Here is a 113,339-nt window from a genome sequence, read left to right as displayed (position 1 = left end):
ACGCCGTTACGCGTCTTCTGGAGCAGGCGGCACGAGAGGCGGATGATCCATCGCCGGGCCAGTATGTCCGTCTTCGCATGCTGGCCCTGCTCGAACTCCTCTACGCCACCGGCATGCGCGTCAGCGAGCTCGTGTCCCTGCCCGCCCGCGTCCTCGGCCAGGAAGGGCGCTTCCTGATCATCCGGGGGAAGGGCAACAAGGAACGGCTCGTCCCGCTTTCGAAATCCGCGATCGACGTCCTGCAACGATACGGACAGGCCCGGCAGGCGGAACTGGCGGAAGCAGGCGACAACCCCTGGCTTTTCCCTTCGCCGGGAAAGGATGGGTACCTGCCGCGCCAGGTCTTTGCCCGCGACCTGAAGGCAATTGCAGCACGGGCCGGACTTAGAGCCGCCGCAATTTCACCGCACGTCATGCGCCACGCGTTCGCGAGCCACCTGCTGCAGCATGGAGCGGACCTGCGCATCGTTCAGGAACTGCTCGGTCACTCCGACATTTCCACCACACAGATATACACTCATGTGCTCGAGGAACGGCTGAGGCAACTGGTGCAGACGCACCACCCCCTTGCAAAAACCGGCGAAAACCGGGAATAGAAGGCCGCCGCCAAGCCAGAATGATCGGAACACGGATCTCATGCAGACTTATCTCGACTTCGAAAAGCCTATCTCAGACCTCGAGGGGAAGATCCACGAACTGAAGAAGCTTGCCGCTGAAGACGAGAGCATCGATACGTCCGAAGAAATAGCAAGGCTTGAGGGACGCGTTCGCGAAGCGACCGAAGAGATCTATTCGAAGCTGAACGCCTGGCAGAAGACCCAGGTGGCGCGTCATCCCCAGCGCCCGCATTTCGTCGATTATGCGTCGCATCTGCTGACTGACTTTACGCCGCTCGCCGGGGATCGGGGTTTCGGCGAGGATGCGGCAATCCAGGCCGGCCTTGCACGCTTTCGCGGACAGCCTGTCGCCGTGATCGGCCAGGAAAAGGGCCACGACACGAAGAGCCGCCTCAAGCACAATTTCGGCAGCCCTCGTCCTGAAGGCTATCGCAAGGCGATACGCGTCATGGAAATGGCCGACCGTTTCGGCCTGCCGATCATCTCGCTGGTAGACACCGCAGGCGCCTATCCGGGTGTCGGGGCGGAGGAACGTGGACAGGCGGAAGCAATCGCCCGTTCCACCGAAATGTGTCTTGCAGTGCGCGTTCCCATGGTCTCGGTCGTCATCGGCGAGGGCGGCTCCGGCGGAGCCATTGCCATTGCGACAGGCAATCGCGTCTACATGCTCCAGAACGCGATCTATTCGGTGATTTCGCCCGAAGGTGCGGCATCCATCCTGTGGCGGGATTCGACCCGTGCCAAGGAAGCCGCCACCAATATGCGGATCACGGCGGAAGACCTTAAGGAGTTGGGCATCATCGACGACATTATCCCCGAGCCCGTCGGCGGCGCTCACAGGGATCCGCAAACGGTTATCACGTCTACCGGAAATGTCATCGAGGGGGCCTTGGCAGAACTCGGCAAGCTCTCGGGGGACGAGGTGCGCGCCGCACGGCGCCAGAAGTTCCTGCAGATCGGCCGTAACCTCTGAAGGGTGCTGTCTTAGCTCAATTTGGCCACATTGCTGATCAGGGTGGCACTTAGCCGCAGTTTTGCTATACAGACGGGGACGAGCGGTTAAGAAGATGTAAAGATTACCGCTTCATTATCGCTGCTGTTACGCAGATACTTATGTCCGCAATACACAGTCACGTGGTCCTATGCCGATGCGCCTGAAAAACATCGCTCTCGCTCTCGCACTCGCGACTGCCCTTGCAGGCTGCAATGACACTCTCGATTCCGTCGACGTGTCCAAGATCAAGAACAAGGTCGAACACCCCCTGCCCTCGCGCATTGTCGCTGAGATGCAGAAGAAGAACATGCCGCGCACGTCGCCGATCATGATCCGCATCTTCAAGGAAGAAGGTGTCCTGGAGGTCTGGAAGGCGAAAGCCGACAACCGTTTCGACATGATCTCGAGCTACCAGATCTGCGCGTGGTCGGGAAAGCTGGGCCCGAAGAAGAAGGAAGGCGACAGGCAGGCACCCGAAGGCTTCTACAACCTGACGCCGGCGCATCTCAATCCGAACTCCAAGTACTTCCTCGCCATCAATACCGGCTTCCCGAACCGCTATGACCAGGTCAACGGCCGGACCGGTTCCAACCTGATGATCCACGGCGCCTGCTCCTCGTCCGGATGCTATTCGATGACGGACGAGCAGGTTCTGGAAATCTATGCCTTTGCGCGCGACGCCTTCAAGGGTGGTCAGTCCGCCGTGCAACTGCAGGCCTTTCCCTTCCGGATGACGGCGGAAAACATGGCCCGCCACCGGGGCAGCGAGCACTACGACTTCTGGCAGATGCTGAAGACCGGCTACGACAACTTCGAGGTGACGAAGCGTCCCCCCGAGGTGAATGTCTGCGAGAAAAAGTACGTCTTCAACCAGCAGGTCGAGGGCGCAGCGACCTTCAACGCAGCGGCAGCCTGCCCGCCGATGTCGACACCCCCGGGCTTGATGGCCGCTCTCGCATCCCATCAGCAGAGCTACGATGTAGCCTATACGAAGGCCGTCAAGAAGCTTGACGGCATGGTCTGGTACGAGCCCTCTGAAGCCGAGCGAAAGGCCGTGGTTGCCGAGAAGCGCAAGGGCCGGGACATTGCCTATGCCCCGACCGGTACCTCTCTCGAAGCCGGCAAGCTGATGAAGCGCGAGGAGTTCGAGGCGCTGATGGCGAAGCGCACGGCGCCGGAAAACAAACCCGCAACGACCATGCTTGCCTCGACGTCCGCCCGTCCGGCAACGGCGGCGGAGCGTATGAAGCAGGACCGCCTGCCGCGCCAGCAGAGCGAAATGGCAGGGGCCGCCCCGACTGCAGAGCCGACGGCCACGGCCGATGCTTCGTCCACCACGGTGCCGATCCCGGTCCAGAATCCGATGGCCTATGCTGCCCCGCCGGTTTCGGACAGCAAGAAACGGCCCTTCTGGAAGTTTTGGTCGCAGGAATGACGTCGGGGACGCTGGACTCCGCCTATGACTTGCGGGGTCTCAAATGCCCTCTTCCGGTGCTCAAGACCCGCCGGCGGCTGAAGTCGATGCGCTCTGGCGACGAGCTTATCATCAAAACGAGCGACCCCTTGGCCGGCATCGACATTCCGCACTTCTGCCGGGAGGAAGGCCACGAACTGCTGCAGTCGGAAACAACCGAAGACGGCCACCGCTTCTGCATCCGGAAGGGATGACCGGGGAGGCAACCGTTACATCCGCAGTCCAGGGACGGCCAACGGATTGTCTTCAAGCGCGGCACGATCGGGACGGTCAACGCGCGGTTGGCCGGTGAAGGCGGCAAAGAGATCCGACACGAACTCTTCCGACAGCCCCTGCGTGATCAGCACCATGCGCGTACGTCGATCCAAGCCTGCCGGCCAGGCATCGAGCCGCTGGGGCGGGTGAAAGATGGACTGCACGCCGTGCAGCACCAGCGGCCGGTCCGGATTGTCCGACAGCGCAACCACCGCCTTCATACGCAACAGCTTCTCTCCATGTGCAGAGCGAAGCAGATCCACGAACATGTCGATGGCCGCAGGATCTATGGGGCGATCGCTGACCAGCGAGAACGAGCGAATGTCCTCGCCATGCCGATTGACGTCGTGATGGTGGTGGTGATGGTCATCATGATGATGGTGGTCACCGTGGTCATGATGATGATGGCCATTCCCTTGAGAGACCATCAGTTCGTCCTGCAACCATCGCCCGACATCAGGGCTCTTAGTCGCAGGGTCATAGAGACCATTGGCGAGGATCGCAGCACTCGCGGCTTCCGGAGCGTCGCCGTCCACTCGAGGCGCCCGCGGGTTCAGCCCCGCCAGGCGCGCCTCCAACGCCTCCAGCCGAGCTGCATCGGTCAACGACTTCTTCGAGACGATGAGCCGGTCCGCCACCGCAACCTGCTTTACGGCTTCCGCATGCCGGTCAAGGGTTGCCAGACCATGCACAGCATCGACGACGGTGATGACGCCGTCAAGCTCGAAGTTCTGGGCGATGACCGGGTGTCCCATGATGGATTGCATGACGGGTGCGGGATCCGCGAGGCCGGTCGTCTCGATGACGATCCGCCGCAACGGCTTCAGCTTTCCGGTCTGGATGGCATCCATGAAATAGGCAAGTGTATCGACCAGCTCTCCCCGTACCGTGCAGCACAGGCAACCGTCTGACAGTTGAACCAGCGCGTCGCCCGACGCTTCCACGAGCAGGTTGTCGATCCCCACCTCGCCGAACTCGTTGATGATGACCGCGGTATCGGTAATGGCCGGATCCTTCAGGATCCGGTTGAGAAGCGTCGACTTTCCGGCGCCGAGAAAGCCGGTGAGAATCGAAACGGGAATGCGGCCGGAAGCAGGAGACATGGCCTCGGCTCAGAACGTCGGCCGCGGGAGCGGGATCGGCACATTGGCGATCTCGTTCTGGCCCTTGGTGCTCGCCGCGACTTCCGAACCGGGAATCAGCCCCGCAAAACTGTAGCGCGGCGGCCGCGACATCTCCTTGATGTGAGGAGAATGCACGATCATCCGCCCGGCATCGTCGCGGCCTTCGCTGCGCACCTTTGCCGCCCGCGGATTGCAGATTTCGGCACTCACGTCGTTGACGGTAGCGGTGTCACCATAGGGAGCAAGGGCGGAAAGTGGTATTCCTTGGCCCTGAGGCGCGGAAAGGCCCTTCTGCAGGAGATCGGCGGATTCGTCCGCACGACCCGCAAGGCTGTCGGAGCCGAGAACGACGGAAATGACGGTGCGGCCGTTCCGCGTCGCCGACGACACCTGATTGAAGCCGGATGCGCAGATGAAGCCCGTCTTCATGCCGTCAGCGCCGTCGAAGCGGCCGACGAGCATGTTGAAATTGGAATAGTTCTTCTTGCCGGTACTGACACCCTCGAGCGCAAAATATCCGGCATACTCAGGAAACTCCCGCTTCAGCTGCATGGCGAGAACGGCCATGTCCCGGGCAGTCGTATACTGTCCCTTGCCCGGCAGGCCATGCGGGTTGATGAATCGGGTCGAGGTCATCCCCAATCGTCCAGCCTCGGAGTTCATCATCACGATGAACTCGTCGAGGGTGCCACCGACAGTCTCCGCGACGGCCACCGCAATGTCATTGGCGGATTTCACCAACAACAGCTTGAGGGCACTGTCGAGCGTGAGCTTCGAGCCCGGCTTGAAATACATCTTGCTGGCCGGCTGGTCCGCGGCCTTCTTGCTCATGACCACTTCCGTATCCAGCGCCAGCCTGCCGGACTTTAGAGCCTTGAAGGTCACATAGGCGGTCATCAGCTTGGTGAGGGAGGCGGGATACCATTTGCTGAACGCCTCTTCATGGGCGATCACCCGGCCCGTACGGACGTCCACGACCATGCTCGGATTGGCATGTGCAGCACCCGCCGACGCGATCACCACAACGGCAAGTACGGATGCCATCAACCGGGGAAAACGCGGCAGGCTAGGGCGATTGTTCGGCAAGACGGTAACCTCGTTGTGTCGGAAACGAGCGTGGCCATAGGTGGCCTATGTGGCCAAGCAATGGCAAAGAAGATTGATTGCGTCAATCGCAACGGCCACTATGCAGTGGGACGAGGATTCACGATCTCGTATGCATGGCCCAAGGGAAAAGAATGCCGACCATCAACCGAGCCGCCGAACTACAGGCGGAAGCGACGGAATGGCGCCGCCATCTGCACCAGCATCCCGAAATTCTCTACGACGTTTACGACACTGCCGCGTTCGTCACGGCGCGGCTTCAGGAGTTCGGGGTGGACGAGATCGTTGGCGGCATTGGCGGTACCGGCGTCGTCGGAATCATCCGCGGCCGGGGACCGGGCGAACGGACGATCGGGCTGCGCGCCGACATGGACGCCCTGCCGCTTGAAGAGATGACGGGCAAGCCGTGGAGCTCGAGAATATCCGGCCGCATGCATGCCTGCGGGCATGACGGCCACACCGCCATGCTGCTCGGTGCGGCAAAATACCTTGCCGAAACCCGCAACTTCAACGGAGCCGTGGCAGTCATCTTCCAGCCGGCCGAGGAAGGCGGCGCCGGAGCGCTGGCGATGATCCAGGACGGACTGATGGAGCGGTTCCGGATCGACGAGGTCTATGGCATGCATAACATGCCAGGCATACCGATCGGCCAATTTGCAATCCGTCGGGGCGCCATCATGGCCGCCCCCGACAAGTTCGCCATCACCGTCAGGGGCCGCGGCGGCCACGCGGCCCAACCGCACCGAACGATCGACCCCATCCTCGTCGGCACCCAGATCGTCGGCAGTCTGCAGGCAATTGCCGCGCGCAATGCCGACCCGCTGGCATCCGTCGTCATTTCGGTGACCCGCTTCCAGGCGGGAACGACCCACAACATCATTCCCGACTGTGCCGAGCTCGGCGGAACCGTCCGCAGCCTCAACGAGGAGGTTCGCGATCTCGCCGAGCAGCGCATCCGCCAGATCGTCGCCGGCATCACCCTGGCCCATGATGCGAATGCGGAGATCCACTACGAGCGCAATTGCCCCGTGACCATCAACCACGATAGCGAAACCGGACACGCCGCACGGGCAGCCACGGAGGTGGTGGGCATGGCCAATCTCGATCTGGAGGTGGAGCCTTCGATGGCCGGGGAGGACTTTGCCTACATGCTGAGGAACCGCCCCGGGGCCTTCATCTTCATCGGCAACGGCGACAGCGCGCCTCTCCACAACCCCGCCTATGACTTCAGCGACGAGGCGATCGCCTACGGCATTTCCTATTGGGTGCGGCTGGCGGAACAACGCCTCGCTGATTGACGGCGGTGAACGGAGCCGGAAGCTCGCCTGCCCCGCCCCATGAAAAGGCTTGGCTTCGGCAGGCGCCTTTTGTATGGATGCTGGCAATGGTCCCGTAGCTCAGCAGGATAGAGCACCAGATTCCTAATCTGGGGGTCGCGCGTTCGAATCGCGCCGGGATCGCCACCCCTCAAATCCTTGCGTTGGAAGATTGCGCTCGGCAAAACCGGCCGTGCGCCCAGCTGACGTGGGGACTACACCACCCGGAAACGCACCTCGTCGAGGCCTTCCACGTATCCGATCATCTCATCGCCCCTGGAGATTGCGCCGACGCCCGCCGGGGTCCCGGCGAAGATGAGGTCGTCGGCCTTCAGCTCGAACATGCGTGAGAGATAGGCGATCATCTCCGGCACCTTCCAGATCATCTGGTTGAGGTCGCCAGCCTGACGGGTCTCGCTGTTCACCTTCAACCAGATCCTCCCTGCGCCGGATGTCCGACATCGGAGACCGGATGGAGGGGGCCACAGGGCGCCGATGCTTCGAAAGCCTTGCCGTTTTCCCAGGGCCGGCCAAGTTTCTTGGCCTCCCCCTGAAGGTCGCGTCGAGTCATGTCGAGCCCCACGGCATACCCATATACGCAGTCGAGTGCATGCTCCGCCGGGATATCCCGGCCACCCTTTGCAAGCGCCACCACCAGTTCCACTTCGTGGTGTACGTCGCTGGACATCGCGGGATAGGGGAAGTCCTGGCCGAGGGCAACGATCGTGTCAGGGTTCTTCTGGAAGAAGAACGGTGGCTCCTTGTCGGGGTCGTGACCTATCTCGATCGCATGATCGGCGAAATTGCGTCCGACGCAGTAGATCCGGTGGATCGGAAAGACAGCATCGCGCCCGGCGACGGCGAGCGTCGGCACCGGCGCCGGCTCGAAAACGAAGTTTCGGTGTGAGGAGGTGTCCTTCATGTCGAGCTCCGGCGGACGTTGAGGATCAGGCACTGACTTGCCACATCGCCGTCGCTCCGTCGAGGTACTGCTTCCGCATCGCACCGGTGGCAGTCGGGCTCGTGAGGGATCCTGATCACCCCAGGTCGAGCGCCGCCCGTATCATGTCGTCACTCTCGGTCTCCTGCACCACTACGCCATACCAGCCGAGGCCGTCGTAATCCTCATAGCCAAGGGTTTTGGCGAATGCGACGATTGCCCCATTGCGGTCATAGTAGCTGCCCTTGTCCTGCCCGGTCTTTTTCTGCAGGGCGTAGTGGGTGAAGAGCAGCGAGGGGCGCGTGGTAGCGATGACCTTGTTGTTGCCATCAAGGAGCATGACGATCGTCTTTTCGGCGACATGAGGTGGAAGGTTGGCCTCCTTTTCCACGATCGCCTGCCCCTGGATCTCCCAGTCGAAATAGACGCCGAGCATACCAAGGAGCTGCCCATCCAGCCGTCCACCCTCCCGCACGCCCGTTGCATAGACCAGCGCTTTGCGTCCGTCGTGAAGGCGGCTCGGCTTGACGTCATCAACAATGTAGTCGTCGCCGGAACCGCAGCGTCTCGCCGCAGCAAACCAGGGCTCGGCCGTAATGGTAGAACCTGCGATCTTTCTCTGGAACGCCGGATTGGCGGAGGCGACGATGCGGCCATCCAGATCTGTCAGCACTAGATCGAGATAGACGGTGTAGAAGCGATTGATAACGCCCAGCCTCTCGGAGGCAACCGCCCGGATTGCAGGATCGTCGCTTGAAAGCGCTTGCCAGAGCGCTGAGTCGGTCGCCCACCAGCGTACGTCCGCCGTACGCTCGAAGAGGTTGCGGACGATGAGCTGGACCAGTGTCTGGGCAAGGTCCGTTAATCGGACACCTTCCATCTCGACGACCAGCGCATCCGCCATGCTGCGACCGAGGCCGATGCGCCCCAGTACGCGGGTTTCGAACTTCTCCGCGATCTCCGTGGCCGTCTGCGCCAGGCGCTGCACTTCATTGGCGACAACCGCAAAGCCCTTTCCGGTGTCTCCGGCCCTTGCCGCTTCGATCAGCGCGTTGATTGCCAGCAGCCTTATCTGCCTGACCACATTGGCGTTGTCGGTGCTGAACCGCTCCAGCTCAATCCCGATACCTTCGGTCACGATCTTCATGGTGCGGGGCGTTGCCGCTGGGTGGGTTTTGTCCTGGGATTGCGCCAGCATTGGACGGCCTTGCCTCTCAGCAGCGAGAAGATTGAAAACAAATTTGACTGAAATTCCTCATCTATACTTCCGCGGTATGTTTAATATTTCGTTACATTCAATATACCTTCGACAATCAAAGAAACCGGACCGGAAAAACATGGGGAATCTCCAATCCGAACTTTCACGTCCCTACAGGACCGCTAGCGGGGCCGGACATGCTCCATGCGGAAGCCAAGCCCTATCAGCCGGCCCGCGAGATGGGAAAGCACCGGCCAGCGGGCGATTCCGCGGATAAAGGCGGGCGGTCCTCTTCGCTTCTGCGAATCGTCCTGATCCTTCCGGCGGCTGCTACGCATCATCACCTGGAGTTTCTGGGTTGCTCTTGTCGGGAAACCGCGGCGTTTCTCCACCGCCGCGAGATCGGCATCGGTTAGCCGCCCCTCCCGCAGCGGGCGGCCGAGAATATTTGCCGTCGCCACGGCATCCTGGATCGCGAGGTTCACACCGACACCGCCGATCGGGGACATCGCGTGGGCAGCGTCGCCGATGCAGAGAAGCCCTGGCCGCCACCATTGCTTCAGGCGATCGATCCGCACGGTGAGCAGGCTGACATCGTCGAAGCCCCTGATCTCCTCCATGCGGTCCGGCGGCAGTGGAGAGACGTCCCGCACCATCTGGCGGAAAGGCTCGATCCCGCCTCGTTTGATCTCGGAGAACGTCCCCTTGCGGACGACATAGCCGCACTGCCAGTAATCGCCGCGGTCGATCAGCACCAGGCCCTGACGCGGGCCTGCGTGACCCATGACTTCTACCGGATCTCCCGGTTGCCGGCTGAGCTTCATCCAGAGGACCTCGCTCGGCGTGCCGAGGTTTTCCACCTCGAGCCCGGCCTTCTGCCGCACCACCGAACTTCGGCCATCGGCTCCGACGACGAGCTTGGCCCGGATTGCGGTAAGGCCCGCCTCCGTATCAATCTGAAGGCCGCCCACCCGGTCCCCGTCAACCATCACATCCACCACCCGAGCCGACATGACCAGCCGGAAATTCGGGTACTGCGCTGCCTTTCGAGCCAGGAAATTCAGGAAGTCCCATTGCGGCATGAAGGCTATGAACCGATGCCTCACCGGCAGGCGCGAGAAATCGGCGATCGTCACGTTGCGCCCGCCGATTTCCGCCGAAAGTTTCAGCGCGCGTGTGTGGGGCAGGGCCAGAAACTCCTTCGCCAGCCCCAGTTCGTGCATCACTTCCAGTGTCGAGGGGTGGATCGTATCGCCGCGGAAGTCTCGCAGGAAATCGGCGTGTTTCTCCACGACGACGACATCGACACCGGCCCGGGCAAGCAGGAAACCGAGCATCAGGCCGGCCGGGCCTGCGCCGGCGATCACACATGTGGTCTGCAGTTCGTCCTGATGATCCATGTCCCTACTTCGCCTGAACCGCGGCGACGATCAAGGTGCATCCGGTCGCAGCCTCGAGCGATCGGAGGTGACCCTTGTGACGAGCGTGCTTGGCCTGTAGACCCGTCAGGAGATCACCTGCGGGAAACAGAAAATGGCAATAGGCCCTGGCGCGCGGCGCCGCATCTCCATCCTCGGCTCGACCGGATCGATCGGCGTCAGCACGCTCGACGTCGTAGAGCAACTGGGTGGCCGTGAGGCTTTCGATCTCGTCGCCATCACCGGCAACAGCAATGTGGAGCTCCTAGCGCGGCAGGCGAAGATTTTTGGAGCGAGAATGGCCGTCACGGCGGACGATGCCAGATATGCCGAGTTGCAGGACGCGCTCGCCGGAACAGGCATCGAAGCGGGCGCAGGCCGCAATGCAGTCATGGAAGCCGCTGCAGCCGAAGCCGAATGGGTGATGGCCGCCATCGTCGGCACGGCCGGTCTGGCGCCGACACTTGCCGCCGCCCGGAGAGGTGCGGATATCGCGCTGGCCAACAAGGAATGCCTGGTTTCCGCCGGCGATCTCTTCATTCACGCGGTCAGGGAAGGTGGCGGGCGCCTCATTCCCGTGGACAGCGAGCACAGCGCCATCTTCCAGTCCCTGGAGGACGACCAGCATCATGCGATAGAGCGGATTGTGCTCACCGCCTCCGGCGGCCCGTTCCGGACATGGTCGCGCGAACAAATGGCAGACGTTACGGTCGATGTCGCGAAGGCGCATCCCAACTGGTCCATGGGTCTGAAGATCTCGATCGGCAGCGCGTCCATGTTCAACAAGGCGCTGGAGATGATCGAGGCGAAGCATCTCTTCGACCTCAGGCCGGACCAGATCGAGGTGATCGTACACCCGCAATCGATCATTCATTCCATGGTCGGCTATAGGGACGGTTCAATTCTAGCGCAGCTCGGCGCACCCGACATGCGCACCGCCATCGGCTATGCGCTCACCTACCCGGATCGGCCTCAGCTGAACGTCGAGCGGCTCGACTTCGCCAAGCTCGCAAGGCTGGACTTCGAGGCGCCTGACGAGGTGCGTTTCCCGGCATTGCGGCTGGCGCGAAATGCGCTGCAACGCGGCGGCGTCCAGGGCGCGGTGATGAATGCCGCCGAGGAAGTGGCCTTCGACGCCTTCTGCGCCGGACAGATCGGCTTCCTGGCGATGGCCGACATCGCCGAGGAGGTCATGGAGGCGATGACCGGGTATCCGGCTGCCGGCTCGATTGACGAGATCTTTGCCGCGGATGCGGAGGCACGAAGGAGTGCTGCTGCTCTGGTCTCGAAAAGAACAATGGCCGCATAGGCGGCCATTTGCTTGATCTGTGCGCGGTGAGGCTCAGGCAACCGCGCGGGCGAGCGCGCAGCGCGACCAGAGCTGATGCACCCCGTCGACGAGGCGCTCGAGATCGCCATCCGAATGCAGCGGCGTCGGTGTGATGCGCAGGCGCTCCGTCTTGCGCGGCACCGTCGGGTAGTTGATCGGCTGCACATAGATGTCGAACGAGTCGAGCAGGATGTCGGAGATCCACTTGCACTTGGCAGCGTCGCCCACCATGATCGGCACGATGTGGCTGGGATTGTGCATGTGCGGAATGCCTCGGGCATCGAGCAGCGAACGCAGCTTCTTGACGCGGTCCTGATGACGGACGCGTTCGAAGGGGCTCGCCTTCAGGTGCCGGATCGAGGCGATCGCGCCGGCAGCGAGCGTCGGCGGCAGGGCGGTCGTAAAGATGAAGCCGGAAGCAAATGAGCGGATGAAGTCGCAGAGCGCTGTAGACGCCGCGATATAGCCCCCCATCACGCCGAAGGCCTTGCCGAGGGTGCCCTCGATGATCGTCAGGCGGTCCATCAGGCCTTCGCGCTCGGCGATGCCGCCGCCGCGCGGACCGTACATGCCAACCGCATGGACTTCGTCGAGATAGGTCATCGCACCGTATTTGTCGGCGAGATCACAGATCTCCTTGATCGGCGCGATGTCGCCATCCATGGAGTAGACTGATTCGAACGCGATCAGCTTCGGCGCATTCGGGTCGGCCGCCGCAAGCTTTGCCTCGAGGTCATTCAGGTCGTTGTGCTTCCAGATCACCCGATCGCACTTGGCGTAGCGAATGCCCTCGATCATCGACGCGTGGTTCAACGCATCTGAAAAGATGATGAGGCCGGGGATTTTCTGGCCGAGCGTACCGAGCGTTGCCCAGTTGGAGATATAGCCGGAGGTGAAGACGAGCGCAGATTCCTTGCCGTGAAGATCGGCAAGTTCCTGCTCGAGAAGAACATGGTAGTGGGTGGTACCAGAGATATTCCGGGTGCCTCCCGCACCCGCGCCACAGTGATCGATCGCCTCATGCATGGCTGCGATCACGGCTGGATGCTGGCCCATGCCGAGATAATCGTTGGAACACCAGACCGTAACTTCCTTGGGACCCTCGGGGGTGTGACGCGTGGCACGAGGGAAACTGCCGCGATGCCGCTCGAGATCGGCGAACACCCGGTAACGGCCTTCCTGGTGAAGACTGTCCAGTTCGCGCTTGAAAAATGCCTCGAAATCCATGTCACACTCCAGAACCCTGTAACGGTTTTGGTTTCTCGCTCGCTCCGCGTCAACCCCGCAGATTGGAATTAATCCAGACTGCGGCAATTGGACGTTATTTCGAACGGTTCCAAGGTCCGTGGTAGCCGATGCGGACGACCCCGGACTTGATCCACATCAAGTTGGGAAGGATATCCCGCCTCTCCTACTCACCCGGCTGCCTGGACGGCACGCTTGGCCATTACACGAACAAGATTGGCTCTGTAGTCCGCGCTCGCATGCATGTCGGCGAGCATATCCGCCTGACCGACTTCGGCTGTCATGACGGCTTCGGGCGACCAGGATGATACCAGTGCTTCTTCCATGCCTCGATGGCGGAACACGCCGTTCGCTCCCGCACCCGTTACAGCCACGCGGACCCCGTCCAGGCGCTTGGCGACGAACACCCCGGCAAGCGCATAACGCGAAGCGGGATTGGCAAACTTTGCATAGCCTGCCTTCTCGGGCGCCTCGAAGGTCACGGCGGTCACCATCTCGCCCTCCTCCAGGGCCGTCTCGAAGAGACCGGTGAAGAACTCGTCCGCTCCGATCCACCGGCGATCGGTGATGATCGTCGCCCCGAGACCGAGCATGGCGGCCGGATAGTCAGCGGCCGGATCATTGTTGGCGATCGAACCGCCAATCGTTCCCATGTGCCTGACATGCGGATCGCCGATCATTCCGGCGAGATCGCAGATGGCCGGACAGACCGAGCGCAGGAGCGACGAGCCGGCGACATCGGCATGCGGCGTGGCTGCGCCGATTCGTACATTGCCGCCATCGAGGGAAATTCCCTTCAGGTCGGGAATGTGGCGCAGGTCGATCAGGTCCGACGGCGCGGCCAACCGCTGCTTCATCGTTGCGATCAGCGTCATTCCGCCGGACAGATAGCGCCCTTCGTCATGCTGGCTCTTGAGTTTGACGGCCTCCTCGACCGAGGAGGCGCGGTGATAGCTCGTTGCATACATGTCCGATCCTCCTCAGTGTGTCGCGCGCATAGCCTGCCAGACCTTCATCGGCGTGGCGGGCATGGTCAGGCTGTTGTTGCCGATCGCGTCGGTGATGGCATTGATGAGCGCCGGCGGCGAACCGATTGCCCCCGCCTCGCCGCAGCCCTTGATGCCAAGCGGATTGCTTGGGCAGGGCGTATTCTGGTGCGAGAGGTTGAAGGACGGAAGGTCGTCCGCGCGAGGCATGGCATAGTCCATATAGCTCGCGGTGAGCAGTTGGCCGCTTTCACGGTCATAGCGCACTTCTTCAAGCAGCGCCTGGCCGATTCCCTGCGCCAGCCCCCCATGCACCTGTCCCTCGACGATCAGAGGATTGATGATATTTCCGAAATCGTCTGCCGCGACGAACTGGATGATCTCCGTCTTGCCCGTCTCCGGATCGACCTCGACCTCCGCGATATAGCAGCCGGCCGGGAAGGTGAAGTTGGCAGGATCGTAAAAAGCCGTTTCCTTCAGCCCCGGCTCCATCCCCGATGGCAGGTTGTGGGCGGTATAGGCCGCCAGCGCCACCTGGAACCACGGCACGGTCTTGTCCGTACCCGCCACCTTCAGTTCACCGTTCTCGATGACGATGTCGCTGTCATCCGCCTCCATCAGGTGGGCGGCGATCTTCTTCGCCTTCGCCTCGACCTTGTCCAGCGCCTTGACGACCGCCGACATTCCGACCGCCCCGGAGCGGGAACCGTAGGTGCCCATTCCCATCTGCACCTTGTCGGTATCGCCGTGAACGATGTTGACGCTGTCGAGCGGCACGCCAAGCCGCTCCGCCACCAGTTGCGCAAACGTCGTCTCGTGACCCTGTCCATGGCTATGCGAGCCGGTCAGGACCTCAATGGTGCCGACCGCGTTCACCCGCACTTCTGCCGATTCCCACAGACCGACGCCTGCACCCAAGGAGCCGACGGCAGCCGAAGGTGCGATGCCGCAGGCCTCGATGTAGCAGCTCATGCCGATTCCACGGCGCTTGCCGCGGCCTTCCGCCTCTGCGCGGCGCGCGCCGAAGCCGTCCCAATCGGCGGCCTGCATGGCGGCACTCAGCGACGCTTCGTAGTCGCCGGCGTCATAATTCATGATGACCGGCGTCTGATAGGGGAACGTACGGATGAAATTCTTGCGCCGCAATTCGGCGGGAGAAATCCCGAGTTCCCTGGCGGCCGTTTCCATCGTCCGCTCCAGGAGATACGTCGCCTCGGGCCGCCCGGCACCGCGATAGGCATCGACCGGCACTGTGTTGGTGTAGACCGTGCGGACGTTGGCGTGGATGGACGGGATCGCGTACTGCCCGGAAAGCAGCGTTGCATAGAGATAGGTTGGTACAGCGGAGGAAAAGAGGGACATGTAGGCGCCGAGATTGGCGATCGTGTCCACCTTCAGGCCGATGATGCGATGATCGGCGTCGAAGGCCATCTTGACCTTCGAGACATGGTCGCGGCCATGCGCATCGGTCAGGAAGGCTTCAGTACGATCCGACGTCCACTTGACCGGAACGCCGGTCTTCTTGGATGCCCAGAGACAGACGATCTCCTCGGGATAGATGTAGATCTTCGACCCGAAGCCGCCGCCGACATCGGGGGCGATCACCCTCAGCTTGTTCTCGGGAGCGACATTATAGAACGCGCTCATCACCAGCCGCGCCACATGCGGATTCTGGCTGGTCGTATAGCATGTGTAATGATCTTCGGCCGTGTCATAGATGCCGAGGGTCGCACGCGGCTCCATCGGGTTGGGCGACAGCCGGTTGTTGTGGATCTCGATCTCGGTGACGTGGGCCGCGGTTGCGATCGCCTGGTCCGTCGCCGATCCATCGCCGATCTCCCAGTCGAAGATCAGATTGCCCGGCGCCTCCGGATGTATCTGCGGCGCGCCGGCCTCCAGCGCTGACACCGCCTCCGTCACCGCCGGAAGCTCCTCGTAGTCCACCACGACCGCTTCTGCCGCATCACGTGCTTCCGCCGAGGAATCGGCGACGACGATCGCGACCGCATCGCCGACATAGCGGACGATCTCGTGCGCGAGCGGGCGCCAGGCACCCATCTTCATGGGCGATCCGTCTTTGGAATGGATCATCCAGCCGCAGATCAGGTTGCCGATCCCATCGGCCTGTAGCTGCCTGCCGTCCAGCACGTCGATGACGCCCGGCATCGCCTTCGCGGCGGCGGCATCTATGCCGCGTATCCTTGCATGGGCATAGGGGCTGCGAACAAAGTAGGCATATTTCATTCCCGGCACCGACATGTCGTCCGTGTACCGGCCCTTGCCGGTCAGGAAGCGTTTGTCTTCCTTGCGGGTGACACGTGCACCGATTCCTTCAACACCCATTTTCATCTCCTCCAGAAATGAGCGAACAGCAACTTCGAAGGGCGGGTACCTCCGGCCGCAGAAGCGGCTGTCGGTCCTATCCGCACGCCTCGGTTTGGCTTGTCATTCCGCCGCCTGCCGGCCGGCCGCCATCTCGGCGTCGGCGGCAAGGACTGCCTTGACGATGTTGTGGTATCCGGTGCACCGGCAGATATTGCCTTCCAGTTCATGGCGCACGGTCGCTTCGTCGAGCTTCCCGCCATGACGGTTGATCATGTCCACCGCGGTCATCACCATGCCGGGCGTGCAGAAGCCGCACTGCAGGCCGTGGTGTTCCTTGAAGGCGGCTTGGACGGGATGAAGTTCGCCTTGTGCGGCGATTCCCTCGATGGTCGTGACGCTTGAGCCTGCCGCCTGGACGGCGAGGATGGAACAGCTCTTGACGGATTTACCGTCCATGTGAACTACGCATGCGCCACACTGGGTCGTGTCACATCCGACATGCGTTCCCGTCAGTCCCAGTTTCTCCCGGATGAAATGAACCAGCAGCGTGCGGTCGTCACACTCGCCGCTCACCGTACGGCCATTCACCGTCAGCGTCACTTTTGCCATCGTGCTCCTCCTCGTGTCTCCTCCAGACACGCTCGCATCATTTTCCTTTTTGCCAGCCCGATCAACCTCTAGCTTTGCGACGAAGGAACATTTTTCCGACGAACGACGAGCGACGGTCCCGCTGGACATGACGCCCGTCAAATTCGGTGCAGAAAGATCCGACGGCGATCGCCTTGGATCTATGGACATCGGCTACGCCCGATCTATTGTTGCAGTCGATGGGGTGCACGAAAGCCGAGGGCGAAGGCGTCACCACCAGCCATTGATGACGTTGAGTCGTGGGAGAGAGACGATGAGAAGAATGCTTGTGCTCGCAATGACGGGACTCATGCTGGCAAGCTGCACCCAGACGGAACAGGGAGCCGCAATCGGTGCCGGCACCGGTGCCGTGATCGGCGGCCTGGCCACAGGCAATGTGCGGGGAGCCGCAGTCGGCGCCGCGATCGGCGGCGTTTCGGGCGCCCTGATCGGCTCTGTCGCCGAGCAGCCCGGCCAGTGCTACTACCGCGACCGCTATGGACGGCGCTACATCGACGACTGCCCCCGCCGTTACTGAGCCGCGCATATCCGGCTGTGGCCCCGGAGCAAGCTCCGGGGCTTTTCTTTTTAATAACAATCACCGAGCCATCAAAAGAGGTGTTCGGCCTCGGCTTTAACCGCTACATAGGCGGACTTGACGCTTGAAAGACGGCTCGGAAGGCAAAGACCGATAGTGTGGGTGCGTAGACCAGTTAGCGAGGCAGCTGTCGCCTGCTTCCCAGGACGAATGGTGACGTTCACGGCCTCTGCCGTCGTGATCGGTCTTCTGACGGCCTCGCCGGCTCATGCTCTCAAGCTGTTCGGCATCAATCTGTTCGGATCCGAGGAAGAGACCATAGAGGTCATCAATCCCGTCCGGTACGACGCCACGCTGTCCACAGGCGACGCCGACTCCGATCTTGCCGAACGCCTGGAGAATGCCGCCTCTCTTGTCAACGATGAGGAACAGCCGGTGTCGGGAGACCTTGGTATCGTCATCAAGGCACGAGAAGACCGGGACCGGCTGGTCGCAGTCCTCTATGAGGAGGCCCGCTATGGCGGCACCGTCCATATCAGCATCGAGGGCGTTGATATCGACGCCCTCCCCCCAAACCCGACTTTCGATCACTCACGCCCTGTGCCGGTTACAGTCAGCATCATACCCGGCCCGGTCTTCAAGCTCGGCTCGGTGCGGTTCGAGGGTGACGCTGCCGGACGCGATCCCGCCGACTACGACCTTGTCCCGGGAGGAGAAGCCGGTTCACGGGTCATTCTGAAAGCAAGCGAACGTCTGCTTGTCGATGTGAAGGCAGAAGGACGACCGCTGGCGCGTCTGACGGAGCGGCAGGTCACCGCCGACCATCGGACCCTGACGGTGGACGTCGTAACGGGTGTGGTCAGCGGCCCCGAAGCCGACTTCGGCGCGGTGACAGTCAAGGGATCGCGAACCGTGAAGGCGGATTTCATCCGTCGCTATTCGCGGCTGGACAAGGGTGACCGCTACTCGCCCGAGCAGTTGCGGAAGGCCTCGGAACGTCTGCGTGAACTGGGCGTATTTTCAAGCATCACGATTCGCGAGGCAGAAGCGCTTGCACCCGACGGAACACTTCCCCTCACCATCGAGGTTTCCGAGGGCAAGCATCGCTATTTCGGATTCGGTGCAGAATATTCCTCGCTGGATGGCGCAGGCCTGCAGGGCTACTGGGGCCACCGAAACCTCTTCGGGGAGGCTGAAGCGCTTCGGATAGAAGGCAAGGTATCGGGCATCGGCGCCACAACGGACGTGACGGCCTTCGACTATTCCGCCGGCATCGTCTTCACCAAACCCGGATTTCCCGTTCCGGAAGCCACATTCGAGTCGCGGCTGGAGGCGAAGAGCGAGACGCCCGACGACATATACGAAGCGCAGACGGTTGTCGGCTCTGCGGGCCTCTCCTACGAACTCAACGAGACTGACACGCTGAAGGCTGGCGGAGAAATTGCCTGGATCAGTACCGACGATGCCTTCGGCGAAAACGATTACCTGACATTCAGCGTCCCCGTCGCGTTCGAGCGGGATGCTCGTGACAACAAACTGGACCCGACGGAGGGATACTGGGCGACGATCTCGGCAAAGCCCTCCTACGAATTCTTCAACGGTAACGTCTTTTCCTCATTCGAAGGGTCGCTCTCCGGCTATCTGGGTCTGGGGGCCGAAGACAACATCGTCCTCGCGGGTAAGGTTTCGGCCGGCACGCTGATCGGCGCGGAGGATCTCGCAGACATCCCCGTGACCCGCCGGTTCTTTGCCGGCGGCGGAGGATCGGTCCGCGGCTATGCATTCCGTGAGATTTCGCCCTATAATGACGCCGAGGAAGCCTTGGGCGGACGCTCTTACGCGCTCGCATCATTCGAGGTCAGGACCAAGATCACCGAGAATATCGGTCTGGTACCATTCATTGACGTCGGGACGGTCTCGACCGAAATCGTGCCTGATTTCTCCGATATCCGTGCCGGTGCGGGTATCGGGATTCGGTATGCGACGCCATTTGGGCCGCTACGCCTCGACGTTGCAGTACCGCTTCGGAAATATGACGGCGGCAGCGACTACGGCATCTATGCCGGGATCGGGCAATCGTTCTGACAGCGCCGCGAGGCGATCAACTAGGGGCAGGATGGGATGGTTCGCCTGTTGAAATGGGTTGTGAAGATCGCGCTCGTCGCGGTGGCGATCCTTCTCGTTATGGCTCTTGGTGTCCTGCTCTTCGTGGGCTTGACCCCGGTTGGCAGCCAGATCGCGGCAGAGCGTATCTCATCTATTGTCTCGACACCGGACAGGCAGGTTAACTTCTCGCCTCCGCAGGGCCTTCTGAGCGGCGACCTGCAGATTGCCTCCCTTACCCTATCCGACGATGAAGGCACCTATGCGGAGATCGAGGGGCTGCACGTCGATTGGTCACCCTCCGCGTTGTTGCGCGGCGTGTTCCGCGCCGAGAATGTAAGCGTTGACAGCATCGATGTTTTGCGCGCGCCGCTTCCGTCTGCGCTGCCGGATGAGCCGCAAGCTGGACAGTCCTCGGGCTTCTCGCTGCCTGTCGGGGTGCGCATCGCACAGATCGACATGCCCGACATCGAGATCGCACCGACTCTCACCGGCCGACCCTTTTCTCTTTCTCTCCAGGGATCGATCGACGCCACCGGTCCGAACATACGGCTTGATCTCGAAGCAACCAGACAGGATGAACCGGATGCTCGCGCCGTTGCGGACATACTGTACGCACCCGCCGAGAACCGCCTTGCTGTCACAGCGTCCGTTTCGGAGCCGCAGGGCGGCTTGCTCGCACGCCTGCTGAAGCTTCCAGGCGCCCCCGCAGTCGACCTGGCACTGGAGGGGACCGGGCCTTTGTCAGACTGGAGCGGCAAGCTGTCAGGCAGCGTGGCCGGGGACCCCGTCGTGGCAGCAGAGGGAAGCCACCAGATGCTTCCGGACGGCAGCCGCCGGGTCGAGCTCGTGGGCGGCGGCCAGTTGGCCACACTCCTGCCCCCCGCGTTTCGTCCGCTATTCGAGGGCACAACCGATATCGACGTGGCAGCCAACATTGGCCGCAACGGGCGCATCTCGATCGATAACGGCAAGATCGTTTCTGGCGCAGTGAATATCACGGCATCAGGTGTTTGGGATCCGGCGGGCGACAACAGCCTCACGGCAAGCCTCACCGGAACGGATGGACCCGTACCCATCGTGTGGCCGATTGCAGGTTACAACAGCCGGTTTGTCGTCGACACTCTCAACCTGACGGTCACCGGCGCAGCACAGTCCGCGCGCCTCAACGCAACCGCGGCACTCGCCTCAGCCGACGTGGCTCAAGGCCGCTTCGGCCAGATCAGGCTGCAGGCAGAAAGTGAAGACCTGAACCTGGTGACCCGCTCCGGCAGCGTGCGCTCCCGCCTCACAATCGGCGAAAGTGATTTCTCGAATGCTGATCTGGATCGCGCCTTGCAGGCACCGATTACGCTCGACGCGCCGCTCCGCCTCGATCTGCCGGCCATCGGTTTGGATGCGGCAACGCTCGACAGCGCGCGTCTAAGCGGAACCGTCAGCGGGACGTACAATACCACCTCCCAGAACCTCACGGGCAACTTCCGGATCACCGCGACCCCGGAAGCCCTGCCGCCTGCATTTGCCTCACGCTTCGAGAACACGATCCTGGCTGAAGGCTATGTCGAACGGACGTCCGCCAACCAGGTGAAGGTCGAGAACTTCGTCCTGAAATCTGATGCGGTGGAAGCGCACGGCAACGCGACCTTGGCTGGCGAGCAGATGACCGGCCGTCTTGCCGGGCGCGTGCCCGAACTTCGTCGCTGGCTGGCCAATGCCGAAGGCGCGGCAGGTTTCGACGTCTCGGCGGAGGGAAGGCTGGACGCCCTGTCGGTTAAAGGCGTTGTGAATGCCGCAGAGATCAGGCTGGCTGGAAAGCTCGTGCAGGATCTGCGTGTGAACGTGGAGGGGGTCGCCAATCCGCAATCGCCCGCCGGAAAGGTCGAGGCGACGGGATCGATCGAGGGACAACCGCTCAGCATCAATGCGGACCTGCGGTCGGAAGGAGGCCGCACCTCGGCGCCAGCCATCGACCTCCAGGTGGGACCCAACCGACTGGAAGGGGCTCTGAGCTTCTCTCCCGATTTCATGCCCGAAGGCAATCTGGAGTTTGAATTCCCCGACGTCTCACTGCTTGCCGCACTTGCGGCCCAGCAAGCGGAAGGCGATCTCCAGGGCACAGTCGCCTTCGAAAACCGGGACGGGCAAACACAAGCCGTTGTGCGGGCCTCCGGAAGCCGGGTCGCCAGCGGAAATCTGGAGGTTACCGGCCCGGTGATCGACGTGACGGTTCCTGACCTACGGGCACTTGCTGCGGACGGCACGATCCGAGCAAGCCGGCTTGGAACCGCAGCAACCGCGATAGAGGCTCTGGACCTGAACTTCGCCTACCAGGATACCGGCACTCGGCTCGAGCTGGACGCCCGATATGACGATGCACCGTTGACGGGTGTGGCCACGGTAAGAACAGGCGATACAACGTCGGTTGCGCTCGAGAGCTTTGCGGCCGAACCTAGGGGCATTTCTGTCCAACTGGCCAACCCGACGACCATCGTGGTCGCGGATGGAAACGCCCGCCTGTCCGACCTCACCGTCGGAACCGGCGACGGCCGTATCAGCGTTAGCGGCACGGTCGGCAGCCAACTGGATGTGCAGGCTCAGATCGAATCCCTTCCTGCAAGCCTGCTCAATACTTTCGTACCCGCACTCAATGCGGCCGGCTCCATTTCCGGGACCATAGACGCCGAAGGCTCCCTCACCGCCCCTTCGATCCGGTATGATCTCGAATGGTCGGAGGCACAGTTGCAGCAGACCAGGCAGGCGGGCGTCGGACCGCTTCAACTACAGGTAGCCGGCAGCTTTTCCGACAGGACGCTTCAGCTGGACGAGACACAGCTGTCGGGCGCGGACGGGCTGGATATCGATGCATCCGGCCGCATCGTCCTGAACGAAGACGGAGCTCCCGCACTGGACATAAACGCCACGGCCAACGCAGTTCCCGCTAGTCTTGCCAACGCCTTCGTTCCCGGCCTTGGCGCCCGCGGAACGATCGCCGGCACCGTCACTGCGGCCGGAACACCACAGGCGCCGGCCGTCCGCTACGACCTGACATGGTCGGATGCTGCCGTCGCCCAGACCACATCCGCCGGGCTTTCGTCGCTACAGGTGAGGGCGACCGGCGAGTACCGCGACAATGCCGTCACGATCGAGACGAGCCTTGCCGGACAAGGCAACCTGTCGCTCTCCGGCGGAGGCACGATTTCGCTGCAGGGCGCGCGAGCTCTGGATCTTCAGTTCGACGGCCAGATACCCTTTGCCATCCTGGCCGGACAACTGGCAGACCAGGGTTTCGTGCTGGAGGGAACGGGCAACGTCGATCTGGCTATCGGCGGCACGACCGCCTCCCCCTCCATCACCGGTTCCGCATCCACATCCGGCGCCCGTTTGATCGATGTCCGCCGCAACCTCGCAGTCGAGCAACTTGCCGCCAACGTCACATTTAGCGGCACCGAAGCGAATATCTCCAGCCTGACCGGCACGCTTTCGACCGGGGGCCGCGTTTCCGCCAGCGGCTCCATCGGCATCGCTCCCGGCTCCGGTTTCCCCGCAGATCTGTCGATCAGCCTGGTGGACGCCACCTATGTCGACGGCACGCTCTTCACCGCAACCGCCAGCGGAGATCTCACCGTTACGGGTCCGCTGACGGCCGGGCCCGTACTCGGAGGCCGCATCACGCTCTCCGAGGCCGCGATCACCGTCCCCGCCAAGTTGCCGACATCCCTCACCGAGATCGAGATCCGCCACCGCAACCCGCCTCCCGAAGTCGTCCGTCAGGTGAGGGAACTGGCGCCGGAGCAGGCGTCGGGCACCTCAAGTCCCCTGGCTCTCGATCTCCAGATAAGCGCGCCCAGCGGTATCTTCGTTCGCGGCCGCGGGATCGATGCCGAACTCGGTGGCGAACTGGCGATATCCGGCACCGCCGCGGCCCCGCAGGTAGCGGGTGGATTCGAGATGCGCCGGGGCCGCATCATCATCCTCACCAAGCGTCTGGACTTCACCTCGGGCGAGATCACCTTCGGCGGCGGCCTGATCCCGGTTCTCGACCTCGAGGCGACGACGACATCGGCGCAGACGACGATTACCGTGAACGTGACCGGTATCGCAAACGATCCGGATATCAGTTTCTCCTCGTCGCCAGCCCTGCCACAGGACGAGGTTCTGGCGCGACTGATCTTCGGCCAGTCGATGTCACGTCTTTCGCCGCTGCAGATTGCCCAGTTGGCCGATGCTGTCGGCCAACTCGCAGGCGGCGGTTCCACCTCGCTTCTGGAAACGCTCCGCAGCAATCTCGGCGTCGATGACCTCGATATCAACACCGACGAAACGGGCCAGACAACGGTGTCTGTAGGACGCTATCTGAACAACCGGACGTATCTCCAGCTGGAGCAGGGCGGCGCGGAGGGCGCGCGCGCCACCATCAACCTGGACGTCGGACGCGGGGTGAAGCTGAAAGCCGGCGCGGGCACCGAGGGCGGCACCGCGGGTATCTTCTACGAGCGGGAATACTAGGCGCGGAAACCGCATCGCGCGAGACCTGGCGCTTTTGCTGCAGGCGGTTTAGATTTATTCAAGATTCTACAAATAAGGTGGTTCCATCGCACCACGACACGAAGCGCGTAGCCAGGAGGCGCGTCTGCTTCCGGCCCGGCTTTCGGTGCTGCGTCGAGCGTCGCCTTGCTCCAGGCACCGGAGAGTTGGGAAGCACATGATGGCCACGATGAACACTTCTGCAAGCTATAGCGGCGAGACGCTGGAAATTATAGCATTTCGCCTTCACGACCAGGAATTCTGCGTCAAGACCACGACCATTCGAGAGATCCGCGGCTGGGCGCCGTCTACGCCGATTCCGCATGCACCGGCGGACGTGATCGGCGTCATGAACCTGCGCGGCTCGGTGATCCCGATCATCGATCTCGCCCAGAAGCTCGGCATGAAGAGCGCCGTCGCAACGGAGCGCAGCGCCATCGTCGTGGCGGAAGTCCACAACATGGTGATCGGCATGCTCGTCGATCAGGTCTCCGACATTCTCACGATCCCGTCGAACCAGGTTCAGCCGGTTCCGGAAATCTCCGCCTCGTTCGACAAGTCCTTCTCCGAAGGCATCATCGCCAACGAGAACGGCATGATCTGCTTCCTGAACCTCTCCAAGATGTTCAAGGGCACAGAAGTGGAAGACCTCGCCGCCTGAGGCAGTCCCCTCCGCTTGAGCCTTCAAGAAGCCGCATGGATCCGTCCAGCGGCTTTTTTCAGTTGCAGCGGCTGTCGCTCGGCATGAGAGCAAAGGCAACCCGAGTAGCGGGCGTCAGTTGCTTGTCTCGGGAATGTTCGGCTCCGAAAGGGACTCGCCTGCGATTACGCCCTTATCCCCAGGCGCTCCGGCCGCGGCATCCTCGCCCACCCCGACGCCTGAACCCACACGCGCTTCCGGACGGCGGATCATCGGCGCGGCCTTGATGACGAGCGGAAGAAGCCCCTCGCCTCCCTGATCGAGATGTTCGAACAGATGCCGCCGCATCCGCGGTTCCCAAAACTTGTTGATGTGGGTTGCGACCCCCTCCGCCCTCACCTCCTCGGGCTGGGACAGAAAGAAGGTGGCGATCTGGTTCGCCATCCGGACGAGTTTCTCTTGCGACTGATCATGCGACATGAGCGCTGCTTCCCATCTTGATGCGGTCGCTTCGTGTGAAGACTTCGAAGTCCTTGCCGCGCGCAAGCGCGACGACCGTCATGCCCGCCTCCTCGGCTGTGCGGATCGCCAGTGCAGTGGGTGCGGAAATGGCGATCAGGATTGGTGAACCCAGGATCGCGGTCTTCTGCACCATTTCCACGGAAACGCGGCTCGTCACCACGACCGCACCAGTGGCACCTTTTATGCCCTGCCGCGCCACGGCACCGATAAGCTTGTCGAGAGCGTTATGGCGCCCGACATCCTCGCGGACCATCGCCAGCCCTATGCCCGGCACGAAGAACCCTGCCCCATGCACCGCATGCGTCTCCGCATGCAGCGGCTGGCCTTCGCCGAGAGCCGCAACGGCAGCGCTGACATCTCCAGCATCCAGCTCGCAGCCTGGGCCGGAAAGCAGGGGAACCGGTCTCATCGCCTGATCGAGCGATTCCAGGCCGCACAGGCCGCAGCCAACGGGACCCGCCATGCTGCGACGACGGCGACGCAGCGCCTCCTCCTTGTCGCCCTGGAGACTGATCTGGACATCCAGGCCCTTGCCGGCAACAACCACCTCGACGGCTTCGATCTCGTCTGCCTTGCCGATGATGCCCTCGGTGAGGCTGAAACCGATAGCGAAATCGACCAGATCGCTCGGCGTGCCCATCATCACGGCATGGGTGGAGCCTCCGTAGGAGAATGCGATCGGCACCTCCTCTGGAACGACCCTGACGCCTGGGCGTACACCGTTACGCCAGATCGTCTCCCTAACCGCCGCTTTCGTATCGTAAGCCTGCACCCCTTGTCCTATTCCGCTGCTTCCATCTTTCCGGCAATCCGGCGAGACTGCCGTGTCAGTTCCTCATAATCCTGCTGCCATTCCGTCGGTCCGTTCGACGGCGAGACCTGCACCGCCGTCACCTTGTATTCCGGACAGTTGGTCGCCCAGTCCGAGAAGTCGGTGGTGATGACGTTTGCCTGCGTGTCTGGGTGATGGAACGTCGTATAGACGACGCCCGGCGCCACCCTGTCGGTGATGAGCGCCCTCAGGCTGGTCTCACCGGCGCGGCTGGCAAGCTTGATCCAGTCACCGTCCTTGATGCCCCGCTGCTCTGCGTCGTGCGGGTGGATCTCCAGCCGGTCTTCCTCATGCCAGACCACGTTCTCCGTCCGACGCGTCTGCGCGCCAACATTATACTGGCTGAGGATGCGGCCTGTGGTGAGCAGCAGCGGGAAGCGCGGGCCGGTGCGTTCATCGGTCGCGACATATTCGGTGCGGATGAACTTGCCCTTGCCGCGGACAAAGCCGTCCACATGCATGATTGGCGAGCCGTCCGGATACTTCTCGTTGCAGGGCCACTGCACCGATCCCTTCGCGTCGAGATAGGCATAGGAAACGCCGGCGAAGCTCGGCGTGGTGGCCGCGATCTCGTCCATGATCTCTGAAGGGTGCGTATAGGTCCAGTTTAGCCCCATCGCCTGCGCCAGCCTTTGCGTTACCTCCCAGTCTGCGTAGCCGTTCTTCGGGCTCATGACCTTACGGACGCGGTTGATACGCCGCTCCGCATTGGTGAACGTCCCATCCTTCTCGAGGAAGGTAGAGCCCGGCAGGAAGACATGCGCATAATTGGCCGTCTCGTTCAGGAAGAGGTCGTGCACCACGACGCATTCCATTGCGGCAAGACCTGCGGAGACGTGCTTCGTATCCGGATCGGATTGGAGGATGTCTTCCCCCTGGATGTAGAGGCCCCTGAACGTCCCTTCGACGGCCGCGTCCAGCATGTTCGGGATACGCAGCCCCGGCTCATTGTTGAGCGTCACGCCCCACATCTTCTCGAAGGTGTCGCGCGTGGCGTCATCCGAGATGTGCCGATAGCCCGGCAGCTCATGCGGGAAGGAACCCATGTCGCAGGAGCCCTGGACGTTGTTCTGGCCGCGCAGCGGATTCACGCCCACGCCGGGACGGCCGATATTGCCGGTCGCCATGGCCAGATTGGCGATCGCCATGACCGCGGTGGAACCCTGGCTGTGCTCGGTTACTCCGAGCCCATAGTAGATTGCCCCATTTCCGCCGGTCGCATAAAGCCGCGCTGCTCCGCGAACTAGGCCTGCGGGCACGCCGGTGTATGCTTCCGTCGCCTCCGGGCTGTGCTGCGGTTCGGCTGCGAACGCCGCCCAATCCTCGAACTCCGACCAGTCACAGCGTTTACGAATGAAGGTCTCATCAAAGAGGCCTTCCGTAACGATCACATGCGCGAGCGCCGTCAGCACCGCCACATTGGTCCCGGGCTTCAACGGCAGATGGTAGGCGGCTTCCACATGCGGCTGGCGGACGAGATCGATGCGCCGGGGATCGATGACGATGAGCTTCGCTCCCTGCCGCAGCCGCTTCTTCAGACGCGAACCGAAGACCGGATGTCCGTCCGTCGGATTGGCGCCGATGACGACCACAACGTCGGAATACTCGACTGAATCGAAATCCTGGGTGCCGGCCGAGGTTCCATAGGCCTGGCCGAGCCCGTAACCCGTCGGCGAGTGGCAGACACGGGCGCAGGTATCGACGTTGTTGTTGCCGAAGCCGGCCCGGACAAGCTTCTGGACGAGATAGGTCTCCTCGTTCGTGCAGCGCGACGACGTGATGCCGCCGATCGAATCTCGGCCATATTGGTACTGCAGCCGCCTGAATTCGGATGCGACGTGGGCGAAAGCTTCCTCCCACGTCACCTCCCGCCAGGGGTCCGTGATCCTCTCGCGGATCATGGGGTTCAGGATGCGGTCTCGGTGATTGGCATAGCCATAGGCGAAGCGACCCTTGACGCAGGAATGGCCGCGGTTCGCCTTGCCGTCCTTGTACGGTACCATGCGGACGAGTTCCTCGCCGCGCATCTCCGCCTTGAAGGAACAGCCGACGCCGCAATAGGCGCAGGTCGTGACAGCCGAGTGCTCCGGCTGGCCGATGGCGATGACCGACTTCTCGGTGAGAGTCGCTGTCGGGCACGCCTGCACGCAAGCACCGCAGGAAACACACTCCGACTCTAGAAAATGCTCGTGCATCCCGGCCGACACGCGACTGTCGAACCCGCGGCCCTCGATCGTCAGCGCAAACGTACCTTGCACTTCCTCGCAGGCGCGAACGCAGCGCGAGCAGACGATGCACTTGGACGGGTCGTAGGTGAAATAGGGGTTCGACTCGTCCTTCGGCATCCACTTGGCGTTGATCTCGCCATTGTTGCGCGTCTTGACGTGATTATCGCCCTCATATCCGTAACGCACGTCGCGCAGACCGACGGCGCCGGCCATGTCCTGCAACTCGCAATCGCCGTTCGCCGCACAGGTGAGGCAGTCGAGCGGGTGATCGGAGATGTAGAGCTCCATCACGCCGCGGCGGATCTGCTTCAGCCGTTCCGTCTGCGTATGAACGACGAGACCGGGTGCAACGGGTGTCGTGCAGGAGGCGGGGGTGCCGTTTCGTCCCTCCACCTCCACCAGACAGAGCCGGCAGGAACCGAAGGCATCTACCATATCCGTGGCGCAGAGCTTCGGCACCTGGATTCCCGCCTCCATGGAGGCGCGCATGATCGAGGTACCTTCCGGAACAGTCACCTCGCGCCCGTCTATGGTTAGCGTGACGAGGGTTTCGGAACGGGAGGCCGGGGTGCCGTAGTCGATTTCGTGGATCAGGGACATTGTCTTTACTCCGCCGCTTCGACGAGGGGTGTAGGGGCGAAATCTTCCGGGAAGTGCGTCATCGCACTCATGACCGGATAGGGCGTGAAGCCGCCGAGGGCGCAGAGCGAGCCGAACTTCATCGTGGCGCAGAGGTCGGCCAGCAACGCCTTGTTCTTCTCTGGCTCTATTCCCTGCGCAATTCTGTCGGCCGTCTCAACGCCGCGAGTGGAGCCGATGCGGCACGGCGTGCACTTGCCGCAGCTCTCGATGGCGCAGAATTCCATCGCGAACCGCGCCTGTCTCAGCATGTCGGCCGTATCATCGAAGACGACCACGCCCGCATGGCCGATCAGTCCGTCCTTCGACGCGAAGGCTTCGTAGTCGAACGGAGTGTCGAAGAGGGCGCGAGGAAAATAAGCGCCAAGGGGCCCGCCGACCTGCACCGCCTTCACCGGCCGACCGGTCGCCGTGCCGCCGCCGATCTCGTCGACGATCTGACCGAGCGTCAGGCCGAAGGCGGTCTCGAACAGGCCCCCACGTCTTACATTCCCTGCGATCTGGATCGGGATCGTGCCACGCGAGCGGCCCATGCCGAAGTCTCGATAGAACTCCGGACCTCGGTCCAGGATGATGGGGACCGAGGCGAGCGAAATGACATTGTTGACGACGGTCGGGCAGCCCAGGAAGCCCTTGAGCGCTGGCAGCGGCGGCTTTGCCCGCACGATGCCGCGCTTGCCTTCGAGCGAGTTGAGCAGCGAGGTCTCCTCTCCGCAGACATAGGCACCAGCCCCGACGCGCACCTCCATGTCGAACACGCGGCCCGAGCCCATCACCGAGGCGCCGAGGATGCCGGCCTCGCGTGCAGCCTCGATAGCCGCGTTCATGGTCTGGATCGCGTGCGGGTATTCCGACCGGGTGTAGATATATCCCTTCGTTGCGCCCGTCGCGAGACCGGCGATGATCATGCCTTCGATCAGCACGAACGGGTCGCCCTCCATGATCATCCGGTCGGCGAAGGTTCCGCTGTCGCCTTCATCCGCATTGCAGACGATGTACTTTTGCGGCCCCGGCGCTTCGGCGACCGTCTTCCATTTGATGCCGGTCGGAAAACCTGCTCCGCCCCGGCCCCGCAACCCGCTGTCGGTCACGGCCTGCACGATCTGCGGCGCGGACATGGCCAGCGCGCGCTCGAGACCGTTGAGACCTTGGTACTTGCGATAGTCCTCCAGCGAGAGAGGATCGGTCACGCCGCAGCGCGCGAAGGTCAGGCGTGTCTGCTGACGCAGGAACGGGATTTCCTTCGTCAGCCCCAGACCGAGCGGATGCTCCCCGCCGGTGAGAAAGCCGGCCTCGAAAAGACCGGCGACATCTGACGGCTTCACCGGCCCATAGCCAATCCGTCCCTGCTCCGTCCGTACTTCGACCAGGGGCTCGAGCCAGAATATACCGCGCGATCCATTGCGCACGATGCGGGCGTCCAATCCCCGGGAAAGGATTTCTGAACCGATCGCAGCAGCAACCTTGTCGGCACCGACCGCCAGAGCCGCGGCATCACGGGGAACGAAGATGGTGACGGTCATCGGCGGGCCTCCGTAACAAGCTCTCCCAGGCGGTGCATGTCCAAGCGCCCATGCACCTCGCCGTCCAGCATCGCCGCCGGGGCACAGGCACATAGGCCGAGACAGTAGACCGGTTCCAGGGTGATTGCTCCGTCCAGCGTCGTCTGGTGGAAATCGATGCCGAGCAACTGGCGGGCTGCGAGAGCGAGGTCGTCTCCGCCCATTGCCTGGCAGGCCTCGGCGCGACAGAGTTTCAACACATGTCGGCCTGCGGGCGCGTTCCGGAAGTCGTGGTAGAAGCTGACCACGCCATGGACCTCGGCTCGCGACAGGTTGAGTTCGTCCGCGATCACCGGCTTGACCTCTTCCGGGATGAAGCCGAACTCGCTCTGGAGAGCGTGGAGGATCGGCAGCATCGGGCCTTCTAGATGCTTCATTTCGCGGATGATGGATCGCGAACGTTCGGCATATCCGCCGCTCGCTACATGTACGTTCATGGTATTAACCTCCCGGAGAGACAGTGGCCTCTCCGCGCACGGGGCGCATTGGGAAAGTTTCACGCTAGCCTGGCGCAGCGTCAATAACGGCTTTCCGTCGCGTGATAGACAAAACCTATCAATCTAGATCGTCTGTGCTTAGGTTCCGGGCTTGGTGAAGCAGAGCGGAAACAAGCGGCGTGAAAGGTTCCCGGTGGGTCGCCACAAGGCCTACTAAGTGGCTCGCCTCCGGCTCCACGATTGGTATCATGCGGATTTCCTTTGCGAAGCCGAAGGAGTGGGCGACGTTCCTCGGCATGATGCTCGCCCATTGGCCGGTACTGACATGCGAAAGCAAAACGACCATGGAATTCGATTCCAGCGTCGGCTCTACCGTGACGCCTGCCTGTTCCAGGTGCTGGTTGATGATTCGGCGATTCTGCATGTCCGGCGTCAATAGGCAAAGCCGAACGTTCTCCATCTCGTGCCAAGTCACGGTATCGCGATCCGAATAGAGCGTGCCTTCCGCCGTCACCAGCGTGTAGCGCTCCGCATAGAGCGGTACGCTCGTCACCCGGCCGAGCGGCTCGTTGTCGAGATATGTGATACCCGCGTCGATCTCGAAATTGTCGAGTTGACTTAGGACCTGCAAGGATGTGCGCGAAACGACCGAGAAGGTGACGTCGGGATGCTTGGCCTGGAACGGCTCGGTCAACCGGGGGATCATGGCAAGCGCGGTCGGGATCGCCGCTAGCCGGATATGCCCTGACAGGCCGGACTTCGCAGCCCTCATTTCCTCGCGCATGGTCCGGGCATCGCCGACGATCCGCTTTGCCCATTCAAGTACCCGCTGGCCTTCCGGCGTTAGGCCCTGATAGCGGGTGCCACGAACGACGAGCACGACGCCGAGTTGATCCTCGAGCTGACGGATGGCGGCCGAAAGCGATGGTTGAGATATGCCGCATTCAACGGCCGCCCGCCCGAAGTGACCCTCGCGGGCGAGGACGATGAAGAGTTCGAGCTTGTCCAGCATGCGGCATTATCCCGGCGAAAGCCGCACAACAGCAAGCCGCAGGCAGAAGCGCAACAAAAAAGGCGGCCCCAGGGGCCGCCTTTCAAGCAGTCTCTTTGCCGATCAGGCCGGCAGGATGGCGCCGTTGAGTTCGGTGAGCTGGGACAGATATTCCTCAAGCTTCGTCTTGTGCTCGTGGTCAGTCGCAGCACCCGCGTCGCTACGGGCAGCCTCGATCCGCGCCTGCAGCGTCTCCCGCGTCACGTCCGAGAGCGGCAGGGCCGATTCGGCCAACACCGTGCAGCCGGTCGGCAGGATGTCCGCAAAGCCGCCGAACACGACATACTTCGCTTCCTGGCCCGTCGCCGACTTCACCGTCACCACGCCCGGCTTGATGGTCGTCATCGTCGGAGCATGGTTCGCAAGAACCGTCATCTCGCCCAGCGTAGCCGGGATCACGACTTCGGTAACCTTTTCAGAAAGGAGAAGACGTTCCGGAGAGACGAGCTCGAAATTGAAGGCGTCAGCCATGGCGGTTCACTTCTTCACGTGTTGCATGCAAAGGCGCGCCGCAAGTGCAGCGCGCCCGCTGGTCCTGCTTAGGCAGCAGCTGCCAGCTTCTTCGCCTTTTCCATCGCCTCTTCAATCGAGCCGACCATGTAGAACGCGGCTTCCGGAAGATGGTCGTACTCGCCGTTGACGAGACCCTTGAAGCCCTTGATCGTGTCTTCGAGAGCAACCAGCTTGCCCGGCGAGCCGGTGAACACTTCTGCGACGAAGAACGGCTGCGACAGGAAGCGCTCGATCTTACGGGCGCGGGCGACGGTCATCTTGTCCTCTTCGGACAGTTCGTCCATGCCAAGGATGGCAATGATGTCCTGCAGCGACTTGTAGCGCTGCAGCGTCGTCTGCACCTGGCGAGCCACTTCGTAGTGCTCTTCACCCACGATCATCGGGTCGAGCATGCGCGACGTGGAGTCGAGCGGGTCAACGGCCGGATAGATGCCCTTCTCAGCGATCGAACGCGACAGAACGGTCGTTGCGTCGAGGTGGGCGAACGAGGTTGCCGGTGCCGGGTCGGTCAAGTCGTCGGCCGGGACGTAGATGGCCTGAACCGAGGTGATCGAGCCCTTGGTCGTCGTGGTGATGCGCTCCTGCATCTGACCCATGTCGGTCGCCAGCGTCGGCTGGTAACCCACGGCCGATGGGATACGGCCGAGTAGAGCCGACACTTCCGAACCTGCCTGCGTGAAGCGGAAGATGTTGTCGACGAAGAACAGAACGTCCTGGCCCTTGTCGCGGAAATCTTCAGCAATCGTCAGGCCGGTCAGGGCGACGCGTGCACGGGCGCCCGGCGGCTCGTTCATCTGGCCGTAGACGAGAGCTGCCTTCGAGCCTTCGCCGCCGCCGTGCTTGTTCACGCCGGATTCGATCATTTCGTGGTAGAGGTCGTTGCCTTCACGGGTACGCTCGCCAACGCCAGCGAACACGGAGTAACCGCCGTGCGCCTTCGCGACGTTGTTGATCAGTTCCATGATGAGAACGGTCTTGCCGACGCCGGCGCCGCCGAACAGGCCGATCTTGCCGCCCTTCGCGTAAGGAGCGAGAAGGTCGACGACCTTGATGCCGGTCACGAGGATCTGCGCTTCCGTGGACTGCTCGACGTAAGCCGGAGCTTCCTGGTGGATGGCGCGTAGGGTTCCGGTGTCGAGCGGACCTGCTTCGTCGACTGGCTCGCCGATGACGTTCATGATGCGGCCGAGCGTCTGGTCCCCGACCGGCACCGAGATCGGAGCGCCGGTGTTCTTCACCTGCTGGCCGCGAACGAGGCCTTCGGTGGAGTCCATCGCGATGGTACGCACCTGGTTTTCACCAAGGTGCTGCGCGACTTCCAGAACGAGGCGGTTACCGTTGTTATCGGTTTCCAGTGCGTTCAGGATCGGCGGCAGTTCGCCATCGAACGAAACGTCGACAACGGCGCCGATCACCTGCGTCACCTTGCCGACGGAGGTGCCGGCGTCCAGGGTAGCTGCGATAGCCATGTTTCTTACCCTCTTTCCTTATCTCAGAGCGCTTCCGCGCCCGAAATGATTTCAATCAGTTCCTTGGTGATCTGCGCCTGGCGCTGACGGTTGTAGGACAGCGTCAGCTTGTTGATCATCTCACCGGCATTGCGCGTCGCGTTGTCCATTGCGGACATCTGAGCGCCATAGAAGGATGCGTTGTTCTCGAGCAGCGCGCGGAAGATCTGCACGGCCACATTGCGCGGCAGCAGATCCGCGAGGATCTCTTCTTCGCTCGGCTCGTATTCGTAAAGGGCTGCCGACCCGCTTCCGGCATCCGCTTCGTCGAACTTGGCCGGAATGATCTGCTGGGCCGTGGCTACCTGCGCGATCACCGACTGGAAGCGTGCATAGAACAGCGTGGCAACGTCGAACTCGCCCTTGTTGAAGAGGTCAAGCACCCGGCGCGCAACATCGTCCGCATTGGCAAAGCTCAGTTGCTTCACTTCGCGGAAGGTTACGTAATCGACGATGTTGTCCTTGAACGTCCGGCGCAGGATGTCATTGCCCTTGCGGCCGACCGTCAGGATCTTCACCGTCTTGCCTTCCCGGATCAGCTTCAAAGCATGATCGCGGGCAAGGCGGATGATGGACGAGTTGAAGCCACCTGCAAGACCACGCTCACCAGTTGCAACGACGAGAAGGTGAACCTGATCGCGGCCGGTCCCGGACAGAAGCAGTGGCGCTTCAGCATTGCCGGCATTGGCGGCGGACAGGCTGGCCAGCACCTTGTTCATGCGTTCCGCGTAGGGACGTGCAGCCTCGGCCGCCTCCTGCGCACGGCGCAGCTTCGCCGCGGCGACCATCTTCATCGCCTTGGTGATCTTCTGCGTCGCCTTGACGGAGGCGATCCGGTTTTTCAGATCCTTAAGTGAAGGCATCCGTTATCGGTCCCCTAAGGGTTAGTGTGCGTAATCCGGGGCTCAGGCGAAGGACTTGGCGTAGGCGTCGAGCGCCGCCTTCAACTTGGCCTTGACGTCGTCCGACAGGGCCTTTTCGGTGCGGATCGCATCGAGAACATCCTTGCCTTCCGAACGCATGTAGGTGAGCAGGCCCTGTTCGAACTTGCCGACATCGCCGACCGGGATCTTGTCCAGGTAGCCGTTGACACCTGCGAAGATCACCGCAACCTGCTCTTCGGTTTTCAGCGGCGAGAACTGCGGCTGCTTCAGGAGTTCGGTCAGGCGGGCACCACGGTTCAGCAGGCGCTGCGTCGCGGCGTCAAGGTCAGAGCCGAACTGAGCGAAGGCTGCCATTTCACGATACTGGGCAAGCTCGCCCTTGATCGAACCGGCAACCTGCTTCATCGCCTTGATCTGCGCGGCGGAGCCGACGCGGGAAACCGACAGACCCACGTTCACGGCCGGGCGGATGCCCTGGTAGAACAGGTCGGTTTCGAGGAAGATCTGACCGTCGGTGATCGAGATCACATTCGTCGGAATGAATGCCGAAACGTCGTTACCCTGGGTTTCGATGACCGGCAGGGCCGTCAGCGAACCGGCACCGCGCTCGTCGGAGAGCTTGGCCGCGCGCTCGAGAAGACGCGAGTGCAGATAGAAAACATCGCCGGGATAAGCTTCGCGGCCCGGCGGGCGACGCAGAAGCAGGGACATCTGGCGGTAGGCGACAGCCTGCTTGGAAAGATCGTCGTAGGCGATCAGCGCGTGCTGGCCGTTGTCACGGAAATATTCGCCCATGGCGCAACCGGCGAACGGCGCAAGATACTGCATCGGAGCCGGATCGGAGGCCGTTGCGGCGACGATGATCGAGTACTGGAGAGCACCACGCTCTTCCAGGACCTTCACGAACTGAGCAACGGTCGAACGCTTCTGGCCGATAGCGACGTAGACGCAGAACAGCTTCTCGCTGTCCGGACCATTGTCGTGGATCGGCTTCTGGTTCAGGAAGGTGTCGAGGATGATGGCGGTCTTGCCGGTCTGGCGGTCGCCGATGACGAGCTCGCGCTGGCCGCGGCCAACCGGGATCAGGGCGTCAATGGCCTTAAGGCCGGTCGACATCGGCTCATGAACCGACTTGCGCGGAATGATACCAGGAGCCTTTACGTCGACGCGCGAACGGCGGGTCGCATTGATCGGACCCTTACCGTCGATCGGATTGCCGAGCGCATCAACGACGCGGCCGAGCAGTTCCGGGCCGACCGGCACGTCAACGATGGCGCCGGTCCGCTTGACGGTGTCGCCTTCCTTGATCTCACGGTCCGAACCGAACACAACCACACCGACGTTATCGGCTTCGAGGTTGAGGGCCATGCCGCGCACGCCGCCGGGGAACTCGACCATTTCACCGGCCTGGATGTTATCCAGACCGTATACGCGGGCAATACCGTCACCAACGGAGAGAACCTGGCCGACTTCGGATACCTCAGCCTCCTGGCCGAAGTTCTTGATTTGATCTTTCAGAATTGCGGAAATTTCCGCGGCGCGGATATCCATCAGCCAACCTCTTTCAGTGCAAGCTTAAGGGTGGAAAGTTTGGTGCGAAGGGAGGTGTCGATCTGTCGCGACCCGACCTTGACGATCAGGCCACCAAGAAGCGAGGCATCCACCTTGACGGCGACGACCACGTCCTTGCCAGTGACGCCCTTCAGCGCCGACTTGAGTTCTTGTTCCTGGGCCGGCGTCAACGCATGTGCGGACGTCACTTCGGCCGTAACTTCGCCGCGATGGGCGGCTGCGATCTGGCGATAACCCCGGATCATGCCCGGCAGGGCGAAAAGGCGACGATTGCTCGCAACGACCTTCAGGAAGTTGGCGACCATGCCGCGGATGCCAGCCTTGTCGGCGACTGCGGAGATGGCACGCACCTGCTCCTCGGCAGAAAAGACCGGGCTCTGGATCAGGCGCCGCAGGTCCTCGCTCTCGTCCATCATAGCCTGGAACCGATCAAGATCCGCGCCGACTGCATCGATCGAACCTGCCTCGAGCGCCAGCTCGAAGAGCGAGGATGCATAGCGCTCAGCTACACCGGAAATCAGCTGGGACGTGTCAGCCACGGGCACAGTTTCCCTTGATTGTCATCAACGGCCGGACCTCGCGGACGGAGATCGATAAGCCCTTGTGAGTATTTGCTATTTTGTTGAAAACAACCAGCTTTTAGGCTGGCCCCTTCAGACTTTCGCGGTTCGTCTACCATAGGATCTATGGACTCGCAACACGGCAGATAGGCTAAAACGTCCGGGCTAGAAGGGGTTGAACCGATTTTATCACCCTGCTTGTGCGGATTCGGGGTGAGAAGCAGCGAACCGCGCTAGAAATAGCCGAGAACATAGCCGAGCGGCAGCGCGGCGAGCGCAAGTTGCGCGATCAGGACCAGGGCGTTGACGGTTATTCTGCCGCGGTCGAGTAACAGTGATAGCAGACGCCCCAGCCCCGCAAACCCGAGCGCGCTGCCGAGCATGAGATAGGTGAAGTCCTGCGCAAGGGCGATCGCTGCCAGCCCCAGGCCAAGGTGAAGGCCTCCTATCGAGCGTGTCGCGCCGAAGCCGACGGAGGTGACCTCCCCCGTGACCAGCCCCCCTGCCCTCAGCAGCCGTGCCGGAAACAGCATGGTCAGAAGACCGAAAACCGCGACGACAAGCGCGGCCAGGAATGCCAGGCGCTCCGGCAGCTCGGCGGGAAAGTAGAGTTCCAAAATTCACTCCTGACGCTCTTGGGACTGCCCCCTTACCAGCAGCGCCGTGATTCTCAAAGAAAGCTCTGGGGATCGACGTCGATCTGCACATGCACCGAGCCGCGAACCTTGGGCCCCTGCGTTACCATTGTCTTCAGGAAGGCCTGCATATCGGAGTTCCGCCTGCCATGGACCAGGAGCCGGAAACGATGCCGTCCCCTGACCAGCGCCAGCGGCGCCTCGGCCGGCCCGAGTACGGCAATTCCAGAAACATGCGGAGCGGCGGCACGCAGGCCGCGCGCATGGACCTCCGCATCAGCACGGCTCTCGGCCGACACGATGATCGACGCCAGCCGGCCGAAGGGCGGGAGGATCGCGCGTTCCCGCTCGATGATCTCCCGCTCATAGAACGCCCCCGCGTCACCGGAAACGATCGCCTGCATGACGGGATGCTGCGGCTGGTAGGTCTGCAGCAGTCCGTGGCTCTTGAGCCCCGTCCGCCCTGCGCGTCCCGTCACCTGGCTGAGCAGCTGGAAGGTTCGTTCGGCGGCACGGGGATCGCCATTCGCCAACCCCAGGTCCGCATCGACAATCCCGACCAGCGTCATCAGGGGGAAATTATGCCCTTTGGCGACCAGTTGGGTACCGATGACAATATCGGCATCTCCGCGGGTGATCGCCTCCAGCTCCAGCCGGAGACGCTTGACGCCGCCGAGCAGGTCGGAAGACATGACGATGGTGCGGGCATCCGGAAAGTGCCTTTCCACTTCCTCCGCAATGCGCTCCACGCCTGGCCCGCATGCGACAAGATGGTCGAGCGTGCCGCATTCGGGGCACGCCTCCGGCGTCGGCTCGCTATAGCCGCACTGATGGCACTGGATCTGGTTGCGAAATCGGTGCTCGACCAGCCAGCTTGAGCATTGCGGGCACTGGAAGCGATGTCCGCAGACCCGGCAGAGGGTGAGCGGTGCATAACCGCGCCGATTGAGGAACAGAAGCGCCTGCTCGCCGCGCTCTATGGTCTTGCCCACGGCCCTCAGAAGCAGGGGAGACAGGAAGCCTCCCCGCTCGGGCGGATGCTTGCGCATGTCGATCAGGTGGAGGTCCGGCAGTGCCGCTTCGCCGTAGCGTGTCGGCAAGTGCACCAGGTGGTAACGCCCGGCCTGAGCGTTCACCTGGCTTTCCACCGATGGCGTCGCCGAGACGAGGACGATCGGGAAGTCGCCGATCCGGGCGCGCACGACGGCCATGTCGCGCGCATTGTAGAAGACACGATCTTCCTGTTTGTAGGCCGGGTCGTGTTCCTCATCGACGACGACCAAGCCGAGGTTTTCGAAGGGAAGGAAGAGCGCCGAACGGGCACCGGCGACAACCTGTACCTCGCCCGTGACGATGCCCCGCCAGACCTTCTCGCGTATCCGCGGCGAAAGATCGGAATGCCATTCGCCAGGCTTTGCTCCGAAGCGGTCCTGAAAGCGCTCGAGGAAGCTAGAAGTGAGTGCGATTTCAGGGAGGAGGATGAGCACCTGCCGGCCCTGCCGCAATGTTTCCGCGATGGCCTCGAAGTAGACCTCCGTCTTTCCGGAACCGGTAACCCCATCGATGAGCGAGGCGGAGAAGCCACCTTTACGGACGAGGTCGACGATGTCGCGCGCAGCATCCTTCTGCGGCCCCTCGATCCGCGACGCCGCATAGTCCGGATCGGGCCTCGCGACCACCGGCGGCGGCGGCAGGAAAACCGTCTCGAACAGCCCCTGCTGCGTCAACCCGTCGATAACGCTCGTGGAGACCCCGGCGGCATGGGCGAGGCCGGCGCGCGTCCACGGCACCTCCTCGCCGACGAGGTCGAGAACCCTTGATCGCGCCGGTGTCATCCGCTCGGGACGACCGCCGACATAGCGGATCCCCTCCACCATGGGTTCGGGTTCCAGTGCGGCGGGCGCACGGATTGCCATGCGCGCCACCAGGCCCGGCGGAGACAAGGTGTAGCTCGCCACCCACTCGATGAAGCGCCGCATCTCGGCGGAAAGAGCCGGGCAGTCGAAAGCCAGAGTGATCGGCCGCAGCTTCTTCGGATCGAGCCGGTCGTCGTTGCCGCCCTCCCAGACGACGCCGATCACCTGTCGCGGGCCAAGCGGCACCTGCACGACGGAGCCCGGTTCGACATGCATGCCGGCTGGTACGGCATAGCTGTAGGGACCCGGCGCCGGAAGCGGCACCAGCACCGGAACAACGCGCTGGACCGATGGCTGGGCCAGGAGTTCACCGAAGAGCGAGGAGGAATCTGGGCTCATGCGGCGGGACCTTGCCCCGAAGCCCGCAAAAATGAAACATCGGATTTTGCAGCTGGACGCCTTATTCCCGCGTCAGGCTGAATACCGAATGATGGTCTTGCGCCAGTTCGAAGACCGCGTGCTTCTCGATCGCCCGCGTGACATCCTGCGGATCGCCTTCCAGTTGCTCCGGCTGGATCAGATGCCCGACCGTCACGTCGAAACGGTTGCCCTTCTTGTTGAGGAGTTCGTAGAAGACCGTCATGTCGCGCAGCTCGGTCGACCACTTGGCAAACCAGTAGAAGAGCCCCGAATTCCGCGCCTTCATGTGGATCGGCAGGATCGGCAGGTTGTACTTCTTCGCAAGTCCGACCGCCGACGTCTTCCAGGGCCGCTCGTTAAGTCGGCCGTCCGCCCAGTAGGCAATGCGCCCCGACGGGAAAAGCACCATTACCTTTCCGTCCTCGACGGTCTTGTTGGTCAGGACCAGCGTCTCGCGGGTCTTGAGCTTGCTCTTGTGTTCCTCCCGCCATTCGACGGGTATGATCATTTCGGCGAAGCGTGGATTGACGCGGACGGCATCACGGTTGGCGAAAACCATCATGTCGGGTCGGCGCGGCTTGAGGACGTCGAACACTGCAACGCCATCGGCAATACCCGTCGGATGATTGCTGACGAGAATGAAGCCTCCGGTTTCCGGAATGCGGCCGGCATTCGTCACGCGGACATCAAGCTTCAGCGTATCGCTGAGATATTCGAAGGACTGGAAGCCCGGCATCGCTGCGATGTCGTTCGCGAACTCGATGGCACGGTCGTAGCGCAGCAAGGAATAGAGAAATGGCCGCATCACTGGCCAGAGCGGATGCTTGACGATGCGCTGTCCCCGCTCAGCAATGAGAGTATCAACGATGTGACCGGGTTTACCTTGGGAAACCAGAGAAAGTGCTTCGGCAAAATGCCCGAGGGAGGACATTGAATCTCGGCGCGCCATACGAACTCCTGCAGAGAGGATAGGGGTATATCGCAGTCCGATATGATCGGCCAGTGACAACGGTCGCATCCTTCAGTGAATAGTAACGCGATCAGAAGCAATCTGGGGTCACCCTGCACCGATTCAATAGGCATGACGTGAGCGACATACTGACGATCGCAGCCCCGGACCTCCTCCAGCATCGCGTGGAATGGCTGGACAATCTGGCACGGGAGCGGCGTCTTTCCGCCAACACGCTTGAAGCCTACGAACGCGATACCCGCCAATTCCTGAGCTTCCTGACCGGCCACTTGGGCGGTCCACCTCGGGTCACCGACATCCATACGCTCCGCCCCGCCGACCTGCGCGCATTTCTGGCAGCCCGCCGGCGCGAGGGCTCCGGCGCCCGCTCGCTTGGCCGGCACCTGGCAGGCCTGCGCTCGTTTCTTCACTACCTGGAGCGGCAGGGGCTGGTCAACGCAGCGGCTGCCGGCGCTGTCCGTGCGCCTCGACAGCCGAAATCGCTCCCGAAGCCGCTCAGCGATCGACAGGCACTGGCGGTCGTCGGCCAGGACGCCCAACTGCAGGAGGAACCCTGGATCGCCGCGCGGGATGCCGCCGTACTGACGCTGCTCTATGGCTGCGGACTACGGATCTCGGAGGCCCTCGCACTGACGTCGCGGGATCTTGAGGCTGGTACCTCTAGCCTTCGCGTCACCGGCAAGGGCGGCAAGGTCCGGATCGTACCGCTGCTCCCCGTCGTGGTCGAGGCGGTGGCAGCCTACCGGAAGCTCTGTCCCTATACTCCTTCGCCGGACCAGCCCTTGTTTCGCGGCGCGCGTGGAGGGCCGTTGCAGCCTGCCATCATTCAGCGCGGTATGCAGAAGCTGCGCGGTGCGCTCGGCCTGCCGGACACTGCCACGCCGCACGCGCTGCGCCACTCCTTCGCGACGCACCTCCTGGCAGGTGGCGGTGATCTGAGGACGATCCAGGAGCTTCTGGGACACGCCAGCCTCTCGACGACGCAGGTCTATACTGGCGTCGACACGCTACGCCTGCTGGAGGTCTACGATCGGGCGCATCCGCGGGCATAGGATTGCCTTAACCATCTGCCTTAATGCCTCATGCAGGTCGTGCGGCTAAGGTCCTCGTGGCCTCCCTGGAAGGACGACATGACGACCCAAGCCCTCTTCCCGCTGCCACGGCGCTTGCTGCACCAGCTGTCCGCAACTGCACTTTGGCTGCTCGCCGCCGGCCACCTGTTGGCGCTGATGTCCCTGCTGATGATCCTTCTCATGTACGCTCCGGCAAGAGCAGAGACTGCATGTCACGGCAAGAACCTGCTGGAAGGCTTGCAGCGTGAGGATCCACAGGCCTACGCCGCTGTGATGGCGGAGGGCCGAGACGTGGTGAACGGCCAGGGTCTCTTCTGGAAGGTCGAGCGCGAAGGCATTTCTCCGTCCTATATGCTGGGCACCATGCACGTGACTGATCCGCGTGTCCTGAAGATGCCGCCGAGCGCCGCAGAGGCGCACGCAGCCGCACGGGTGATCGTCATCGAATCCGACGAGATCCTCGACGAGCGGAGGGCGGCCGCCGCCATCCTGGCCAGACCTGAACTGACCATGTTCACGGATGGCCGGTCGATCGAGAACCTCCTGCCCCCCGAAGATCTGGTGGTCCTGAAGGAAGGGCTGGAAGAAAGGGGTCTCGTCCTTTCCGCAGTGTCGCGCATGAAACCCTGGATGCTGGCGGGCTTTGTGGCGACTTCAGCCTGCGAATCGGCGCGCAAGGCAGACGGTGCGATATTTCTCGACAAGAAGATCGCCCTTGATGCCATGGCGTCCGGCAAGCCCGTGAAAGGCCTGGAAACGCTTCAGGAGCAGCTGGCGGCGATGGCTGAAATGCCGATCGACTTCCACCTCCAGGCTCTGGTCGAGACGATCAGGCTCGGTGACCGGATAGACGATGTCGTGGAGACGATGACCGAACTCTACCTGGCAGGCGAAACGGGCCTGACCATTCCCGCGCTGAAGGCGCTGACCCCGACATTGACGGAAGGGGACGAGAGCGCCTACGCCGCTTTCGAGAGCGCGGTGATTTCCGCCCGGAACCATCGGATGGCGGAGCGCGCCGCACCCATTCTTGCCGAGGGCGGCGCCTTCGTGGCTGTTGGTGCCCTGCACCTGCCGGGCGAGGACGGGTTGGTCGAATTGCTGCGCAGGCAGGGCTTCACCGTCAGCCGTTCCCGGTGAGCACTAACCGACCGTCATTCGCTTCATGACGTTCGTCTTCCAGTAGAACTGGTGCGCCAGCACGCCCAGGACATGCGCGACGATCAGAAGCCACAGGAGCGCCTTCAGCGGTCCTCCGTGAAAGTCGCCCGCCTGCTTGTTGCCGAGATAGTAGGCACCAGCGCCGGTCAACGGCAGGACCAGCAGCAACACGTAGAGCAGTCCGTGCGCAGCCTTGGCGGCAAGCCGGAAGAGCGGCGGCTCCTCCACAGGCAGTGTCGGGTTCTTCATGGTCAGCCGCAGCACGATCCGCCAGATGGTGAGGATCGCGATCAGGATGCCTGCATAGGCGTGAAGGTTGGCGCTCGCCACCTGCTCGGCGGTCGCCGCACCCGTTTCTCGAACTGCGCGATTCCACTCTTCCATGCCTTCCGGAAGCAGAAGGTTGAAGAAGACCAGAGCGACGACCAGCCAGTGCAGGATGCGTTGGGAAACAGAATAGGAAACAGCGTCGGAAGCCATTGTCTTGCCTTTCGTCAAAACGTTGCGCGGCAATTGCTTCCGGATGTTAAAGGCCGCAGCCTGCGTGGCAAGCTGCGGCCTTCAAGATGAAGAAGATTTAATTCCCGTCTTGCGTTTCTACATGTGGAGCGGCTTGAAGAAGGTGGCGAGGGCTGCCTCCTTCACCGCTTCCGACATGGTCGGATGCGCATGGCAGGTGCGGCCAAGATCTTCCGAGGATCCACCGAACTCCATCAGCACGGCGATCTCGTGGATCATCTCGCCGGCGCCGAAGCCGACGATGTGGCCACCGAGCACGCGATCGGTCTCCTTGTCGGCGAGGATCTTCACGAAGCCGTCCGTCACCTGCATCGCGCGGGCGCGGCCGTTCGCGGTGAAGGGGAACTTTCCGACCTTGTAAGCCACTCCTGCCGCCTTCAGCTCTTCCTCGGTCTTGCCGACCGAAGCGACTTCCGGCTGCGTGTAGACGACGCCAGGAATGACGTCGTAGTTCACATGGCCATGCTGGCCGGCGAGGATTTCCGCGAGCGCCACGCCTTCGTCTTCTGCCTTGTGAGCAAGCATCGGACCCTTCACCACGTCGCCAATCGCATAGATGCCATCGACATTCGTCTTGTAATGCCCGTCAATCTCGACCCGGCCGCGATTGTCGAGCGCCACGCCCGCCTCGTCGAGGCCAAGGCCAGCCGTATAGGGCTTGCGGCCGGTGGAGATCAGCACGACATCCGCCTCGATCGCCTGCGCCTCGCCGCCCTTCACAGGCTCGAACGTGACCTTGGCACCGGCGCCGGACTTTTCGACCCCGGTCACCTTTGCTCCCAGGTTGAAGGTCATTCCCTGCTTGGCCAGCATGCGCTGGAACTGCTTGGATACCTCGCCGTCCATCCCGCCGAGGATGTTGTCCAGGTATTCGACGACCGTCACCTTCGCGCCGAGGCGCATCCACACCGAGCCGAGCTCAAGGCCGATGACGCCCCCGCCGACCACGACCAGATGCTGCGGCACCTTGTCGAGTGCGATTGCGCCGGTGGAGGAAACGATCACCTTCTCATCGATGTCGACATTGACGCCGGGAATGCCGGCAACGTCGGAACCAGTGGCGATGACGATGTTCTTCGTCTCCAGTTCCTGGGTGCTGCCGTCCTCGGCAGTCACCGCGACCTTGCCGGCCGCAACGATCTTGCCGGTTCCGATCAAGCCGTCGATCTTGTTCTTCTTGAACAGGAACGCGACGCCGTCGACGTTCGACTTCACGGTCGCATCCTTGTGCGCCATCATCTTCTCGAGGTTGAGCTTCGGAGCCGGTATCTCGACGCCAAGCGAATCCATGCCGTGGGCGGCATGATGGAACATCTCCGAAGCGTGGAGCAGGGCCTTGGAGGGAATGCAGCCGACATTCAGGCAGGTGCCGCCATAGGTGGCACGCTTCTCGACCACGGCAACCTTCAGCCCGAGCTGGGCAGCCTTGATGGCGCAGACATAACCACCGGGTCCGCTTCCGATTACGACGACATCATAAGCCATGTTCTAAATCCTGGTCCTGTTTCTGGCGGCGTCACCGCCGATATTTCGAGAATGGCCCTCAGGCCGCTTTTTCAGTCGCAAGCTTGATACCGAGCGCGATGAACACCACGCCACTGGTCCGGTCGATCCATTTGCTGGCGCGCGAGAACGCCGAGCGCATGCGCGGCGTGGTCATGAACGCGCTCACGCCCACGAACCACAGAATGAGGCAGGTTGCCATCACCATGCCGTAGCCGAACTTGATCGCCATCGGCGTGTGGGCGCTGACGACGGTCGAGAAGATCGACAGGAAGAAGAAGACCGCCTTCGGATTGAGTGCGTTGGCGGCGAAGCCAAGCATAAATGCCTTGAAAGCAGTCTGACGTCGAACAGCGCCGAATTCGGTCTCCGCCGAGATGGCGATCTCGGTCCTGCCCGCCCTCAGTGCCTTCACACCGATATAGATCAGATAGGCGACGCCCAGCCATTTCACCAGGTTGAACAGGTAGACAGACTGCGACACGATCAGCCCTAGGCCGAGGATGGTGTAGGTGACGTGGAGCATCAGCGACGCTCCTATGCCGAAACTTGTGATGATCGCCTGCCGCCGGCCGTGAACCACCGCCTGCCGCATCACCATCGCGAGATCCGCGCCGGGCGAGACGATGGCGAAGGAGAAAATGGCCATCAGCGAGATCAGTTCGATGAAGTAGGCCTGCATGACGCGATCTCTCAGAACAAAAGCGTTGCCATCATGACGACGAGACCAACAACGCTCACCAGCCATGCGAGCGAGCGGATGTAAGGCACGCCTGCCAGGTAGAGCGGGATATAGACGATGCGGGCGATGAGCCAGGTCCAGGCGCCGGCGATGCCGACACCCGACGGATCGCCCATGAATGCAAGCGCGAGGAGAAGCCCGATGAATGCAGGATAGGTTTCCTGGAAGTTCTTCGACGCGCGGGCGGCTCGCCCGGGAAGAACACCCTGCGGCTGCCGTTCCTCGTCGCGTGGTCCGGCATTCCAGGCCGAACCAAGCTCCCGCGTCGCCAGCATGCCCTGCAGCAGGATATGGAAGAACAGCAGGACAACGCTCAGGCACAGCACGATCACCAGATGGGTGGCGTTTGCCGAGGCGGGGTCCATGCTGCTCTTCCCTCTTCTTCAGACCTTACAGGTCGAGAACCAGGCGCTCCGGATCTTCCAGGCTTTCCTTGACGCGCACGAGGAAGGTCACGGCTTCCTTGCCGTCAACGATCCGGTGGTCGTAGGAGAGGGCCAGATACATCATCGGACGAATGACAACCTGACCGCCGATGGCAACGGGACGCTCCTGGATCTTGTGCATGCCGAGGATACCCGACTGCGGCGCGTTGAGGATCGGCGAGGACATGAGTGAACCGTAGACGCCGCCATTCGAGATGGTGAACGTGCCACCCTGCATGTCGGCCATGCCAAGCTGGCCATCACGGGCGGCCTTGCCGAGGCGGCCGATTTCCTTCTCGATCTCTGCGATCGACATCTGGTCCGCATCACGCACGACCGGGACGACAAGGCCCTTGTCGGTCCCGACGGCGACGCCGATGTGGCAGTAATTCTTGTAGATGATGTCGGTGCCGTCGATCTCGGCATTGACGGCCGGCAGTTCCTTCAGCGCGTGCGTGACGGCCTTGGTGAAGAAGCCCATGAAGCCGAGCTTCACGCCGTGCTTCTTCTCGAAGATGTCCTTGTAGCGGTTGCGCAGGTCCATCACCGCCTTCATGTCCACCTCGTTATAGGTGGTCAGCATGGCAGCAGTGTTCTGTGCGTCCTTGAGGCGGCGTGCGATCGTCTGGCGCAGGCGCGTCATCTTCACCCGTTCCTCGCGTCCCGCATCTTCGGTCGTCGACGGCGCGCGCGCGGCCTTCGGAGCCTCAGCGGATGCGGCAGGAGTCGAGACGCCCTTGGCGACGGCGGCGATCACATCGCCCTTCAGAACCTGCCCGCGCTTGCCGGATCCTTCCACCTGATCGGCAGACAGATTGTTTTCAGACAGCATCTTGGCGGCGGCGGGTGCTGCCGGCATGTCGGAGGTGCCCTTGGCGGCCGGTGCCGGCTCGGCGGTCTTGGCAGGAGCCGCTTCGGCGGCCTTGGCGGGCGCTTCGGCCTTGGCGGGAGCAGCCGGTGCCGCACCGGCGGCACCTTCGGCGATCTGGCCGAGAAGTGCGTCGAGCCCGACGGTCTCGCCGTTCTGTGCGACAATTTCCGTGAGCACGCCCGAAGCCGGTGCCGGAACCTCGACGGTAACCTTGTCCGTCTCGAGCTCGACCAGCGGCTCGTCCGCCTTCACGGTATCGCCGACTTTCTTGAACCAGGTGCCGACTGTTGCCTCACTGACGGACTCGCCGAGGGTAGGGACGCGGATTTCGGTGGCCATGGAGTGTTTCCGTTTCTCTAGAATGTCGATCTTGTCGCTGGCGGCCAGATCAGCCGCCAAGCGCGTCTTCGAGGAATGCTTCGAGCTGGGCGAGGTGCTTCGACATCAGGCCCGTCGCCGGCGATGCCGCTGCAGGGCGGCCGGTGTAACGAACCCGCTGGTACTTGGCATCGATATGCGCCAGCACCCATTCCAGATAGGGGTCGATGAACGCCCACGCACCCATGTTCTTTGGTTCTTCCTGGCACCAGACCATCTCCGCATTGCGGAAGCGGGACAGCTCGTTGATCAGCGCCTTCGCCGGGAACGGGTAAAGCTGCTCGATGCGAAGCAGGTAGACGTCGTCGATGCCGCGCTTCTCGCGCTCTTCCAGCAGATCGTAGTAGACCTTGCCGGTGCACATGACGACGCGACGGATCTTGGCATCCTTCTGCAGCTTGATCGGGCCGTCCTTGATGACTTCCGCATCGTCCCACAGCAGGCGATGGAAGGCAGACTCACCGGCCATCTCCGCGAGGGTTGACGTCGCCCGCTTGTGACGCAGCAGCGACTTCGGCGTCATCAGGATCAGCGGCTTGCGGAAGTCGCGCTTCACCTGCCGGCGCAGGATGTGGAAGTAGTTCGCCGGCGTCGTGCAGTTGGCGACCTGCATGTTGTCCTCGGCGCACATCTGCAGCCAGCGCTCCAGACGGGCAGACGAATGCTCGGGACCCTGACCTTCGTAACCGTGCGGCAGCAGGCAGACGAGGCCCGACATGCGCAGCCACTTGCGCTCACCCGACGAGATGAACTGGTCGAAGACGACCTGCGCGCCGTTGGCGAAGTCACCGAACTGCGCTTCCCAGAGCGTTAGCGCATTCGGACGCGCCAGCGAATAGCCATACTCGAATCCGAGCACCGCCTCTTCGGAGAGCATCGAGTTGATGACCTCGTACCGCGCCTGTGTCGGCGCGAGGTTGGAAAGCGGGATGTAGCGCTCTTCAGTCTCCTGGTCATAGAGGACCGAATGGCGCTGCGAGAAGGTGCCGCGCTCGCAGTCCTGGCCCGACAGGCGGATCTTGGTGCCCTCCACGGCCAGCGAGCCGAAGGCCAGCGCTTCCGCCATCGCCCAGTCGATCCCCTCGCCCGTTTCCACCATCTGGGCGCGGTTTTCCATGAAGCGCTTGATCGTGCGGTGCGCGTTGAAGCCCTCCGGGATAGTCGACAGCTTGCGGCCGATCTCCTTTAGCTGCTTCATCGGCACGGACGTCTTGCCGCGGCGCTGCTCGTCGGCATTGTCGGCAGAGCGCAGCCCTGACCAGACGCCATCGAGCCAGTCAGCCTTGTTCGGCTTGTAGGTCTGGCCGGCCTCGAATTCCTGTTCCAGGTGAGCGCGCCAGTCGGCCTTCATCTTCTCGAACTCGCCATCGGTGATCAGCCCTTCGGCGATCAGGCGTTCTGCGTAGAGCTGGGCCACCGTCTTGTGCGCGCGGATGACCTTGTACATCTTCGGCTGCGTGAACGCCGGCTCGTCGCCTTCGTTGTGGCCGAAGCGGCGGTAGCAGAACATGTCCACGACAACCGGCTTGTGGAACTTCATCCGGTATTCGGTAGCCACCTTGGCGGCATAGACGACGGACTCCGGATCGTCGCCGTTGACGTGGAAGATCGGCGCTTCGATCATCTTGGCCACGTCGGACGGATAAGGCGACGAGCGCGAGAACGCGGGGTTCGTCGTAAATCCGATCTGGTTGTTGATGATGAAGTGGATCATCCCCGCGACGCGGTGACCGCGCAGGCCGGACAAGCCGAGGATTTCGGCCACGACGCCCTGGCCTGCAAAGGCAGCATCGCCGTGCAGCAGCAGCGGCAGAACCTTCGCCCGTTCGTTGAGCGGAATGATGCCGTCCTTGTCGAACGTCTTGGCCAGCATGTCCTGCTTAGCTCGCGCCTTGCCCATGACGACCGGGTTGACGATCTCCAGGTGCGAGGGGTTCGCGGTCAGCGACAGGTGCACCTTGTTGCCGTCGAACTCGCGGTCGGAGGAAGCGCCGAGGTGATACTTGACGTCGCCCGAGCCTTCGACGTCGTCCGGCTTAAACGATCCGCCTTTGAACTCGTGGAACACCGCGCGATGCGGCTTGCCCATGACGTTCGTCAGCACGTTCAAGCGACCGCGGTGGGCCATGCCCAGCACGATCTCTTCGAGGCCTTCCTGTCCGCCGCGCTTGATGATCTGCTCGAGCGCCGGGATGAGCGACTCACCGCCATCGAGACCGAAGCGCTTGGTGCCCTTGAAGCGCACGTCGAGGAACTGCTCGTAGCCTTCGGCCTCGACCAGTTTCTGCAGGATCGCCTTCTTGCCGTTCGGCGTGAACTCGACGCCCTTGTCGGGCCCTTCGATCCGCTCCTGGATCCACTGCTTCTCCTCGGGATTGGAGATGTGCATGAACTCGACGCCCATGGTCGAACAGTAGGTCCGCTTCAGGATGTCGAGCATTTCCGGGATGGTCGCGTATTCCAGCCCGAGCACGTTGTCGATGAAGATCCGGCGATCATAGTCGGCTTCCGTGAAACCGTAGGAAGTCGGCGAAAGCTCGTCGTAATCTTCGACCGGGATGGCCAGCCCGAGCGGATCGAGCTTGGCGTGCAGGTGGCCGCGCATGCGATAGGCGCGGATCATCATGATGGCACGTACGGAATCGCGGGTGGCCTGCAGCACTTCGGCCTCATTGACGACCGTGCCGGATGAGGCAGCGGCGGCCTCGGCTTTCGCCTTGACCTTGCCCTCGATCGCCTTCTCCACCATCGGCCAGTTGCCGTCCAGCGCCGCGACCAGGTCACCACCCGGGGTAACCGGCCAGTTCCGGCGCTGCCAGGACGCACCGGCTGCTGCCTTCTTCACGTCCTCCGGGTTGTCGGCGAGCGCCTTGAAGAAGGACTGCCATTCCGGCCCAACCGAATTGGCGTTCTCCTCGTACCGGGCATAGAGCTGCTCGATATAGGAGGCATTGGCGCCGTCCAGGAAGGAGGTGATGAGAAACTGCTCGTTGGCTTCTTGCCGTGCCATGGTTCTACTGCGGACGCCGCGTCCGCCTCCTGACATAATTGAAGGCCGGAGACTGGGCGCCGGCCACCGCCATCAAACTGCAATCGCCGGCGCTAGGCCGGCACACCGCGTCTACCGACGCTGAACCCGGGCAGGCGACGCATGTTCCTCGTCGCCGGCCCGAAGCGTATCCGATGCGGTCAACGCATCGCTATGTGGCCTCAGCCCTTGAGGACTTCAACCAGCGTCTTGCCGAGGCGCGCCGGGGATGGCGAAACCTTGATGCCGGCCGCTTCCATGGCCGCGATCTTCGATTCCGCATCACCCTTGCCGCCGGAAACGACGGCGCCGGCATGGCCCATGGTGCGACCCTTCGGAGCCGTACGGCCGGCAATGAAGCCTGCCATCGGCTTCTTGCGGCCCTTCTTGGCTTCGTCGATCAGGAACTGGGCTGCGTCTTCCTCAGCCGAGCCGCCGATCTCGCCGATCATGATGATCGACTGCGTCGCTTCGTCGGCAAGGAACATTTCTAGCACGTCGATGAACTCGGTGCCCTTGACAGGATCGCCGCCGATGCCGACGGCCGTCGTCTGGCCGAGGCCCTCGTTCGAGGTCTGGAACACGGCCTCGTAGGTCAGCGTGCCGGAACGCGACACGATGCCGACCGACCCCTTGCGGAAGATCGAGCCCGGCATGATGCCGATCTTGCATTCTTCCGGCGTCAGGATGCCCGGGCAGTTCGGGCCGAGCAGGCGCGACTTCGACTTGTCGAGCTTGGCCTTCACCCGCACCATGTCCATGACCGGGATGCCCTCGGTGATGCAGGTGATGAACGGGACTTCAGCCTCAATCGCCTCGATGATCGCGTCCGCGGCACCCGCCGGCGGAACGTAGATCACGGTCGCGTCGGCGCCGGTCCGCTCCTTGGCTTCGGCAACGGAGGTGAAGATCGGCAGCGAGGTGCCGTCGACGCCCGACGACCAGGATTCGCCACCCTTCTTCGGGTGCACGCCACCAACCATCTTGGTTCCGTAGTAGGCGAGCGCCTGTTCAGTGTGGAAGGTGCCGGTCTTGCCGGTCAGGCCCTGGACGATGACCTTGGTGTCTTTGTTGACGAGAATAGACATTTTGCGGTCCTTCCAGGTTAGGCTTCGATCGCCGCGACGATCTTCTTCGCCGCGTCGTCAAGGTCGTCAGCCGCAGTGATCGCGAGGCCGGATTCGTTCAGGATCTTCTTGCCGAGCTCGACGTTGGTTCCTTCCAGGCGCACGACGAGCGGAACCTTCAGGCCAACCTCCTGCACCGCAGCAACCACGCCTTCCGCAATCACGTCGCAGCGCATGATGCCGCCGAAGATGTTGACGAGGATGCCCTCGACCTTCGGGTCGGCGGTAATGATCTTGAAGGCTGCCGCCACCTTCTCCTTGCCGGCGCCGCCGCCGACGTCGCAGAAGTTCGCCGGTTCCTTGCCGTAGAGCTTGATGATGTCCATCGTCGCCATAGCGAGACCGGCACCGTTGACCATGCAGCCAATGTTGCCGTCCAGAGCCACATAGGCGAGGTCCCACTTGGAGGCCTCGATTTCCTTGGCGTCTTCCTCTGTCTCGTCACGCAGCGCCCGCACGTCGTCGTGACGGAACAGCGCATTGCCGTCGAACGAAACCTTGGCGTCGAGAACGCGCAGATGGCCGTTTTGCATGACGATCAGCGGGTTGATCTCGAGCAGCGACATGTCCTTCTCGGAGAAGGCCTTGTAGAGGATCGGGAAGAGGGTCTTCGCGTCCTCGGCCGCAGCACCCGTCAGTTCGAGCGCCTTGGAAATCTTCGACACGTCGTCCGCCGTCACGCCGGTTCCCGGATCGATGGCGATCGTATGGATCTTTTCAGGCGTGTCGTGGGCAACGGCTTCGATATCCATCCCCCCCTCGGTCGACACGACGAAGGCTACGCGGCCAACGGAGCGATCGACCAGCAGCGAACAGTAGAGTTCGCGAGCGATGTCCGCACCATCCTCGATGTAGAGGCGGTTGACCTGCTTGCCGGCGTCGCCGGTCTGGGCGGTCACCAGCGTGTTGCCGAGCATGTCCTTGACGTTGGCGATGACTTCGTCGACGGACTTTGCGAGACGGACGCCGCCCTTCGCGTCAGGACCCAGTTCCTTGAACTTGCCCTTGCCGCGGCCGCCGGCATGAATCTGGCTTTTGACCACGTAGAGCGGGCCGGGGAGCGACTTCGCTGCAGCTTCCGCTTCTTCGGCCTTCATAATGGCCACGCCTTCCGCGACCGGCGCACCGTAGCTCTTCAGAAGAGCCTTGGCCTGATATTCATGGATGTTCATCAGCTTGTCCTTGGATGGTTGGCTGGTGCGATTACTTGAGTGCCGGAGCGATGTTGATGCAGGCCTCGCAGAGGCCGGCGACCGCGCCGACGGACTTCTGGAAGGCCGCTTCTTCGTCCTTGTTGAATTCGACTTCGATGACGCGCTCGACGCCGCCGGCACCGATCACGGTCGGCACGCCGACATACATGTCCTTCACGCCGTACTGGCCAGTGAGGTGAGCAGCGACAGGCAGGACGCGCTTCTTGTCCTTGAGGTAGGATTCAGCCATCTCGATCGCCGAGGCAGCCGGTGCATAATAGGCGGAACCGGTCTTCAGCAGGCCGACGATCTCGGCGCCACCGTCGCGGGTACGCTGGATGATCTGCTCGAGACGCTCCTGCGTCGTCCAGCCCATCTTGACGAGATCCGTCAGCGGAATGCCGGCAACCGTCGAGTAACGGGCGAGAGGCACCATTGTGTCGCCATGGCCGCCGAGGACGAATGCCGTGACGTCCTGGACCGAGACGTTGAATTCTTCGGCGATGAACAGGCGGAAGCGTGCGGAGTCGAGAACGCCCGCCATGCCGACTACCATGTTCTTCGGCAGGCCGGAGAACTTCTGCAGCGCCCAGACCATGGCGTCGAGCGGGTTGGTGATGCAGATCACGAAGGCGTTCGGTGCATACTTCTTAATGCCGGCACCAACCTGCTCCATCACCTTGAGATTGATGCCGAGGAGATCATCGCGGCTCATGCCCGGCTTGCGGGCCACACCGGCGGTGACGATGCAGACATCGGCGCCTTCGATGGCGGCATAGTCACTGGCACCGGTCAGCTTGGCATTGAAACCGTCGACCGGCGAGGACTGCGCAATATCCAGTCCCTTACCCTGCGGGATACCATCGGCGATATCGAACAGGACGATGTCGCCCAGCTCCTTGAGGCCGGCCAGATGCGCCAGCGTGCCACCAATCATGCCGGAACCAATAAGTGCGATCTTCTTGCGCGCCATAAATAGCTTCCTCTCGCGATCAAAACCTGTTGGCTGACACGGCTCGCGGCCCGCCAATATGCCCACCGCCATACCGACAACCGTTGAAATTGGCAACCGGTTCTTTTGGCCACAGCATTTTCAATCGGTTAGATCATCATTATCTTACGTAAACGTAAGATTTATAGTGGCGTCACGGAACTGTTTCGGTGCCGCTGGCGATGCAACGCGGCATAGTCAGCACTCCGCATCTCGAAGAGACGGGAAACCGTACGATCGAATTCGAATCCCTCCGTGCCGCGTCTTTCGGCCAGCAGGTCTTCCGGTTGGGCGGCCGCCGAGACGTAAAGACGTATGGCATTGTCGTAGAGCGTGTCGACGAGGTTGATGAACCGCTTCGTCTCGTTGCGCTTTTCCGGACCGAGCTGCGGCACGCGCTCGAGAAATACGGAGTCGTAACGTTCGGCGATGGCGAGGTAGTCGGCTGCACTCAGCGGACGCTCGCACAGGTCGGCAAAGGAAAACCTGGCGGTCCGCCCGGCTGCCGCGGGAACCGGAATGGAGCGCCCCTTCCGCGGCACCTCGGACGGCGCCGTCTTCGCCCCGTCCGTCACCTGGTGCCAGGTCGACTCCATGGTCGCATCCGCCTGCGGGCCGAGAGGCGTGACATAAACCGGCAGGTTTGCCAGCTTCTGCATCCGGTAGTCCGTCTCGGAGTCCAGCGTCGTGACCTCGACATGCCTGCGCAGGAGATCGATGAAGGGCAGGAACAGCCCCCTGTTCAAACCATCCTTGTAGAGGTTTTCAGGCGCGACATTGGATGTGGCGACCAGCACGCAGCCGAGCGAGAAAAGCTCCGTGAACAGACGCGCGAGGATCATCGCGTCGGTAATGTCGGTGACGGAGAACTCGTCGAAGCAGAGCAACTCCGCTTCCGCATAGATCGACGCGGCGACAGGCGGGATGGGATCAGGATCACGCACCGCGCCGTTCTTCACCTTCATGCGATGCTCATGGACCCGGCCATGCACATCCGCCATGAACTCATGGAAATGGGCGCGCCGCTTTCGGTCCGTCGCTGCCTGCTTGAAGAACATTTCCATCAGCATGGTCTTGCCGCGGCCGACGCTGCCGTGGATGTAGAGCCCGCGGATCGGTTTGGGCCGTCCGCTGCCCTTGGCAAACAACCAGCCGAGCGCACTCTTCTTCTTGGCAGGCCGAGCATCGCGGAGGTCACCCAGAACCCGGTCCAGCTTGGCCGCAACATCCAGTTGGGCACGGTCCGACCTCAGCTTCCCGGCCTCCGCCAGGGCCTTCAGCTCCTCTACGACGCTGTGCGTGTAGTCGGGGATTACGTCCATGAAATGCTGCGGCGTTCCCTGCGCCGCTTAGCGGCTCAGGCTGACCGGTTGGCCCGAATTGGTGGTGCCGTCGAAGCGGTTCTCGGCCGACTTGTAGACGCGGCCGATCACGTTGCCCGCGCGATCCTTGAACTGCACCATCTTGCCCGACACTTCCCAGGATCCCATGGCCGTGAGCTCTCCCGCACAACCGCGAGTGCCGCCGCGCGAACCGCTGCCGAGATTGGTGAGCGTCAGGAACATGTCGCAGGATGAACCGGCATAGGAGACACGCCAGTTGCCGACCATCTGTTCCTTGGTGACATCGAGCGCCGTGGCCGGAGCAGCCGAAGCATTCGGATCAAGCGCGGCGGTCTCCTGCTGCGGAGCCGTCGGGAACTGGCTTGCACCACCCGGCGGCGGCAGCTGGTTGGACTGTACCGAGGGGACGGGCTGTGCCTGCAGGGGAGCGGGCTGAGACGGCAGATTGTCGTATGGGCTATAGGAAGTACGCTGGCAACCCGCCAGGGCGACGACGACTACCAAGCCGGTTGCGACATATCTGAACTTCATCATTCACTCCGATCTTTGCCTGCTGCCGTTGCTATGGATGAAAGAAGGCGGAATTATCGCGAAGAGCTGTCTCAAATCAAGACAGGGCGGAACTCTCCGCCTGGGATGCCCTTGATGCGGAACATGGGCCAGCGCTGCTCAACATCAAGCAATGCCCCCGCATTTCTCTAGAGGCGGCGCTCGACCATCATCTTCTTGATCTCTGCAATCGCCTTGGCCGGGTTCAAGCCCTTCGGACAGGTCTGCGCGCAGTTCATGATCGTATGGCAGCGATAGAGCCGGAACGGATCCTCGAGGTTGTCCAGACGCTCGCCCTTCGCCTCGTCGCGCGAGTCGATGAGCCACCGATAGGCCTGCAGCAGGACGGCGGGACCGAGATAACGGTCGCCGTTCCACCAGTAGCTGGGACAGGAGGTGGAGCAGCAGGCGCAGAGAATGCACTCGTAGAGCCCGTCGAGCTTCAGCCGGTCCTCATGGCTCTGCTTCCACTCCTTCGCCGGCGGCGGCGAAACCGTCTTGAGCCAAGGCTCGATCGAACGGTGCTGCGCATAGAAGTTCGTCAGGTCCGGCACCAGGTCCTTCACCACCGGCATGTGTGGCAGGGGGTAGACCTTCACCGTTCCATTGATGTCGTCCATGCCCTTGGTGCAGGCCAGCGTGTTCGAGCCGTCGATGTTCATCGCGCACGAGCCGCAGATACCCTCACGGCAGGAGCGGCGGAGCGTCAGGGTCGGATCGATGTTGTTCTTGATGTAGAGAAGGCCATCGAGCACCATCGGTCCGCAGTCGTCGATGTCGACATAGTAGGTGTCGATCCGCGGGTTCTGGCCGTCGTCCGGATTCCAGCGATAGATCCGGTACTCGCGAAGATTGGTGGCGCCGTCCGGCTTCGGCCAGACCTTGCCTTCGGTCATCTGCGAGTTTTTCGGTAGAGCGAGTTCAACCATGTCCGGGTCCTCTCGGGATCAGTAGACGCGGGCCTTGGGCTCGATCTTCGCAGGATCGATGCCATCGGCAATGAGTTCCGTATGAACCGGGCGATAGTCCAGCTTCACGTCGCCAGCTTCGTTGACCCAGGCAAGCGTATGCTTGCGCCAGTTCACGTCGTCGCGACCACCGAACGGGCCTTCCGTAAAGTCCTCGCGGGCGTGGCTGCCACGGCTTTCCTTGCGTGCTTCGGCGCCGTAGACGGTGGTGATGGCGTTCGCCATCAGGTTCTCCAGCTCCAGCGTCTCCACGAGGTCGGAATTCCAGATCATCGAGCGGTCGGTGACCTTGACGTCCTTCAGCTCGTCCCAGATCGCCGACATGCGGCGGCAGCCGGATTCCAGCGACTCCTGGGTGCGGAAGACGGCAGCATCTTCCTGCATGGTTCGCTGCATCTTGTCGCGCAGCACCGCCGTCGGCGTCCCGCCATTGGCGTTCCGCAGCCGGTCGAAGCGGTCCATGATCTTGTCGCAGGCGGCAGTGTTGAGCGCCGGCACGGGTGCTGCCCGGTCGATCACCTCGCCTGCACGGATTGCGGCGGCACGGCCGAAGACGACAAGGTCGATCAGCGAGTTCGAGCCAAGCCGGTTCGCGCCATGGACGGACGCGCAGCCGGCCTCGCCGACAGCCATCAGGCCGGGAGCGATCCGCTCCGGATTGGCACCGTCCGCGTTCAGGACCTCTCCCCAGAAGTTGGTCGGGATGCCGCCCATGTTGTAGTGCACGGTCGGCAGGACGGGGATCGGCTCGCGGGTCACGTCGACGCCGGCGAAGATCTTGGCGCTCTCGGAGATGCCCGGCAGGCGTTCGTGAAGAACGGCTGGATCCAGGTGATCGAGATGCAGGAAGATGTGGTCCTTGTTCTTGCCGACGCCGCGACCCTCGCGGATCTCCAGCGTCATGCAGCGGGAGACCACGTCGCGCGAAGCCAGGTCCTTGGCGGACGGCGCATAGCGCTCCATGAAACGCTCGCCTTCGGAATTCACGAGGTATCCGCCCTCGCCGCGCGCGCCTTCGGTAATCAGACAGCCGGATCCGTAGATGCCTGTCGGGTGGAACTGGACGAACTCCATGTCCTGCAGCGGCAGCCCGGCACGCGCGATCATGCCGCCACCGTCTCCGGTGCAGGTATGCGCGGAAGTTGCCGAGAAGTAGGCGCGGCCATAACCACCGGTTGCCAGCACCACCATCTTGGCGGCGAAGCGATGGATCGTGCCGTCGTCCAGATTCCAGGCGACGACCCCTGTGCAGCGACCGTCGTCCGACATGATCAGGTCGAGCGCGAAATACTCGATGAAGAATTCGGCGTTGTTGCGCAGAGACTGGCCGTAGAGCGTGTGCAGGATCGCATGGCCCGTGCGGTCGGCGGCAGCGCAGGTACGCTGCACCGGCGGGCCGGCGCCGTAGTTCTGCATGTGGCCGCCGAACGGCCGCTGGTAGATCTTGCCTTCCTCGTTCCGAGAGAAGGGAACGCCGTAATGTTCCAACTCATAGACGGCCTTGGGCGCTTCCATGGCGAGATATTGCATGGCATCGACATCGCCCAGCCAGTCGGAGCCCTTGACGGTATCGTAGAGGTGCCACTGCCAGCAATCCGGCGTCATGTTGGTCAGCGAGGCGGCGATACCACCCTGTGCAGCCACGGTGTGGGAACGCGTCGGGAAGACCTTGGTGATGCAGGCCGTCTTGAAGCCCTGCTCGGCCATGCCGAGCGTCGCCCTGAGGCCCGCGCCGCCGGCGCCCACGACGATCACGTCATAGGAGTGGTCGACATAGGTATAGGCCTTGCCGGTCTGGGATGTCCCCTGCGCAATGGGAGTGATCGATGCCATGGCGGATTATCCTGCAAATGCGATTTTCAGGACGGCGATAAGACAGAGACCGCCGATCAGAAGCGAGAAGGAAGCGTTGAGGATGAGAAGCACGACCTTCATACCCTCGTTATGGACATAGTCCTGGATCACCTCTTCCATGCCGAGGCGCATGTGGATCACCGTCGCCAGCACCGTCAGCGCGTTGATCGCGGCGACGAATGGGTTGGCCAGAGCGCCAACGACCTCTGCATAGGGACGACCCACGTACATGATCAGGAAGACGATGTAGAAAAGGACGAGCGGAACAAGCGCGACCGATGTGGTGCGAACTTTCCAGAAGTGATCAGTACCGCTTTTGGCAGAGCCAAGGCCGCGGACCTTGCCGAGGGGCGTACGCATATCCATGAACTTCTCCTCAGCGAACCATGACGACGACGATCCAGACGAGGATCGTGAGCGCGATCGAAGCGGCGAGATTGGCCTTGGCGAGCTTCGTGGAGAATTCCTTCTCGAAGCCGTAGCCGAGGTCCCACATGATGTGGCGCAGGCCGCCGAGCAGGTGGTGCAGCAAGGCCCATGTAAAGCCGAAGAGGATGATTTGGCCAACCAGCGACCCAAACAGCGCATTCGCCTGGTTGAAGCTCTCCTCACCGGAAGCAGCGGCGACGAGCCAGGCTGCGATGAGAATCATGCCGAAGTAGAGAGCAGCACCGGTAATGCGGTGCATGATCGACATCGCCATGGTTGGAATGAACCTGTAAACCTGCAGATGCGGCGACAGGGGCCGGTTTTTCGTCACATTCGCCATCAGGACCTCGCGGCGTTGAAGCGGCATGCGGGCGTTGCACCCGCCAATGCACCATGCCGAAGAAATGTGCATTGCATCATTGAGCGTGGTTTAATGCCCGATATACCCTACGACAAGCGAATTCAAACGGATTTCAAATTTAAATCGATTGGGGTCGAAACCCTTCAATCCCCGCCTCTTCCGCCCTGCGGATTAACCAAATCCGGCAATAGCCCCACAGCCATGGCGACTTCCCTAGGACAACTGTGTTAACCTTCCGTTAACGCTTGAACTGGAGGTCATGATGACCGGAAAACCTTTCACGGTGGCCGCGCTCGCATGCGCCCTCGCGATATCCGGGGCCTATCCCGCTCTTGCCGGAAACGGCTGGAACAGCTCCTCGCGCAGCTTCGGCCATCACCACTATCACAAGGCCGGTCCGTCCGTAGGCTATTCCAGCCCCGTCACGCATCTTCGGCGCATCGGTACGTTCAGCCGATCCGTCTGGGTCATCAATCGCAACCAGCCAGCAACGCCCGCACCGATTCTCGCACCCAAGGCAACAGTCATCCACGTCGACAGCGGCCTGAGGCTCGGGGGATCGGCGAATGCATGTTCTTACGAAGCCGGCGTCTGCGTCATCCGCGGCAACTAGGTGAACCGCCAGACCGTCGTCTTCTTCACCTCGCTGTCTTCCAGCGCCCGCGTGACCGACACCTCATAGGTCGCAAGCCCCTCGAGGCAGTCCTTCGGTAGGTAGCTCCGGCCCGGATCGCCGACCAGCACGACAACACCCTGCCCGGCCAGCCGCTTGAACCAGGGCAGGAGACTATCCGCAAAGCTCTTGTCGTAGAACACGTCGCCTGCCAGAATCACGTCGGCATCGACAGCGCAGCCGACCACGTCCATATCGGTGCAATGAAGCCCCACTCCGTTAGCCGCAGCATTCAACGCAACGGCGTCAGAGCTCCACGGGTCGATATCGGCTGCAAGGACGTCCACCGCCCCCGCAAGGCCGGCCGCGATGGCGACGAGACCGGAGCCCGTCGCAACATCCAGCACGCGTTTTCCCCTCACAGTCTCCGGATGATCGAGGATGTAGCGCGCCAGTCCCTGACCGCCGGCCCAGGCAAAGGCCCAGAAGGGAGGAGGAAGGCCGATCTCTTCCAGTTCATCCTCCGTCTTCTGCCAGAGGTCATGCGCCTCGTCCGCAAGATGCAGGCGAATCTCCGGCACATGCGGCGGCGCCTGCAGCGTCGTGTTGGCAAGAATGAAGCTGCGCGGATCGGTCTTCACGCCGAGGTCATTCCGGCGAGCGAGGCGGATTCTCCAACCCGCCGAGGCGGCAAATCTCCAGGTATTCTTCATCCGTCACGGGCTGCACGGACAGCCGCATGGACGTCACCAGCGACATCGTCTTGAACTTCGGGTTCGCCTTGATGTCCTTTAGCGTCACCGGCTTCGGCATGTCGCACACGGCACGGATGTCGACGCAGTCCCAGCGTGCGTCATCCCCTGCCGTGGAATCGGGATGGCTGAGTGCGCAGACCTCGACGATCCCGACGATCTCCAGCCCCTCGTTGGAATGATAGAAGAAGCCCTTATCGCCGAGCGTCATTGCCCGCATGTTGTTGCGGGCCTGGTAGTTGCGAACGCCTGTCCATTCCTCGCCGGCCTGTCCCTTGGCCTTCTGCATTTCCCAGGACCAGACATTCGGCTCGGACTTGAAAAGCCAGTACGCCATTGTCTCAGGCCTCCGGCTTGTTGAAGACCCAGTTGTAGGGCTTCACCTCGACCTTCTCAAAGAGGCCCGCTTGGTAATACGGATCGGCTTCGGCAAGCGCTCTCGCTGCCGCCATGTCTTCCGCCTCGACGATCACGAGGCTGCCGTTCGGCTTGCCGTCGTCGTCAAGGAAAGGACCTGCCATCTTCAGCGTGCCGTCGGCATTCAGCTTGTTAAGGTGCTCGAGATGCGCCGGGCGGGTGTCCATTCGTACGTTGAGATGGCCGGGCTTGTCGGTGCAGAGGAAGGCGAAAAGCATCTGGGAATTCTCTCCGTTGGTCATTCGGTGGTGATCGGACGGGTCATCAGCCGCTCGACCGCTTCGGGTATGGCAAGTTTCCCGGCGATGATGTCGGCAACGGCATTGGTGATCGGCAAGTCCACGCCTTGCCTTCTGCCCAGGTCAGCGGCGACCGCCGCCGCGAACGCACCTTCGACCAGTTCGCTGCTCCCGCCATTATGCGTCTGCTGGCCGAGCGCGATACCGTAGCGAAGGTTGCGGGACTGCTGGCTGGTCCCCGTCAGGACGAGATCACCCAATCCCGACAGTCCACGCACCGTCTCCGCTTTCCCGCCCATGCCGTCCACCAGACGCGACATCTCGGCAAGTCCGCGGGAAATGAGGGCGGCACGCGCGGATTCACCGAGCCCCGCTCCCTCCACGATTCCACAGGCAATCGCCAGGACATTCTTGAGAGCACCGCCCAACTGAACACCGATACGGTCTGCCGACGAATAGAGCCGGAATGTCGGGGTCGAGAGTGACTCGGCCAGCCTTTCGGCAAGCTCGGCATCGCGCGCCGCGATGGTCATCGCCGTCGGCAGGCCGCGGACGATATCCGCCGCGAAGCCAGGCCCGCTCAGCGCAGCAGCTGGCCTGTCACTCAACTCCCGCTCCAGCACATCGGTCAGCAGCGCTCCGGATGCACGCTCCAGCCCCTTGGCACAGGTGACGACGGCAGCATCATGTTTGAGATAGGGAGCATAATGGCGGGCGGCATCGGCCTGCGCCTGCGACGGCATTGCAAAGAGGACGATGTCCGCCTCTGAAATCGCATCTGGCTCCGCCGAAAACTCCAGCGCATCCGGAAGCGGAACACCCGGCAGGGCTCCGTCATGCATCCGCAAGTCGCGCAGATCACTCATCAGGGCCGGATTGCGGCCGACCAGCGTGACCTTGAGGCGGTCCTGCAGGGCCATGACCGCGGCGAGCGCCGTACCGAAGGCTCCGGCTCCAATGACGACCACGTTCTCGGATGCCGTCATGCCTTCGCTCCTCGTTTGCCGGACCCGAGCACGGTCTGTGCGCTCATATCGAGTGGCCAGCGCGACCGCGGCTGGACATCGAGCGGATCGGAGGGAAGGTCCACTGCCATACGCTCCAGACCCGCCCAGGCGATCATCGCGGCATTGTCGGTGCAAAGTCGCATCGGCGGCGCCACGAAGCGAAAGCCGTGTTCGATGCAGAGAGCCTGCAAGGTACGCCGGATCTCCTGGTTAGCAGCCACCCCGCCTGCGACCACCAAGGCCGGCTGAATGCGGTTGTCGGCATATTCGGTGCGGAATCGCGCGAGGCCACGGCCGATCCGGTCCTGCAGCGTCCGGGAGATCGCCTTCTGGAACGAGGCGCAGATATCGGCGACATCCTTTTCGCTGAGCGGGGCGATCTCTGTCGCCGCCTGCCGGACCGCGGTCTTCAGCCCGGAGAACGAGAAGTCGAGCCGCGCTTCCCCGACCAGCGGCCGCGGCAGCTTGAAGCGATCCGGATCCCCTTCCTGCGCCGCGCGCTCTACGGCAGGTCCGCCGGGATAGGGCAGGCCCAGGAGCTTAGCGGTCTTGTCAAACGCTTCGCCAAGCGCATCGTCTATCGTCGTGCCCCAGCGTTCATACTCTCCGGCACCGCGCACCAGGACGAGCTGCGTGTGCCCCCCGGAGACCAGCAGCATCAGGTAGGGAAATGCGAGGCCGTCCGTCAGCCGGGCGGTCAGCGCATGACCCTCGAGGTGGTTGATGGCAAAGAGAGGCTTGCCGGTGACCCGGGCGATCGCCTTGCCGGTCATCAGACCGACGATCAGCCCCCCGATCAGGCCGGGCCCGGACGTGGCGGCCACCGCATCGATCTCCGAGAGGGAGACCTTTGCCTGCACCAGCGCTTCTTCGACCAGCCCATCCAGCGCCTCGACATGGGCGCGGGCGGCGATCTCCGGCACCACACCGCCATAGGCGCTATGCTCGTCGAGCTGCGACAAAACGACATCAGAGAGTATCTCGCCCCGCCCGTCTTCATGCCGGCAGACCACGGCAGCCGCGGTTTCATCGCAGCTTGTTTCGATGCCGAGGATGCGCAGAAAGGGCATCATGAGCCTATCGTTGATTGCGGGACAGGGCGAAGCCGGTTACCAAGGCCTCCGGTTAACAACGGACGAAAGCGGATGCAAACAAAACCTTTCCGGATCGGCACGCGCGGCAGCCCGCTCGCGCTGGCGCAGGCAGCGGAAACACGGGCCCGGCTGATGGCCGCGCATGACCTGCCCGAGGAGATGTTCGAGATCGTGGTCCTGTCCACCACGGGCGACCGCGTCACCGACCGGCCGCTGAGCGAGATCGGCGGCAAGGGCCTGTTCACGCTGGAACTGGAAGAGCAGCTTTCATCCGGCGAACTCGATTTCGCCGTTCATTCCTCCAAGGACATGCCGACGGTTCTCCCGAACGGGTTGCATATCTCGGCCTACCTGCCGCGCGAGGATATTCGTGATGCATTGATCGGCCGTACGGCCCCGAGCCTCACTGCCCTGCCCGATGGCGCAACCGTCGGCACAGCCTCACTTCGCCGGCAGGCCCTCGTCCGCCGCATCCGACCGGACATACAGGTCACCATCTTCCGGGGCTCCGTCGGCACGCGGCTGCGCAAGCTCGACGAGGGCCATGTCGATGCCACCCTGCTTGCGTTCGCCGGACTGAAACGGCTGGCAAGGGAGGAAGTCGTCACGGAACTGCTCGATCCGGAACACTTCCCGCCAGCGCCGGCCCAGGGGGCGATCTGCATCGAGAGCCGCATCGGCGACAAGCGGGTGGATACACTGCTGGAAGCCGTCAACGACCGGCCCACCTATGATGCCGTCAGCTGCGAGCGCGCCTTCCTGATGGCGCTCGACGGCTCATGTCGCACGCCGATCGCCGGCTATGCCCTCTGCGACGGCGATCACCTTCGCTTCTCCGGCCTCATCCTGACGCCGGACGGCCAGAAGGAGTATTCCGTGGAGGTCGACGGAATGCGGGCGGAGGCCGAAGCGCTTGGCCGAAGGGCGGGCGAGACCGTACGGACCGCCGCAGGGCCCGGTTTCTTCGAGACCTGGAGCTAGCATCTTGCGCGTCCTCGTCACACGTCCCGAACGAGCCGCGGCCAGGACCCTGGAGCGGCTGAGGGCTCTGGGGCACGATCCCGTCCCCTTCCCCGTCACCGCGGCCGAGCAGCATCCGGAGCCGGTACGCGAGGCACTCGAGAAGCCGCACAGCGCGATCCTGGTGACCAGCGCCGAGGCCGTTCGCGTCCTGTGGTCTCTTGGCGATGCGATCTCCAGCCACCTCGGCGAAACCGTCTTTGCCGTCGGGGAAGCCACGGCCACGGCGCTGCGTGATACCGGTTTTTCCGATCTCCGCATTGCCGAGGGGACCGGTGCCAGCATGATACGCCTTTTCGGCGGAGAGTTCGCTCAACTGGCTGCGATCTCGCCGCTGCTTTATCTCGCGGGCTACCCTCGCTCGTCCGCACTGGAAGCAGGACTGGCCGATCTCGGGGCGGCCGTAAACGTGGTAGAAGCCTATCGAATGCATCCACTCCCGCTAGCGTCCGGGGCGGTGGAAGCAGTTCTCTGCCATCGGCCGGTCCACGCCGTCCTGTTCTACTCGCGGGAGACCGCCAGGCAGTTTTTCAAGGTTACGACCGGTGACGCGCTCGGCGCCCTCCTTGGGGTGCCCCTGCTGTGCCTGAGCGCGAATGTCAGCGAGGCCATTCCGGATAGCCTGCACTCCAACATTCGGGTTGCGGCGGGTCCGGACGAGGAGAGCCTCCTCGCCCTCCTTTAGTCTGTCACACGGCCCAAAATCGGCTTGGCCCCTTTCCTTCGCACGCCCTCCTTACTAGTTTCAGAAGGAAGTTGCAGAACGAGGTCTTGATGGAACCGGAAAAGCCGAACCGCCGCCCGAAGGCTAAGAAAGAACCGACCACGATCGACCTGACGGCGGAGGAGGCATCGGTCGCCGAGCCCGTGCGCAGCAACGATTCCGACAACGGGACAGACACTTCGCCTGAGACTTCCTTCGAGGAGAAACCGACGGCAGAAAGCGCAGCAGGCTCCCTGCCGCCACAATCGGAGAATGCTGACGCAGAGACCTCGCCGGATCCTATGCCGACGGAACCCCAGCCGGAGCCGATAGCCGCGCCGGAGGATACCATGGCCCAGCAGGAAGAGCCCGCACCGCCGGCGCGATCCTCGGGCCCGTCTGCTTCCACACTTGTCGCAGCCGGTATTTTCGGTGGCATCGTCGCGCTCGCCCTCGCTGGCAGCATGCAATATGCCGGCTACCTCCCCGCCGCTGCACCGCCGCAGAATTCGAGCGCGGATATTCAGGCACTGCGCCAGGAAGTCGAAGCCCTTCGTCAGGCGCCGGCTTCAGCTCCTGCACCGGCTCCCGATCCGGAACTCGCTTCTCGTCTGGACGCCCTCGAGACGGCAGTCGCGCAACGCGCCGACGACAGCGGGATCGAGGGAAGACTTGCCTCGCTGGAGCAGCAATTGCAGTCGGTCCAGAAGGCTTCCCAGGGGACTGCATCGGAGAATTCCGCGCGCCTGGATGAGTTGCAGGGTCGTCTCGACACAGCCGAGGCAAAGCTGAATGAACCGGGAGCGGAGGAAGCCGCGGCACGCGCCATTGCTGCTGCCGCCCTGAAGGCTGCCATCGACCGTGGCGGCGCGTTTGCCGGCGAACTCGACACCTTCGCCGCCGTCTCGCCCGATCCCCAGGTCGCAGACCAGCTTCGCCCCTATGCCGAGGATGGCGTTCCCACCCACGCTCAGTTGGTGGAACAGTTCGCCTCGGCAAGGGAGGCGATCCTGGATGCCGTTTCCGCGCCACAGGAAGACCAGGGCATAACCAGCCGTCTGATGTCCAGCGCCCTGTCCGTCGTCAAGGTGCGCCGCACCGGTGATGCACAGGGTGACGACCCGGAAGCCATCGTCTCCCGGATCGAGAATGCACTTCAGTCGGGCAACCTTGCGGCTGCGGCAACCGAATGGGACGCCCTGCCGCAAGAGGCCAAGGACGCCTCCGCGGACTTCAAGCAGGCGCTGGATGCACGCATTGCCGTGAACGGGCTTATTGGCGATGCTCTGACCCGCGCCGTCAGCGAAACCGGCGCACAGAACTGAGGAATGGCAGAATGATCAGATTGTTAGCGTTCATCATTGTCGTCCTCGCCCTCGGCTGGGGCTTCGCCTGGCTGGCGGACCGCCCTGGCCTGATTGCGATCACCTGGCAGGAGTACCTGATCGAAACGAGCCTGATGGTCGCGGCGACCGGCGTCGCCGCCTTGATTGCGGCGGTGATGATCCTCTGGTGGCTGGTTCAACTGATCTGGACTTCTCCCCATTCCGTGCGTCGTTTTTTCCGCGCCCGCAAGCGTGACAGAGGCTACCAGGCCCTCTCCACCGGCTTGATCGCCGCAGGCGCCGGCAATGCCATTCTTGCTCGCAAGATGAGCCTGCGCGCACAGGGCCTGCTGCGGGCCGACCAGGAGCCGCTGCTCCACCTCCTAGACGCCCAGGCTGCGTTGATCGAGGGGCGCCACGACGATGCGCGCCGGCGCTTCGAACGTATGGCCGAAGACCCGGAGACGCGCGAGCTTGGCCTCCGCGGACTTTACGTTGAAGCGCGCCGTGCCGGAGCCGACGGAGCGGCACGGCAATATGCTGAACGCGCCGCTGAACACGCGCCCTATCTCCCTTGGGCGGCAGAGGCGACGCTGGAAACCCGCTGTCGGGAAGGCCGGTGGGACGAAGCCATCCGCCTGCTGGAACAGCAGCGCATCGCCAATGTCATCGACCGGAAGCAGGCGGATCGCTGGAAGGCCGTCCTCCTGACCGCAAAGGCCGGCGAGCGGCTGGAAGCCGACCCCAGGGGCGCCCGCGACGACGCTCTGGCGGCGCTGAAGCTAGCCAAGGATCTGGTTCCCGCCGCCATCATCGCGGCCAAGGCCTATCTGCGCGAAGACAATATCCGCCGCGCCGCATCCGTGCTTGAAGGGGTGTGGAAGGTATCGCCGCATCCGGAGATTGCCAGAACCTATGTCCGGGCCAGAAGCGGTGACAGTGCGGTCGACCGCCTGAAGCGGGCCGAGAAGCTGGAAGCGGCGCGTCCCAACAATGTTGAATCCCTGGTCGCCGTCGCCGAAGCGGCCCTCGATGCGCGGGAGCTGAAGCGGGCCCGGGAGAAAGCCGAAGCGGCTTCCCGCATGAGTCCCCGGGAAAGTATCTATCTGCTGCTGGCCGACATCGAGGAAGCTGATACCGGAGATCAGGGCCGCATCCGCCACTGGATGGCACAGGCGCTTCGGGCTCCGCGCGACCCAGCGTGGGTGGCCGACGGTCTCGTATCCGAGCACTGGCTGCCGATGTCGCCCGTTTCCGGCCGCATCGATGCGTTCGAGTGGAAAGTGCCCTTTGGGCAACTCGAGGGTCCTGTCGAGGAAGGCGATCTCGCCGGCAAGGCAATTGCGGAACTGCCGCCGGTAACCTCGGAGCGCGAGCCCGAGCCGGAACCCGAGCAGAAGCAATCGGACACGATGCTGGACGTGACACCCGCAGCGCCTGCAGAGCCTGAAACGGCGCCCGCGCCTGCCAATACCGCGACGGACAACAAGCGCGACAAGAACCGCGTCATCCCGCTTGCTGCAGGCGCGGAACAGAAGGCGCCGCCGGCAAGGAAGGAAGAGGCGGAGCCCGACCCGTTCTTCGGCCGACCGCCGGATGATCCAGGCGTCAAGGATCCCTCTGCATCTTCCCACCCCGCCAATCGCCTCCGGCTGTTCTGAGAGGCCGGCCGATGTTCGAACGCTTCCAGGCCTTCATCCAGAATCTTGCTGCACGTGAACCGGAGCGCGCATTCGCGCCGGGGGACCCGCGCGTCGCATTTGCAGGCCTCTGTTTCCAGGTCATGGAAGCAGACGGAACCGTCTCGGACGAGGAGCAACGGCACCTCCGCGACCTGCTCCGGGAGCGCTACGACCTCACCGAAGAGCAACTGACCGAACTGATGCATGCCGGGCGTGACGCAGGGCAGGAGGCGGTGGACTACTACCGCTTCACCTCCGACCTCGGCCGGCACCTCGACCCCGACCAGCGCGTCGAGCTCCTGGGCGTGCTTTGGGACCTCGTTCACGCCGATGGCAAGCGAAGCGAGATGGAGGACCACGTGATTTGGCGGATCGCCGACCTGCTCGGCGTATCCCCCCGCGATCGCGTCCTGCAGCGCCAGGGGGCAGAGGCGCGATCCGAGCCCGAGGCATGATGCCCAAGAGCAGGCCGTCCATGCCCAGCAAGCCACCCGGTGCGCAGCGGAAGCTTCCGGTACTGGTCGTGTTGCACCAGGAGAATTCCTCGTCGGGCCGCGTTGGGCAGATGCTGGTCGAGAAGGGTTTTCCGCTCGACATCCGCCGGCCCGTCCTCGGTGATCCGCTGCCGGAGACACTTGCGGGGCATTCCGGCGCCGTCATCTTCGGCGGCCCGATGAGCGCCAATGATCCCGAACCGTACATCCACAAGGAAACGGACTGGATCGGAGTGCCGCTGAAGGAAAACAAGCCTTTCCTCGGCATCTGCCTCGGCGCGCAGATGATGGTTCGCCATCTCGGGGGAACGGTCGCGGCACACAAGAACGACTTGACCGAAATCGGCTGGTATCCTCTCCGGGCGACGGAGCATGGCCGGCTGCTCATGCCGCACTGGCCGCAGATGGTCTATCATTTCCATAGGGAAGGTTTCAGCCTGCCCCACGGTGCCCAGCGCCTTGCGGAAGGCGATGCCTATCCCAACCAGGCGATCCGCTATGGCGACAATGCGTGGGGCGTGCAGTTTCACGCCGAACTGACGCGCGCCATGATGCAGCGCTGGGTGGTGCGCGGCGAGCACCGCTTCATCATGCCGAATGCGCAGAAGGGCAGCGAGCATCTCGAGGGGCGGATGATCTTTGATGCGCCGCTCCGGCAGTGGCTCTGGCACTTCCTCGATCTGATCTTTGAACGCGATGCAGCGTCGACAATCGCGAGAGAGGTGGTCAGGACGGGGGCTTCTACCCGCGTCACTGCCGGATGAACAGCTGAAGCCCTAGCGATCCGGTGCGTCCAGGCTGTCGATCCGGCGCAACTGGGGAAACTTCATGGCCCAGATCCACGCCACGGCAAGCGTACCGGCCCCGCCGAGGACGACGGCGGGTACGGCGCCAATGACGGAGGCCATGGTGCCGGCGCGGAACTCGCCGAGTTCGTTCGATGCGCCGACGAACACCATGTTCACGGCATTGACCCGCCCACGCACCTCGTCCGGCGTCCAGAGCACGATCAGCGTTTCGCGGACGTAGACCGAGATCATGTCGGACGCGCCCATCAGCATGAGTGCCGCGATTGACAGCCATGCCGTCTGCGACAGGCCGAACACGATCGTCCCGGCACCGAACAGGGCAACGCCGATGAACATTGCCGTGCCGGCATGGCTCCGGATGGGGTAGAAGGCAAGCCAGAGGGCGACGGCGACGGCTCCGATACCCGGTGCCGCACGCAGCAGTCCCAGCCCCCAGGGACCGAGCACCAGGATGTCACGCGCGAAGATCGGCATCAGTGCCACGGCCCCCCCGAGCAGCACCGCGAAGAGGTCGAGCGAGATGGCGCCGAGTACCACCTTCTCGCGGCTGATGAAGTGGAAGCCGGCGAGGATCTCGCTCCAGCTCACCGTCTTCGATCCCGTCCGCTGCGCCGGCTTCGGGATCAGGATCACGAGGATCACCGCCAGAACCATCATTCCGAATGCGACAGAATAGGCGACGGCCGCACTGAGGCCGTAGAGAAGGCCACCGGCCACCGGCCCGACAATGGATGCGGTCTGCCAGGAGGACGAGTTCCAGGCGATGGCGTTGGCGAGATCCCGCTCCGGCACAAGGTTAGGCGCCAGCGACTGCACCGCCGGCCCCATGAAGGCGCGCTCTATGCCGAAGACAGTAAGGATCAGGAAGACCACCCACGGGATGAAGAGACCGGCATTGGTGAGAAAGAGAAGGGCAAGGGCACAGGCAGCCCCCACCGCGAGACAGATGGCGACAATAGCGCGTCTGTTATAACGATCTGCGACGGAGCCCGTCACCAGGATCAACAGCAGCGAGGGCAGGAACTGGAACAGGCCGATCAGCCCGAGGTAGAGTGCACTGCCGGTCCCGTCATACATCTGCCAGCCAACCGAGACACTGATGATCTGGATGGCGAAGGCGGCAAGGAAGCGGGCGGTGAAGAAGCGGGCATAGGATGCATGCCGAAAGGCTGCGAACCGGTCACCAGGTATTGAAGCGGACATTGCGATGAGGCTTTCCAGAGGTGAGCACTGTCCGGACACCCGTTAAACATGATTCGGCTGCCCCGCCGGCGCGGCACTTGCTCGTTAGTCCCCCAATGTCTACATGTCTGTCAACTCGAAATGGAGACCTGAATGCTCGCGCTGTTTCAGACGATTGACCTGGCCTTGAACCTCTATACCTGGATCTTGATTGGCAGCGCCATCTTCTCCTGGCTCTATGCCTTCAACGTCATCAATTCCAGCAACCAGTTCGTCAACGCCATCGGCACCTTCCTTTATAACGTGACGGAACCGGTGCTGCGTCCGATCCGCCGCGTCATGCCGGATTTGGGTGGTATAGACATCTCGCCGATCATCGTCCTGCTGCTCATCTTCTTCCTGCGTTCGCTGCTATGGACGAGCATCTACCCAATGGTGGCTTGAACCTGCCCTACAGCCGGCATGGCGACCATCTCCGCCTCTCGGTCAGGCTGACGCCGGCCGGTGGACGCAACAGCATAGACGGCGCAGAAACAGCCGATGACGGAACGGTCTTCCTCAAGGCTCGCGTATCCGCTGTTGCCGAAGGCGGCAAGGCCAACAGGGCGCTGGTCGAACTGCTCGCCAAATCGCTTCGTCTGCCGAAAAGTTCCTTCTCAATCCTCAGTGGCGAAACCGCCCGAAAGAAAATCCTCCGGATCGATGGCGACCCGGAGGATTTGGCATCACGGTTGAAGACCCTGATCGGGTCCTGATTATTTCTTGGCCTGGTAGCGCTCGATCGCCTCTACGATCAGCTGCTTGGCGACCGAAACGTCATGCCAGCCACCGATCTTGACCCACTTGCCGGGCTCCAGATCCTTGTAGTGTTCGAAGAAGTGTTCGATCTGCTTGAGGGTGATGTCCGGCAGGTCGCTGTAGTTTTCGATCTTGTCGTAGCGGCGGGTCAGCTTCGGCACGGGGACGGCGATGATCTTCTCGTCCTTGCCGCCATCGTCTTCCATGATCATCACGCCGACGGGGCGAACGTTGATGACGCACCCGGGAACGAGCGGACGCGTGTTGCAGATGAGAACGTCGATCGGGTCACCGTCTTCGGACAGCGTATGGGGCACGAAGCCGTAGTTCCCCGGATAGGTCATCGGGGTATAGAGGAAGCGATCGACGACCAGTGCGCCGGCGTCCTTGTCCATTTCATACTTGATGGGATGGCCGCCCACTGGCACTTCGACGATGACATTGACGTCATCAGGCGGGTTCTTCCCTACGGAAATTGCATCGATACGCATTCTTCTCCCCGGGTGAGGTATGACGATGCGCCTCGATACTGGGTATTATGTTGCAAGGCAACAAGGCTTTGGTCGTGAGGAAACGCTTGCGCGCGCCTCGTCAGCGCGGCCAGACGAACCCGATCTTGCGCAATGAGGTCCCACCGAAGTCCTCCATGCCCTCCACCATGTCGAGCCCACCATGACGGCGGAAGAAGCGCGCGGCGTGTTCGCTGTCTTCAAGGCACCAGACCACCAGACCGTCGCAGCCCAGCGATTTGAGGAGCCGCCGGCTTTCACCGAACAGGCGGCGACCGAGGCCTATTCCCTGGAATTCCGGGCGCAGGTAGATCTCGTAGACCTCGCCGTCGTAGGGGAGCGCTTTTGCTCGGTTCAGCCCGATTGTAGCGTACCCCGCGATGGTTCCGGCGACTTCGAGCACGAGAAGTGTCGCAGGCCCGCGTGTCGCCTTGCGCCACCAGGCCTCGCCCCGGCGCTCCAGCATCTGGATCAGCGGCTTGTGCGGAATGAGGCCAGCATAGGCCTGGTTCCACGAGACGCGGTGCGTGTCCGCTATCGCGCACGCATCTTGCGGCTCCGCTCGCCGCACATCGATCGACAACGTCTTCATAACGCCACTCTGGACCCGATCATCGGGCTTCGCGAGATATGATAAAGCGTCAGAACGGCTGTCCCCAGCATTGGTTCTGGCGCCTTCGAGACGAAGTTAACGCTTTTTTTACGATGGGAACAAGGGTGTGCGGGATTAAGACACAAAAAGAAAACCCGGCGGATCGCCGGGTTCTCGAAGGTCGATGTCTTAGCCGGCCAGTTTGGCCTTCTCGAAACGCTTGCGATCGTTCGGATCAAGATAGAGCTTGCGAAGCCGGATGGACTTCGGCGTCACCTCCACCAACTCGTCGTCCTGAATCCACGAAAGAGCGCGCTCCAGCGTGAACTTGATCGGCGGCGTGAGCTTCACCGCGTCGTCCTTGCCGGCGGCGCGGATGTTGGTGAGCTTCTTGCCCTTCAGCACGTTCACGTCGAGATCATTATCACGGCTGTGGATGCCGATGATCATGCCTTCGTAGACCTTCTCGCCGGCATCGATGATCATCGGGCCGCGGTCCTCGAGGTTGAACAGCGCATAGGCAACGGCTTCGCCGGATTCATTGGAGAGCAGCACGCCGTTCACACGACCACCGATCTCGCCCTTGTACGGCTGGTACTCGTGGAACAGCCGGTTCATGACGGCGGTGCCACGGGTGTCGGTCAGGAGTTCCGACTGGTAGCCGATCAGGCCGCGGGTCGGGGCATAGAAGCGCAGGCGAACGCGGTTGCCGCCCGACGGACGAAGCTCGACCATCTCGGCCTTGCGCTCCGACATTTTCTGGACGACGACGCCGGAATGCTCCTCGTCCACGTCGATGACGACTTCCTCGACCGGCTCCATCATCTGGCCAGTCGCTTCGTCCTTGTGCATGACGACGCGCGGACGCGACACGGCAAGCTCGAAGCCCTCGCGGCGCATGTTTTCGATCAGCACCGCAAGCTGAAGCTCACCACGTCCGGAGACATAGAAGGAGTCCTTATCGGCCGACTCCTCGATCTTCAGCGCGACATTGCCTTCCGCTTCCTTGTACAGGCGATCACGGATGACGCGGCTCGTCACCTTGTCGCCTTCGGTACCGGCAAGCGGGCTATCATTGACGATGAAGGACATGGTCACGGTCGGCGGGTCGATCGGCTGTGCCGCCATCGGCTCCGTAACGGACGGATCGCAGAAGGTGTCGGCAACGGTACCCTTCGAGAGCCCTGCAATGGCGACGATGTCGCCAGCATGCGCTTCCTCGATCGGCTGCCGCTCGATACCGCGGAAGGCGAGAATCTTGGAGATACGGCCCTGTTCGATAAGCCGGCCGTCCTGGCCGAGGACTTTTACCGCCTGGTTCGGCTTGATCGAGCCCGAGGCGATACGGCCGGTGATGATGCGGCCCAGGAAGTTGTTGGCTTCGAGGATGGTACCGATCATCCGGAACGGGCCTTCCTCGACCTTCGGCTCAGGCACGTGCCGAAGAACGAGGTCGAGCAGGGGCGCCATGCCTTCGTCCTGCGGGCCTTCCGGATTGACGTTCATCCAGCCATTGCGGCCCGAACCGTAGAGGATCGGGAAGTCGAGCTGCTCGTCGGTCGCGTCAAGATTGGCGAAGAGGTCGAAGACCTCGTTCAGCACTTCCTCGTGGCGGCCATCCGGACGGTCGATCTTGTTGATGGCGACGATCGGCTTCAGGCCGACTTTGAGGGCCTTGGAGACCACGAACTTGGTCTGCGGCATCGGGCCTTCGGAGCTGTCGACCAGAACAATGGCGCCATCCACCATCGAAAGGATACGCTCGACTTCACCGCCGAAGTCGGCGTGGCCGGGGGTGTCGACGATGTTGATGCGGTGACCCTTCCAATCGATGGAAGTTGCCTTCGCAAGGATCGTGATACCGCGCTCTTTCTCGATGTCGTTGGAATCCATGACGCGTTCCATGACGCGCTGGTTCTCTCGGAAGGTGCCCGACTGCTTCAGCAGCTCGTCAACAAGCGTCGTCTTTCCATGGTCAACGTGCGCGATAATCGCGATGTTGCGGATTGCCATATAGTATATCTCTGAGTTGGGGGGCGCTACTTATGGGAGGAGAGCGCCAATTTCGTTGGCGCCTCATACCTCGTTTTTCGCAAATGCGAAAGAGGGGACCCCCTATTCTTCCGGAACAGCAGTCATGCACTTGCGTCAGGCGTCGCTGCCGGAGAGTTCTTCCACCATCGCGAGCCCCTTCTTGCGAAGCATGGCTTGCGGGTCCGGCAGCTTGCCGCGAAAGGCCTTGTAGGCATCTTCGGGATCGACCGATCCGCCGACCGAGTAGATATTGTTCTTCAGCTTGCGCGCCATGACCGGATCGAAGGCATCGCCCGCCTCCTCGAACGCCGCAAACGCATCCGCATCAAGCACTTCCGACCACATGTAGGAATAGTATCCGGCCGAATAGCCGTCGCCCGAGAAGACGTGCTGGAAATGCGGCGTGGCGTGGCGCATCACGATGGACTGCGGCATGCCGATCCTGCCCAGAACCTCGGCCTGGACCTGCATGGGATCGCCTACCTCGGCGCGCGTATGGAAGGCCATGTCGACCAGGGCCGAAGACGTGAATTCGACGGTGGCAAAACCGGCATTGAAGGTGCGCGCCGCCAGAACCTTCTCGAGCAATTCCTTCGGCATCGGCTCGCCGGTCTCGTAGTGGACCGCATACTTCTCCAGAATTTCCGGCACCGTCAGCCAGTGCTCGTAGAGCTGCGACGGCAGCTCTACAAAGTCTCGTGCCACGCCGGTTCCGGCGACCGAAGGATAGGTCACGTTCGAAAGCATGCCGTGCAGCGCATGTCCGAACTCGTGGAACAGCGTGCGAGCATCGTCGAGCGACAGGAGCGCCGGCCGGCCGGCTGCGGGCTTCGCAAAGTTGCAGACATTGTAGATGATCGGAATCTCGCCCTTCTTGCCGTTCTTCAGCGGCAGCCTGTGCTGCGACTGGAAGGAGCTCATCCAGGCGCCGGACCGCTTGGACGACCGGGCAAAGTAGTCGCCGAGGAACAGAGCCTTCAGCGCACCCTCCTCGTCTCGGATCTCGAACACACGCACGTCCGGATGATAGGCCGGCACGCCCTTCACCTCGGCTGCGAGAATGCCGAACAGCCGCTCGGCCACATCGAAGCAGGCCTCAATGATCTGTTCGAGCTGGAGGTAGGGTTTGAGCTCGGATTCGGAGAAATTAAACGTGCGGTGGCGCAGCTTCTCGGCGTAAAACCGCCAGTCCCAGGGCATCACCTCGTGGTTGCCGCCCTCTTCCGCGATAAGACCGGCAAGGCTCGCTTCCTCTTCCAGTGCACGGTTCCGGGCCTTTTCCCAGACAGCCATCAGCAGGTCGTTCACCGCCTCCGGCGTCTTCGCCATGGTATTGTCGAGCTTGAACGCGGCGAAGCTGTCATAGCCCAACAGCTTGGCGCGCTCGACCCGCAGGGCAAGCGTCTCCTTGACGATCGCAAGGTTGTCCGTCTCACCGCCATTCGCACCGCGCGCGGTCCATGCCTTGAACGCCTGCTCACGCAGATCCCTGCATTCCGAAAAGGTCAGGAAGGGCTCGATGATCGAGCGCGACAGCGTCACGACGTAGCCGTCCTCGTGGCCACGGTCACGCGCAGCCGAGGCCATGGCATCGCGGAGGAAGGCCGGAAGGCCGGCGAATTCGGCTTCGCCGGAAAGATGAAGTTGCCAGCTCTTCTCATCCGCCAGCACGTTCTGCCCGAACCTCGCTCCAAGACCCGCGAGCTTCTCGTTGATCGCCGCAAGCCGCTCCTGTTCCGGCTTGGGCAACCTGGCACCCGTACGAACAAAACCCTTCCAGTGCCGCTCGAGAACCCGCTCCTCCTCGACAGTCAGGCCGAGGCTTTCCCGCTTCTCCCAAAGGGTATCAACGCGTTTGAACAGCGCCTCATTCATCGCGATCTTCGAATAATGCCGCGACATCTTCGGCGCGATCTCCCGCTCCAGCGCCTGGATCACATCGTTGGTATGGGCGCCGGCCTTGTTCCAGAACAGCGCCGAGATACGCGACAACTCATCACCGGCGATCTCAAGCGCAACGATGGTATTCTCCATCGTCGGCTCACGCGGATCGGAAGCGATGTCGTTGATTTCGGCATCATGCTTCGCCATCGCCGCATTGAACGCGCCTGCGAAATCCTCGTCCTTCACAAGGTCGAAGCGCGGCAGGCCTTCGTGCCCGGTCCAGTCGATCAGGGCGGGATTGATGTGAAGCTGCGGCATGCGGAATTCCTTCATGATGATCTTCGGTCGCCTGGCGATAAGGCCGTCACCGATCTATCTGGGAAGCTAGACGATCCATGCAAGCTGCCAAGCGCAATTCTCACGCTAACTAATTTGCCCCTGCTCTTGCCTGAAGGGGGAAAGGGAGTATCTCTGCCCCCTTCCCCGGATGCCGCCCATGCGGCGGACCCTGGACCACATCACCCACCGGCAGCAACCTGTCTTGCCGAAACTGGCCCGCGATGAAAGCCGACAATCCCCAACCCGCCTCCACCATGACGCCGCGCCGGACTGCATTGCTCGGTGCCCTGCTGACAGCCCTTGGACCGGTTTCGATGGCGATCTACACCCCGGCCATGCCGGAACTGGTCGACGCTTTCTCCACCACGGAAGGCGCGATCAAGATGTCGCTCTCGCTATATTTCGCGGGTTTTGCGGTGGCCCAACTGCTGGCAGGCCCGGCATCCGATGCATTCGGCCGCAAGGCGTCGACCATCAGTTTCCTGCTGATCTATCTGGCCGGGTCAGTACTTGCCGCCATGGCGCCAAGCATCGACCTGATCCTTGCAGGTCGCCTGATCCAGGGCATCGGCGCCTCTGTCGGCATTACGGTGGCCCGGGCAGTAGTGCGCGACCAGTTCGTCGGCAAGGAAGCGGCGAGCATCATGAACCTCATCGCCATCATGCTGACGGTGGCTCCGGCGCTCGGCCCGACGCTGGGCGGCCTGTCGCTCGCCGCCTTCGGCTGGAAATCGGTCTTCCTGCTGATGCTCGGCTTCGGGGTGATCTCGATCGGCAGCGTCGTTCTGTTCCTGCGCGAAACCACGATCCCCGATCGCACGCGACTCCGCCCCGCGCGGCTGTTCAAAGGCTACGCCGAGGTACTTTCGAACCCTCGTTTCACGCTCGCCTCCCTCGTCATCGGCGGCTCCATCGGTGCACTCTATGCGCAATCCACCATGCTGCCCTTCGTGCTGATCGGTGATGTCGGCCTGACGCCGACAGAGTTCGGGCTCGGCATGCTGGTGCAGACGGGCTCCTACCTCGCCGGCTCGATTGCGTTGCGCAAGGTCTCGCATCACATCTCGGGCCATCGCGCCGTCGTCATCGGCCTCTGCTTCTCCGCCACGGGCGGGATCGTCATGGCTCTCTCTGTTGCGCTGCTCCCACCGAGCTTCCTGTCCATCATGATCCCGGTCGGCATCTGCACCTTCGGCATCGCCTTCGTCAGCCCGCATATCATCACGGTCGGCATGGCGCCCTTCCCGCATATCGCAGGCTCCGCCTCGGCAATGATGGGTTTCATCCAGATGAGCTGCGGTTTCCTCGGCGGGCTGGCTGCGGCAATGATCGGCGCACCATTGCTTGCCTTTGGTACAGTCATCCCGTTCATGGAGTTCATGGCCGTCGGCAGCTATCTCGCATACCTGGCGCTCGACCGGCGGACGTGAAGAAACCGCCCTCGCGTCAGCGGGAGCGGCTCCGGCAAACGGCGGTCTGGGATCTTAGCCCTCGAGGTTGCGCTTTGCGAGCGTGCGCAGGCGAAGCGCGTTGAGCTTGATGAAGCCGGCCGCATCCTTCTGGTCGTAGGCGCCCTGGTCGTCCTCGAAGGTGACCAGCTTGTCGGAGTAGAGCGACTTGGGGGACTCGCGACCGATGACCATGACATTGCCCTTGTAGAGCTTGAGGGTCACTTCGCCCTCGACATGCTCCTGGCTCTTGTCGATAGCAGCCTGCAGCATCTCGCGCTCCGGCGAGAACCAGAAGCCGTAGTAGATCAGTTCCGCATAACGCGGCATCAACTCGTCCTTGAGGTGGGCAGCACCTCGGTCGAGCGTGATCGATTCGATTGCCCGGTGAGCGGCGAGCAGGATCGTGCCGCCTGGAGTTTCGTAGACGCCACGGCTCTTCATGCCGACGAAGCGGTTCTCGACGAGGTCGAGACGGCCGATGCCGTTGTCGCGGCCATAGTCGTTGAGCTTGGCGAGCAGCGTCGCAGGTGACAGGCGCTCCCCATTGATCGAGACGGCATCACCGCGCTCGAAGCCGATTTTGATGATCGTCGCCTTGTCCGGTGCGGCTTCCGGCGAGATCGTGCGCATGTGCACGTATTCAGGCGCCTCCTGGCTGGGATCCTCGAGCACCTTGCCCTCGGACGAGGAGTGCAGCAGGTTTGCGTCGACGGAGAAGGGGGCTTCTCCCTTCTTGTCCTTGGCGACCGGGATCTGGTTCTTCTCGGCGAAGTCGAGCAGGTCCGTCCGGCTCTTGAATGCCCAGTCGCGCCAGGGCGCGATGATCTTGATGTCGGGGTTCAGCGCATAGGCCGAAAGCTCGAAGCGAACCTGGTCATTGCCCTTGCCGGTCGCACCGTGGGCGATCGCATCAGCGCCGGTCTTCCGGGCAATCTCGATCAGATGCTTGGAAATCAGCGGACGGGCGATCGACGTGCCGAGCAGGTAGACGCCTTCATAGACGGCATTGGCGCGGAACATCGGGAAGACGAAGTCGCGGACGAATTCTTCGCGCACGTCCTCGATGAAGATCTCCTTGATGCCCAGCATCTCGGCCTTCGTGCGCGCCGGCTCGAGCTCTTCGCCCTGGCCAAGGTCGGCGGTGAAGGTGACGACTTCGGCGCCGAGTTCGGTCTGCAGCCACTTGAGGATGATCGAGGTATCAAGTCCGCCGGAGTAGGCAAGAACGACTTTCTTCACGTCTTTGGGGAGTGCCATGATGTCCTGGTCCACTTAGGATGAGCGCGTGCGCCCGGGGGCGCTGGATGGCCGGCACTTTTAGCGAGTTTGCCTTCTGGTGCAAGATGTGACGGGTCCGACATGTTGACCGCGTAGTGTATGGCCCCAGATTAGCCGCCTGCACGACATTTCGAGGGAGCAAGCCATGGCCTACATTCATCCCGCCATCAAGAAGGGCAATGTTGCCGTTGTCACCGGAGCTGCCTCCGGCATCGGCCTTGCGACCGCCAAGCGCTTCGCCGAACGCGGGCTGTGCGTCGTGCTCGCAGATCTGGAGGGGGACACGCTCGCCAGCGCCTGCCGCGAAGTCGCAGCTCTGGCGGAAGGTGGCGAGGCTGACGTGACCGCCATAGGCACCGACGTCTCACAGCCCGCCGAACTGGAGTCTCTCGAACGCGCCGTCATCCAGAAATACGGTCGCGTGCACATCCTCATGAACAATGCCGGCATCCAGCCGGGAAGTTCGCTGTTCGGCCCGCAGGCCAACTGGGACAGGGTGCTTGCGGTCAACCTGATGGGTGTAGTCAACGGCAGCCGCATCTTCGGCCCCGGCATGATCGCTCACGGCGAGCCGGCGCTGATCATCAACACCGGCTCCAAGCAGGGCATCACGACGCCACCGGGCGATCCGGCCTACAACGTCTCGAAGGCGGGCGTGAAGGCATTCACCGAAGCGCTGCAGCACGAATTGCGCAACACGGAGAACTGCCGTGTCAGCGCTCATCTGCTGATCCCCGGTTTCGTCTTCACTCCACTGACCGCCAACGGTCGTGCGGAAAAGCCTGAAGGCGCGTGGACGCCCGATCAGACAGTCGAATACATGCTGGAGAGCCTTGGCCGCGGCGATTTCTACATCCTCTGCCCTGACAACGATGTAGACCGCAGGACGGATGAGCGGCGCATCCTCTGGGCAGCCGGTGACATCATCGAGAACCGACCGCCATTGTCGCGCTGGCATCCGGATTTTGCGGAGGCGTCGAAGACATTCATTGCGCAGCGGGAATGATTGGCAGCGGCGGGAAACGGGAGTAAGGAAGCACTGTTCATACTCCGCTTTCCGAGTTACCCATGGATTTCCTGCCGAGCCTGCCGACGTTACTCGCCTTCACAGCGGCCAGCCTCCTGCTGGCGGTGACGCCGGGTCCTGACATGACGCTGTCGATCAGCCGCGCGCTGGCGCAGGGCCGCGGGCCGGCGCTCTTCGTGGTCGTCGGCACGTCGACCGGCATCCTGATCCATACGCTGCTCGTTGCCTTCGGCATTTCGGCGCTGATCACGGCATCTCCCACGGCCTTCTTCATCCTGAAGACAGGCGGAGCCGGCTATCTGCTCTGGCTGGCGATCCAGGCCCTGCGCTCAGGCTCGAACCTGTCGGTCGAGAAGGTCGAAGGCGTAAAAGGATCCGTCCTTGCCAACGTCTCCACCGGGCTCTGGGTCAATCTGCTCAATCCAAAGGTCATCATCTTCTTCATGACCTTCCTGCCGCAGTTCGTCACCGCCAGCGATCCGGATGTTACGCAGAAGCTGATCTTCCTCGGCGTCTTCTTCATCCTCGTCGGCTCGCCGGTCAATGTGATCGTCATCCTGCTGGCGGACAAGCTGGCCGGCTGGCTGCAGGCGAACCCGAAGGTTCTGCGCGGCATCGACTACACCTTTGCCGGCGTCTTCTCCGTCTTCGCGTTCAAGATCTTCATGACGCAGGCACGCTGAGCGGCAGGTCAGGACAAATCGAGACCCATCTGCCAGAAATCGGCCTCCAGGCGCGTCGCGTCCCGGAAGACGACGGAGAGCCGGTCGAGCCGCGTCTCGTCCACCTGGGATAGTCGCTGGTTCAACCAGGCGAGCTCCGATGCCACCGCGGTCTGGTACTCCTCCCCGGCATACATCTCGATCCAGTCGGCATAGGGGTTGCCTGCCGTCCTGGTGAACGGCTGGCTCAGGAGCCACCGCGCAATCTCAGCATAGCCGATGATGCAGGGCGCCAGTGCAACATGCAGATCGAGCAGATCGCCGCTCATGCCGGCGTCGAGGACATACCGCGTATAGGCCAGCGTCGCCCCGGATTCAGGCAGTCCCGCCAGTTCCGTCTCGTCGATTCCCCAGGTGGCGCAATATCGAACATGCAGGCCCATCTCCACATCCACGATGGCCTTTAGGGCTTCGAGGCCCTGCCGGATCTCCGCGAGATCCCGGCTCTTGTAGACCGCGAGGCCCCAGGCCCGCGCGAACTGGACGAGGAACAGATAGTCCTGCTTCAGGTAGTGCCTGAAAGAGGCTTCGGGCAGTGTTCCGGCGGCAAGTTCCCGCACGAACCGATGCTCGCAGTAGCCCTGCCAGTCTTCGGCGCTGCGCGCTTTCAAGGCCTCGAAGGGGCTCTGCATGTCTCCTCCGTCGTATCGGCACTCTTCGCTGTTGGAGATCTAGCCGATCAGCAGCGCGTCGTCGTCCAGTGTCTCGCCGCGCATCTTGCGGAACATGGCGATTAGGTCCTCGACCTGCAGGTCCTTGCGGCTGTCGCCGCTGACGTCCAGGACGATCTCTCCGCCATGCAGCATGATCGTACGGTGACCGAAGTCCAGCGCCTGGCGCATGGAATGAGTCACCATCAACGTCGTCAGCTTGCGCTCGGACACGACCCGCTGGGTGAGTTTCATGATGAATTCCGCCATGCCGGGGTCCAGCGCTGCGGTATGTTCGTCGAGAAGCAGGACTTCCGATCCGGCCAGGGTTGCCATGACCAGCGAGACGGCCTGCCGCTGCCCGCCCGACAGAAGGTCCATCCGGTCCTTCATCCGGTTTTCCAGGCCAAGGTTGAGCTCGGCGACGCGATCGCGAAAATGCGCGCGCCGGTTTGGTCCGAGAGCCGCCTTCAGTCCTCGCCGTTCGCCTCGCCGTGCAGCGAGAGCAAGATTCTCCTCGATCGACAAGGCGCCGCAGCTGCCCGTCAGCGGATCCTGGAAGACCCGGGCAACGAGACCGGCCCGTGCAGCCGTCGGCTTCCGCGTCACGTCGGTCGTACCGACCGTGACCTTGCCCTCGTTCGGCAGCACGTCGCCCGCCAGCACGCCGAGCAGCGTCGACTTGCCTGCACCATTCGAGCCGATGACCGTGACGAAGGAGCCCTGCTCGATCGTTAGGCTCACCCCTTTCAGCGCTTCCTTCTGGAGAGGGGTTCCCTTGCCGAAGGTGACATGGATGTTTTTGAGATCGATCACGATCTGGCTCCTCCGCGACGCAGGTGCGGCAGGATGAGCGCCACTGCCACCAGGACGGCAGTCACCAGATTGAGGTCGGAGGCCTTCAGCCCCAGCGCATCCGTCGACAGCGCAAGCTGGATGGCGATGCGATAGAGGATCGAGCCGACGATGCAGCCGATGAGCGCAAGCAGGATGCCCCGGGCGCCGAACAGCGTCTCGCCGATGATCACCGCCGCCAGACCGACGACGATCGTTCCGACACCGGACGTGACGTCGGCAAATCCATTGGTCTGGGCAAACAGCGCGCCGCCGAGCGCCACGAGCGCATTCGACAGCGCCAGGCCGAGATAGACCTGCCTGCGCGTATCGACGCCCTGTGCGCGCGCCATCCGGGCATTGGCGCCGGTCGCCCGCATGGCCAACCCCGCATCACTCTCCAGGAAGCGCCAGACGAGGATCACCGCGATCACCACCAGCACGCCGACGAACAGCGGCCGCACGTAGACTTCTCGCAGGCCGAGGCCGAAGAAGGGGCTGAGCATGGTGTCGGCATTGATGAGGGCGACGTTCGGCTTGCCCATCACCCGCAGGTTGACCGAGAAGAGCGCGATCATTGTCAGGATGGAGGCAAGCAGATTGAGAATGCGGAAGCGCACGTTGAGGAAGGCGGTCACAAGGCCAGCCAGCGCGCCGGCAACCATGGCAATCGCTGCCGCAAACCAGGGGTTGAACCCGGTCGTGATGAGAACGGCGGCTACCGCTGCGCCCAGCGGGAATGAGCCGTCCACCGTCAGGTCGGGGAAATCGAGCACCCGGAAGGTAAGAAACACACCGATGGCAACGAAGGCAAAGACCAGCCCCAGTTCCACTGCGCCCCAAAAGGCGATCTGACTCAGCACCCTGGTGCTCTCCTGCTTTATCCGCCGCACGGCGGCGGATTGATGTGTCGGGGGTGTCGACGTTCGACGGTCGACACCCCCCGATATGCCGTAGCTTACTCGACGACGCGGGTTGCGCGCGACAGGACGGCGTCGGAGAAGGTGACGCCCATCTTCTCGGCGGCCTTCTTGTTGATCACGAGGTCCGTACCGGCGGCAACCTTTACCGGAATGTCGCCGGGAGCCTCGCCCTTCAGGACGCGGACCACCACTTCGCCCGTCTGCTTGCCGACGTCGAAGTAGTTGAAGCCGAGTGCTGCCAAGGCGCCGCGCGGAACCGAGTCCGTGTCACCGGCAAAGAGCGGCAGCTTTGCTTCCTCGGCGACCCCGACGGCTGCCTCGAATGCGGAAACAATAGTGTTATCGGTCGGGATGTAGAGGACATCTGCCCGCCCGACGAGAGCGCGGGTTGCGCCCTGCACCTCGGCAGACTTCGTCGCGACGGACTCGATCACCTCGAGGCCTGCCTTGGCAGCTTCTTCCTTGAGAGCCGCAAGGGTCGAGACGGAGTTGGCTTCCGCGGTATTGTACACGAAGCCCACCGACTTCGCGTCCGGGGTGATCTCCTTGATCAGGGCGATATGGTCAGCCACGGGTGACATGTCGGAGATACCGGTCACGTTCCCGCCGGGCTTGTCCATGTTCTTGACCAATTGTGCCCCGAGCGGATCGGAAACAGCCGTGAAGACGATGGCGATGTCGCGGGTTGCCGAAACCACGGCCTGCGCGGAAGGCGTCGAGATCGGTACGATGACCGTCGGCTCCTCGCCGACGAACTGGCGGGCGATCTGCGCGGCCGTGCCGGGGTTACCCTGAGCCGACTCGTAGAGGAAGGTCAGGTTCTCGCCTTCCTTGTAGCCGGCCTCGGAAAGTGCCTCCTTGATGCCGTCACGGGCGGCATCAAGGGCGGGATGCTCGACGATCGCGGTCACGGCAACAGTAACGTCCTGAGCCTTCGCAGGCATGACCAGAGCCGTCGCAGCGGCGAGGGCGAGAATGAGATTGCGCATGTTCTCCTCCAGAGATCGCTTCTTTCTGTCACGTCTCTTATGGAGCCATAGAACCGAAATCAACCGGGTGGTGATAACGAGAGCTGCGGATCAGTCATCCTCGCCGTGCCCCGCGATCATCATGGCCTCGAAAGCGAGGCGCTCGGTCTTGCGCATGCGCTCCGATTCCGACTTCAACTGTCCGCAGGCAGCCAGGATGTCGCGCCCGCGCGGCGTGCGGATCGGCGAAGCATAGCCCGCCTGGTTGATGAAGTCGGCGAACTTCTCGATCGTCGCCCAGTCGGAGCACTGGTAGTTGGTGCCTGGCCAGGGGTTAAACGGGATCAGGTTGATCTTTGCCGGAACGCCCTTCAGGAGCTTCACCAGTTCCTTGGCGTCCTCCAGGCTGTCGTTGACGTCCTTCAGCATCACATATTCGAAGGTGATGCGGCGGGCATTCGACAGGCCGGGATAGGCGCGGCAGGCTTCGATCAGTTCCTTCAGCGGATACTTCTTGTTGATCGGCACCAGCATGTCACGCAGCTCGTCGCGCACCGCATGCAGGGAGATCGCCAGCATGACGCCGATCTCCTCGCCGGTGCGGTAGATTTCCGGAACCACGCCGGAGGTCGAGAGAGTAATGCGTCGCTTGGAGAGCGAAAGCCCATCGCCATCGGATGCAATGAGAAGGGCCGTCTTCACCGCCTCGAAATTGTAGAGCGGCTCGCCCATGCCCATCATCACAATATTGGTGATCTTGCGATCGCTCGACGGGATCATCGCCCCCTGCGGCACGTCGCGATCGGGGAAATCGCCGAGCCTGTCGCGCGCCAGCAGCAGCTGCGCCAGGATTTCCTCCGCCGTCAGATTGCGCACCAGGCGCTGCGTGCCGGTATGGCAGAAGGAACAGGTCAGCGAACAACCCACCTGGCTGGAGATGCAGAGCGTGCCGCGGCCTTCCTCCGGGATGTAGACCGTCTCCACCTCGACAGGGCGACCGGCACCACGCGGCGGAAAGCGCAGCAGCCATTTGCGCGTGCCGTCATTGGAGACCTGCTCCTCGACGACCTCCGGACGAGCGATGGTGAAGTGCTCCTGCAGCATCTGCCGCATGTCTTTCGCGACGTTGGTCATTGCGTCGAAGTCTGAGACGCCGCGAATATATAGCCAGTGCCAGAGTTGGCTGACGCGCATGCGCACCTGCTTCTCAGGAACGCCCCTGCCCTTGAGCGCGTCCGCCATCTGCTCGCGCGTGAGCCCGATGAGCGAGGGTTTGGTCCCCGCAAGCTCGGGACGAACGACGAGCGGCGCTTTCACGGCGGGGTCAAGAACGACTTCGGAGACTGACATTAACTGGTCCTGTTCAAACGCATGCGCCCGCCGCGCCGGAGGTGTCATCGGGCATGTTGTGCTTGAGATTGCCGCGCGGCATCTGCGGCCTGCGGATATAATTGCGGCGGCACATAGCATCAAATCGTGCCTGCGTCACCATTCTTCAAGACGCAGTAAAGGCCGGTCCTGCGACCGGCCTTTACTCGAATGCCGTTATGGCAACGGTGCTACTTGCAGGATTCGATCTGCTTCAGCGCCGCCGAGATGCCGGAGAGCGAATAGGAATAGGACGTGCTGGTGCCACGGCCGGAGGTCGCCTTGACGGTCATGTTCGAACCGCCTTTCATGGCGGCAACCAGGGCAGGCTCCTCTGCCGCATTCTCGACCCAGGCCGCCTTGTCCTTGGTGAACATCACGAAGGTCTTGCCGTCGATGGTGACGTTGACCTTGGAATTCGACTGCAGCGGATAGCCCATCATCGCCTGCGGCTCGTAGGAGATGTTCTGGCCCGGGCGCTGCGAGACGATGAAGAAGATGTCGCCATGATCGACATTGGCAGGTTCCTTGGCCGTCGGCACGGAAAGAACGTAGCAGACCGTGCCGCCGGAGGCCTTGTATGAATAGGCGCCCCATGCCTTGAACTGCTGGATGCGGGTGGGGGATTGGGCAGATGCGATGCCGGCGGCGGCCAGCATCAAGGTCACTGCAGTTGCTACGGTTTTAACAGACATGGTCTCCTGCCGCTTCTCTACTGGGGGCCGATAAGGCAAGCCTGGTCAGGCATCATCACGATTCGGTTTAATTTGACTTAATTGCGGTTACCAAACCGTCAACAGCGTCCGATGAAGTGCAGACTACCTGTTCGTGGATGAACGGGAGCTTTACGACGACCGCGCCATTCGCCACTGACCGGGAGAATTGGGCAAGAATTTGTCTGGGCCGGCGCTTCGTCAGCTTGCTCGACCTCGTTAAAGCTAGGCCGGGTTTGTCCTGGCGTCCGGGTCCTGCGCCAGAGCCTTGTCAGCGGCGTCGTAGTGACGGTCGGCAATATGGCCCTGGATCATCCTGAGTGCAGCGGCGATTACCGCCATGTCGTCCGTGAACCCTACCACGGCAAAGACGTCCGGCAGGAAGTCCAGGGGAAGGATGAAGTAGGCCAGCGCCGCGAACAGGATCCCCCGAACGCGGGTCGGCGTCATCGGATCCATCGCGCAGTAATAGGCGGCAACCAGATCGCGGCTGAACGGGATGCTCGCAGCTACGCGCTTCAGCTTCGGCCAGAACTTGGCCCGCACCTGCTTCTCGCGCCGGTCTTGCGTTTCCTCGTCACCCGGCAGGAGGATTTCACCAATCTTCACGTCGTCCATAAACTCTAACCCGTGCGAAATCTGCTCCCTCATGTGGGGCGTGGTCCGATGGACGTCAATCGCCGCGGCTTGCAGCCCGGTTCATCGCTCGCGCGAGCTTGACGTCCTTTTCCGTCACCCCGCCGGCATCGTGGGTCGTCAGAGTCACGTCGACCCGGGAAAAGACGTTGAACCATTCCGGATGATGGTTCATCCGCTCCGCAACCAGCGCACATTCTGCCATGAAGCCGAAGGCCTGGCTGAAGTTCCGGAACCTGAAGCTTCGCGAGATAGCGGTGCCGTCTTCACGTAGGGTCCAGCCGGGAAGTCCACTGAGTTCCCGTTCGATGACTTCGGAAGAAAGCTTGTCCAGAGACATCGGACAGACGCTCCCGGCTCAGACGAAGCTCTTGATTGGCTCCACCGACGACCGGTTCGTGCCGCTTCCGAAGTCGCGGAGGTCGAAAGCCTCTTCGGTCACGTAAGGTCCGCCACCGATCGAGTCCTTGGACGACATCAGAACGAACCTGGACACCTTGAACGGCAGCGTGTGGAAGTCGCCCCGCCCGGAGAGATAGGTGACGACATCATCGAGCCTGCAGGCCTTCAGTCGTGCCAGCGTCACGTGCGGCATGAACTTGCGCGGATCCGGTGGCAGACCGATGCGCTGGCAGATCCGCTCGATCTCCGACTGTAGCGCCGACATTTCCTGGGAGGGCGAAACGCCGGCCCAGATGGAATGAGGCTTCTTCGATCCAAAGGAGCCTATGCCGTTCAGGCTGATCTGGAACTCGGGCCGGTCGATGCGGTCCAGCCGGTCGACAATCTCGTCGGCCGTACGTCCGTCCACGTCGCCAATGAAGCGCAGGGTGATGTGATAGTTTTCGACGTCGATCCAGCGTGCGCCGGGCAGACCGCCGCGAAGGAGCGACAGGCTCATAGCTATGTTGCGCGGAACTTCGAGGGCGGTGAAAAGTCTCGGCATTGCGAACCTCCTCGAATCTCTTGCGTCGGTTAACAGCGAATCATGGGTGCCGGTTCCTGGCAAGCTGTTATTTACCCGCCGTGCGGATGTTCCCTAGAAAGGCTTCAACGGCAGGCAAGGAGCGCTCCACCATGATCCCGACGCCTTTCGCATTCGGGTGCATCCCGTCCTCCAGCTGCGTCCCCGCAACCGCGACTACACCGTCGAGGAAGAAGGGATAGAGCGGCACGTCGTGCTTTTTCGCCAGGCGCGGATAGATCTCGCCGAAGCGCTCCGAATATGCGTGCCCCATGTTCGGGGGCGCCAACATGCCAGCAAGCAAGACTGGAATGCTCCGCTCCTTCAGGCGGGATATGATCGCATCCAGGTTCTTTTCGGTCTCATCCGGGGAAATCCCCCTTAGGGCGTCATTGGCGCCAAGTTCCAGAATGACTCCATCGGTGCCATCCGGTACGGACCAGTCGACCCGAGAGAGGCCACCCGATGTCGTGTCGCCCGAAACGCCGGCATTGGCAACGACGACATCATGTCCCTTGGCTTGCAGGGCGGTCTCGAGTTGCGCCGTATAGGATTCGCTAGGCGCAAGCTGGTAGCCCGCCATCAGGCTGTCGCCGAAACCGACCAGTTGTATCGGCTGCTGCGCAGCCACCGGCCAGGCAGCCATGAACGACATGACGAGGAAGTGAAAGAGGATTGCTTTAAATCTCAAGGCCCGGTTCCTAAATTCGCGCTGCCGTGGCGCGGCTTCGGTCTTTGCTGAAAGTGAATATAGGAAGCTTTGTTTTGACTGAAACCATCATCGAGCTGAACCAGGCGGATCTTACACTTGGAAGCGCCGCGGCATCCGTCCACGTGTTGAAGCAGATCGATCTGCAGGTTCGCCGGGGCGAAGCCGTCGGCATCGTTGGCCCTTCAGGATCGGGCAAGTCGACCCTGCTGATGGTCTTGGCGGGCCTCGAGCGCCTTGACAAGGGCGAGATACATATCGCCGGCGAGCCCCTGCACGCTCTCTCTGAGGATGCGCTTGCCGATTTCCGCGGCCGCAACATCGGCATCGTCTTCCAGTCCTTCCATCTGATTGCCAACATGACAGCGCTGGAAAACGTCGCCGTTCCCTTGGAACTCGCCAATGTGCGCAACCCGTTCGACATCGCCCGGCGGGAATTGACTGCTGTCGGGCTCGGAGAGCGCCTCAGCCATTATCCAGGGCAGTTGTCAGGCGGCGAGCAGCAGCGCGTGGCGATCGCCCGGGCCCTCGCGCCATCGCCCCTGGTCCTGATCGCGGACGAGCCGACCGGCAATCTCGACACCGAAACGGGACGCCAGATCGCCGATCTTCTCTTCGCCAAGCAGGCCGAGCGCGGCATGACCATGCTGCTCGTTACGCACGACAATGCCCTTGCCGCCCGCTGCACCCGGCAGATCCGTGTCCGCTCCGGCGAAATCGTCGGGGATACGGCAGTCAACGCAGCACCGGAAGCGGTGCGCGCATGACCCGGTTTGGTCAAAGGCTGGGGACCGCATGGAGGCTGGCTCTTCGCGAAATGCGCGGAGGGCTTTCCGGCTTCTACATCTTCCTTGCGTGCATCGCCCTCGGCACCGGCGCAATCGCCGCCGTCAACTCGGTCTCGCGCGCCATCACCGGGGCCATAGCAACGCAGGGACAGGACATCCTCGCCGGCGACATCCGCTTCGAACTCGACAATCGCGAGGCGGCACCCGAGGAACTTGCCTTCCTGCAGGGCCTTGGCCAGCTTTCGGTTTCAACCGGCCTGCGCTCGATGGCGCGTGTCCCGGATGGCTCCGAGCAGGGGCTGGTGGAAGTGAAGGCCGTTGACGGCGCTTATCCTCTCTACGGCGAGTTCGTGGCGGAGCCCAACCGCCCGCTCGGCGAACTGCTCCAGCAGGATGGCGAGGTATTCGGGGCAGTGGCCGCGCCGCTCCTGCTCGACCGGCTCGGACTCCGTGTGGGAGACGAACTTCTGCTCGGCAATGCCCGCTTGCTCCTCGCTGCGACGGTTGCCAGCGAACCAGATGCCATTTCAGACGGCTTCGGCTTTGCGCCGCGCCTGCTGGTGAGCCGCGACGCGTTGATGGCATCCGGCCTCGTCCAGACCGGCAGCCTGGTCGAACACGCCTACAAGATCCGCCTGGACGACCCAGCCATGCGCGGCGCCCTTCCCGCCCGCGCCGCTGCGGAGTTCCCCAGCGCCGGATGGTCCATACGTACTGCCGATCGCGCGGCACCTTCGCTGACCGAGAATGTCGAGCGTTTCTCGCAGTTTTTGACGCTCGTCGGGCTGACTGCACTCATCGTTGGCGGTGTCGGTGTCGCCAACGCGGTGCGTGCCTTTCTAGACGCGAAGCGGACCACGATCGCCACATTCAAGTGCCTCGGCGCGCCCGCGGCCATCATCGCAGCCGTCTACCTCATCCAGATCCTGATGCTGGCTGCAATCGGCATCGCGCTCGGCCTTGTGATTGGCGCCGTCGCACCGTTCATTGCGATGCGGTTCCTGGACGGCGTGCTTCCCGTACCGGAGGAGATCGTTTTTTATCCGGGTGCGCTCGCGATGGCGGCTCTCTTCGGGCTCCTCATCACCTTCGCCTTCTCGGTGCTTCCCCTGGGGCACGCCCGCGAGGTGCCCGCGACCGCACTCTTCCGTGAACAGAGCTTCGATCAGGCAAGGTTTCCATCCTGGCCTTACGTGCTCGCCGCAGCAGCCGCGCTGGCGGCGCTCGCTTTCCTGGCGATTGCGACCGCCGAGGAGCGTTTCATCGCCAGTGTCTTCCTCGCCGCTGTGGCTGGCGCATTCATCCTGCTTCGGCTCGTCGCACTGCTGATTTCAGCCCTTGCCCGCCGCAGTCCGCGGGTCAATTCACCGGCCCTTCGACTGGCGATCGGCAATATCCACCGCCCGGGCGCGCTCACGTCATCAGTCGTGCTGTCCCTCGGCCTCGGGCTTGCGCTGCTCGTAACCCTCGCTTTGATCGACGGCAATCTGCGCCGGCAGTTGACCGGCAGAATGGCCGAGCAGGCGCCGAACTTCTTCTTCGTCGACATCCAGAGCGCCGAACGCGAGGGCTTCCTCGACATCCTGCAGAAGCACGCGCCGGAGGGCACGATCAACCAGGTGCCGATGCTGCGCGGCCGCATCATCGCCTTCAACGACCAGGACGTCGCCCGAATGGACGTTCCGCCTGGAGGCAGATGGGTCCTCAGGGGCGATCGCGGGATAACCTATGAAGAGACCCTTCCCACCAATTCGACGCTGACCGAAGGCTCCTGGTGGCCAAGGGACTATGACGGAGAACCGTTGGTCTCCTTCTCGGCGGAGGAAGCCGGGGAGCTTGGCCTTGCGATCGGCGATACCGTCACCGTCAACGTCCTTGGCCGCAACATCACCGCGCGCATCGCCAACTTCCGCCAGGTGGAATGGGAATCGCTGTCGATCAATTTCGTGATGGTGTTTTCGCCCAATACCTTCCGCGGTGCTCCGCATGCCTGGCTGGCAACGCTGGCGGACCCCGATGCCACGGCCGCCTCAGAGGCCGCCATACTGCGGGATGTGACGGGCGCCTATCCGACGATCACCAGTGTCCGGGTGAAGGACGCGATCGACATTGTCGACCAGCTCGTCGGTCAGTTGGCGACGGCCATCCGGGCCGCAGCTGCCGTCGCCCTCGTCGCGTCTGTCCTGGTTCTCGCAGGCGCCCTGGCTGCGGGGAACCGCGCCCGCACCCATGACGCCGTCATCCTGAAGACGCTCGGCGGAACCCGTGCCCTGCTGATCCGGGCCTTCAGCTATGAGTACATGATCCTCGGAGCGGCGACTGCCGTTTTCGCACTCGTCGCTGGCGGCACGGCTTCCTGGTTCGTTGTCAGCCGCATCATGAACTTGCCTTCGATCTTCCTGCCGGACGTGGCCTTGGTCACGCTCATCGGGGCCCTCGTCCTCACGGTGGGGATCGGCCTGATCGGGACCTGGAGAGTCCTGGGGCAGAAGGCGGGTCCGGTGCTGCGGGAACTTTAGTCGCCGGCTTCCGGAGCACGGCCTGATCACATCCGCGTCAGCGGAGGCATTTCGGCGCCTCCGGCGCTGCCGATTCGACGCAATTCGCCGCCTAACCACTTGTAGAACAGGCGATCTGCCATCATATTCGGCGCAGGCATGCTGAGCTCCGCAGCGGCGCCTGGGATCGTCGGTCCCGACACCGTGACTAAACACGGAGCTTGAATGAGGAAACTATGGCTGACTTCAAAAACTACCAGAACCGTATGGCGCAGGGCCACGCGCAAGCGGGGGCGATGATCGACGAAGGTCTCCGCGCCTATATGCTCAAGGTCTACAACCTGATGGCGCTGGGCCTGGCGATCACCGGCGTTGCGGCTTTCCTGACATGGCAGATGGCGGTTGCCGATGGCCAGCTGACCGGCTTCGGGCAGATGCTCTATGCCAGCCCGCTGAAGTGGGTGATCATGCTGGCCCCGCTCGGCATGGTGTTCTTCCTGAGCTTCCGCATCAATTCGATGAGCGTCGCTGCAGCCCAGATGACCTTCTGGATCTATGCGGCAATGATGGGTCTCTCGTTGTCCTCGATCTTCCTGGTCTTTACCGGTGAGAGCATCGTCCAGACGTTCTTCGTGACCGCCGCCTCCTTCGGTGCGCTGTCGCTCTACGGCTATACGACGAAGAAGGACTTGTCGGGCTTCGGCACCTTCCTGATCATGGGCCTGTTCGGCCTGATCATCGCCTCGATCGTCAACATCTTCCTGCAGTCTTCGGCAATGGGCTTCGCCATTTCGGTGATCGGGGTTCTCGTCTTCGCCGGCCTGACCGCCTACGACACGCAGAAGATCAAGGAAATGTACTGGGACGGCGACGAAGCCGTGGTGGCTGGCCGCAAGGCTATCATGGGTGCCCTCACCCTCTACCTCGACTTCATCAACCTGTTCATGTTCCTCCTGCAGTTCCTCGGCAATCGCAACGAGTAGCGGCATCGGAAACAGCAGACGAAAAGGCGGCCTCCGGGCCGCCTTTTTTTGTTGCCCAGCGTGCGCTGCGGCAATAGGTTCGCTCAGTTCCTCCTCGGCATCACCCCATGACCTTCATCCTGCGCGACGCTTCACCTTCCGATCTCCCGGCAATCACGGCCATATATGAAGACTGCGTCCTGAACGGGACAGCGAGCTACGAGCTCGACCCACCCGACACGGTTGAAATGGAAGCCCGCTTCGCCGCAATCTGCGGCAAAGGCTACCCCTACATCGCCGCCGAGGATCCGGACGGTAATCTCCTCGGATATGCCTACGCGTCCGCCTTCCGGACCCGACCCGCCTATCGCTGGCTCGTCGAGGACTCCATCTACCTTGCCCCCGAAGCCCGCGGCCGCGGGATCGGCAAGGCACTGCTATCCGAACTGCTGACGCGCTGCACCAGCCTGGGTTTCCGGCAGATGGTGGCGGTGATCGGCGGCGCGAGCCCCGCATCCATTGCCGTCCACGAAACCCTCGGCTTCAGGACCACCGGCAGGCTGGAGGCAACCGGCTTCAAGCATGGCCGGTGGCTCGACACCGTACTCATGCAGCTTTCTCTCGGGGATGGAGCCACCACGGATCCGGACGCCCTTGCCTATCCCGGCACCCTCTACCCAGGCTAATCGATCAGCTTCAGCACCTTGTCGAAGACCCGCAGCACCTGCGGCAGCTCGTGGCCCCGCTTGAGGATCATCCCGTGCGCGTTGACAACACAGTACTGGCCCTGCTTGGCCGCCAGCTTCGGGTTCTTCTCGATCCGGTAGAGCGGCATCTCGCCGGAACGCTTGAAGATCGAGAAGACCGCGCGGTCCTTCAAATGATCGATGGCATAGTCCTTCCACTCGCCCTCGCCAACCATGCGTCCGTAGATCCGCAGGATGGCATCCAACTCTCGCCGGTGGAAGGTGACGGGGACGGGGTCTCGGCTCTGGCGGTATTCGGTCAGGCTAACGACGACGTCGTCTTCTTGGCTGCGGAGGCCCCGCAAATCCGGCTGATCCGTCATCACGACTCCATGAATGATGTCAATCGCATTACAGTTTGCCTCAGCGGGGGCAAAAAGCAATCGGCTGCGCATCTTTTGACAAACCGCAGCGGGTTTTTAATCTTGCCGCATTTCGAACAAAACACTGCCGGATTCCCGGACAAAAGTCCGAGCGTTGGTTGGCTTTTTCAGCCCCAATAGATCCGGCCCGGTTGCATTGACCCTTACCCCCAGCCCCCCAATGTCTCCGGGTCGGATCGCTTCCAAGCAGCGTTTCTAGTTGCGCTTGCGCCCTGCCATCAGGATCGTCGCCCCGAGGATGGACGCTGGCTCCCCGCCGGAGCCTGAGCGCTGCAGCAGGATTGCGCACCCATCTTTCTTCCACTTGCCCATGAACTTGCCCGGAAGTGACAGCTTGAGCGGCTTTCCTTGCCACATGCCGACCGACTGCACATCGTAGACGCTGTGCCAGTATTCTATGGTCTTGCCGGCATTCTCGCCCTTCGAGACCTCGACATCCTGCCGCTTGGTAAAATACGCGACGACTACTTCGGCCTCGCCCTGGCCTTCGCCGATCTCGATCTCGATCTCCTTGCCCCGCATGCGGGCGACAACCGGCACCGTCAGGCCCTGGCCTTCGGCCTTGAGCCTCTCCACGGTGGCGGTGATCGTGCTGAGTTCCGTCCCCTTCACGTGATCCCGGCCATTGATCACCGCCTGGGGCGTGTAGACGCCGGTTCGGCCGAGCGATTCGGCATACCCGTACTGCCGTTCCGTATTGGCCTTGGAGCTGAGCGTATCGGTCCAGCCAAGGTAGTTCCAGTAATCGACGTGGTAGGAGAGGGCGACGACATCGCCTTGATGTACGAGTTTCTTCAACACGGCATCTGCCGGCGGGCAGGATGAGCATCCCTGCGATGTGAACAGCTCGACCACGCCTTTCGGCGTCTGGCCCTCTTCTGCCGAGGCTGCGGCGGCAGCCAGGACACCGGCAAGGAATATCGCTCTGCGGACGATGGGCAGCATGAACGCAAACCTCTTGAACTGACATTTGTTAGCCACGGCTGACCGCGGGGATCAAGAGGCTAACGGAAGAACTCGGGCCAAAGTAACCGGGCGGACGGCTCAAGAGGAAGTCACGATGGGGTGAGGAGCTTCGACGTCCGCACCCACGCAACAGTCACATCAACTGCTGGAGACCCTGCAGCAGATAGACCCCACCGATACCGGTGACGATCCAGCGTGTCCAGCTTCGGAAGGACACGTCCGTGATCCGCTGCAGGATGATGTTGCCGGTCCGCGTCCCCAAAATGGCGATCGGGGCGGCCAGAAGGATCGCGAGCCAGTCTGATGCAGGCAGTGCGGCAGCAGCCTGCCAGTAGAAGACCACCTTTGTCGCATGCGAAACGAGCTGCATTGCCGCCTTCGTGGCGATGACCTTGCGGCGATCCATCATGGTGCGGATGAAGAAGATGTCGATCGTCGGCCCGGAGACACCAACCCCCATGGCAAGAGCTCCGGCGACGAAGCCGCAGGCGAGGGCGTGAGACGGGCGGGAGGCATCCAGTTGCAGGCGCTGGACCGGCAGCCAGACGAGAATGGGCATCAGCCCGAGAACAACGGATACGACAATGAGGTTTGGCGTGTAGTCCACCACCGTCAGCACAGCCGCCGCGATCAGGAGGCCGAGACACAGGATCGCCAGGATCCGGTAATCGATGTAATGCCGCGAAAACCAGGCGCGGGAGCCGTTGGCGACCATCTGGATCACGCCGTGCACGGCGATCGCAGTGGCGACCGGCATCAGGAAAAGCAGGACCCAGAGAAGGATCAGCCCGCCGGCCATGCCGAACACGCCGGAAAGCAGCGATGTCAGGAAGACCGTCAGCGCCATGCCTGCGAGGATGGCTGGGCTCAAGGATATGCTCCGGCGAATACGTCCCAGGCCGCGGAAACACCCGCCGGACAGGTCCGGCGGGTGCAGGTTGATTGTCAGGCTGCCAGATCGCGGAGAACGGTCTGCAGGATGCCGCCATTGTTCATGTAGGTGACCTCATCGAGGGTATCGATGCGGCAGAGGATGTTCACTTCCTTCACCGAACCGTCACCGTAGGTGATCTTCGCCGTCTTCCATTCGCGCGGCTTGATCGGACCTTCCAGCCCCTCGATCGTCACCGTCTCGTCGCCCTTGAGGTTGAGGCTGGCCCAGCTGGTGCCTTCCTCGAGGACGAAGGGAACGACGCCCATGCCGACCAGGTTCGAGCGGTGGATACGCTCGAACGACTGCGCAATCACAGCCTTGACCCCGAGAAGATTGGTACCCTTCGCGGCCCAGTCACGGGACGAACCGTTGCCGTATTCGACGCCGGCAAAGATGACGAGCGGGACACCTTCTTCCTTGTACTTCATGGCCGCGTCGTAGATCGACATCTCTTCCTTCGACGGATAGTGGATTGTGTATCCACCTTCCTTGCCGTTCGGGCCGAGCATGTGGTTGCGAAGGCGGATGTTGGCAAAGGTACCACGCATCATGACTTCATGGTTACCGCGGCGCGTGCCGTATTGGTTGAAGTCGGCAACACCGACCCCGTGATCCATGAGATAGGAGCCTGCCGGCGAGGCCGCCTTGATCGAACCGGCCGGAGAGATGTGGTCGGTGGTGATCTTGTCGCCAAGGAGACCGAGGACACGAGCGCCCTTGATGTCCTTGAGGCCGGTACCCGTCTTGCCCATGCCCACGAAGTAGGGCGGGTTCTGGACATAGGTGGAGTCGTCGTCCCAGGCGTAGGTCTGGCCCGGCGGCACCTGAACGGCCTGCCAGTTCTCGTCGCCCTTGAACACGTCCGCATACTTCGACTCGTAGAGTTCGCGCGTGACGTACTTCAGGATGAACTCCTGGATCTCGTGCGAGGTCGGCCAGATGTCCTTCAGGTAGACAGGGTTGCCGTTCTGGTCTTCACCGATCGGCTCCTTCGTCAGGTCCTTCTGCACCGTGCCGGCCAAGGCATAGGCGACGACGAGCGGCGGCGAGGCCAGGTAGTTCGCCTGAACATCCGGCGAGATGCGGCCCTCGAAGTTGCGGTTACCCGAAAGAACGCCCGATACGATCAGGCCCTTGTCGTTGATCGTCTTGGAGATCGGCGCCGGCAACGGGCCCGAGTTGCCGATGCAGGTCGTGCAGCCGAAGCCGACGAGGTTGAAGCCGAGCTTGTCCAGATCCGTCTGCAGACCGGACTTTGCAAGGTATTCCCCGACCACCTGCGATCCAGGCGCCAGCGAAGTCTTCACCCACGGCTTGGTCTTCAGGCCCTTGGCAACGGCGTTACGGGCCAGCAGGCCTGCGGCAATGAGCACGCTCGGGTTGGACGTGTTGGTGCAGGACGTGATCGCGGCAATGGCGACGTCGCCGTGACCGAGATCGAAGTCCGTGCCTTCAACCGCATAGCGCGTATCGAGCTGGCCCGGCTTCTTGTAGTCTGCCTCGAGGGCGGAGGCGAAGCCGGAGGCGATGTTCTCGAGCGCGATGCGGCCTTCCGGACGCTTCGGGCCGGCCATGGACGGCACGACGTCGCCGAGGTCCAGCTCAAGCGTATCGGTGAAGACGAGCTCGGAGCCATCGCCTTCGCGCCACATGCCCTGAGCCTTGGAATAGGCTTCCACCAGCGCGATCCGCTCGCGGGTACGGCCGGACATGGTGAGGTAGTTGATGGTTTCGCCGTCGACCGGGAAGAAGCCGCAGGTGGCTCCGTATTCCGGGCCCATGTTGCCTATGGTCGCGCGGTCGGCGAGCGGCATGTTGTCCATGCCCGGGCCGAAGAATTCAACGAACTTCGAGACAACGCCCTTCTTGCGCAGCATCTGCACCACGGTCAGCACGAGGTCAGTCGCGGTGACGCCTTCCTTCAGCTTGCCGGTGAGCTTGAAGCCGATGACTTCCGGCAGGAGCATGGAGACCGGCTGGCCAAGCATGGCGGCTTCCGCCTCGATGCCGCCAACACCCCAGCCGAGAACGCCGAGGCCGTTGATCATGGTTGTGTGGCTGTCGGTGCCGACGCAGGTGTCCGGATAGGCGATCGTCTCGCCATCCTCATCCTTGGTCCAGACGGTCTGGCCGAGATATTCGAGGTTGACCTGATGACAGATGCCGGTGCCCGGAGGGACCACGCGGAAGTTCTTGAACGCCTGCTGGCCCCATTTCAGGAAGCGGTAGCGCTCGCCGTTGCGCTGGTATTCCAGCTCGACGTTGCGGGCAAAGGCGGTCGGCGTGCCGAACTCGTCGACGATGACGGAGTGGTCGATCACGAGGTCGACCGGGACCAGCGGGTTGATCTTCTCCGGGTCGCCGCCGAGCGAGACCATGGCGTCGCGCATGGCCGCAAGATCGACCACTGCCGGAACCCCGGTGAAGTCCTGCATCAGCACGCGGGCCGGGCGGTAGGCAATTTCGCTTTCGACGGTGCCCTTGTTGTTGAGCCATTCGGCGACGGCAAGGATGTGCTCCTTGGTCACGGACCGTCCGTCCTCGTGGCGCAGCAGGTTTTCGAGCAGCACCTTCATCGAGAAGGGAAGCTTCGAAACGCCGGGTAGACCGTTCGCTTCCGCCTTGGGCAGGCTGTAGTAGACATAGTCCTTGCCGCCCACGGTAAGGACGGAGCGACAATTGAAGCTGTCGAGAGATTTAGCCACGGACAATAACCCCGCTGATATGAGAGCCAACACGCGCGTGCGGACGCCTATGCACTTATGCACATCAGGATGCGGGTGCGACCATTTCCGCTGTCCGCACGAGAAGATTGAGGTCTTCAGGTTCGGCGCAAGATGATAATCACGCCGGCCGCTGGCGTGGTTGCGAAGCTTATAGATAATTTCTAAGAAGGGTTCCAGACCGCTTTGTGGTCATTGCATACAAAATTTCTGCTCAGGTAATTTGAATCCTAATGAAGGACCTGCCATGCGGCTGACGGCCGAAATGCTCGCGGCCCGGCGCGGGGAAGACCTGCTTTTTTCGGACATTTCCTTCGAGCTCGGCGCAGGTGAAGGACTGATCCTCACCGGCAGGAACGGCTCCGGCAAATCGACGCTCCTGCGGGTGGTCGCGGGCCTGCTTCGCCCAGAGCACGGCCAGGTCAGATGGTCCTCCTCCTCGACAGACGATGCGATTCGCGCCAGCGAGGCCTGCCACTATCTCGGCCACCGCAATGCAATGAAGGCGGAGCTGTCGGTGCACGAGAACCTCGCCTTCTGGAAGGACTTCTGCGGTGACCTTCCAGGCGGCGAGGGCGTTTCGGTCGCCCAGGCTGCCGAACAGGTAGGCCTCGGCGGCATTGCTCATCTTCCCTTCGGCTATCTCTCCGCAGGACAGCAGCGCCGCATGGCCTTCGCCAAGCTGCTCGTTTCCTATCGCCCGGTCTGGATCCTCGATGAACCGACTGCCGCCCTCGACACCAGGGCGGAGGCGACCTTTGCGGATCTCATCCGCCAGCACCTGGGCCGTGGCGGCATTCTTCTCGCCGCAACCCACCAGCCACTCGGTATCGAGGGGATGCAGGAACTGCGGATGACCGGCTTTGCCGGTGTAGCCGAGGAGTTCGCAGCATGATGTCTTTGCTGCTCCGCGACCTGAAGCTGTCCGTGCGTGCCGGCGGCGGGGCCCTGATCGGCGTCCTCTTCTTCATGACCGTCGTCGCGGTCATTCCGTTTGGGGTTGGCCCCGACCTCAACCTGCTCTCCCGCATTGGCCCGGCCATTGTCTGGATCGGGGCGCTCCTCGCGGCGCTGCTCGGCCTCGACCGCCTCTTCCAGACGGAGCGGGACGACGGCTCGCTCGACCTGATCCTGATGCAGGAGCACCCGCTGGTGCTCACCGTGCTGGTCAAGTGCCTCGCCCACTGGCTGGCCAACAGCCTGCCGCTGGTGATCGCCTCGCCGCTTCTCGGTCTGTTCATGAACATGAGCGAGGTCGCCATCGGCGCGGTCGCCGTGACTTTACTCGTCGGCACGCCTGCCCTCACCTTTATCGGCGCCGTGGGAGCCGCGGTCGCGGTAAGCCTGCCGCGGGGCGGTCTGCTGGTATCGATCCTCGTTCTGCCGCTCGCGATACCGGTGCTGATCTTCGGCGTCAGTGCATCCTATGCGGCGGTTCAGGACCCTGCCCCGTTTATGCCGCCATTCCTGATATTATTGGCGATCACGATGTTTTTCGCAGTTATCGGCCCGCTCGGTGCATCGCTTGCTTTGCGCAACGCGAGCGATTGACTAGGATCAAGCCCGAAAGTGCCGTTTCTGCCTAGAAAGAGCCTATGACCGAAAGCCTCGCCATCACAAAGTTCAGCGACCTCGCCAACCCGACCCGCTTCCTGAATTTGTCGGGGCGGATCCTGCCTTGGCTTGGCTGTCTGACCGCCGGCCTCTTCGCGGTCGGCCTCCATCTCAGCTTCACGACCGAAGGCGACTACCAGCAGGGCGAAACCGTGCGCATCATGTATGTGCATGTCCCCGCGGCATGGCTGTCGATGATGTGCTACACGGTGATGGCGCTTTCGGCGATCGGCACCCTTGTCTGGCGCCATCCGCTTGCCGACGTCAGCCATAAGGCAGCCGCACCGCTCGGCGCCGCCTTCACGCTGATCGCGCTCGCCACCGGCTCACTGTGGGGCAAGCCGATGTGGGGGACCTGGTGGGTCTGGGATGCGCGCCTGACCTCGGTCTTCGTGCTGTTCCTGATGTATCTCGGCCTGATCGCGCTGAACCGGGCGATGGACGATCCGTCGAAGGCCGCACGGGTCAGCGCCGTGCTCATTCTCGTCGGCTTCGTGAATATCCCGATCATCAAGTTCTCGGTAGAATGGTGGAACACCTTGCACCAGCCGGCCAGCGTCGTGCGGCTGGATGGCCCGACGATCGATCCGGAATTCCTGATCCCGCTGCTGGTGATGGCGTTCGCCTTTACCTTCCTTTTCTTCACGCTGCATCTCATGGCGATGCGAAATGAGATCTGGCGCCGCCGGGTCACGGCGCAACGACGCATGGCGGCGCGCATGGCGAGCCGGGAGAGCTGAGATGGGCCACGATTTCTACATCGCAGTATCCTATGGCGTCTCGGGCTTGATCATCGCGGTCATGCTCGGCTGGATATGGCTCGATGGACGGGCGCGACAGCGGGAGCTTGCGGAACTGGAGGCATCCGGCATCCGGCGGCGCTCCTCTGCACCCGTCAAGGATGGCGCCGCATGACCAGCGAGATCGACAACGCCCCCGCCCGCCGGCGCGGCATCGGCCGCTATTTCCTGGCGCTCATACCGCTGGCCGTCTTCGGCGGCTTCGCCCTCGTCGCAGGCAAGATGCTCTATGACCAGGACGTCAACGGCCGCGATATTTCCGCCATACCTTCCGCGCTGATCGGCCAGAAGGCGCCGTCGCTGGCCCTGCCTGCCCTCGAAGGGTCGAACACTCCGGCGCTCACGGACGCGGCCGTCGACGGCAAGCTGACGCTCGTGAACGTCTTCGCCTCCTGGTGCGTCCCCTGCCGGCAGGAGCATCCCTTCCTCAAGGAACTGGCGAAGGACGAGCGGCTGACGGTGGTCGGCATCAACTACAAGGACCGCAACGAAAACGCGCTGCGCTTCCTCGGTGAGCTCGGCAATCCCTATGACGCGATCGGCGTCGATCCGAACGGCAAGGCGGCGATCGACTGGGGCGTCTACGGCATCCCGGAGAGTTATCTCGTCGGCCCGGACGGCACCATCCTCTACAAGAAGGTCGGTCCGTTCGACGAGCGGACGCTGACCAAGGAACTGCTGCCGGCGATCGAGAAGGCCGCCGCCGGCGCCTGATCGGTCAGCCCAGCGCCGCCTGCCATTCCCTGATCGCGTCGACCGGCCAGAGCAGCATCAGCACGTTGAGTGTCAGGTTGTCGCGGATGATCCAGCCGGTCAGGAGTTCGAAGCCGATGGCGATCGCGACCGTCAGCCAGACCGGCAGGCGGGCGGCGGCCAGGAAGCCGAGCGCCATGAAAATCGTGTCCATCGCCGAGTTGAGGATGCTGTCGCCGGTATAGCCGAGGGCCATGGTCGCGGTCCGATACCGGTCGATCACCATCGGCGTGTTTTCCAGGACCTCCCAGGCTGCTTCGATGAGGACAGCAAAGGAGAGCCGTGCCGTCAGGGGCGCCCGGCGAAACAGCAGCCAGGCGAGGCCGTAGAACAGGAAGCCGTGGATGATGTGGGATGGCGTGTACCAGTCCGACAGGTGCTGGGAATTGCCGCTGGAGTTCACCCCGCCTTCCCAGAGCTTCACGTAGCCGCACTCGCAGATCGGAATTCGGCCCATGGCGTAGAGAACCACGAGCTGAAGCACGAAGAGCGTGACGGCCGCCAGAAACCACCGCCGCGACCACGGTGACCACGACGATGGAGAGGCCGTGACGCTCACTTATCGGCTTCCGCGATGGCGTCGGGGATGGTGTGGCGCATGATCAGCGGCAGCTGCGCGAAGGTGAAGGCGAGCGTGATCGGCATGGTGCCCCAGACCTTGAAGTTGACCCAGAAGTCGTCGGAGAAGTTGCGCCAGACGACTTCGTTGAGCACGGCGAGGAACAGGAAGAAGATCCCCCAGCGGAAGGTCAGTTTCTGCCAGCCCATCTCGTCGAGATTGAAGGCGGCGTTGAAGACGTAGCCGAGAAGCGACTTGCCGAACAGCAGCCCTCCGAGCAGGACCACGCCGAAGAGCGTGTTCACGATCGTCGGCTTCATCTTGATGAAGGTCTCGTCCTGCAGCCAGATGGACAGCGTCCCGAAAACCATGACGACGACACCGGAGACGAAGGGCATGACCGGCAGGTGCTTGAAGACGATCTTCGAGACGATGAGCGAGATCACCGTCGCGACCATGAAGAGCGCTGTCGCAATCAAGAGCGGACCGCCAACGACGCCCAAGGCCGGGAAGGTTTCCGCCAGCCATTCACCGCGGATATTGCCGAAGAAGAAGACCAGCAGTGGCCCGATCTCGAGCGCGAACTTCAGCATCGGGTGATGCTTTTCTTCCGGTGTGGCCTTGGTATCGCTTTCGATCTGCATCGATTCAACTTCTGCTGATGGGGTTCTGCGGCTGGAAACGCTGTTTCTGTGGCATTAATGCGTCAGACCGGCAATGGCCTTGGCGAAATCATCCGCCTCGAAAGGCTCCAGATCGTCGACGCCCTCTCCGACGCCGATGAAATAGACCGGCAGCTTATGCTTGGCCGCGATACCCACGAGGATACCGCCCCGCGCCGTGCCGTCGAGCTTGGTCATGATCAGGCCGCTGACACCGGCAACATTGCGGAAGATCTCCACCTGCTGCAGGGCATTCTGGCCGGTGGTGGCATCGAGCGTCTGCAGGACCGTATGCGGCGCGTCAGGATCGAGTTTGGCAAGCACGCGGACGATCTTTTCGAGTTCCGCCATCAGCCCGGCCTTGTTCTGCAGGCGACCGGCTGTGTCGATGATCAGCACGTCCGACTTCTTCGCCCGCGCCTGTTCGAAGGCGTCGTAGGCAAGGCCGGCGGCATCTGCGCCCAGCTTCGTGCCGATGAATTCCGAACCAGTGCGATCAGCCCAGATCTTCAACTGCTCGATGGCGGCAGCACGGAACGTATCTCCTGCGGCCAGCATGACCTTCAGCCCCGATCCCGAGAGCTTCGCGGCAAGCTTGCCGATGGTGGTGGTCTTGCCCGTGCCATTGACGCCGACCACCAGGATGACGTGCGGCTTGTGGTTGAGGTCGAGTTGCAGCGGCCTGGCGACCGGTGAGAGCACCTTGCTGATTTCCGCCGCCATGATGCGGGAGACATCCTCGCCGGTGACGTCCTTGCCGTAGCGTTCGGCCGACAACGCACCGGTGATGCGCATGGCGGTTTCCACGCCGAGGTCGGACTGGATCAGCAGGTCCTCCAGGTCTTCCAGCGTTTCCTCGTCCAGCTTGCGCTTGGTGAAGAGAGCGGTGATCTGCCCGGTAAGCTGGGAAGAGGTACGGGCAAGACCAGCCCGCAGGCGCTGGTACCAGGTCATCCGAGGTGCCACGACCTCCGGCTCCAGCACCTCCTCGACCCGGGTGGTGAAACCCTTCGGCAGAACGGGTTCGGACACCGGCGAGCTTTCGGTACCGGCTTCGCTCTCCGCCTCCAGCAGCGACAGCGGCACGATGCCGATTTCCGTGTTCTCTTCGGCGCCGGGCAGAAGGGGCGGCAGTTCTTCCTCCGATGGCTCTTCATCTGCCGGCTCGGGTTCGACTGGCTCCACGACATCCCGTGCGTCATCGGCAGCCTGGCCGCCGGCCGTCTCCATCTCAACCGGCGCCACCGGGTCTACCGGCGAAACCGGCAGGTCCTCCTCGCGCGAATGCGGCTCAACTTCCGCATCGATCGCAGCGGCTTCCGCTGGCGTCAGGTGCTCTTCCGGCGCCTGTTGCTCTATGGGCTTCTCCTTGCCGAAGGTGAAGACCTTTTTGATGAAGCCTAGTGCCATGAAATCCGCTCCGGTTACGCCGCCAGTGCCGGCGCAACCTCCATATCCAGATGTTTGCCGTTGTGGCCGGTAATGATAACGCGCCGGATCTCGCGGGGAACAAGCCCGGGCGCTGCGACCAGCGAAAAGTTTTCCGTATGCGCCATACCGTTCATCTCGACGATGATCGTCTGGACGCTTCCAACCATCCGGTCGAGATGGGCCCGGTGTAGCGCATCGCCGCGGGCACGCAGACGCGCAGCCCGTTCCTTGACCAGTGGTCGATCGAGCTGCGGCATGCGAGCGGCCGGCGTGCCGGGACGGGGGCTGTAGGGGAAGACGTGCAGGAAGGCGAGGCCGGCCTCCTCGGCAAGCGTCGCGGCATTCTCCGCCATCTCCGCCGTCTCCGTCGGAAAACCGGCGATCATGTCAGCTCCGAAGACGATGTCAGGGCGCAGGCGCCGCGCCTGCTCGACAAAGGACAGTGCATCGGCGCGGCTGTGGCGGCGCTTCATGCGCTTCAGGATCATGTCGTCGCCATGCTGTAGCGACAGATGCAGATGCGGCATGAAGCGCGGTTCGTCCGCGATCAGGTCCCACAGGTGCCGGTCCGCCTCGATGCTATCAATCGACGAGAGGCGCAGCCGGAGGATTTCCGGGACCTGCCGCAGCAGCGTCTTGGCAAGGTAGCCAAGCGAGGGCTGGCCAGGCAGGTCCGCGCCATAGCTTGTGGCGTCGACGCCGGTCAAAACGATCTCCCGATAGCCGCCCTGCACCAGCTTGCGAGCCTGATCGACCACGGCCCCCATGGGCACGGAACGTGAATTGCCGCGGCCATAGGGGATGATGCAGAAGGTGCAGCGGTGGTCGCAGCCGTTCTGCACCTGGATGAAGGCGCGTACATGCCCATCGATGTGCTTCACCATCTGCGGCGCGGTCGCCTTGACGCTCATGATGTCGTTGACGCGGAGCTTTTCTTCCGCCGACACCCCGAAATCCGGCAGGGCACGGTAGGAGGCAGCGGTCAGCTTCTCCTCGTTACCGAGCACCGCATCCACTTCGGCCATTTCGGCGAAGACCTGTTTCTCGGTCTGGGCAGCGCAGCCGGTGACGATGATGCGGGCATGGGGATTTTCGCGGCGGGCGCGGCGGATGGCCTGGCGCGCCTGGCGCACCGCCTCGCCGGTGACGGCGCAGGTATTGACCAGAACGGCATTGTTGAGCCCGGCCTTCTCGGCCTCGGCCCGCATCACTTCCGACTCATAGGTGTTGAGCCGGCAGCCGAAGGTTATAACCTCGACGCCGCTCAATTCGCCTGAGCCCCCGGCTCCAGATCGCGCGTGAAGGTACCGGTCCGCGGGTCAAGCCGGCCGGACCATTCCCACTCCGCCGGACCCGTCATGATGACGTGGTCGTCCTCGCGCCATTCGATCACCAGCGGCTGGCGGATCGGACTGGAGGCAACGTCGATCTCCACTCTCCGGCCAGTACGTCCCGTGCGTGCAGCGGACACTGCGGCGGCGCAGGCGGCCGAACCGCAGGCGAGCGTCAGGCCGGCACCGCGCTCCCACGTGCGGGTGCGCAGAGACTCCTTCGAGATGACCTGGGCCAGCGTGATGTTTGCCTTCTCGGGGAACATCGGGTGGTTTTCGAGAAGCGGGCCGAAGCGTTCGAGATCGAACGCCATCGGGTCCTTGTCGACCCAGAAGATCGCATGGGGGTTGCCCATCGACATGGCAGAGGGCGAATGCAGGACCGGCGCGTCGATCGGGCCGATCTGCAGTTCGATGCGGCTCGTGTCGAAGAATTCCTCTGACAGCGGGATCCGGTTCCAGGCGAAGACCGGCTTGCCCATGTCGACGGAAATCGACCCGTCCTCATGTTCGGCGGCGTTCAGGATGCCGGCAACTGTCTGGAAGGTGAAGGCCTTGCGCCCCGTTTCGGCGGCAAGCGCCTGCACGACGCAGCGCGTGCCGTTGCCGCAGGCCTGCGCCTTGGACCCGTCCGAATTCAGGATATCGATCCAGGCGTCGGTGCCGTGCGCCTTCGGATCGTGGATCGCCATGATCTGGTCGAACTGGGTCTGCGGATCGGCGTTCAACGCGACCGCCGCTTCCGGTGTCACCTTGTCCGGCCGGCCGCGCATGTCGACGACGAGGATCTTGTTGCCAAGCCCGTTCATCTTCGCGAATTCGACCAGTCCTGCCATTGCCTTCGATCCCGTTGGGCGGTGCCGCTCCCGGCCGTATATGGCGGAAACGGCGTTTAATTACCAGAGCGCGGACATGCTTCGCCACCGCTACCGGGTGCCGGCGCGGTTGGAGTTATTGTCACGGAGAGCCCACGCACATGCGAAACCTCTCAAAGTATGTATGTGTGGCTCCGCATGTGCGTGGCCTTCGGCGTTCTTTCGGGACTTCCGGTCCCTACAGGTGATCGTCTCGCCTCGCTGCACGCAGGATCGCTCCTGCGCTTGGACGGCTCAACCGAACCGGGCCTGGCGACCCGGGGGAGGCTTGATAGGCGGAACATCTTTCGATGCTCCCGCCATGCCTTTCACCTCCCTGCCCTCACCGCACGTTACGGCATCGGGACAGGGCGCCGGCTCCCGCCTGCCCGCGAACGTCTCGCGAAACACTCCGGCGACGGAAGCAGTCCAAGTATCGACCACTTTCCGCTCACGTGAATCCTGAAGGTGCCAAGTCATTCATTCTGTTGAGGTGCACCCGCGGATTCATCCCCGCTACCGGGTCAGACAGCGGCTGCAGGAACCTCGAAAACTTCGCCCGGCCGCATCGGACGGAAACGGCTTCGGGATATTCGACGGGCGTCGAGCGCCGCATTGAGCGCCTCCACCGGCTCCTCGATCCCTTCATCGGTCAGCTTGAAGGTGCCCCAGTGGTGGCCGGCGACATGGGCGGCATCACACAGCAGCATGCCTTCCACCGCCTCGTCGGGGTTCTGGTGCTGCGCCTTCATGAACCATTGCGGCTCATAGGCGCCGAAGGGCAGGTTGGCGAGACGGAAGCCGCCATGCTTTTCCCGTGCCGCGCGATAGTTGATCCCCCGATGGAAGCCGGTGTCACCGATATGATAGATCTTGCCGGCCGGTGTCTCGATGACGAAGGCAGCCCAGAGCGCCATGCGACGGTCCCCCAGCCCACGCGCGGACCAGTGGTGGCATGGCTCGCAATGAAGGGTGACGCCATGGCCGACCTCCAGCCGATCGCCCCAGTCCATGACGTCGAAGCGTCCATCCTCTACACGAGCGCGGATGATCTCGTCGTTGCCGAGAGGCGTGACGAAGCGCGGCTTGTCACGGTCCTGGAGCACCCAGAGCGTCTCCAGATCCATGTGGTCGTAGTGGTTGTGGGTGACGATCACGAGATCGATGGGCGGCAGGTCGCCCATGTTGATGCCCGGCGGGTTGACCCGCTTGGGGCCGGCGAAGCGGACGGGGCTTGCGCGCTCGTCCCACACCGGATCGGTCAGGATATTCAGGCCCGCGACCTGGATCAGGAATGATGCGTGACCGACCAGGGTGACCACCAGCCGGTCGCCTGTTATCCGTTCTTCAGGCACGGCCTGTGGAAACGGACTGGGGAAACTGTCCGGCCAGGCCTTGTTGCCATTGCCGAGCTTCCAGCGAACAAGGTTCAGGAGGCCGCTCGGCTCCTCTCCGTCGGGGTTGAAGAAGAGCTTGCCATCAAAGTGATCGCTCACCGGCCCGGAATAATACTTGTTGCCGGCCATGGCGCTCCTTGCCGTGACGCCGCCGGCAAATGCGGCAAGGGCCGCAAGACCGGACCATTTGAGGAAGCTGCGACGGTTCATTGCAGATGTATAGGGTCGGCGCCATGTGGCTTCAAGCGTAGCCGACGAGGTCGCGGAGAAGTGACAGCACCGCCAAGCTTGACTTTCCCGGCTGTTTCCTGTTTATCCGCCGCATCTGCTGACAAGTGACAAGACTTGGAGCCGCCGACCGGGGCCGAATTCAATGAGCCCGGAGGTCAACACCCGACAGCGCGTGGCGCCCTCGGGTGCTTTTCGGCTTTGCCCGCGTCTGGGCGTCTTGTTTTCGTCGCGGAAAGACCCGACGTTTCCGGCACCCGGAAACGAAGAAGGAAGACACGGATGTTTGAAAACCTCCAGGACCGTCTTGGCTCCATCCTGAATGGACTGACCGGCCGTGGCGCGTTGAGCGAGGCGGATGTCTCCGCTGCGCTGCGCGAGGTTCGCCGTGCGCTGCTCGAGGCAGACGTGTCGCTCGAGGTCGTCCGTGCCTTTACCGACAAGGTTCGCGAGAAGGCAGTCGGGGCTGCGGTCCTGAAGTCGATCAAGCCCGGCCAGATGGTCGTCAAGATCGTCCATGACGAACTGGTCGAGATGCTGGGCTCCGAAGGGGTCGGCATCGACCTGCATGCGCCGGCCCCCGTCGTCATCATGATGGTCGGCCTCCAGGGCTCGGGCAAGACGACCACGACCGGCAAGATCGCCAAGCGGCTGACCGACCGCGAGAAGAAGAAGGTGCTGATGGCGTCGCTGGACACGCGCCGCCCCGCCGCCCAGGAACAGCTTCGCCAGCTCGGCGTCCAGACAGGCGTCGACACGCTACCGATCATTGCCGGCCAGTCGCCGACCGACATTGCCGCACGCGCCGTGCAGGCGGCAAGGCTCGGCGGCCATGACGTCGTCATCCTCGACACCGCCGGCCGTACCCATATCGACGAACCGCTGATGGTCGAGATGGCCGAGATCAAGCGGAAGTCGAACCCGCACGAGATCCTGCTCGTCGCCGACAGCCTGACCGGCCAGGACGCCGTCAACCTCGCACGCAACTTCGACGAACGCGTCGGCATCACCGGCCTGGTGCTCACCCGCATGGACGGCGACGGCCGTGGCGGTGCTGCACTTTCCATGCGCGCCGTCACCGGCAAGCCGATCAAGCTGATCGGAACGGGTGAGAAGATGACGGAGATGGAGGAATTCCATCCCCGCCGCATCGCCGACCGCATCCTCGGCATGGGCGACATCGTCTCCCTCGTCGAAAAGGCCGCCGAGAACATCGACGCCGAGAAGGCGCGCGCCATGGCCGAGAAGATGGCCAAGGGCAAGTTCGACCTGAACGACCTCGCCGACCAGCTGCGCCAGATGAAGTCGCTCGGCGGCATGGGCGGTATCATGGGAATGATGCCCGGCATGGCCGGCATGAAGGACAAGCTCGCCGCGTCCGGCATGAGCGACAAGATGTTCGACCGCCAGATCGCCATCATCCAGTCGATGACCAAGGCCGAGCGCGCCAATCCGGATATCCTGAAGCATTCCCGCAAGAAGCGCATCGCCGCCGGCTCCGGCACCGACGCCGCCGAGATCAACAAGCTGCTGAAAATGCACCGCCAGATGGCCGACATGATGAAGGCCATGGGCGGCAAGGGCAAAGGCGGCGGCATGATGAAACAGATGATGGGCGGCCTTGCCGGCAAGATGGGACTTGGCGGCATGGGCGGCCTCGGGGGTGGAATGGGCGGCATGCCGGATCTGTCCAAGCTCGATCCGAAGCAGCTCGAGGCACTGCAGAAGCAGGCGGAAGCCGCGGGCTTCAAGCCGGGCTCGATGCCGGGACTGCCGGGTGGAGGAATGCCGGGTATGGGCGGCCTGCCCGGCCTCGGCGGCGGCTTCCCGGGCCTGCCCGGACTGCCGAAGAAGAAGTAGAGGGAACTCATGGCCGAGGACGTCAAGCAGAAGCTCGCAAGCTACCGCCAGTCGATCGACAATATCGATGCGGCACTGGTGCACATGCTCGCCGAGCGCTTCCGCTGCACCAAGGAAGTCGGCCTCCTGAAGGCCCAGTACGAATTGCCGCCGGCAGACCCGGCGCGCGAGGAATACCAGATCGAACGCCTCCGCCGCCTGGCGAAGGACGCTCATCTGGACCCGGATTTCGCCGAGAAGTTTCTCAACTTCGTCATCAAGGAAGTGATCCGGCATCATGAAGCCATCGCCGCCGAGCACGGCGGCACGAAACAACCCGCTTGAACCAGACAGCCCGCCGCAGGGCGGCCTCAAGAAACACCAAGGAGTAAGAAAATGACCCTGAAGATTCGTCTCGCCCGTGGCGGCTCCAAGAAGCGTCCCTACTACCACGTCGTCGTTGCCGACGCCCGCGCTCCCCGCGACGGCCGCTTCCTTGAAAAGCTGGGTTCCTGGAACCCGATGCTGCCGAAGGACAACGAGAAGCGCGTCGAGCTGAACCTCGAGCGCATCCAGGAATGGATCGCCAAGGGCGCCCAGCCGACCGACCGCGTCCTGCGCTTCCTCGCCGAGGCCGGCGTTGCCCAGCGCGACGCCCGCAACAACCCGGAGAAGGCAAAGCCCGGCAAGAAGGCCCAGGAGCGTGCCGCCGAGCGCGCCCAGCGCGAAGAAGACGCCAAGGCTGCCGCAGCCGAAGCTGCTGCCGAATAAGGCTGATCCGCATCTTGCGGACGAACGGGCGGTGCGGAGACGCGCCGCCCGTTTTCTGTTTCCATTTGTCCCGGCTGCCGGTACAAGCGCCTGAACCATCCGGAATAAGCGCATGACGAAGCTCCACAACCCGATCCTCATGGCGACAATCGGCGCGGCGCAGGGCCTGCGCGGCGAGGTGCGGGTGCGCGCCTACACGGCCGACCCCCTGGCACTCGGCGACTACGGGAACCTGCACAGCAAGGATGGCCGGATCTTCGAGATCCTCGAGATCCGCGAGGCGAAGAATGTCGCGATTGTCCGTTTCCGCGGCATCAACGACCGCAACGCGGCCGAAGCCCTGAATGGCCTCGAGCTCTTCATCGAGCGGGAGAACCTGCCGGACGACGAGCTGGACGACGACGAGTTCTATTATGCCGATCTCGAAGGGCTGGAGGCCGTCGATGAGGGCGGCAAGAGCTACGGGACAGTGACCGGCGTCTTCGATTTCGGCGCCGGCGACCTGCTCGAACTCAAGGGCCCGGGCCGTCGACCGGTGCTGATCCCGTTCTCCGAAGCCGCGGTGCTGGAGATCGACCTCGAAGGCGGCCGGATCCTGATCGATCCTCGTGCAGCCGGTCTCATCGAGGACCCGGAGGATCGTCCCCCCGGTAAGGGCCCGCGTCGGGGCGAACCCGGCGACGCACCATGAGCTTCCGCGCCACGATCCTTACCCTCTATCCGGAGATGTTTCCCGGCCATCTCGGCCATTCGCTTGCCGGAAAGGCGCTGGAGCGTGGCCAGTGGTCGATCAAGCCTGTGCAGATCCGCGACTTCGCCGAGGACCGGCACCGGACTGTGGACGACACGCCCGCGGGCGGCGGCGCCGGCATGGTGTTGAAGCCGGATATCCTTGCGAACGCCATCGATCAGGTTTCCGGTCATGACGACCGGCCACGCCTGCTGATGAGCCCGCGCGGCAGACCGCTGACGCAGAAACGCGTGCGGGAACTGGCGGCCGGCGAGGGCGTGGTCATCGTTTGCGGTCGTTTCGAAGGGGTCGACCAGCGGGTAATCGAGGCACGCCAGTTGGAGGAAGTCTCGGTCGGCGACTACATCCTCTCCGGCGGCGAACCGGCGGCGCTGACACTGCTCGACGCGGTGGTGCGCATCCTGCCCGGCGTGATGGGCAATGCCTTGTCCGGCACCCACGAGAGCTTCGAGGATGGGCTGCTGGAATATCCGCACTACACCCGGCCACAGGTCTTCGAAGGCCGCGAGATCCCGCCAGTGCTCACCTCCGGCAATCATGCCGAGATCGACAAGTGGCGACGCGAGCAGGCACTGAGCCTCACAAGGGAGCGGCGGCCGGACCTTCTCCAGTCAGGGCAGGATTGACCGATGCGCCTGCTTCTGCGCCTTGAGAACGCGACCGTAGCACTCGTGGCGCTGGGCGCCTACTGGCATCTCGGCGCCGGATGGTGGCTTTTCCTGATGCTCATCCTTGTGCCGGACGTCGCGATGGCAGGCTACCTGTGGGGTCCGCGAATAGGCGCCATCTGCTACAACGCGCTGCACAGCTACATCGGGGTCGGACTGCTCCTGATCCTCGCCTACCTCACCGCATGGGATCTTGCGGTGGCGATCGCCCTGATCTGGGCCGTCCACATCGGCCTGGACAGAGCGCTCGGCTACGGCTTGAAGCACATGAGCGGCTTCCACGACACGCATCTGGGGCGGATCGGTCAGCCCGTCACGAAATAATAAGTGGTGAGGGTAACGCCGACGGCGACGACGATCACGCGCATCACCGTCTGGGACACACGCCGCGCCATCCACACGCCGGCATAGCCGCCGAGCGCAACGCCCGGAATCATCACCAGCGCCTGCGGCCAGGCGACGACGCCGCCCGACACGAAGATG

Annotated in this window: 108 protein-coding genes, 1 tRNA gene and 1 pseudogene (2 of these 110 cut by a window edge); 40 read left to right on the top strand and 70 right to left on the bottom strand. The window is 62.7% G+C overall.

Annotation, left to right across the window (positions count from 1 at the left end; translation table 11 throughout):
* The 4 genes from xerD to ACEPP2_RS09065 form a co-directional block, all read left to right on the top strand.
* Positions 1-596, top strand: the 3' portion of a protein-coding gene (gene xerD, locus ACEPP2_RS09080) for a site-specific tyrosine recombinase XerD (protein ID WP_395516384.1). It extends 349 nt beyond the left edge of the window; only the last 596 of its 945 coding nucleotides appear in the window; the start codon falls outside the window, past its left edge; its stop codon occupies positions 594-596.
* A gap of 40 nt (positions 597-636) precedes the next feature.
* Positions 637-1,590 carry an acetyl-CoA carboxylase carboxyltransferase subunit alpha gene (locus tag ACEPP2_RS09075; protein ID WP_395516383.1) on the top strand — a complete coding sequence of 318 codons (954 nt, stop codon included), beginning with the start codon at positions 637-639 and terminating at the stop codon, positions 1,588-1,590.
* 175 nt (positions 1,591-1,765) lie between these two features.
* Positions 1,766-3,046: a L,D-transpeptidase family protein gene (locus ACEPP2_RS09070; protein WP_395516382.1), complete on the top strand. Its 1,281-nt coding sequence runs from the start codon at positions 1,766-1,768 to the stop codon at positions 3,044-3,046.
* On the top strand, positions 3,043-3,279 hold the full coding sequence (locus ACEPP2_RS09065) for a sulfurtransferase TusA family protein (protein WP_395516381.1): 237 nt from the start codon (positions 3,043-3,045) through the stop codon (positions 3,277-3,279). The genes ACEPP2_RS09070 and ACEPP2_RS09065 overlap by 4 nt, the downstream gene beginning before the upstream one ends.
* A 15-nt stretch (positions 3,280-3,294) precedes the next feature.
* Here the strand turns inward: ACEPP2_RS09065 and ACEPP2_RS09060 are convergent, their stop codons facing one another.
* On the bottom strand, positions 3,295-4,443 hold the full coding sequence (locus ACEPP2_RS09060; protein ID WP_395516380.1) for a CobW family GTP-binding protein: 1,149 nt from the start codon (positions 4,441-4,443) through the stop codon (positions 3,295-3,297).
* A 9-nt stretch (positions 4,444-4,452) separates the two neighbouring features.
* A complete protein-coding gene (locus ACEPP2_RS09055) occupies positions 4,453-5,508 on the bottom strand; it encodes a D-alanyl-D-alanine carboxypeptidase family protein (RefSeq protein WP_077549383.1) in 1,056 nt (351 codons plus the stop codon).
* Between the two features lie 194 nt (positions 5,509-5,702).
* On the opposite strand from ACEPP2_RS09055, the gene ACEPP2_RS09050 reads away from it, so the two are divergent.
* Both ACEPP2_RS09050 and ACEPP2_RS09045 read left to right on the top strand, forming a co-directional pair.
* Positions 5,703-6,866: a M20 aminoacylase family protein gene (locus ACEPP2_RS09050; protein WP_395516379.1), complete on the top strand. Its 1,164-nt coding sequence runs from the start codon at positions 5,703-5,705 to the stop codon at positions 6,864-6,866.
* 88 nt (positions 6,867-6,954) lie between these two features.
* Positions 6,955-7,031, top strand: a tRNA-Arg gene (locus ACEPP2_RS09045).
* A gap of 68 nt (positions 7,032-7,099) precedes the next feature.
* Here the strand turns inward: ACEPP2_RS09045 and ACEPP2_RS09040 are convergent.
* The 3 genes and pseudogenes from ACEPP2_RS09040 to ACEPP2_RS09030 form a co-directional block, all read right to left on the bottom strand.
* A pseudogene (locus ACEPP2_RS09040) lies at positions 7,100-7,806 on the bottom strand (fumarylacetoacetate hydrolase family protein).
* A gap of 115 nt (positions 7,807-7,921) precedes the next feature.
* On the bottom strand, positions 7,922-9,022 hold the full coding sequence (locus tag ACEPP2_RS09035; RefSeq protein WP_395516378.1) for a methyl-accepting chemotaxis protein: 1,101 nt from the start codon (positions 9,020-9,022) through the stop codon (positions 7,922-7,924).
* Between the two features lie 182 nt (positions 9,023-9,204).
* The gene (locus ACEPP2_RS09030) at positions 9,205-10,422 is read right to left on the bottom strand and encodes an FAD-dependent oxidoreductase (protein ID WP_395516377.1); all 1,218 of its coding nucleotides are present in this window, start codon (positions 10,420-10,422) and stop codon (positions 9,205-9,207) included.
* A 133-nt stretch (positions 10,423-10,555) separates the two neighbouring features.
* Here ACEPP2_RS09030 and dxr point away from each other — a divergent pair, with 133 nt between their 5' ends.
* Complete coding sequence (dxr, locus tag ACEPP2_RS09025) at positions 10,556-11,749, top strand: 1-deoxy-D-xylulose-5-phosphate reductoisomerase (RefSeq protein WP_395516376.1); 1,194 nt, start codon at positions 10,556-10,558, stop codon at positions 11,747-11,749.
* Positions 11,750-11,782: 33 nt separating this feature from the next.
* Here the strand turns inward: dxr and hemA are convergent, their stop codons facing one another.
* The 4 genes from hemA to ACEPP2_RS09005 form a co-directional block, all read right to left on the bottom strand.
* On the bottom strand, positions 11,783-12,997 hold the full coding sequence (hemA, locus tag ACEPP2_RS09020) for a 5-aminolevulinate synthase (protein ID WP_395516375.1): 1,215 nt from the start codon (positions 12,995-12,997) through the stop codon (positions 11,783-11,785).
* A gap of 188 nt (positions 12,998-13,185) precedes the next feature.
* Positions 13,186-13,983, bottom strand: a complete 798-nt coding sequence (locus ACEPP2_RS09015) for an FAD binding domain-containing protein (RefSeq protein WP_395516374.1) — start codon at positions 13,981-13,983, stop codon at positions 13,186-13,188.
* A gap of 12 nt (positions 13,984-13,995) precedes the next feature.
* Positions 13,996-16,344: a xanthine dehydrogenase family protein molybdopterin-binding subunit gene (locus tag ACEPP2_RS09010; RefSeq protein WP_395516373.1), complete on the bottom strand. Its 2,349-nt coding sequence runs from the start codon at positions 16,342-16,344 to the stop codon at positions 13,996-13,998.
* Between the two features lie 102 nt (positions 16,345-16,446).
* Positions 16,447-16,935 carry a (2Fe-2S)-binding protein gene (locus ACEPP2_RS09005; protein WP_142586409.1) on the bottom strand — a complete coding sequence of 163 codons (489 nt, stop codon included), beginning with the start codon at positions 16,933-16,935 and terminating at the stop codon, positions 16,447-16,449.
* A 292-nt stretch (positions 16,936-17,227) separates the two neighbouring features.
* On the opposite strand from ACEPP2_RS09005, the gene ACEPP2_RS09000 reads away from it, so the two are divergent.
* From ACEPP2_RS09000 to ACEPP2_RS08985, 4 genes are all read left to right on the top strand, one after another.
* Positions 17,228-17,491, top strand: a complete 264-nt coding sequence (locus ACEPP2_RS09000) for a YMGG-like glycine zipper-containing protein (protein WP_142586410.1) — start codon at positions 17,228-17,230, stop codon at positions 17,489-17,491.
* A 210-nt stretch (positions 17,492-17,701) separates the two neighbouring features.
* Entirely contained in the window at positions 17,702-19,576 is a 1,875-nt protein-coding gene (locus ACEPP2_RS08995) for an autotransporter assembly complex protein TamA (RefSeq protein ID WP_395516372.1), read from the top strand.
* Between the two features lie 36 nt (positions 19,577-19,612).
* Positions 19,613-24,100: a translocation/assembly module TamB domain-containing protein gene (locus ACEPP2_RS08990; protein ID WP_395516371.1), complete on the top strand. Its 4,488-nt coding sequence runs from the start codon at positions 19,613-19,615 to the stop codon at positions 24,098-24,100.
* 199 nt (positions 24,101-24,299) lie between these two features.
* Complete coding sequence (locus ACEPP2_RS08985; RefSeq protein ID WP_052640350.1) at positions 24,300-24,779, top strand: chemotaxis protein CheW; 480 nt, start codon at positions 24,300-24,302, stop codon at positions 24,777-24,779.
* A 114-nt stretch (positions 24,780-24,893) separates the two neighbouring features.
* Here the strand turns inward: ACEPP2_RS08985 and ACEPP2_RS08980 are convergent, their stop codons facing one another.
* The 14 genes from ACEPP2_RS08980 to ACEPP2_RS08915 all read right to left on the bottom strand — a co-directional run bounded on the left by ACEPP2_RS08980 (position 24,894) and on the right by ACEPP2_RS08915 (position 40,926).
* Positions 24,894-25,238, bottom strand: coding sequence for a formate dehydrogenase subunit delta (locus ACEPP2_RS08980; RefSeq protein WP_395516370.1), 345 nt, complete (start codon positions 25,236-25,238; stop codon positions 24,894-24,896).
* A complete protein-coding gene (gene fdhD / locus ACEPP2_RS08975; RefSeq protein WP_395516369.1) occupies positions 25,228-26,052 on the bottom strand; it encodes a formate dehydrogenase accessory sulfurtransferase FdhD in 825 nt (274 codons plus the stop codon). Before fdhD ends, ACEPP2_RS08980 begins: the two co-directional genes overlap by 11 nt.
* An 8-nt stretch (positions 26,053-26,060) precedes the next feature.
* Positions 26,061-28,940, bottom strand: a complete 2,880-nt coding sequence (fdhF, locus tag ACEPP2_RS08970; protein ID WP_395516368.1) for a formate dehydrogenase subunit alpha — start codon at positions 28,938-28,940, stop codon at positions 26,061-26,063.
* A gap of 5 nt (positions 28,941-28,945) precedes the next feature.
* Positions 28,946-30,502, bottom strand: coding sequence for a formate dehydrogenase beta subunit (locus ACEPP2_RS08965; RefSeq protein WP_395516367.1), 1,557 nt, complete (start codon positions 30,500-30,502; stop codon positions 28,946-28,948).
* A complete protein-coding gene (locus tag ACEPP2_RS08960; RefSeq protein ID WP_395516366.1) occupies positions 30,499-30,978 on the bottom strand; it encodes a formate dehydrogenase subunit gamma in 480 nt (159 codons plus the stop codon). The genes ACEPP2_RS08965 and ACEPP2_RS08960 overlap by 4 nt, the downstream gene beginning before the upstream one ends.
* A 118-nt stretch (positions 30,979-31,096) precedes the next feature.
* Positions 31,097-31,990 (bottom strand): LysR family transcriptional regulator, encoded by an 894-nt coding sequence (locus ACEPP2_RS08955; RefSeq protein ID WP_395516365.1) that lies wholly within the window; start codon positions 31,988-31,990, stop codon positions 31,097-31,099.
* Between the two features lie 102 nt (positions 31,991-32,092).
* Positions 32,093-32,500, bottom strand: coding sequence for a F0F1 ATP synthase subunit epsilon (locus tag ACEPP2_RS08950; protein WP_395516364.1), 408 nt, complete (start codon positions 32,498-32,500; stop codon positions 32,093-32,095).
* A 68-nt stretch (positions 32,501-32,568) separates the two neighbouring features.
* On the bottom strand, positions 32,569-34,011 hold the full coding sequence (gene atpD / locus ACEPP2_RS08945) for a F0F1 ATP synthase subunit beta (RefSeq protein WP_052640358.1): 1,443 nt from the start codon (positions 34,009-34,011) through the stop codon (positions 32,569-32,571).
* A 23-nt stretch (positions 34,012-34,034) separates the two neighbouring features.
* Positions 34,035-34,913, bottom strand: a complete 879-nt coding sequence (locus ACEPP2_RS08940) for a F0F1 ATP synthase subunit gamma (RefSeq protein ID WP_052640359.1) — start codon at positions 34,911-34,913, stop codon at positions 34,035-34,037.
* A 42-nt stretch (positions 34,914-34,955) separates the two neighbouring features.
* Positions 34,956-36,485 (bottom strand): F0F1 ATP synthase subunit alpha, encoded by a 1,530-nt coding sequence (gene atpA, locus ACEPP2_RS08935; protein WP_142586419.1) that lies wholly within the window; start codon positions 36,483-36,485, stop codon positions 34,956-34,958.
* Positions 36,485-37,051, bottom strand: coding sequence for a F0F1 ATP synthase subunit delta (locus ACEPP2_RS08930; protein WP_082077746.1), 567 nt, complete (start codon positions 37,049-37,051; stop codon positions 36,485-36,487). The genes atpA and ACEPP2_RS08930 overlap by 1 nt, the downstream gene beginning before the upstream one ends.
* A 248-nt stretch (positions 37,052-37,299) precedes the next feature.
* Positions 37,300-37,683: an AGROH133_08824 family phage infection protein gene (locus tag ACEPP2_RS08925; protein WP_077549359.1), complete on the bottom strand. Its 384-nt coding sequence runs from the start codon at positions 37,681-37,683 to the stop codon at positions 37,300-37,302.
* 53 nt (positions 37,684-37,736) lie between these two features.
* Positions 37,737-39,956 carry a primosomal protein N' gene (locus ACEPP2_RS08920; RefSeq protein WP_395516363.1) on the bottom strand — a complete coding sequence of 740 codons (2,220 nt, stop codon included), beginning with the start codon at positions 39,954-39,956 and terminating at the stop codon, positions 37,737-37,739.
* 61 nt (positions 39,957-40,017) lie between these two features.
* Positions 40,018-40,926, bottom strand: a complete 909-nt coding sequence (locus ACEPP2_RS08915) for a GNAT family N-acetyltransferase (protein ID WP_395516362.1) — start codon at positions 40,924-40,926, stop codon at positions 40,018-40,020.
* 137 nt (positions 40,927-41,063) lie between these two features.
* Between ACEPP2_RS08915 and ACEPP2_RS08910 the strand changes: the two genes are divergently transcribed.
* Positions 41,064-41,999: a tyrosine recombinase XerC gene (locus ACEPP2_RS08910; RefSeq protein WP_395516361.1), complete on the top strand. Its 936-nt coding sequence runs from the start codon at positions 41,064-41,066 to the stop codon at positions 41,997-41,999.
* Positions 42,000-42,176: 177 nt separating this feature from the next.
* Positions 42,177-43,160, top strand: coding sequence for a TraB/GumN family protein (locus ACEPP2_RS08905; RefSeq protein WP_395516440.1), 984 nt, complete (start codon positions 42,177-42,179; stop codon positions 43,158-43,160).
* Between the two features lie 3 nt (positions 43,161-43,163).
* Here the strand turns inward: ACEPP2_RS08905 and ACEPP2_RS08900 are convergent, their stop codons facing one another.
* The 15 genes from ACEPP2_RS08900 to sdhC form a co-directional block, all read right to left on the bottom strand.
* Positions 43,164-43,661 carry a cytochrome b gene (locus ACEPP2_RS08900; RefSeq protein WP_395516360.1) on the bottom strand — a complete coding sequence of 166 codons (498 nt, stop codon included), beginning with the start codon at positions 43,659-43,661 and terminating at the stop codon, positions 43,164-43,166.
* A gap of 117 nt (positions 43,662-43,778) precedes the next feature.
* Positions 43,779-45,185, bottom strand: a complete 1,407-nt coding sequence (gene lpdA, locus ACEPP2_RS08895) for a dihydrolipoyl dehydrogenase (RefSeq protein WP_395516359.1) — start codon at positions 45,183-45,185, stop codon at positions 43,779-43,781.
* A gap of 58 nt (positions 45,186-45,243) precedes the next feature.
* A complete protein-coding gene (locus ACEPP2_RS08890; RefSeq protein WP_395516358.1) occupies positions 45,244-45,885 on the bottom strand; it encodes a LysE family translocator in 642 nt (213 codons plus the stop codon).
* An 11-nt stretch (positions 45,886-45,896) separates the two neighbouring features.
* A complete protein-coding gene (locus tag ACEPP2_RS08885; RefSeq protein ID WP_395516357.1) occupies positions 45,897-46,310 on the bottom strand; it encodes an MAPEG family protein in 414 nt (137 codons plus the stop codon).
* A gap of 25 nt (positions 46,311-46,335) precedes the next feature.
* Positions 46,336-47,580: a 2-oxoglutarate dehydrogenase complex dihydrolipoyllysine-residue succinyltransferase gene (gene odhB / locus ACEPP2_RS08880; RefSeq protein WP_395516356.1), complete on the bottom strand. Its 1,245-nt coding sequence runs from the start codon at positions 47,578-47,580 to the stop codon at positions 46,336-46,338.
* Between the two features lie 49 nt (positions 47,581-47,629).
* A complete protein-coding gene (locus tag ACEPP2_RS08875) occupies positions 47,630-50,629 on the bottom strand; it encodes a 2-oxoglutarate dehydrogenase E1 component (RefSeq protein ID WP_395516355.1) in 3,000 nt (999 codons plus the stop codon).
* Between the two features lie 200 nt (positions 50,630-50,829).
* On the bottom strand, positions 50,830-51,735 hold the full coding sequence (gene sucD, locus ACEPP2_RS08870) for a succinate--CoA ligase subunit alpha (protein WP_281977188.1): 906 nt from the start codon (positions 51,733-51,735) through the stop codon (positions 50,830-50,832).
* A 17-nt stretch (positions 51,736-51,752) separates the two neighbouring features.
* Entirely contained in the window at positions 51,753-52,946 is a 1,194-nt protein-coding gene (gene sucC, locus ACEPP2_RS08865) for an ADP-forming succinate--CoA ligase subunit beta (protein ID WP_395516354.1), read from the bottom strand.
* A gap of 31 nt (positions 52,947-52,977) precedes the next feature.
* Positions 52,978-53,940, bottom strand: coding sequence for a malate dehydrogenase (mdh, locus tag ACEPP2_RS08860; protein ID WP_052640373.1), 963 nt, complete (start codon positions 53,938-53,940; stop codon positions 52,978-52,980).
* A 161-nt stretch (positions 53,941-54,101) separates the two neighbouring features.
* Positions 54,102-55,280 (bottom strand): cell division protein ZapE, encoded by a 1,179-nt coding sequence (gene zapE, locus ACEPP2_RS08855; protein ID WP_395516353.1) that lies wholly within the window; start codon positions 55,278-55,280, stop codon positions 54,102-54,104.
* A 27-nt stretch (positions 55,281-55,307) separates the two neighbouring features.
* Positions 55,308-55,832, bottom strand: coding sequence for an AprI/Inh family metalloprotease inhibitor (locus tag ACEPP2_RS08850; RefSeq protein WP_395516439.1), 525 nt, complete (start codon positions 55,830-55,832; stop codon positions 55,308-55,310).
* A gap of 167 nt (positions 55,833-55,999) precedes the next feature.
* The gene (locus ACEPP2_RS08845; protein WP_077549344.1) at positions 56,000-56,779 is read right to left on the bottom strand and encodes a succinate dehydrogenase iron-sulfur subunit; all 780 of its coding nucleotides are present in this window, start codon (positions 56,777-56,779) and stop codon (positions 56,000-56,002) included.
* A gap of 18 nt (positions 56,780-56,797) precedes the next feature.
* Entirely contained in the window at positions 56,798-58,651 is a 1,854-nt protein-coding gene (gene sdhA, locus ACEPP2_RS08840; RefSeq protein WP_395516352.1) for a succinate dehydrogenase flavoprotein subunit, read from the bottom strand.
* A gap of 6 nt (positions 58,652-58,657) precedes the next feature.
* Positions 58,658-59,038 (bottom strand): succinate dehydrogenase, hydrophobic membrane anchor protein, encoded by a 381-nt coding sequence (sdhD, locus tag ACEPP2_RS08835; RefSeq protein ID WP_077549342.1) that lies wholly within the window; start codon positions 59,036-59,038, stop codon positions 58,658-58,660.
* 10 nt (positions 59,039-59,048) lie between these two features.
* Complete coding sequence (gene sdhC / locus ACEPP2_RS08830) at positions 59,049-59,441, bottom strand: succinate dehydrogenase, cytochrome b556 subunit (protein WP_052642298.1); 393 nt, start codon at positions 59,439-59,441, stop codon at positions 59,049-59,051.
* Positions 59,442-59,724: 283 nt separating this feature from the next.
* On the opposite strand from sdhC, the gene ACEPP2_RS08825 reads away from it, so the two are divergent.
* Positions 59,725-60,075, top strand: coding sequence for a hypothetical protein (locus ACEPP2_RS08825; protein ID WP_395516351.1), 351 nt, complete (start codon positions 59,725-59,727; stop codon positions 60,073-60,075).
* Here the strand turns inward: ACEPP2_RS08825 and ACEPP2_RS08820 are convergent.
* Genes ACEPP2_RS08820 through tsaD form a run of 5 tightly spaced genes read right to left on the bottom strand, consistent with a single transcriptional unit; the run spans position 60,072 to position 63,563 of the window.
* On the bottom strand, positions 60,072-60,716 hold the full coding sequence (locus ACEPP2_RS08820) for a class I SAM-dependent methyltransferase (protein ID WP_395516350.1): 645 nt from the start codon (positions 60,714-60,716) through the stop codon (positions 60,072-60,074). The two genes, ACEPP2_RS08825 and ACEPP2_RS08820, sit on opposite strands and share 4 nt — an antisense overlap.
* Before the next feature lie 7 nt (positions 60,717-60,723).
* On the bottom strand, positions 60,724-61,164 hold the full coding sequence (locus ACEPP2_RS08815) for an EVE domain-containing protein (RefSeq protein ID WP_077549339.1): 441 nt from the start codon (positions 61,162-61,164) through the stop codon (positions 60,724-60,726).
* A gap of 4 nt (positions 61,165-61,168) precedes the next feature.
* Entirely contained in the window at positions 61,169-61,462 is a 294-nt protein-coding gene (locus ACEPP2_RS08810; RefSeq protein WP_077549338.1) for a YciI-like protein, read from the bottom strand.
* Between the two features lie 20 nt (positions 61,463-61,482).
* Positions 61,483-62,469, bottom strand: coding sequence for an NAD(P)H-dependent glycerol-3-phosphate dehydrogenase (locus ACEPP2_RS08805; protein ID WP_281977183.1), 987 nt, complete (start codon positions 62,467-62,469; stop codon positions 61,483-61,485).
* Positions 62,466-63,563 (bottom strand): tRNA (adenosine(37)-N6)-threonylcarbamoyltransferase complex transferase subunit TsaD, encoded by a 1,098-nt coding sequence (gene tsaD / locus ACEPP2_RS08800; RefSeq protein ID WP_077549337.1) that lies wholly within the window; start codon positions 63,561-63,563, stop codon positions 62,466-62,468. Before tsaD ends, ACEPP2_RS08805 begins: the two co-directional genes overlap by 4 nt.
* Positions 63,564-63,635: 72 nt before the next feature.
* Here tsaD and hemC point away from each other — a divergent pair, with 72 nt between their 5' ends.
* From hemC to ACEPP2_RS08770, 6 genes are all read left to right on the top strand, one after another.
* Positions 63,636-64,565 carry a hydroxymethylbilane synthase gene (hemC, locus tag ACEPP2_RS08795; RefSeq protein WP_395516349.1) on the top strand — a complete coding sequence of 310 codons (930 nt, stop codon included), beginning with the start codon at positions 63,636-63,638 and terminating at the stop codon, positions 64,563-64,565.
* 4 nt (positions 64,566-64,569) lie between these two features.
* Positions 64,570-65,289 carry a uroporphyrinogen-III synthase gene (locus ACEPP2_RS08790; protein ID WP_395516348.1) on the top strand — a complete coding sequence of 240 codons (720 nt, stop codon included), beginning with the start codon at positions 64,570-64,572 and terminating at the stop codon, positions 65,287-65,289.
* Positions 65,290-65,378: 89 nt separating this feature from the next.
* Positions 65,379-66,632, top strand: coding sequence for a mitofilin family membrane protein (locus ACEPP2_RS08785; RefSeq protein WP_395516347.1), 1,254 nt, complete (start codon positions 65,379-65,381; stop codon positions 66,630-66,632).
* An 11-nt stretch (positions 66,633-66,643) separates the two neighbouring features.
* Complete coding sequence (locus tag ACEPP2_RS08780) at positions 66,644-68,293, top strand: heme biosynthesis protein HemY (protein WP_395516346.1); 1,650 nt, start codon at positions 66,644-66,646, stop codon at positions 68,291-68,293.
* 11 nt (positions 68,294-68,304) lie between these two features.
* Complete coding sequence (locus ACEPP2_RS08775) at positions 68,305-68,769, top strand: tellurite resistance TerB family protein (protein WP_077549332.1); 465 nt, start codon at positions 68,305-68,307, stop codon at positions 68,767-68,769.
* A gap of 20 nt (positions 68,770-68,789) precedes the next feature.
* Positions 68,790-69,572 (top strand): glutamine amidotransferase, encoded by a 783-nt coding sequence (locus ACEPP2_RS08770; protein WP_395516345.1) that lies wholly within the window; start codon positions 68,790-68,792, stop codon positions 69,570-69,572.
* A gap of 12 nt (positions 69,573-69,584) precedes the next feature.
* On the opposite strand, the gene ACEPP2_RS08765 is transcribed toward ACEPP2_RS08770, so the two are convergent.
* The gene (locus tag ACEPP2_RS08765; protein ID WP_395516344.1) at positions 69,585-70,820 is read right to left on the bottom strand and encodes an MFS transporter; all 1,236 of its coding nucleotides are present in this window, start codon (positions 70,818-70,820) and stop codon (positions 69,585-69,587) included.
* 132 nt (positions 70,821-70,952) lie between these two features.
* Here ACEPP2_RS08765 and ACEPP2_RS08760 point away from each other — a divergent pair, with 132 nt between their 5' ends.
* Together ACEPP2_RS08760 and ACEPP2_RS08755 are read left to right on the top strand one after the other, a co-directional pair.
* Positions 70,953-71,243 (top strand): YggT family protein, encoded by a 291-nt coding sequence (locus ACEPP2_RS08760; RefSeq protein ID WP_052640392.1) that lies wholly within the window; start codon positions 70,953-70,955, stop codon positions 71,241-71,243.
* Positions 71,213-71,554: a DUF167 domain-containing protein gene (locus ACEPP2_RS08755; protein ID WP_449619203.1), complete on the top strand. Its 342-nt coding sequence runs from the start codon at positions 71,213-71,215 to the stop codon at positions 71,552-71,554. The genes ACEPP2_RS08760 and ACEPP2_RS08755 overlap by 31 nt, the downstream gene beginning before the upstream one ends.
* Here the strand turns inward: ACEPP2_RS08755 and ppa are convergent, their stop codons facing one another.
* The 4 genes from ppa to ACEPP2_RS08735 all read right to left on the bottom strand — a co-directional run bounded on the left by ppa (position 71,555) and on the right by ACEPP2_RS08735 (position 76,949).
* Complete coding sequence (ppa, locus tag ACEPP2_RS08750; RefSeq protein WP_077549328.1) at positions 71,555-72,088, bottom strand: inorganic diphosphatase; 534 nt, start codon at positions 72,086-72,088, stop codon at positions 71,555-71,557.
* 100 nt (positions 72,089-72,188) lie between these two features.
* Positions 72,189-72,698 (bottom strand): GNAT family N-acetyltransferase, encoded by a 510-nt coding sequence (locus tag ACEPP2_RS08745; protein ID WP_077549327.1) that lies wholly within the window; start codon positions 72,696-72,698, stop codon positions 72,189-72,191.
* Positions 72,699-72,887: 189 nt separating this feature from the next.
* Complete coding sequence (gene typA / locus ACEPP2_RS08740) at positions 72,888-74,711, bottom strand: translational GTPase TypA (protein WP_395516343.1); 1,824 nt, start codon at positions 74,709-74,711, stop codon at positions 72,888-72,890.
* Between the two features lie 135 nt (positions 74,712-74,846).
* Positions 74,847-76,949 (bottom strand): M3 family metallopeptidase, encoded by a 2,103-nt coding sequence (locus ACEPP2_RS08735; RefSeq protein WP_395516342.1) that lies wholly within the window; start codon positions 76,947-76,949, stop codon positions 74,847-74,849.
* 260 nt (positions 76,950-77,209) lie between these two features.
* Here ACEPP2_RS08735 and ACEPP2_RS08730 point away from each other — a divergent pair, with 260 nt between their 5' ends.
* Positions 77,210-78,385, top strand: coding sequence for a multidrug effflux MFS transporter (locus ACEPP2_RS08730; protein ID WP_395516438.1), 1,176 nt, complete (start codon positions 77,210-77,212; stop codon positions 78,383-78,385).
* Positions 78,386-78,439: 54 nt separating this feature from the next.
* On the opposite strand, the gene ACEPP2_RS08725 is transcribed toward ACEPP2_RS08730, so the two are convergent.
* Positions 78,440-79,663, bottom strand: coding sequence for an argininosuccinate synthase (locus ACEPP2_RS08725; RefSeq protein ID WP_395516341.1), 1,224 nt, complete (start codon positions 79,661-79,663; stop codon positions 78,440-78,442).
* Between the two features lie 166 nt (positions 79,664-79,829).
* On the opposite strand from ACEPP2_RS08725, the gene ACEPP2_RS08720 reads away from it, so the two are divergent.
* Positions 79,830-80,690: an SDR family NAD(P)-dependent oxidoreductase gene (locus ACEPP2_RS08720; RefSeq protein ID WP_395516340.1), complete on the top strand. Its 861-nt coding sequence runs from the start codon at positions 79,830-79,832 to the stop codon at positions 80,688-80,690.
* A gap of 62 nt (positions 80,691-80,752) precedes the next feature.
* Positions 80,753-81,394 (top strand): LysE family translocator, encoded by a 642-nt coding sequence (locus ACEPP2_RS08715; protein WP_052640401.1) that lies wholly within the window; start codon positions 80,753-80,755, stop codon positions 81,392-81,394.
* Between the two features lie 8 nt (positions 81,395-81,402).
* On the opposite strand, the gene tenA is transcribed toward ACEPP2_RS08715, so the two are convergent.
* The 10 genes from tenA to ACEPP2_RS08665 form a co-directional block, all read right to left on the bottom strand.
* Entirely contained in the window at positions 81,403-82,065 is a 663-nt protein-coding gene (gene tenA, locus ACEPP2_RS08710; protein WP_395516339.1) for a thiaminase II, read from the bottom strand.
* 39 nt (positions 82,066-82,104) lie between these two features.
* Positions 82,105-82,899, bottom strand: a complete 795-nt coding sequence (locus ACEPP2_RS08705; protein WP_077549323.1) for an ABC transporter ATP-binding protein — start codon at positions 82,897-82,899, stop codon at positions 82,105-82,107.
* The gene (locus tag ACEPP2_RS08700; RefSeq protein WP_077549425.1) at positions 82,896-83,777 is read right to left on the bottom strand and encodes an ABC transporter permease; all 882 of its coding nucleotides are present in this window, start codon (positions 83,775-83,777) and stop codon (positions 82,896-82,898) included. The genes ACEPP2_RS08705 and ACEPP2_RS08700 overlap by 4 nt, the downstream gene beginning before the upstream one ends.
* Before the next feature lie 98 nt (positions 83,778-83,875).
* Positions 83,876-84,829 (bottom strand): ABC transporter substrate-binding protein, encoded by a 954-nt coding sequence (locus ACEPP2_RS08695; protein WP_077549322.1) that lies wholly within the window; start codon positions 84,827-84,829, stop codon positions 83,876-83,878.
* Between the two features lie 90 nt (positions 84,830-84,919).
* Positions 84,920-86,158: a 23S rRNA (adenine(2503)-C(2))-methyltransferase RlmN gene (rlmN, locus tag ACEPP2_RS08690; RefSeq protein WP_152336103.1), complete on the bottom strand. Its 1,239-nt coding sequence runs from the start codon at positions 86,156-86,158 to the stop codon at positions 84,920-84,922.
* Positions 86,159-86,367: 209 nt separating this feature from the next.
* Positions 86,368-86,871 (bottom strand): invasion associated locus B family protein, encoded by a 504-nt coding sequence (locus ACEPP2_RS08685; protein WP_052640410.1) that lies wholly within the window; start codon positions 86,869-86,871, stop codon positions 86,368-86,370.
* A 243-nt stretch (positions 86,872-87,114) separates the two neighbouring features.
* Positions 87,115-87,507 (bottom strand): YkvA family protein, encoded by a 393-nt coding sequence (locus tag ACEPP2_RS08680; protein WP_395516338.1) that lies wholly within the window; start codon positions 87,505-87,507, stop codon positions 87,115-87,117.
* A 55-nt stretch (positions 87,508-87,562) separates the two neighbouring features.
* On the bottom strand, positions 87,563-87,865 hold the full coding sequence (locus ACEPP2_RS08675; RefSeq protein ID WP_077549319.1) for a 4a-hydroxytetrahydrobiopterin dehydratase: 303 nt from the start codon (positions 87,863-87,865) through the stop codon (positions 87,563-87,565).
* A gap of 18 nt (positions 87,866-87,883) precedes the next feature.
* Positions 87,884-88,471 carry an RNA 2',3'-cyclic phosphodiesterase gene (thpR, locus tag ACEPP2_RS08670; protein WP_077549318.1) on the bottom strand — a complete coding sequence of 196 codons (588 nt, stop codon included), beginning with the start codon at positions 88,469-88,471 and terminating at the stop codon, positions 87,884-87,886.
* 67 nt (positions 88,472-88,538) lie between these two features.
* On the bottom strand, positions 88,539-89,180 hold the full coding sequence (locus ACEPP2_RS08665) for an arylesterase (protein WP_395516337.1): 642 nt from the start codon (positions 89,178-89,180) through the stop codon (positions 88,539-88,541).
* 74 nt (positions 89,181-89,254) lie between these two features.
* On the opposite strand from ACEPP2_RS08665, the gene ACEPP2_RS08660 reads away from it, so the two are divergent.
* From ACEPP2_RS08660 to ACEPP2_RS08645, 4 genes are all read left to right on the top strand, one after another.
* Positions 89,255-89,965 carry an ABC transporter ATP-binding protein gene (locus ACEPP2_RS08660; RefSeq protein ID WP_395516336.1) on the top strand — a complete coding sequence of 237 codons (711 nt, stop codon included), beginning with the start codon at positions 89,255-89,257 and terminating at the stop codon, positions 89,963-89,965.
* On the top strand, positions 89,962-92,505 hold the full coding sequence (locus ACEPP2_RS08655; RefSeq protein ID WP_395516335.1) for an ABC transporter permease: 2,544 nt from the start codon (positions 89,962-89,964) through the stop codon (positions 92,503-92,505). The genes ACEPP2_RS08660 and ACEPP2_RS08655 overlap by 4 nt, the downstream gene beginning before the upstream one ends.
* Before the next feature lie 215 nt (positions 92,506-92,720).
* Complete coding sequence (locus ACEPP2_RS08650; protein ID WP_077549314.1) at positions 92,721-93,467, top strand: Bax inhibitor-1/YccA family protein; 747 nt, start codon at positions 92,721-92,723, stop codon at positions 93,465-93,467.
* Positions 93,468-93,574: 107 nt separating this feature from the next.
* A complete protein-coding gene (locus tag ACEPP2_RS08645) occupies positions 93,575-94,132 on the top strand; it encodes a GNAT family N-acetyltransferase (protein ID WP_395516334.1) in 558 nt (185 codons plus the stop codon).
* Here the strand turns inward: ACEPP2_RS08645 and ACEPP2_RS08640 are convergent.
* From ACEPP2_RS08640 to acnA, 4 genes are all read right to left on the bottom strand, one after another.
* Positions 94,129-94,515 carry a DUF2794 domain-containing protein gene (locus tag ACEPP2_RS08640; protein ID WP_395516333.1) on the bottom strand — a complete coding sequence of 129 codons (387 nt, stop codon included), beginning with the start codon at positions 94,513-94,515 and terminating at the stop codon, positions 94,129-94,131. The genes ACEPP2_RS08645 and ACEPP2_RS08640 overlap by 4 nt on opposite strands.
* 255 nt (positions 94,516-94,770) lie before the next feature.
* Positions 94,771-95,520 (bottom strand): DUF1223 domain-containing protein, encoded by a 750-nt coding sequence (locus ACEPP2_RS08635; protein WP_395516332.1) that lies wholly within the window; start codon positions 95,518-95,520, stop codon positions 94,771-94,773.
* A 154-nt stretch (positions 95,521-95,674) separates the two neighbouring features.
* Entirely contained in the window at positions 95,675-96,412 is a 738-nt protein-coding gene (locus ACEPP2_RS08630; RefSeq protein WP_281977167.1) for a sulfite exporter TauE/SafE family protein, read from the bottom strand.
* 74 nt (positions 96,413-96,486) lie between these two features.
* The gene (acnA, locus tag ACEPP2_RS08625) at positions 96,487-99,180 is read right to left on the bottom strand and encodes an aconitate hydratase AcnA (protein ID WP_395516331.1); all 2,694 of its coding nucleotides are present in this window, start codon (positions 99,178-99,180) and stop codon (positions 96,487-96,489) included.
* A 265-nt stretch (positions 99,181-99,445) separates the two neighbouring features.
* On the opposite strand from acnA, the gene ccmA reads away from it, so the two are divergent.
* The 5 genes from ccmA to ACEPP2_RS08600 are packed head-to-tail and all read left to right on the top strand — an operon-like array spanning position 99,446 to position 102,326.
* Positions 99,446-100,093 carry a heme ABC exporter ATP-binding protein CcmA gene (gene ccmA, locus ACEPP2_RS08620; protein ID WP_395516330.1) on the top strand — a complete coding sequence of 216 codons (648 nt, stop codon included), beginning with the start codon at positions 99,446-99,448 and terminating at the stop codon, positions 100,091-100,093.
* On the top strand, positions 100,090-100,749 hold the full coding sequence (gene ccmB, locus ACEPP2_RS08615) for a heme exporter protein CcmB (RefSeq protein WP_052640436.1): 660 nt from the start codon (positions 100,090-100,092) through the stop codon (positions 100,747-100,749). The genes ccmA and ccmB overlap by 4 nt, the downstream gene beginning before the upstream one ends.
* 44 nt (positions 100,750-100,793) lie before the next feature.
* The gene (locus ACEPP2_RS08610; RefSeq protein ID WP_395516329.1) at positions 100,794-101,552 is read left to right on the top strand and encodes a heme ABC transporter permease; all 759 of its coding nucleotides are present in this window, start codon (positions 100,794-100,796) and stop codon (positions 101,550-101,552) included.
* A 1-nt stretch (position 101,553) separates the two neighbouring features.
* Complete coding sequence (gene ccmD / locus ACEPP2_RS08605) at positions 101,554-101,727, top strand: heme exporter protein CcmD (protein WP_281977164.1); 174 nt, start codon at positions 101,554-101,556, stop codon at positions 101,725-101,727.
* Complete coding sequence (locus ACEPP2_RS08600) at positions 101,724-102,326, top strand: DsbE family thiol:disulfide interchange protein (protein WP_395516328.1); 603 nt, start codon at positions 101,724-101,726, stop codon at positions 102,324-102,326. The genes ccmD and ACEPP2_RS08600 overlap by 4 nt, the downstream gene beginning before the upstream one ends.
* A gap of 4 nt (positions 102,327-102,330) precedes the next feature.
* Here the strand turns inward: ACEPP2_RS08600 and ACEPP2_RS08595 are convergent, their stop codons facing one another.
* The 6 genes from ACEPP2_RS08595 to ACEPP2_RS08570 all read right to left on the bottom strand — a co-directional run bounded on the left by ACEPP2_RS08595 (position 102,331) and on the right by ACEPP2_RS08570 (position 108,809).
* Complete coding sequence (locus tag ACEPP2_RS08595) at positions 102,331-102,924, bottom strand: DUF2585 domain-containing protein (protein WP_142586466.1); 594 nt, start codon at positions 102,922-102,924, stop codon at positions 102,331-102,333.
* Positions 102,921-103,568, bottom strand: coding sequence for a septation protein A (locus ACEPP2_RS08590; RefSeq protein ID WP_077549303.1), 648 nt, complete (start codon positions 103,566-103,568; stop codon positions 102,921-102,923). The genes ACEPP2_RS08595 and ACEPP2_RS08590 overlap by 4 nt, the downstream gene beginning before the upstream one ends.
* A gap of 54 nt (positions 103,569-103,622) precedes the next feature.
* Positions 103,623-104,996: a signal recognition particle-docking protein FtsY gene (gene ftsY / locus ACEPP2_RS08585; RefSeq protein ID WP_395516327.1), complete on the bottom strand. Its 1,374-nt coding sequence runs from the start codon at positions 104,994-104,996 to the stop codon at positions 103,623-103,625.
* A gap of 14 nt (positions 104,997-105,010) precedes the next feature.
* Positions 105,011-106,285 (bottom strand): tRNA (N(6)-L-threonylcarbamoyladenosine(37)-C(2))-methylthiotransferase MtaB, encoded by a 1,275-nt coding sequence (mtaB, locus tag ACEPP2_RS08580; RefSeq protein WP_395516326.1) that lies wholly within the window; start codon positions 106,283-106,285, stop codon positions 105,011-105,013.
* A complete protein-coding gene (gene dapF / locus ACEPP2_RS08575; RefSeq protein ID WP_395516325.1) occupies positions 106,282-107,184 on the bottom strand; it encodes a diaminopimelate epimerase in 903 nt (300 codons plus the stop codon). The genes mtaB and dapF overlap by 4 nt, the downstream gene beginning before the upstream one ends.
* 542 nt (positions 107,185-107,726) lie before the next feature.
* Positions 107,727-108,809, bottom strand: coding sequence for an MBL fold metallo-hydrolase (locus ACEPP2_RS08570; RefSeq protein ID WP_395516324.1), 1,083 nt, complete (start codon positions 108,807-108,809; stop codon positions 107,727-107,729).
* Between the two features lie 300 nt (positions 108,810-109,109).
* Between ACEPP2_RS08570 and ffh the strand changes: the two genes are divergently transcribed.
* The 6 genes from ffh to ACEPP2_RS08540 all read left to right on the top strand — a co-directional run bounded on the left by ffh (position 109,110) and on the right by ACEPP2_RS08540 (position 113,180).
* Positions 109,110-110,687, top strand: coding sequence for a signal recognition particle protein (gene ffh, locus ACEPP2_RS08565; protein WP_077549296.1), 1,578 nt, complete (start codon positions 109,110-109,112; stop codon positions 110,685-110,687).
* Between the two features lie 9 nt (positions 110,688-110,696).
* On the top strand, positions 110,697-111,011 hold the full coding sequence (locus ACEPP2_RS08560; protein ID WP_077549295.1) for a chorismate mutase: 315 nt from the start codon (positions 110,697-110,699) through the stop codon (positions 111,009-111,011).
* Positions 111,012-111,062: 51 nt separating this feature from the next.
* The gene (gene rpsP, locus ACEPP2_RS08555) at positions 111,063-111,437 is read left to right on the top strand and encodes a 30S ribosomal protein S16 (RefSeq protein WP_052640459.1); all 375 of its coding nucleotides are present in this window, start codon (positions 111,063-111,065) and stop codon (positions 111,435-111,437) included.
* 112 nt (positions 111,438-111,549) lie between these two features.
* Positions 111,550-112,128, top strand: a complete 579-nt coding sequence (gene rimM, locus ACEPP2_RS08550; RefSeq protein ID WP_395516323.1) for a ribosome maturation factor RimM — start codon at positions 111,550-111,552, stop codon at positions 112,126-112,128.
* On the top strand, positions 112,125-112,814 hold the full coding sequence (trmD, locus tag ACEPP2_RS08545) for a tRNA (guanosine(37)-N1)-methyltransferase TrmD (RefSeq protein ID WP_077549293.1): 690 nt from the start codon (positions 112,125-112,127) through the stop codon (positions 112,812-112,814). Before rimM ends, trmD begins: the two co-directional genes overlap by 4 nt.
* 3 nt (positions 112,815-112,817) lie before the next feature.
* Positions 112,818-113,180, top strand: a complete 363-nt coding sequence (locus ACEPP2_RS08540) for a DUF4260 domain-containing protein (protein WP_395516322.1) — start codon at positions 112,818-112,820, stop codon at positions 113,178-113,180.
* Here the strand turns inward: ACEPP2_RS08540 and ACEPP2_RS08535 are convergent.
* Positions 113,162-113,339: the 3' portion of a sulfite exporter TauE/SafE family protein gene (locus ACEPP2_RS08535; RefSeq protein ID WP_395516321.1), read on the bottom strand. 569 nt of this gene lie beyond the right edge of the window; 178 of the gene's 747 nt are visible here — the last part of the coding sequence; its start codon lies off the right edge, out of view; it ends in the stop codon at positions 113,162-113,164. The two genes, ACEPP2_RS08540 and ACEPP2_RS08535, sit on opposite strands and share 19 nt — an antisense overlap.

Origin of the sequence: Pseudorhizobium flavum, from assembly GCF_044142885.1 — a bacterium.
GTDB lineage: Bacteria > Pseudomonadota > Alphaproteobacteria > Rhizobiales > Rhizobiaceae > Neorhizobium > Neorhizobium flavum.
This window is presented reverse-complemented; position numbering and strand designations above follow the sequence as displayed.

Bases quoted from the DNA above. Each gene is read 5' to 3' on its own strand.
- ACEPP2_RS09075 (WP_395516383.1), top strand. From the start codon at position 637: ATGCAGACTTATCTCGACTTCGAAAAGCCTATCTCAGACCTCGAGGGG.
- ACEPP2_RS09070 (WP_395516382.1), top strand. From the start codon at position 1,766: ATGCGCCTGAAAAACATCGCTCTCGCTCTCGCACTCGCGACTGCCCTT.
- ACEPP2_RS09065 (WP_395516381.1), top strand. From the start codon at position 3,043: ATGACGTCGGGGACGCTGGACTCCGCCTATGACTTGCGGGGTCTCAAA.
- ACEPP2_RS09060 (WP_395516380.1), bottom strand. From the start codon at position 4,443: ATGTCTCCTGCTTCCGGCCGCATTCCCGTTTCGATTCTCACCGGCTTT.
- ACEPP2_RS09055 (WP_077549383.1), bottom strand. From the start codon at position 5,508: ATGGCATCCGTACTTGCCGTTGTGGTGATCGCGTCGGCGGGTGCTGCA.
- ACEPP2_RS09050 (WP_395516379.1), top strand. From the start codon at position 5,703: ATGCCGACCATCAACCGAGCCGCCGAACTACAGGCGGAAGCGACGGAA.
- ACEPP2_RS09035 (WP_395516378.1), bottom strand. From the start codon at position 9,022: ATGCTGGCGCAATCCCAGGACAAAACCCACCCAGCGGCAACGCCCCGC.
- ACEPP2_RS09030 (WP_395516377.1), bottom strand. From the start codon at position 10,422: ATGGATCATCAGGACGAACTGCAGACCACATGTGTGATCGCCGGCGCA.
- dxr (WP_395516376.1), top strand. From the start codon at position 10,556: ATGGCAATAGGCCCTGGCGCGCGGCGCCGCATCTCCATCCTCGGCTCG.
- hemA (WP_395516375.1), bottom strand. From the start codon at position 12,997: ATGGATTTCGAGGCATTTTTCAAGCGCGAACTGGACAGTCTTCACCAG.
- ACEPP2_RS09015 (WP_395516374.1), bottom strand. From the start codon at position 13,983: ATGTATGCAACGAGCTATCACCGCGCCTCCTCGGTCGAGGAGGCCGTC.
- ACEPP2_RS09010 (WP_395516373.1), bottom strand. From the start codon at position 16,344: ATGGGTGTTGAAGGAATCGGTGCACGTGTCACCCGCAAGGAAGACAAA.
- ACEPP2_RS09005 (WP_142586409.1), bottom strand. From the start codon at position 16,935: ATGGCAAAAGTGACGCTGACGGTGAATGGCCGTACGGTGAGCGGCGAG.
- ACEPP2_RS09000 (WP_142586410.1), top strand. From the start codon at position 17,228: ATGAGAAGAATGCTTGTGCTCGCAATGACGGGACTCATGCTGGCAAGC.
- ACEPP2_RS08995 (WP_395516372.1), top strand. From the start codon at position 17,702: ATGGTGACGTTCACGGCCTCTGCCGTCGTGATCGGTCTTCTGACGGCC.
- ACEPP2_RS08990 (WP_395516371.1), top strand. From the start codon at position 19,613: ATGGTTCGCCTGTTGAAATGGGTTGTGAAGATCGCGCTCGTCGCGGTG.
- ACEPP2_RS08985 (WP_052640350.1), top strand. From the start codon at position 24,300: ATGGCCACGATGAACACTTCTGCAAGCTATAGCGGCGAGACGCTGGAA.
- ACEPP2_RS08980 (WP_395516370.1), bottom strand. From the start codon at position 25,238: ATGTCGCATGATCAGTCGCAAGAGAAACTCGTCCGGATGGCGAACCAG.
- fdhF (WP_395516368.1), bottom strand. From the start codon at position 28,940: ATGTCCCTGATCCACGAAATCGACTACGGCACCCCGGCCTCCCGTTCC.
- ACEPP2_RS08965 (WP_395516367.1), bottom strand. From the start codon at position 30,502: ATGACCGTCACCATCTTCGTTCCCCGTGATGCCGCGGCTCTGGCGGTC.
- ACEPP2_RS08960 (WP_395516366.1), bottom strand. From the start codon at position 30,978: ATGAACGTACATGTAGCGAGCGGCGGATATGCCGAACGTTCGCGATCC.
- ACEPP2_RS08955 (WP_395516365.1), bottom strand. From the start codon at position 31,990: ATGCTGGACAAGCTCGAACTCTTCATCGTCCTCGCCCGCGAGGGTCAC.
- ACEPP2_RS08950 (WP_395516364.1), bottom strand. From the start codon at position 32,500: ATGGCTGACGCCTTCAATTTCGAGCTCGTCTCTCCGGAACGTCTTCTC.
- atpD (WP_052640358.1), bottom strand. From the start codon at position 34,011: ATGGCTATCGCAGCTACCCTGGACGCCGGCACCTCCGTCGGCAAGGTG.
- ACEPP2_RS08940 (WP_052640359.1), bottom strand. From the start codon at position 34,913: ATGCCTTCACTTAAGGATCTGAAAAACCGGATCGCCTCCGTCAAGGCG.
- atpA (WP_142586419.1), bottom strand. From the start codon at position 36,485: ATGGATATCCGCGCCGCGGAAATTTCCGCAATTCTGAAAGATCAAATC.
- ACEPP2_RS08920 (WP_395516363.1), bottom strand. From the start codon at position 39,956: ATGAGCCCAGATTCCTCCTCGCTCTTCGGTGAACTCCTGGCCCAGCCA.
- ACEPP2_RS08915 (WP_395516362.1), bottom strand. From the start codon at position 40,926: ATGGCGCGCCGAGATTCAATGTCCTCCCTCGGGCATTTTGCCGAAGCA.
- ACEPP2_RS08905 (WP_395516440.1), top strand. From the start codon at position 42,177: ATGTCCCTGCTGATGATCCTTCTCATGTACGCTCCGGCAAGAGCAGAG.
- ACEPP2_RS08900 (WP_395516360.1), bottom strand. From the start codon at position 43,661: ATGGCTTCCGACGCTGTTTCCTATTCTGTTTCCCAACGCATCCTGCAC.
- lpdA (WP_395516359.1), bottom strand. From the start codon at position 45,185: ATGGCTTATGATGTCGTCGTAATCGGAAGCGGACCCGGTGGTTATGTC.
- ACEPP2_RS08890 (WP_395516358.1), bottom strand. From the start codon at position 45,885: ATGCAGGCCTACTTCATCGAACTGATCTCGCTGATGGCCATTTTCTCC.
- ACEPP2_RS08885 (WP_395516357.1), bottom strand. From the start codon at position 46,310: ATGGACCCCGCCTCGGCAAACGCCACCCATCTGGTGATCGTGCTGTGC.
- odhB (WP_395516356.1), bottom strand. From the start codon at position 47,580: ATGGCCACCGAAATCCGCGTCCCTACCCTCGGCGAGTCCGTCAGTGAG.
- ACEPP2_RS08875 (WP_395516355.1), bottom strand. From the start codon at position 50,629: ATGGCACGGCAAGAAGCCAACGAGCAGTTTCTCATCACCTCCTTCCTG.
- sucD (WP_281977188.1), bottom strand. From the start codon at position 51,735: ATGTCTATTCTCGTCAACAAAGACACCAAGGTCATCGTCCAGGGCCTG.
- sucC (WP_395516354.1), bottom strand. From the start codon at position 52,946: ATGAACATCCATGAATATCAGGCCAAGGCTCTTCTGAAGAGCTACGGT.
- mdh (WP_052640373.1), bottom strand. From the start codon at position 53,940: ATGGCGCGCAAGAAGATCGCACTTATTGGTTCCGGCATGATTGGTGGC.
- zapE (WP_395516353.1), bottom strand. From the start codon at position 55,280: ATGGACGTAATCCCCGACTACACGCACAGCGTCGTAGAGGAGCTGAAG.
- ACEPP2_RS08850 (WP_395516439.1), bottom strand. From the start codon at position 55,832: ATGAAGTTCAGATATGTCGCAACCGGCTTGGTAGTCGTCGTCGCCCTG.
- ACEPP2_RS08845 (WP_077549344.1), bottom strand. From the start codon at position 56,779: ATGGTTGAACTCGCTCTACCGAAAAACTCGCAGATGACCGAAGGCAAG.
- sdhA (WP_395516352.1), bottom strand. From the start codon at position 58,651: ATGGCATCGATCACTCCCATTGCGCAGGGGACATCCCAGACCGGCAAG.
- sdhD (WP_077549342.1), bottom strand. From the start codon at position 59,038: ATGGATATGCGTACGCCCCTCGGCAAGGTCCGCGGCCTTGGCTCTGCC.
- sdhC (WP_052642298.1), bottom strand. From the start codon at position 59,441: ATGGCGAATGTGACGAAAAACCGGCCCCTGTCGCCGCATCTGCAGGTT.
- ACEPP2_RS08825 (WP_395516351.1), top strand. From the start codon at position 59,725: ATGACCGGAAAACCTTTCACGGTGGCCGCGCTCGCATGCGCCCTCGCG.
- ACEPP2_RS08815 (WP_077549339.1), bottom strand. From the start codon at position 61,164: ATGGCGTACTGGCTTTTCAAGTCCGAGCCGAATGTCTGGTCCTGGGAA.
- ACEPP2_RS08810 (WP_077549338.1), bottom strand. From the start codon at position 61,462: ATGCTTTTCGCCTTCCTCTGCACCGACAAGCCCGGCCATCTCAACGTA.
- ACEPP2_RS08805 (WP_281977183.1), bottom strand. From the start codon at position 62,469: ATGACGGCATCCGAGAACGTGGTCGTCATTGGAGCCGGAGCCTTCGGT.
- tsaD (WP_077549337.1), bottom strand. From the start codon at position 63,563: ATGATGCCCTTTCTGCGCATCCTCGGCATCGAAACAAGCTGCGATGAA.
- hemC (WP_395516349.1), top strand. From the start codon at position 63,636: ATGCAAACAAAACCTTTCCGGATCGGCACGCGCGGCAGCCCGCTCGCG.
- ACEPP2_RS08785 (WP_395516347.1), top strand. From the start codon at position 65,379: ATGGAACCGGAAAAGCCGAACCGCCGCCCGAAGGCTAAGAAAGAACCG.
- ACEPP2_RS08780 (WP_395516346.1), top strand. From the start codon at position 66,644: ATGATCAGATTGTTAGCGTTCATCATTGTCGTCCTCGCCCTCGGCTGG.
- ACEPP2_RS08775 (WP_077549332.1), top strand. From the start codon at position 68,305: ATGTTCGAACGCTTCCAGGCCTTCATCCAGAATCTTGCTGCACGTGAA.
- ACEPP2_RS08770 (WP_395516345.1), top strand. From the start codon at position 68,790: ATGCCCAGCAAGCCACCCGGTGCGCAGCGGAAGCTTCCGGTACTGGTC.
- ACEPP2_RS08765 (WP_395516344.1), bottom strand. From the start codon at position 70,820: ATGTCCGCTTCAATACCTGGTGACCGGTTCGCAGCCTTTCGGCATGCA.
- ACEPP2_RS08760 (WP_052640392.1), top strand. From the start codon at position 70,953: ATGCTCGCGCTGTTTCAGACGATTGACCTGGCCTTGAACCTCTATACC.
- ACEPP2_RS08755 (WP_449619203.1), top strand. From the start codon at position 71,213: ATGGACGAGCATCTACCCAATGGTGGCTTGAACCTGCCCTACAGCCGG.
- ppa (WP_077549328.1), bottom strand. From the start codon at position 72,088: ATGCGTATCGATGCAATTTCCGTAGGGAAGAACCCGCCTGATGACGTC.
- ACEPP2_RS08745 (WP_077549327.1), bottom strand. From the start codon at position 72,698: ATGAAGACGTTGTCGATCGATGTGCGGCGAGCGGAGCCGCAAGATGCG.
- typA (WP_395516343.1), bottom strand. From the start codon at position 74,711: ATGGCAATCCGCAACATCGCGATTATCGCGCACGTTGACCATGGAAAG.
- ACEPP2_RS08735 (WP_395516342.1), bottom strand. From the start codon at position 76,949: ATGAAGGAATTCCGCATGCCGCAGCTTCACATCAATCCCGCCCTGATC.
- ACEPP2_RS08730 (WP_395516438.1), top strand. From the start codon at position 77,210: ATGACGCCGCGCCGGACTGCATTGCTCGGTGCCCTGCTGACAGCCCTT.
- ACEPP2_RS08725 (WP_395516341.1), bottom strand. From the start codon at position 79,663: ATGGCACTCCCCAAAGACGTGAAGAAAGTCGTTCTTGCCTACTCCGGC.
- ACEPP2_RS08720 (WP_395516340.1), top strand. From the start codon at position 79,830: ATGGCCTACATTCATCCCGCCATCAAGAAGGGCAATGTTGCCGTTGTC.
- ACEPP2_RS08715 (WP_052640401.1), top strand. From the start codon at position 80,753: ATGGATTTCCTGCCGAGCCTGCCGACGTTACTCGCCTTCACAGCGGCC.
- tenA (WP_395516339.1), bottom strand. From the start codon at position 82,065: ATGCAGAGCCCCTTCGAGGCCTTGAAAGCGCGCAGCGCCGAAGACTGG.
- ACEPP2_RS08695 (WP_077549322.1), bottom strand. From the start codon at position 84,829: ATGCGCAATCTCATTCTCGCCCTCGCCGCTGCGACGGCTCTGGTCATG.
- rlmN (WP_152336103.1), bottom strand. From the start codon at position 86,158: ATGTCAGTCTCCGAAGTCGTTCTTGACCCCGCCGTGAAAGCGCCGCTC.
- ACEPP2_RS08685 (WP_052640410.1), bottom strand. From the start codon at position 86,871: ATGTCTGTTAAAACCGTAGCAACTGCAGTGACCTTGATGCTGGCCGCC.
- ACEPP2_RS08680 (WP_395516338.1), bottom strand. From the start codon at position 87,507: ATGGACGACGTGAAGATTGGTGAAATCCTCCTGCCGGGTGACGAGGAA.
- ACEPP2_RS08675 (WP_077549319.1), bottom strand. From the start codon at position 87,865: ATGTCTCTGGACAAGCTTTCTTCCGAAGTCATCGAACGGGAACTCAGT.
- thpR (WP_077549318.1), bottom strand. From the start codon at position 88,471: ATGCCGAGACTTTTCACCGCCCTCGAAGTTCCGCGCAACATAGCTATG.
- ACEPP2_RS08655 (WP_395516335.1), top strand. From the start codon at position 89,962: ATGACCCGGTTTGGTCAAAGGCTGGGGACCGCATGGAGGCTGGCTCTT.
- ACEPP2_RS08650 (WP_077549314.1), top strand. From the start codon at position 92,721: ATGGCTGACTTCAAAAACTACCAGAACCGTATGGCGCAGGGCCACGCG.
- ACEPP2_RS08645 (WP_395516334.1), top strand. From the start codon at position 93,575: ATGACCTTCATCCTGCGCGACGCTTCACCTTCCGATCTCCCGGCAATC.
- ACEPP2_RS08640 (WP_395516333.1), bottom strand. From the start codon at position 94,515: ATGACGGATCAGCCGGATTTGCGGGGCCTCCGCAGCCAAGAAGACGAC.
- ACEPP2_RS08635 (WP_395516332.1), bottom strand. From the start codon at position 95,520: ATGCTGCCCATCGTCCGCAGAGCGATATTCCTTGCCGGTGTCCTGGCT.
- ccmA (WP_395516330.1), top strand. From the start codon at position 99,446: ATGCGGCTGACGGCCGAAATGCTCGCGGCCCGGCGCGGGGAAGACCTG.
- ccmB (WP_052640436.1), top strand. From the start codon at position 100,090: ATGATGTCTTTGCTGCTCCGCGACCTGAAGCTGTCCGTGCGTGCCGGC.
- ACEPP2_RS08610 (WP_395516329.1), top strand. From the start codon at position 100,794: ATGACCGAAAGCCTCGCCATCACAAAGTTCAGCGACCTCGCCAACCCG.
- ccmD (WP_281977164.1), top strand. From the start codon at position 101,554: ATGGGCCACGATTTCTACATCGCAGTATCCTATGGCGTCTCGGGCTTG.
- ACEPP2_RS08600 (WP_395516328.1), top strand. From the start codon at position 101,724: ATGACCAGCGAGATCGACAACGCCCCCGCCCGCCGGCGCGGCATCGGC.
- ACEPP2_RS08590 (WP_077549303.1), bottom strand. From the start codon at position 103,568: ATGCAGATCGAAAGCGATACCAAGGCCACACCGGAAGAAAAGCATCAC.
- ftsY (WP_395516327.1), bottom strand. From the start codon at position 104,996: ATGGCACTAGGCTTCATCAAAAAGGTCTTCACCTTCGGCAAGGAGAAG.
- dapF (WP_395516325.1), bottom strand. From the start codon at position 107,184: ATGGCAGGACTGGTCGAATTCGCGAAGATGAACGGGCTTGGCAACAAG.
- ACEPP2_RS08570 (WP_395516324.1), bottom strand. From the start codon at position 108,809: ATGAACCGTCGCAGCTTCCTCAAATGGTCCGGTCTTGCGGCCCTTGCC.
- ffh (WP_077549296.1), top strand. From the start codon at position 109,110: ATGTTTGAAAACCTCCAGGACCGTCTTGGCTCCATCCTGAATGGACTG.
- ACEPP2_RS08560 (WP_077549295.1), top strand. From the start codon at position 110,697: ATGGCCGAGGACGTCAAGCAGAAGCTCGCAAGCTACCGCCAGTCGATC.
- rpsP (WP_052640459.1), top strand. From the start codon at position 111,063: ATGACCCTGAAGATTCGTCTCGCCCGTGGCGGCTCCAAGAAGCGTCCC.
- rimM (WP_395516323.1), top strand. From the start codon at position 111,550: ATGACGAAGCTCCACAACCCGATCCTCATGGCGACAATCGGCGCGGCG.
- trmD (WP_077549293.1), top strand. From the start codon at position 112,125: ATGAGCTTCCGCGCCACGATCCTTACCCTCTATCCGGAGATGTTTCCC.
- ACEPP2_RS08540 (WP_395516322.1), top strand. From the start codon at position 112,818: ATGCGCCTGCTTCTGCGCCTTGAGAACGCGACCGTAGCACTCGTGGCG.